This window comes from Erwinia rhapontici, from assembly GCF_012271765.1.
Classification (GTDB): Bacteria; Pseudomonadota; Gammaproteobacteria; order Enterobacterales; family Enterobacteriaceae; genus Erwinia; species Erwinia rhapontici.
In genome coordinates, this window is record NZ_VRKO01000004.1 from 1 (window position 1) to 113,675 (window position 113,675).

111 protein-coding genes, 4 tRNA genes, 2 pseudogenes and 1 other annotated feature (2 of these 118 only partly in view) are annotated in these 113,675 nt (G+C 55.9%); of the genes and pseudogenes, 76 read left to right on the forward strand and 41 right to left on the reverse strand.

Annotated elements, in window-relative coordinates; genetic code table 11:
• Positions 1-398 precede the first annotated feature (398 nt).
• Both FVB43_RS01970 and FVB43_RS01975 read right to left on the reverse strand, forming a co-directional pair.
• On the reverse strand, positions 399-1,112 hold the full coding sequence (locus tag FVB43_RS01970) for a purine nucleoside phosphorylase YfiH/LACC1 family protein (protein WP_167863309.1): 714 nt from the start codon (positions 1,110-1,112) through the stop codon (positions 399-401).
• Positions 1,113-1,227: 115 nt separating this feature from the next.
• A complete protein-coding gene (locus FVB43_RS01975) occupies positions 1,228-3,225 on the reverse strand; it encodes an NADPH-dependent 2,4-dienoyl-CoA reductase (RefSeq protein WP_167863310.1) in 1,998 nt (665 codons plus the stop codon).
• Between the two features lie 239 nt (positions 3,226-3,464).
• Between FVB43_RS01975 and idnD the strand changes: the two genes are divergently transcribed.
• The 6 genes from idnD to FVB43_RS02005 all read left to right on the forward strand — a co-directional run bounded on the left by idnD (position 3,465) and on the right by FVB43_RS02005 (position 10,273).
• Entirely contained in the window at positions 3,465-4,496 is a 1,032-nt protein-coding gene (idnD, locus tag FVB43_RS01980) for an L-idonate 5-dehydrogenase (RefSeq protein ID WP_133842482.1), read from the forward strand.
• A 9-nt stretch (positions 4,497-4,505) separates the two neighbouring features.
• Positions 4,506-5,270 (forward strand): gluconate 5-dehydrogenase, encoded by a 765-nt coding sequence (gene idnO, locus FVB43_RS01985; RefSeq protein WP_167863311.1) that lies wholly within the window; start codon positions 4,506-4,508, stop codon positions 5,268-5,270.
• A gap of 60 nt (positions 5,271-5,330) precedes the next feature.
• Positions 5,331-6,650 (forward strand): gluconate:H+ symporter, encoded by a 1,320-nt coding sequence (locus tag FVB43_RS01990; protein WP_167863312.1) that lies wholly within the window; start codon positions 5,331-5,333, stop codon positions 6,648-6,650.
• 87 nt (positions 6,651-6,737) lie between these two features.
• Complete coding sequence (gene idnR, locus FVB43_RS01995) at positions 6,738-7,733, forward strand: DNA-binding transcriptional regulator IdnR (protein ID WP_167863313.1); 996 nt, start codon at positions 6,738-6,740, stop codon at positions 7,731-7,733.
• A gap of 396 nt (positions 7,734-8,129) precedes the next feature.
• Positions 8,130-8,798 carry a carbonic anhydrase gene (locus tag FVB43_RS02000; protein WP_167863314.1) on the forward strand — a complete coding sequence of 223 codons (669 nt, stop codon included), beginning with the start codon at positions 8,130-8,132 and terminating at the stop codon, positions 8,796-8,798.
• On the forward strand, positions 8,795-10,273 hold the full coding sequence (locus FVB43_RS02005) for a SulP family inorganic anion transporter (RefSeq protein ID WP_167863315.1): 1,479 nt from the start codon (positions 8,795-8,797) through the stop codon (positions 10,271-10,273). Before FVB43_RS02000 ends, FVB43_RS02005 begins: the two co-directional genes overlap by 4 nt.
• Before the next feature lie 57 nt (positions 10,274-10,330).
• On the opposite strand, the gene FVB43_RS02010 is transcribed toward FVB43_RS02005, so the two are convergent.
• Positions 10,331-10,939 carry a phage repressor protein CI gene (locus FVB43_RS02010; protein WP_159336827.1) on the reverse strand — a complete coding sequence of 203 codons (609 nt, stop codon included), beginning with the start codon at positions 10,937-10,939 and terminating at the stop codon, positions 10,331-10,333.
• Between the two features lie 467 nt (positions 10,940-11,406).
• Between FVB43_RS02010 and FVB43_RS02015 the strand changes: the two genes are divergently transcribed.
• The 26 genes from FVB43_RS02015 (at position 11,407) to pqqF (ending at position 30,267) form a co-directional block, all read left to right on the forward strand.
• Positions 11,407-11,595 carry a hypothetical protein gene (locus FVB43_RS02015; RefSeq protein ID WP_133842475.1) on the forward strand — a complete coding sequence of 63 codons (189 nt, stop codon included), beginning with the start codon at positions 11,407-11,409 and terminating at the stop codon, positions 11,593-11,595.
• Positions 11,596-11,930: 335 nt separating this feature from the next.
• A complete protein-coding gene (locus FVB43_RS02020; RefSeq protein WP_133842474.1) occupies positions 11,931-12,134 on the forward strand; it encodes a tail protein X in 204 nt (67 codons plus the stop codon).
• Positions 12,135-12,137: 3 nt separating this feature from the next.
• Positions 12,138-12,365, forward strand: coding sequence for a phage holin family protein (locus FVB43_RS02025; protein WP_167863316.1), 228 nt, complete (start codon positions 12,138-12,140; stop codon positions 12,363-12,365).
• Positions 12,349-12,858 (forward strand): lysozyme, encoded by a 510-nt coding sequence (locus FVB43_RS02030; RefSeq protein WP_133842472.1) that lies wholly within the window; start codon positions 12,349-12,351, stop codon positions 12,856-12,858. The genes FVB43_RS02025 and FVB43_RS02030 overlap by 17 nt, the downstream gene beginning before the upstream one ends.
• 273 nt (positions 12,859-13,131) lie before the next feature.
• Complete coding sequence (gene lysC / locus FVB43_RS24540) at positions 13,132-13,446, forward strand: Rz1-like lysis system protein LysC (protein ID WP_133842471.1); 315 nt, start codon at positions 13,132-13,134, stop codon at positions 13,444-13,446.
• Positions 13,379-13,837 (forward strand): phage tail protein, encoded by a 459-nt coding sequence (locus FVB43_RS02040; protein ID WP_167863374.1) that lies wholly within the window; start codon positions 13,379-13,381, stop codon positions 13,835-13,837. Before lysC ends, FVB43_RS02040 begins: the two co-directional genes overlap by 68 nt.
• A 19-nt stretch (positions 13,838-13,856) precedes the next feature.
• Positions 13,857-14,447 (forward strand): phage baseplate assembly protein V, encoded by a 591-nt coding sequence (locus FVB43_RS02045; protein WP_167863318.1) that lies wholly within the window; start codon positions 13,857-13,859, stop codon positions 14,445-14,447.
• Positions 14,444-14,791 (forward strand): GPW/gp25 family protein, encoded by a 348-nt coding sequence (locus tag FVB43_RS02050; protein ID WP_133842469.1) that lies wholly within the window; start codon positions 14,444-14,446, stop codon positions 14,789-14,791. The genes FVB43_RS02045 and FVB43_RS02050 overlap by 4 nt, the downstream gene beginning before the upstream one ends.
• A gap of 2 nt (positions 14,792-14,793) precedes the next feature.
• On the forward strand, positions 14,794-15,702 hold the full coding sequence (locus FVB43_RS02055; protein ID WP_167863319.1) for a baseplate assembly protein: 909 nt from the start codon (positions 14,794-14,796) through the stop codon (positions 15,700-15,702).
• Complete coding sequence (locus FVB43_RS02060; protein WP_167863320.1) at positions 15,695-16,222, forward strand: phage tail protein I; 528 nt, start codon at positions 15,695-15,697, stop codon at positions 16,220-16,222. Before FVB43_RS02055 ends, FVB43_RS02060 begins: the two co-directional genes overlap by 8 nt.
• 10 nt (positions 16,223-16,232) lie before the next feature.
• On the forward strand, positions 16,233-17,261 hold the full coding sequence (locus FVB43_RS02065; protein ID WP_167863321.1) for a phage tail protein: 1,029 nt from the start codon (positions 16,233-16,235) through the stop codon (positions 17,259-17,261).
• Positions 17,262-17,501: 240 nt separating this feature from the next.
• Positions 17,502-18,671: a phage tail sheath protein gene (locus FVB43_RS02070; RefSeq protein ID WP_159336832.1), complete on the forward strand. Its 1,170-nt coding sequence runs from the start codon at positions 17,502-17,504 to the stop codon at positions 18,669-18,671.
• Positions 18,672-18,683: 12 nt separating this feature from the next.
• Entirely contained in the window at positions 18,684-19,193 is a 510-nt protein-coding gene (locus FVB43_RS02075; protein ID WP_133842461.1) for a phage major tail tube protein, read from the forward strand.
• Positions 19,194-19,358: 165 nt separating this feature from the next.
• Positions 19,359-19,655, forward strand: coding sequence for a phage tail assembly protein (locus FVB43_RS02080; protein ID WP_133842460.1), 297 nt, complete (start codon positions 19,359-19,361; stop codon positions 19,653-19,655).
• Between the two features lie 14 nt (positions 19,656-19,669).
• Positions 19,670-19,792 (forward strand): GpE family phage tail protein, encoded by a 123-nt coding sequence (locus FVB43_RS24515; RefSeq protein ID WP_197931249.1) that lies wholly within the window; start codon positions 19,670-19,672, stop codon positions 19,790-19,792.
• A 2-nt stretch (positions 19,793-19,794) separates the two neighbouring features.
• Positions 19,795-21,282 carry a phage tail tape measure protein gene (locus FVB43_RS02090; protein ID WP_167863323.1) on the forward strand — a complete coding sequence of 496 codons (1,488 nt, stop codon included), beginning with the start codon at positions 19,795-19,797 and terminating at the stop codon, positions 21,280-21,282.
• Positions 21,283-21,285: 3 nt separating this feature from the next.
• Positions 21,286-21,759 carry a phage tail protein gene (locus FVB43_RS02095; RefSeq protein WP_167863324.1) on the forward strand — a complete coding sequence of 158 codons (474 nt, stop codon included), beginning with the start codon at positions 21,286-21,288 and terminating at the stop codon, positions 21,757-21,759.
• Complete coding sequence (locus FVB43_RS02100) at positions 21,756-22,895, forward strand: contractile injection system protein, VgrG/Pvc8 family (protein ID WP_167863325.1); 1,140 nt, start codon at positions 21,756-21,758, stop codon at positions 22,893-22,895. Before FVB43_RS02095 ends, FVB43_RS02100 begins: the two co-directional genes overlap by 4 nt.
• 75 nt (positions 22,896-22,970) lie before the next feature.
• On the forward strand, positions 22,971-23,189 hold the full coding sequence (locus FVB43_RS02105; RefSeq protein WP_133842455.1) for an ogr/Delta-like zinc finger family protein: 219 nt from the start codon (positions 22,971-22,973) through the stop codon (positions 23,187-23,189).
• A 99-nt stretch (positions 23,190-23,288) separates the two neighbouring features.
• On the forward strand, positions 23,289-24,323 hold the full coding sequence (locus FVB43_RS02110) for a dipeptidase (protein WP_167863326.1): 1,035 nt from the start codon (positions 23,289-23,291) through the stop codon (positions 24,321-24,323).
• 180 nt (positions 24,324-24,503) lie between these two features.
• A complete protein-coding gene (gene pqqA / locus FVB43_RS02115; RefSeq protein ID WP_072166356.1) occupies positions 24,504-24,575 on the forward strand; it encodes a pyrroloquinoline quinone precursor peptide PqqA in 72 nt (23 codons plus the stop codon).
• 233 nt (positions 24,576-24,808) lie between these two features.
• Positions 24,809-25,720 carry a pyrroloquinoline quinone biosynthesis protein PqqB gene (gene pqqB, locus FVB43_RS02120; protein ID WP_133842453.1) on the forward strand — a complete coding sequence of 304 codons (912 nt, stop codon included), beginning with the start codon at positions 24,809-24,811 and terminating at the stop codon, positions 25,718-25,720.
• On the forward strand, positions 25,717-26,472 hold the full coding sequence (gene pqqC, locus FVB43_RS02125; RefSeq protein WP_133842452.1) for a pyrroloquinoline-quinone synthase PqqC: 756 nt from the start codon (positions 25,717-25,719) through the stop codon (positions 26,470-26,472). The genes pqqB and pqqC overlap by 4 nt, the downstream gene beginning before the upstream one ends.
• Before the next feature lie 11 nt (positions 26,473-26,483).
• Complete coding sequence (gene pqqD / locus FVB43_RS02130; protein ID WP_167863375.1) at positions 26,484-26,750, forward strand: pyrroloquinoline quinone biosynthesis peptide chaperone PqqD; 267 nt, start codon at positions 26,484-26,486, stop codon at positions 26,748-26,750.
• On the forward strand, positions 26,737-27,885 hold the full coding sequence (pqqE, locus tag FVB43_RS02135) for a pyrroloquinoline quinone biosynthesis protein PqqE (RefSeq protein ID WP_197931250.1): 1,149 nt from the start codon (positions 26,737-26,739) through the stop codon (positions 27,883-27,885). The genes pqqD and pqqE overlap by 14 nt, the downstream gene beginning before the upstream one ends.
• Before the next feature lie 3 nt (positions 27,886-27,888).
• Positions 27,889-30,267 carry a pyrroloquinoline quinone biosynthesis protein PqqF gene (gene pqqF, locus FVB43_RS02140; RefSeq protein ID WP_167863328.1) on the forward strand — a complete coding sequence of 793 codons (2,379 nt, stop codon included), beginning with the start codon at positions 27,889-27,891 and terminating at the stop codon, positions 30,265-30,267.
• 3 nt (positions 30,268-30,270) lie between these two features.
• Here pqqF and FVB43_RS02145 read toward each other — a convergent pair whose 3' ends face one another.
• Together FVB43_RS02145 and FVB43_RS02150 are read right to left on the reverse strand one after the other, a co-directional pair.
• On the reverse strand, positions 30,271-30,855 hold the full coding sequence (locus FVB43_RS02145; RefSeq protein WP_167863329.1) for a TetR/AcrR family transcriptional regulator: 585 nt from the start codon (positions 30,853-30,855) through the stop codon (positions 30,271-30,273).
• Positions 30,856-30,939: 84 nt separating this feature from the next.
• A complete protein-coding gene (locus FVB43_RS02150) occupies positions 30,940-31,980 on the reverse strand; it encodes an aldo/keto reductase (RefSeq protein ID WP_133842443.1) in 1,041 nt (346 codons plus the stop codon).
• A 179-nt stretch (positions 31,981-32,159) separates the two neighbouring features.
• Here FVB43_RS02150 and FVB43_RS02155 point away from each other — a divergent pair, with 179 nt between their 5' ends.
• Positions 32,160-33,161, forward strand: coding sequence for an NADP-dependent oxidoreductase (locus FVB43_RS02155; protein WP_167863330.1), 1,002 nt, complete (start codon positions 32,160-32,162; stop codon positions 33,159-33,161).
• A 44-nt stretch (positions 33,162-33,205) separates the two neighbouring features.
• Here FVB43_RS02155 and yjjJ read toward each other — a convergent pair whose 3' ends face one another.
• Positions 33,206-34,510, reverse strand: coding sequence for a type II toxin-antitoxin system HipA family toxin YjjJ (gene yjjJ, locus FVB43_RS02160; protein WP_133842441.1), 1,305 nt, complete (start codon positions 34,508-34,510; stop codon positions 33,206-33,208).
• Between the two features lie 276 nt (positions 34,511-34,786).
• Between yjjJ and FVB43_RS02165 the strand changes: the two genes are divergently transcribed.
• The 3 genes and pseudogenes from FVB43_RS02165 to FVB43_RS24820 form a co-directional block, all read left to right on the forward strand.
• Positions 34,787-35,785 (forward strand): aldo/keto reductase, encoded by a 999-nt coding sequence (locus tag FVB43_RS02165; RefSeq protein ID WP_133842440.1) that lies wholly within the window; start codon positions 34,787-34,789, stop codon positions 35,783-35,785.
• 178 nt (positions 35,786-35,963) lie between these two features.
• The gene (locus tag FVB43_RS24815; protein WP_422718012.1) at positions 35,964-36,092 is read left to right on the forward strand and encodes a hypothetical protein; all 129 of its coding nucleotides are present in this window, start codon (positions 35,964-35,966) and stop codon (positions 36,090-36,092) included.
• A gap of 31 nt (positions 36,093-36,123) precedes the next feature.
• Positions 36,124-36,273, forward strand: a pseudogene (locus FVB43_RS24820) (transposase); the annotation flags it as partial.
• A 189-nt stretch (positions 36,274-36,462) separates the two neighbouring features.
• Here the strand turns inward: FVB43_RS24820 and FVB43_RS02180 are convergent.
• Genes FVB43_RS02180 through FVB43_RS02215 form a run of 8 tightly spaced genes read right to left on the reverse strand, consistent with a single transcriptional unit; the run spans position 36,463 to position 42,397 of the window.
• The gene (locus tag FVB43_RS02180) at positions 36,463-37,647 is read right to left on the reverse strand and encodes an acetyl-CoA C-acetyltransferase (protein ID WP_159336844.1); all 1,185 of its coding nucleotides are present in this window, start codon (positions 37,645-37,647) and stop codon (positions 36,463-36,465) included.
• On the reverse strand, positions 37,644-38,057 hold the full coding sequence (locus FVB43_RS02185; RefSeq protein WP_133842438.1) for a carboxymuconolactone decarboxylase family protein: 414 nt from the start codon (positions 38,055-38,057) through the stop codon (positions 37,644-37,646). The genes FVB43_RS02180 and FVB43_RS02185 overlap by 4 nt, the downstream gene beginning before the upstream one ends.
• Positions 38,050-39,264, reverse strand: a complete 1,215-nt coding sequence (locus tag FVB43_RS02190) for an MFS transporter (RefSeq protein WP_167863331.1) — start codon at positions 39,262-39,264, stop codon at positions 38,050-38,052. The genes FVB43_RS02185 and FVB43_RS02190 overlap by 8 nt, the downstream gene beginning before the upstream one ends.
• A gap of 22 nt (positions 39,265-39,286) precedes the next feature.
• A complete protein-coding gene (locus FVB43_RS02195) occupies positions 39,287-39,937 on the reverse strand; it encodes an HAD family hydrolase (RefSeq protein WP_167863332.1) in 651 nt (216 codons plus the stop codon).
• A 3-nt stretch (positions 39,938-39,940) separates the two neighbouring features.
• Positions 39,941-40,165 carry a tautomerase family protein gene (locus FVB43_RS02200; RefSeq protein WP_133842435.1) on the reverse strand — a complete coding sequence of 75 codons (225 nt, stop codon included), beginning with the start codon at positions 40,163-40,165 and terminating at the stop codon, positions 39,941-39,943.
• A 7-nt stretch (positions 40,166-40,172) separates the two neighbouring features.
• Positions 40,173-41,006 (reverse strand): hypothetical protein, encoded by an 834-nt coding sequence (locus FVB43_RS02205; RefSeq protein WP_159336846.1) that lies wholly within the window; start codon positions 41,004-41,006, stop codon positions 40,173-40,175.
• On the reverse strand, positions 40,999-41,775 hold the full coding sequence (locus tag FVB43_RS02210) for an AfsA-related hotdog domain-containing protein (RefSeq protein ID WP_167863333.1): 777 nt from the start codon (positions 41,773-41,775) through the stop codon (positions 40,999-41,001). Before FVB43_RS02210 ends, FVB43_RS02205 begins: the two co-directional genes overlap by 8 nt.
• 10 nt (positions 41,776-41,785) lie before the next feature.
• A complete protein-coding gene (locus tag FVB43_RS02215) occupies positions 41,786-42,397 on the reverse strand; it encodes a hypothetical protein (RefSeq protein ID WP_133842432.1) in 612 nt (203 codons plus the stop codon).
• Between the two features lie 191 nt (positions 42,398-42,588).
• Here FVB43_RS02215 and FVB43_RS02220 point away from each other — a divergent pair, with 191 nt between their 5' ends.
• Positions 42,589-43,515, forward strand: a complete 927-nt coding sequence (locus FVB43_RS02220) for a LysR family transcriptional regulator (RefSeq protein ID WP_133842431.1) — start codon at positions 42,589-42,591, stop codon at positions 43,513-43,515.
• 407 nt (positions 43,516-43,922) lie between these two features.
• Here FVB43_RS02220 and FVB43_RS02225 read toward each other — a convergent pair.
• Together FVB43_RS02225 and FVB43_RS02230 are read right to left on the reverse strand one after the other, a co-directional pair.
• A tRNA-Ile gene (locus FVB43_RS02225) sits at positions 43,923-43,999 on the reverse strand.
• A gap of 145 nt (positions 44,000-44,144) precedes the next feature.
• Complete coding sequence (locus FVB43_RS02230) at positions 44,145-44,699, reverse strand: histidine phosphatase family protein (protein WP_133842430.1); 555 nt, start codon at positions 44,697-44,699, stop codon at positions 44,145-44,147.
• A 752-nt stretch (positions 44,700-45,451) separates the two neighbouring features.
• On the opposite strand from FVB43_RS02230, the gene FVB43_RS02235 reads away from it, so the two are divergent.
• The 3 genes from FVB43_RS02235 to FVB43_RS02245 all read left to right on the forward strand — a co-directional run bounded on the left by FVB43_RS02235 (position 45,452) and on the right by FVB43_RS02245 (position 48,989).
• On the forward strand, positions 45,452-46,846 hold the full coding sequence (locus FVB43_RS02235) for an MFS transporter (RefSeq protein ID WP_167863334.1): 1,395 nt from the start codon (positions 45,452-45,454) through the stop codon (positions 46,844-46,846).
• Positions 46,847-46,974: 128 nt separating this feature from the next.
• Positions 46,975-48,006, forward strand: a complete 1,032-nt coding sequence (locus FVB43_RS02240) for a LacI family DNA-binding transcriptional regulator (protein WP_133842428.1) — start codon at positions 46,975-46,977, stop codon at positions 48,004-48,006.
• Positions 48,003-48,989, forward strand: a complete 987-nt coding sequence (locus tag FVB43_RS02245; protein WP_133842427.1) for a nucleoside hydrolase — start codon at positions 48,003-48,005, stop codon at positions 48,987-48,989. The genes FVB43_RS02240 and FVB43_RS02245 overlap by 4 nt, the downstream gene beginning before the upstream one ends.
• A gap of 133 nt (positions 48,990-49,122) precedes the next feature.
• Here the strand turns inward: FVB43_RS02245 and FVB43_RS02250 are convergent, their stop codons facing one another.
• Both FVB43_RS02250 and FVB43_RS02255 read right to left on the reverse strand, forming a co-directional pair.
• Positions 49,123-50,550, reverse strand: a complete 1,428-nt coding sequence (locus tag FVB43_RS02250; protein WP_167863335.1) for a PepSY-associated TM helix domain-containing protein — start codon at positions 50,548-50,550, stop codon at positions 49,123-49,125.
• Between the two features lie 54 nt (positions 50,551-50,604).
• Positions 50,605-51,054 (reverse strand): DUF2946 domain-containing protein, encoded by a 450-nt coding sequence (locus FVB43_RS02255; protein ID WP_133842425.1) that lies wholly within the window; start codon positions 51,052-51,054, stop codon positions 50,605-50,607.
• Between the two features lie 410 nt (positions 51,055-51,464).
• Between FVB43_RS02255 and FVB43_RS02260 the strand changes: the two genes are divergently transcribed.
• From FVB43_RS02260 to FVB43_RS02310, 11 genes are all read left to right on the forward strand, one after another.
• Positions 51,465-53,168 carry a ShlB/FhaC/HecB family hemolysin secretion/activation protein gene (locus FVB43_RS02260; RefSeq protein ID WP_159336850.1) on the forward strand — a complete coding sequence of 568 codons (1,704 nt, stop codon included), beginning with the start codon at positions 51,465-51,467 and terminating at the stop codon, positions 53,166-53,168.
• Position 53,169: 1 nt separating this feature from the next.
• Positions 53,170-53,688 (forward strand): toxin-activating lysine-acyltransferase, encoded by a 519-nt coding sequence (locus FVB43_RS02265; protein ID WP_133842423.1) that lies wholly within the window; start codon positions 53,170-53,172, stop codon positions 53,686-53,688.
• Between the two features lie 19 nt (positions 53,689-53,707).
• On the forward strand, positions 53,708-61,519 hold the full coding sequence (locus tag FVB43_RS02270; protein ID WP_167863336.1) for a two-partner secretion domain-containing protein: 7,812 nt from the start codon (positions 53,708-53,710) through the stop codon (positions 61,517-61,519).
• On the forward strand, positions 61,509-61,796 hold the full coding sequence (locus FVB43_RS02275) for a hypothetical protein (protein WP_167863337.1): 288 nt from the start codon (positions 61,509-61,511) through the stop codon (positions 61,794-61,796). Before FVB43_RS02270 ends, FVB43_RS02275 begins: the two co-directional genes overlap by 11 nt.
• Before the next feature lie 22 nt (positions 61,797-61,818).
• Positions 61,819-62,400, forward strand: a complete 582-nt coding sequence (locus FVB43_RS02280) for a hypothetical protein (protein WP_167863338.1) — start codon at positions 61,819-61,821, stop codon at positions 62,398-62,400.
• Positions 62,397-62,768, forward strand: coding sequence for a DUF596 domain-containing protein (locus FVB43_RS02285; RefSeq protein ID WP_320443509.1), 372 nt, complete (start codon positions 62,397-62,399; stop codon positions 62,766-62,768). The genes FVB43_RS02280 and FVB43_RS02285 overlap by 4 nt, the downstream gene beginning before the upstream one ends.
• Positions 62,769-62,785: 17 nt before the next feature.
• The gene (locus FVB43_RS02290) at positions 62,786-63,352 is read left to right on the forward strand and encodes a YdgH/BhsA/McbA family protein (protein WP_133842420.1); all 567 of its coding nucleotides are present in this window, start codon (positions 62,786-62,788) and stop codon (positions 63,350-63,352) included.
• Between the two features lie 19 nt (positions 63,353-63,371).
• On the forward strand, positions 63,372-63,665 hold the full coding sequence (locus tag FVB43_RS02295) for a hypothetical protein (protein ID WP_197931252.1): 294 nt from the start codon (positions 63,372-63,374) through the stop codon (positions 63,663-63,665).
• Positions 63,665-64,246: a hypothetical protein gene (locus FVB43_RS02300; protein ID WP_133842418.1), complete on the forward strand. Its 582-nt coding sequence runs from the start codon at positions 63,665-63,667 to the stop codon at positions 64,244-64,246. Before FVB43_RS02295 ends, FVB43_RS02300 begins: the two co-directional genes overlap by 1 nt.
• Positions 64,247-64,363: 117 nt before the next feature.
• Positions 64,364-64,798: a VOC family protein gene (locus FVB43_RS02305; protein WP_133842417.1), complete on the forward strand. Its 435-nt coding sequence runs from the start codon at positions 64,364-64,366 to the stop codon at positions 64,796-64,798.
• Positions 64,799-64,966: 168 nt separating this feature from the next.
• Positions 64,967-66,172, forward strand: coding sequence for an MFS transporter (locus tag FVB43_RS02310; RefSeq protein WP_133842416.1), 1,206 nt, complete (start codon positions 64,967-64,969; stop codon positions 66,170-66,172).
• Between the two features lie 26 nt (positions 66,173-66,198).
• Here FVB43_RS02310 and FVB43_RS02315 read toward each other — a convergent pair whose 3' ends face one another.
• Both FVB43_RS02315 and FVB43_RS02320 read right to left on the reverse strand, forming a co-directional pair.
• Positions 66,199-66,669 (reverse strand): YbaK/EbsC family protein, encoded by a 471-nt coding sequence (locus tag FVB43_RS02315; protein WP_133842415.1) that lies wholly within the window; start codon positions 66,667-66,669, stop codon positions 66,199-66,201.
• Between the two features lie 221 nt (positions 66,670-66,890).
• Positions 66,891-67,988 carry a GGDEF domain-containing protein gene (locus FVB43_RS02320; RefSeq protein ID WP_133842414.1) on the reverse strand — a complete coding sequence of 366 codons (1,098 nt, stop codon included), beginning with the start codon at positions 67,986-67,988 and terminating at the stop codon, positions 66,891-66,893.
• A 249-nt stretch (positions 67,989-68,237) separates the two neighbouring features.
• Here FVB43_RS02320 and FVB43_RS02325 point away from each other — a divergent pair, with 249 nt between their 5' ends.
• Positions 68,238-68,474: a DUF1435 domain-containing protein gene (locus FVB43_RS02325; RefSeq protein ID WP_133842413.1), complete on the forward strand. Its 237-nt coding sequence runs from the start codon at positions 68,238-68,240 to the stop codon at positions 68,472-68,474.
• A gap of 137 nt (positions 68,475-68,611) precedes the next feature.
• On the opposite strand, the gene FVB43_RS02330 is transcribed toward FVB43_RS02325, so the two are convergent.
• From FVB43_RS02330 to rsmC, 4 genes are all read right to left on the reverse strand, one after another.
• Positions 68,612-68,698 (reverse strand) — tRNA-Leu (locus FVB43_RS02330).
• Between the two features lie 34 nt (positions 68,699-68,732).
• Positions 68,733-68,819 (reverse strand) — tRNA-Leu (locus FVB43_RS02335).
• Positions 68,820-68,852: 33 nt separating this feature from the next.
• Positions 68,853-68,939, reverse strand: a tRNA-Leu gene (locus FVB43_RS02340).
• Between the two features lie 214 nt (positions 68,940-69,153).
• Positions 69,154-70,182 carry a 16S rRNA (guanine(1207)-N(2))-methyltransferase RsmC gene (rsmC, locus tag FVB43_RS02345; protein ID WP_159336852.1) on the reverse strand — a complete coding sequence of 343 codons (1,029 nt, stop codon included), beginning with the start codon at positions 70,180-70,182 and terminating at the stop codon, positions 69,154-69,156.
• 107 nt (positions 70,183-70,289) lie between these two features.
• Between rsmC and FVB43_RS02350 the strand changes: the two genes are divergently transcribed.
• The 3 genes from FVB43_RS02350 to yjjG are packed head-to-tail and all read left to right on the forward strand — an operon-like array spanning position 70,290 to position 71,805.
• Positions 70,290-70,709: a DNA polymerase III subunit psi gene (locus FVB43_RS02350; protein WP_133842411.1), complete on the forward strand. Its 420-nt coding sequence runs from the start codon at positions 70,290-70,292 to the stop codon at positions 70,707-70,709.
• Positions 70,672-71,112 carry a ribosomal protein S18-alanine N-acetyltransferase gene (rimI, locus tag FVB43_RS02355; protein ID WP_133842410.1) on the forward strand — a complete coding sequence of 147 codons (441 nt, stop codon included), beginning with the start codon at positions 70,672-70,674 and terminating at the stop codon, positions 71,110-71,112. Before FVB43_RS02350 ends, rimI begins: the two co-directional genes overlap by 38 nt.
• A gap of 15 nt (positions 71,113-71,127) precedes the next feature.
• Positions 71,128-71,805 (forward strand): pyrimidine 5'-nucleotidase, encoded by a 678-nt coding sequence (gene yjjG / locus FVB43_RS02360; protein ID WP_167863339.1) that lies wholly within the window; start codon positions 71,128-71,130, stop codon positions 71,803-71,805.
• A gap of 90 nt (positions 71,806-71,895) precedes the next feature.
• On the opposite strand, the gene yghU is transcribed toward yjjG, so the two are convergent.
• Complete coding sequence (yghU, locus tag FVB43_RS02365; RefSeq protein ID WP_133842408.1) at positions 71,896-72,747, reverse strand: glutathione-dependent disulfide-bond oxidoreductase; 852 nt, start codon at positions 72,745-72,747, stop codon at positions 71,896-71,898.
• Between the two features lie 144 nt (positions 72,748-72,891).
• On the opposite strand from yghU, the gene FVB43_RS02370 reads away from it, so the two are divergent.
• The 10 genes and pseudogenes from FVB43_RS02370 (at position 72,892) to deoD (ending at position 82,951) form a co-directional block, all read left to right on the forward strand.
• Positions 72,892-73,539, forward strand: coding sequence for a DNA-3-methyladenine glycosylase I (locus FVB43_RS02370; protein ID WP_133842407.1), 648 nt, complete (start codon positions 72,892-72,894; stop codon positions 73,537-73,539).
• A gap of 167 nt (positions 73,540-73,706) precedes the next feature.
• Complete coding sequence (gene prfC, locus FVB43_RS02375) at positions 73,707-75,296, forward strand: peptide chain release factor 3 (RefSeq protein ID WP_133842406.1); 1,590 nt, start codon at positions 73,707-73,709, stop codon at positions 75,294-75,296.
• A gap of 283 nt (positions 75,297-75,579) precedes the next feature.
• Positions 75,580-76,194, forward strand: coding sequence for a molecular chaperone OsmY (osmY, locus tag FVB43_RS02380; RefSeq protein WP_133842405.1), 615 nt, complete (start codon positions 75,580-75,582; stop codon positions 76,192-76,194).
• A gap of 129 nt (positions 76,195-76,323) precedes the next feature.
• Entirely contained in the window at positions 76,324-76,485 is a 162-nt protein-coding gene (locus FVB43_RS02385) for a DUF1328 domain-containing protein (protein ID WP_133842404.1), read from the forward strand.
• A gap of 95 nt (positions 76,486-76,580) precedes the next feature.
• On the forward strand, positions 76,581-77,630 hold the full coding sequence (locus FVB43_RS02390) for a patatin-like phospholipase family protein (RefSeq protein WP_159336854.1): 1,050 nt from the start codon (positions 76,581-76,583) through the stop codon (positions 77,628-77,630).
• Positions 77,627-78,403 carry a TatD family hydrolase gene (locus FVB43_RS02395; RefSeq protein ID WP_167863340.1) on the forward strand — a complete coding sequence of 259 codons (777 nt, stop codon included), beginning with the start codon at positions 77,627-77,629 and terminating at the stop codon, positions 78,401-78,403. The genes FVB43_RS02390 and FVB43_RS02395 overlap by 4 nt, the downstream gene beginning before the upstream one ends.
• 276 nt (positions 78,404-78,679) lie before the next feature.
• Complete coding sequence (gene deoC / locus FVB43_RS02400) at positions 78,680-79,459, forward strand: deoxyribose-phosphate aldolase (RefSeq protein WP_133842401.1); 780 nt, start codon at positions 78,680-78,682, stop codon at positions 79,457-79,459.
• A 121-nt stretch (positions 79,460-79,580) separates the two neighbouring features.
• Positions 79,581-80,900: pseudogene (gene deoA / locus FVB43_RS02405) on the forward strand (thymidine phosphorylase).
• Between the two features lie 66 nt (positions 80,901-80,966).
• Positions 80,967-82,190, forward strand: coding sequence for a phosphopentomutase (gene deoB / locus FVB43_RS02410; protein ID WP_167863341.1), 1,224 nt, complete (start codon positions 80,967-80,969; stop codon positions 82,188-82,190).
• A gap of 41 nt (positions 82,191-82,231) precedes the next feature.
• Positions 82,232-82,951: a purine-nucleoside phosphorylase gene (gene deoD / locus FVB43_RS02415; RefSeq protein ID WP_133842398.1), complete on the forward strand. Its 720-nt coding sequence runs from the start codon at positions 82,232-82,234 to the stop codon at positions 82,949-82,951.
• Positions 82,952-83,042: 91 nt separating this feature from the next.
• Here deoD and FVB43_RS02420 read toward each other — a convergent pair whose 3' ends face one another.
• Together FVB43_RS02420 and FVB43_RS02425 are read right to left on the reverse strand one after the other, a co-directional pair.
• The gene (locus FVB43_RS02420) at positions 83,043-83,429 is read right to left on the reverse strand and encodes a DUF4354 family protein (RefSeq protein ID WP_133842397.1); all 387 of its coding nucleotides are present in this window, start codon (positions 83,427-83,429) and stop codon (positions 83,043-83,045) included.
• Positions 83,430-83,544: 115 nt separating this feature from the next.
• Positions 83,545-84,261: a YtjB family periplasmic protein gene (locus FVB43_RS02425; RefSeq protein WP_133842396.1), complete on the reverse strand. Its 717-nt coding sequence runs from the start codon at positions 84,259-84,261 to the stop codon at positions 83,545-83,547.
• Between the two features lie 152 nt (positions 84,262-84,413).
• Here FVB43_RS02425 and serB point away from each other — a divergent pair, with 152 nt between their 5' ends.
• Genes serB through nadR form a run of 3 tightly spaced genes read left to right on the forward strand, consistent with a single transcriptional unit; the run spans position 84,414 to position 88,022 of the window.
• Complete coding sequence (serB, locus tag FVB43_RS02430) at positions 84,414-85,391, forward strand: phosphoserine phosphatase (RefSeq protein WP_133842395.1); 978 nt, start codon at positions 84,414-84,416, stop codon at positions 85,389-85,391.
• A 9-nt stretch (positions 85,392-85,400) separates the two neighbouring features.
• Positions 85,401-86,783, forward strand: a complete 1,383-nt coding sequence (gene radA / locus FVB43_RS02435; protein WP_133842394.1) for a DNA repair protein RadA — start codon at positions 85,401-85,403, stop codon at positions 86,781-86,783.
• Between the two features lie 12 nt (positions 86,784-86,795).
• Positions 86,796-88,022 (forward strand): multifunctional transcriptional regulator/nicotinamide-nucleotide adenylyltransferase/ribosylnicotinamide kinase NadR, encoded by a 1,227-nt coding sequence (nadR, locus tag FVB43_RS02440; RefSeq protein WP_133842393.1) that lies wholly within the window; start codon positions 86,796-86,798, stop codon positions 88,020-88,022.
• A gap of 60 nt (positions 88,023-88,082) precedes the next feature.
• Here nadR and FVB43_RS02445 read toward each other — a convergent pair whose 3' ends face one another.
• Positions 88,083-89,084, reverse strand: a complete 1,002-nt coding sequence (locus FVB43_RS02445) for a zinc-binding alcohol dehydrogenase family protein (protein WP_167863342.1) — start codon at positions 89,082-89,084, stop codon at positions 88,083-88,085.
• 104 nt (positions 89,085-89,188) lie between these two features.
• Between FVB43_RS02445 and FVB43_RS02450 the strand changes: the two genes are divergently transcribed.
• Positions 89,189-90,085, forward strand: coding sequence for a LysR family transcriptional regulator (locus FVB43_RS02450; protein ID WP_133842391.1), 897 nt, complete (start codon positions 89,189-89,191; stop codon positions 90,083-90,085).
• Positions 90,086-90,125: 40 nt separating this feature from the next.
• Here the strand turns inward: FVB43_RS02450 and ettA are convergent, their stop codons facing one another.
• Positions 90,126-91,793: an energy-dependent translational throttle protein EttA gene (ettA, locus tag FVB43_RS02455; protein WP_133842390.1), complete on the reverse strand. Its 1,668-nt coding sequence runs from the start codon at positions 91,791-91,793 to the stop codon at positions 90,126-90,128.
• Positions 91,794-91,988: 195 nt separating this feature from the next.
• On the opposite strand from ettA, the gene FVB43_RS02460 reads away from it, so the two are divergent.
• A complete protein-coding gene (locus FVB43_RS02460; RefSeq protein ID WP_133842389.1) occupies positions 91,989-92,933 on the forward strand; it encodes a 2-hydroxyacid dehydrogenase in 945 nt (314 codons plus the stop codon).
• A gap of 53 nt (positions 92,934-92,986) precedes the next feature.
• Here FVB43_RS02460 and deoR read toward each other — a convergent pair whose 3' ends face one another.
• From deoR to atzF, 9 genes are all read right to left on the reverse strand, one after another.
• Positions 92,987-93,730, reverse strand: a complete 744-nt coding sequence (deoR, locus tag FVB43_RS02465) for a DNA-binding transcriptional repressor DeoR (RefSeq protein ID WP_167863343.1) — start codon at positions 93,728-93,730, stop codon at positions 92,987-92,989.
• Between the two features lie 167 nt (positions 93,731-93,897).
• On the reverse strand, positions 93,898-94,596 hold the full coding sequence (gene urtE, locus FVB43_RS02470; RefSeq protein ID WP_167863344.1) for an urea ABC transporter ATP-binding subunit UrtE: 699 nt from the start codon (positions 94,594-94,596) through the stop codon (positions 93,898-93,900).
• 1 nt (position 94,597) lies between these two features.
• Positions 94,598-95,389 carry an urea ABC transporter ATP-binding protein UrtD gene (gene urtD / locus FVB43_RS02475; RefSeq protein WP_167863345.1) on the reverse strand — a complete coding sequence of 264 codons (792 nt, stop codon included), beginning with the start codon at positions 95,387-95,389 and terminating at the stop codon, positions 94,598-94,600.
• Positions 95,382-96,458: an urea ABC transporter permease subunit UrtC gene (urtC, locus tag FVB43_RS02480; RefSeq protein WP_133842384.1), complete on the reverse strand. Its 1,077-nt coding sequence runs from the start codon at positions 96,456-96,458 to the stop codon at positions 95,382-95,384. The genes urtD and urtC overlap by 8 nt, the downstream gene beginning before the upstream one ends.
• The gene (gene urtB, locus FVB43_RS02485) at positions 96,458-98,017 is read right to left on the reverse strand and encodes an urea ABC transporter permease subunit UrtB (protein WP_422718011.1); all 1,560 of its coding nucleotides are present in this window, start codon (positions 98,015-98,017) and stop codon (positions 96,458-96,460) included. Before urtB ends, urtC begins: the two co-directional genes overlap by 1 nt.
• A gap of 298 nt (positions 98,018-98,315) precedes the next feature.
• Positions 98,316-99,584, reverse strand: coding sequence for an urea ABC transporter substrate-binding protein (gene urtA, locus FVB43_RS02490; RefSeq protein ID WP_167863346.1), 1,269 nt, complete (start codon positions 99,582-99,584; stop codon positions 98,316-98,318).
• Positions 99,585-99,611: 27 nt separating this feature from the next.
• Positions 99,612-100,313, reverse strand: coding sequence for a GntR family transcriptional regulator (locus FVB43_RS02495; RefSeq protein ID WP_159336862.1), 702 nt, complete (start codon positions 100,311-100,313; stop codon positions 99,612-99,614).
• A 2-nt stretch (positions 100,314-100,315) separates the two neighbouring features.
• The gene (gene uca, locus FVB43_RS02500) at positions 100,316-103,933 is read right to left on the reverse strand and encodes an urea carboxylase (protein ID WP_167863347.1); all 3,618 of its coding nucleotides are present in this window, start codon (positions 103,931-103,933) and stop codon (positions 100,316-100,318) included.
• Positions 103,926-105,725, reverse strand: a complete 1,800-nt coding sequence (gene atzF / locus FVB43_RS02505) for an allophanate hydrolase (RefSeq protein ID WP_167863348.1) — start codon at positions 105,723-105,725, stop codon at positions 103,926-103,928. The genes uca and atzF overlap by 8 nt, the downstream gene beginning before the upstream one ends.
• A 405-nt stretch (positions 105,726-106,130) precedes the next feature.
• Between atzF and sltY the strand changes: the two genes are divergently transcribed.
• Both sltY and trpR read left to right on the forward strand, forming a co-directional pair.
• Positions 106,131-108,053 carry a murein transglycosylase gene (gene sltY / locus FVB43_RS02510; protein WP_159336865.1) on the forward strand — a complete coding sequence of 641 codons (1,923 nt, stop codon included), beginning with the start codon at positions 106,131-106,133 and terminating at the stop codon, positions 108,051-108,053.
• Positions 108,054-108,164: 111 nt separating this feature from the next.
• On the forward strand, positions 108,165-108,497 hold the full coding sequence (gene trpR, locus FVB43_RS02515) for a trp operon repressor (RefSeq protein ID WP_133842378.1): 333 nt from the start codon (positions 108,165-108,167) through the stop codon (positions 108,495-108,497).
• Here trpR and yjjX read toward each other — a convergent pair.
• Positions 108,483-109,031, reverse strand: a complete 549-nt coding sequence (gene yjjX, locus FVB43_RS02520) for an inosine/xanthosine triphosphatase (protein WP_133842377.1) — start codon at positions 109,029-109,031, stop codon at positions 108,483-108,485. The genes trpR and yjjX overlap by 15 nt on opposite strands.
• 50 nt (positions 109,032-109,081) lie before the next feature.
• Between yjjX and gpmB the strand changes: the two genes are divergently transcribed.
• The gene (gene gpmB, locus FVB43_RS02525; protein ID WP_133842376.1) at positions 109,082-109,729 is read left to right on the forward strand and encodes a 2,3-diphosphoglycerate-dependent phosphoglycerate mutase GpmB; all 648 of its coding nucleotides are present in this window, start codon (positions 109,082-109,084) and stop codon (positions 109,727-109,729) included.
• 48 nt (positions 109,730-109,777) lie between these two features.
• Here gpmB and robA read toward each other — a convergent pair whose 3' ends face one another.
• Complete coding sequence (gene robA, locus FVB43_RS02530) at positions 109,778-110,653, reverse strand: MDR efflux pump AcrAB transcriptional activator RobA (protein ID WP_133842375.1); 876 nt, start codon at positions 110,651-110,653, stop codon at positions 109,778-109,780.
• Positions 110,654-110,857: 204 nt separating this feature from the next.
• On the opposite strand from robA, the gene creA reads away from it, so the two are divergent.
• On the forward strand, positions 110,858-111,334 hold the full coding sequence (gene creA / locus FVB43_RS02535) for a protein CreA (RefSeq protein WP_133842374.1): 477 nt from the start codon (positions 110,858-110,860) through the stop codon (positions 111,332-111,334).
• Positions 111,335-111,368: 34 nt separating this feature from the next.
• Here creA and arcA read toward each other — a convergent pair whose 3' ends face one another.
• Positions 111,369-112,085: a two-component system response regulator ArcA gene (arcA, locus tag FVB43_RS02540; RefSeq protein ID WP_133842373.1), complete on the reverse strand. Its 717-nt coding sequence runs from the start codon at positions 112,083-112,085 to the stop codon at positions 111,369-111,371.
• Between the two features lie 649 nt (positions 112,086-112,734).
• Between arcA and FVB43_RS02545 the strand changes: the two genes are divergently transcribed.
• Both FVB43_RS02545 and thrL read left to right on the forward strand, forming a co-directional pair.
• Positions 112,735-113,415 (forward strand): tRNA/rRNA methyltransferase, encoded by a 681-nt coding sequence (locus FVB43_RS02545; RefSeq protein ID WP_133842729.1) that lies wholly within the window; start codon positions 112,735-112,737, stop codon positions 113,413-113,415.
• A gap of 208 nt (positions 113,416-113,623) precedes the next feature.
• Positions 113,624-113,675 carry the 5' portion of a thr operon leader peptide gene (thrL, locus tag FVB43_RS02550; RefSeq protein WP_105594825.1) on the forward strand. Its footprint extends 20 nt past the window's final position, so 52 of the gene's 72 nt are visible here — the first part of the coding sequence; its start codon is at positions 113,624-113,626; its stop codon lies beyond the right edge, outside the window.
• Positions 113,631-113,675, forward strand: a sequence feature (Thr leader region); it runs 77 nt beyond the window's last position. It overlaps the preceding gene by 65 nt.

Consider the following 113,675-nt stretch of genomic DNA (forward strand, 5'->3'; position numbering starts at 1 on the left):
ATTATCAGGGTCGACCCGGCATAAAAGTGTTACCTGTGTGCCCGGTCTGATCTGTTACCTATGTACCCGGTCCTACACACGCCTCGCCTGCGCCCTCAATCCGCGTCGGCCTGCGGGTCGGGCATGCCCGACCCCTACGCACACCGTATTCCATAAACCGCATTCCGTAGGGGCGAGGCACGCCTCGCCCGCGTCCTCAATCCGCGTCGGCCTGCGGGTCGGGCATGCCCGACCCCTACGCACACCATATTCCGTAAACTGTACTCCGTAGGGGTGAGGCACGCCTCGCCTGCGCCCTCAATCCGCGTCGGCCTGCGTGTCGGGCATGCCCGACCCCTACGCACACCGCATTCCGTAAACTGTACTCCGTAGGGGTGAGGCATGCCTCGCCCGCGCCTTCATCGTCTGGCAATCCACGAAAATCGCTGCTGATAACCGTGCTGAACATGGCTGTTGCGGCGATAGCTGGCCTGCTCCTCCGCCATGCAGTAGGTGCATATCTGCGACAGCTCAATCTGTTCTTCCGGCACACCCGCACGCAACGCAATACGTTTTGCCAGCAACGGTAGGTCAAACCACACGCCTGCGGTGGTTCCCTGCGCCTGTGGACGTACCGATGCCGGATTAGGCCAGGGGTGGGCAGACCAGGACATCAGTGCGGCCAGCTGATGCGGATCATCTTGTTCTGCCCGGTCTATCACATCCTGTCCCAGCTCATAACAGCAGGGACCAATCGCCGGGCCGATGGCAATAAACAGACTGTCCGGCGTTGCTCCGCGTTCACACAGATGCGTTATTGCGTTAATCAGTACCCCGCCCAGAATCCCTTTTAAACCACCGTGTACCGCTGCAACCTGCTGCTGACGGCTATCGGCTAACAGGATCGGCAGGCAGTCAGCGGTGTAAATCGCCACGGCATCCTGACCCGTCCCAATCAGTGCATCCGCGTCCTGGCTTTTTACCGGCAGGGCATCCACATCGAGGATGACCCGGGCGCTGTGGCGCTGCTGATTGTAACGCGTGCCTGCCGCAGGGCGTTCGCCTGCAGCCATAAAGGCGTGATCAAGCCAGTCAAAGCGCGAGAGTAGCGGAGAGAAATAGGGGGATGACATCAAGTACTCCTGGTCAGTCAGTGTGGCGTCATTGATGCTAGCGCGAAAACGGTATTGAGACCATGGATGTCATCCTGGGGGCGGAGCGCTTTTCTGGTCCGCCCGGCAGCATCATTTAAATCGCCAGCCCCAGCGCCGTCCCCTGAGCAATCGCCCGGCGTGCATCCAGCTCGCGGGCGACATCCGCACCGCCAATAATATGCGGCACTTTCCCCCGCGCTGACAGCGCATCAGCCAGCGAACGGTCGGGCTCTTGCCCGGCGCAAATCACCACGTTATCCACGGCCAGCAGGTGCGCTTCACCATTGACCCGCAGGTGCAGGCCTTCATCATCAATCCGCTGATACTCAACGCCTCCCCACATCTGCACGCCGTGCATTTGCAGGCTGGCGCGGTGGATCCATCCGGTGGTTTTTGCCAGCCCGGCGCCCGGCTTGCCCGGTGTACGCTGCAGCAGCCAGACCTGGCGCTCACTCACCGGACGCTCTGGGGGCACCAGCCCTCCCGGTTGGGTGAGGGTGCGGTCAATACCCCATTCCCGACAGAACGCAGTGAGATCCTGCCCGCCAGCGACCAGATATTCGGCGGTATCAAACCCGATGCCGCCTGCACCAATAATTGCCACGCGTTTGCCGACGGGTTTTTTATCGCGGATGACCTCCAGATAGCTCAGTACAGACGGGTGGTCGATGCCCGGGATAGGCGGAGTGCGCGGTAAAATACCCGTTGCCAGCACCACTTCATCAAATGCGGTGAGATCGTCTGCGCTGGCGCGATGATCCAGCCGCAGCGTGACGTGATGCAGCTCAAGCTGGCGTCTGAAGTAGCGCAGCGTTTCACTGAACTCCTCTTTACCGGGGATCTGGCGGGCAATATTGAACTGTCCGCCCACCTCCGGCCGTGCATCAAACAGCGTCACCCGGTGACCGCGTTGGGCGGCATTGACTGCAAAGGCCAGCCCGGCAGGGCCGGCACCGACCACCGCCAGCGTCTTCACCTGTGCGGCGGGCGTCAGCGTCATTTCGGTTTCATGGCAGGCGCGCGGATTGACGAGGCAGGAAGTGAGCTTGCCCGCGAAAATCTGATCGAGGCAGGCCTGATTGCAGCCGATGCAGGTATTGATCTCATCGCTGCGATCCTGCTGCGCTTTCAGCACAAACTCGGCATCGGCGAGGAACGGGCGGGCCATTGACACCATATCGGCACAGCCTTCATCCAGTACGCGCTGGGCCACATCCGGATGGTTAATCCGGTTGGTGGCAATCAGCGGAATGCTGACGTGTTTTTTGAGTGCCTGGGTGACCCAGGCAAAAGCAGCGCGTGGCACCGCCGTTGCGATGGTGGGGATGCGCGCTTCATGCCAGCCGATGCCGGTATTGATCAGCGTGGCACCAGCCTGTTCGACCGCCTGCGCCAGACGAATGGTCTGCTCCAGCGTGCTGCCCTGTTCCACCAGGTCGAGCATCGACAGGCGGAAAATAATAATAAACTCGCGGCCCACCGCTTCACGCACTGCCCGCAGAATGGCAAGGGCAAAGCGCTGGCGATGCGCCTCACTGCCGCCCCATTCATCGCTGCGCTGGTTGGTGTGCGCCACCAGGAACTGATTAATCAGATAGCCTTCAGAGGCCATAATCTCAACGCCATCGTAGCCCGCCTGCTGTGCCAGACGGGCGCAGTGCGCGTAGTCAGCAATCAGTTGCAGGATCTCGTCATGCGACAGCTCACGGGGGCAGAAGGGATTGATCGGCGCCTGAATGGCCGAGGGCGCGACCAGCACGGGCTGGTAGCTGTAGCGGCCCGCATGCAGGATCTGCATGGCAATTTTCCCACCCGCCTGGTGGACGGCATCCGTCACCTGACGATGATGCGCCAGCTGTGACGCATCATTTAGCACCGAGGCCCCCTGGCTCACCACGCCTTCCGGTGAAGGGGCAATGCCGCCGGTGACAATCAGCGCCACCCCGGCGCGTGCCCGCTCGGCATAAAACGCCGCCAGCCGGGCCGCGCCATCCGGATGCTCTTCCAGCCCGGTATGCATGGAACCCATCAGAAAACGATTTTTAAGTTGGGTAAAACCCAGGTCCAGCGGTGTGAACAGTGACAGGCTCATCGCAAGCGATCTCTGAAGTGGTCGGATGAGTAACTGTAGCGATCAAATGACCGTGATGAAAGTGCAGTTAATCGGTTTGTGATGAATGCCACTGAATACGTCGGGGAGAAAGGGCAACGTGGTTCACGTTATGCGTAACATTGATTTAGTAACATGATTTTTGGTGATCTGATTCACAGTTTTGCATGTTAAACATCGATTTGATAGGCGCCATGAACTGACACGTACTGGAGAACACCATGAGCACCACCACACAGTCCTGCATGATTAACGGCAAAGAGCAGGTTGAAGTCATCAGCCAGCAGGTCAATTACCAGGGCGAAGGCACGCTGGTGCGCATTACGCGCGGCGGTATCTGCGGTTCGGATCTGCACTACTATCAGCACGGTAAAGTGGGCAGCTTTGCGGTAAAAATGCCGATGATCCTCGGTCATGAAGTGATCGGTCATGTGGTGAAAAGCGACAACCCCGCGCTAAAAGAGAACCAGAAGGTGGCGGTTAACCCGTCAAAACCCTGTGGCCACTGCAAATACTGCCTGGCGGATGAAGAGAACCAGTGCACCACCATGCGTTTCTTCGGCAGCGCGATGTATTACCCGCATGTGGACGGCGGTTTCACCCAGTACAAAGTCGTGGATAGCAGCCAGTGCATTCCTTTCGACAATGCCGCTGACGATAAAGTGATGGTCTTTGCTGAACCTCTGGCGGTCTGCATTCATGCGGCTAACCAGGGCGGCGATTTGCAGGGCAAAAAAGTCTTTATCTCTGGCGTAGGCCCAATCGGTTGCCTGATTGCGGCGGCAGCCATAGCGAAAGGCGCAGCAGAAGTGGTCTGTGCGGATGTCAGTGAGCGTTCGCTGGCGATGGCAACGGCGATGGGCGCCACCCACACGATCCACGCGGCCAACGGTGATTTCACGCCGTATCTGGCCGACAAAGGTTACTTCGACGTGGCGTTTGAAGCCTCCGGTCATCCGTCTTCACTGACGCGCTGCCTGGAAGTGACGCGTGCAAAAGGCACGCTGGTGCAGGTGGGCATGGGCGGCGATGTTCCGGGTTTCCCGATCATGATGCTGATTGCTAAAGAGATCAAACTGGTCGGCTCGTTCCGCTTCACCTTCGAGTTCAACACCGCCGTGGAGTGGCTGGGCAACGGCACCGTCAACCCGCTGCCGCTGTTCAGCGGGGAATACGACTATCAGAACATTGACGCTGCGCTGCAATTTGCCGGTGACAAAACCCAGGCCGCCAAAGTGCAACTGACATTTTAAGGGATGACCATGACGACGCTTTTCTCGCTCGATAACAAACGTGTACTGATCACCGGCTCTGGCCGCGGTATTGGTTTCCTGATGGCGAAAGGGCTGGCACAGGCCGGAGCCGAAGTGATCATCAACGCCACCACCCAGCAAGGTGCCGACAAAGCGGCTGCGGAACTGACAGAGCAGGGCTTCAAAGCCCACGCGGTGGCCTTCAACGTCACGCAGTCGGCGGAGGTGAATGCCGCCGTTGAGAAGATTGAACGTGAAATCGGTCCTATCGATGTGCTGGTCAATAACGCCGGTATTCAGCGTCGCCGCCCGTTCCTGGAGTTCCCGGAGCAGGACTGGAACGATGTGATCGCCGTCAATCAGACAGCGGTGTTCCTCGTCTCTCAGGCGGTGGCCCGCCAGATGGTGACGCGCCAGAAAGGCAAAATCATCAATATCGGTTCGATGCAGAGCGAGCTGGGGCGCGACACCATTACTCCTTACGCCGCCTCAAAAGGCGCAGTGACGATGCTGACGCGCGGCATGTGTGTGGAGCTGGCTCGCCATAATATTCAGGTCAACGGCATTGCGCCGGGCTATTTCAAAACCGAAATGACCCAGGCACTGGCCGATGATGAAGCCTTCACCTCCTGGTTATGCAAGCGTACGCCTGCGGCGCGCTGGGGTAACCCGGAGGAGTTGATCGGGGCGGCGGTGTTCCTGGCCTCTAAAGCCTCTGATTTTGTGAACGGGCACTTACTTTTTGTAGATGGTGGGATGCGCGTCGCGGTCTAAACAGCTATACCCTTAGTCATTAACAACACCTGTACCTCTACTTTTTAAAGGAAGTGCTTTATGCCCATTACAATAATAGCTATTGGCGTAATCCTGCTGCTGGTGCTGATGATCGTCTTCAAGGTCAACGGCTTCATCGCATTAGTCTTTGTTTCTGCCGTGGTCGGGGTTGCCGAAGGGATGACGCCGCTGGCGGTTATCGCATCGATTCAGAAAGGCGTGGGCGGCACGCTCGGCAGCCTGGCGCTGATCCTGGGCTTCGGGGCGATGCTCGGGAAGCTAGTTTCTGACACCGGGGCGGCACAGCGCGTGGCAACCACGTTGATTGCCTCCTTTGGTAAACAGCGCGTGCAGTGGGCGCTGATGGTCACCGGACTGATCGTTGGTCTGGCGATGTTCTACGAGATTGGCTTCGTGCTGCTGCTGCCGCTGGTGTTTACCGTGGTGGCTGCTTCAGGGATGCCGATGCTGTATGTCGGTCTGCCGATGGTGGCCGCACTGTCGGTAACCCACTGCTTCCTGCCGCCACATCCGGGACCGACCGCCATTGCGACGATCTTTGGTGCAAACCTCGGGACTACGCTGCTGTACGGCATGATCATCACCATTCCAACGGTGATTATCGCCGGTCCGATTTTCTCGAAATTCCTGAAAGGTTTTGAAAAATCGCCACCGGAAGGGCTGTATAACCCGAAAATCTTTGAAGATCATGAAATGCCAGGCTTCTGGACCAGTATCTTCGCGGCGGTTATCCCGGTGATCCTGATGGCAGTCGCGGCGGTGTTTGAGCTGACCACGCCAAAAGAGAATGTGCTGCGCCAGTTCTTCGAATTTGTCGGTAACCCGGCGGTCGCGCTGTTTATCTCTGTGGTGATCGCCGTGTTCACGCTGGGCCTGCGCAACGGGCGTAAAATGGAAGAAGTGATGGAGATGTGCAGCTCCTCCATTGCGGCTATCGCCATGATCGTCTTTATCATTGCCGGTGGCGGTGCCTTCAAGCAGGTGCTGGTGGACAGCGGCGTGGGTGACTACATCGCTAACATGATGAAAGGCTCATCGCTTTCTCCGTTGCTGATGTGCTGGACCGTGGCGGCTATGCTGCGTATCGCGCTCGGCTCTGCTACCGTCGCGGCTATTACCACTGCCGGTATCGTTACGCCAATCATCGCCATTACCCACGCCGATCCGGCGCTGATGGTGCTGGCGGTAGGTTCCGGCAGCGTGATCGCTTCCCACGTCAATGACCCAGGCTTCTGGCTGTTTAAAGGTTACTTCAACCTGAGCGTGATTGAGACGCTGAAAACCTGGACGGTGATGGAAACGCTGATCTCCTTCCTCGGCCTGGCTGGTGTGTTGATCCTGAACGCCATAATTCATTAATATCAGGCCGGGTATATCCGGCCACTCCGTTACCCTTACCAGGGGCCAGGCTTGCCTGGCCCTTTTCACGTTTAAATGGAACCCCCAATGCGCGCGCACCGTATCTCGCTCCAGGACATCGCCACGCTGGCTGGCGTCACGAAAATGACGGTCAGCCGCTACCTGCGTACACCCGATCGCGTGTCGCCGGAAACCGGGGCGAAAATCGCGCAAATTATCGAAGAGATTAACTACATTCCCAATCGTGCGCCGGAGATGCTCCTCAGTTCGAAGAGTTACACCCTGGGCGTACTGATCCCCTCGTTTAAAAACCAGATCTTTGCCGATCTCCTCAGCGGGATAGAGGCGGCCACCAAAGAAGGGCGCTACCAGACACTGATCGCCAACTACAACTACGACAAGCAGACCGAAGAGGAGCAGATCATCAATCTGCTCTCGTACAACATTGATGGCATTATCCTCAGTGAAAAGGACCATACCCTGCGTGCGGTGAAGTACCTGCGGGCGGCGCAGATCCCGATTGTCGAAGTGATGGATACCCAGGGCAGTTGCCTGGATATGCAGGTGGGATTTAACAACTTCAGTGCAGGCTACGATATGACGCGCACGCTGCTCGATCAGGGGCGTAAACGGGTGATTTACTTCGGTTCCCAGGACGATCGGCGTGATGAGTTTCGCTATCGCGGCTACTGTCAGGCGATGGAGGAGCGCGGTGGCAGTGGGAATCGGGTCAACCCGAAGGCTATCTCATCGCAGAAACTGGGCGCGGCGATGCTGGCCAGCGCGCTGGAGCAGTTCCCTGACCTCGATGCGATTTTCTGTACTAACGACGACCTTTCACTCGGTGCATTACTGCACTGCCAGCGCCACGGCATCGCCGTTCCGGGCCGCATTGCGATTGCCGGATTCCACGGGCTGGATATCAGCCGCGAAATGTACCCGACAATGGCCAGTGTGATTACCCCGCGTTACGCCATTGGGTATACCGCGGCCGAGCTGTTGTTGAAAAAGATTGGCGACAGCCGTTTTTCGGCCGACTCGGTGGACCTGAGTTACCAGATATTTATGGGTGAAACGATCTGAAGTGTAAATCTGATTAAATAAAATCAACTTTGCTGACAGTAATTGATAAATCACGTCACTAATTAATAAATAGAGTTGAAGCAGGGAGATAATTATTCCTTCTTATCCTCTTCTGAGTTAGTGTCACTTTTATTAGTTACATAAAGAGATTTACGTTTTTATATTAGATGCGTGTTTCCTGATTTATTTTATTTCGCTCCTTTGTTGTTCGTATCATCTATATGATAAATGGCTATATTTTTTGTTTATTATCAATGATTTCATTCATCAATAAGTTTATATTATTTTATTTCCATGCCTGTTTAACTCAATTTAATAAAGCACATTTAATTAACATTACATTTCGGTTATTTATTATCACTTAAGATTAATCTTAATCACTTCCGGTTAACTAAGATGTTAGAACTTATTTCACATTTTCCCCGGAAGAGAGATTCTATTTTGACGACCCTCAAACCCCTGTTAGCTAAAAACCGCAGTTGGGCTTTACAGCGACGCCAACGTGATCCGCACTATTTCCGGCAAAATGTGGACGGGCAGCAGCCTCACTCTTTGTGGATCGGCTGTTCTGACAGCCGTGTACCGGCGGAGGTGCTGACCGGCGCCCACCCGGGCGAGCTTTTCGTCCATCGCAACATTGCCAATATGGTGGTCAGCAATGACGACAACTTTATGAGCGTATTGCAGTATGCGATTGAATATCTTAAAGTTTCACACATTGTTCTCTGTGGTCATTACGGCTGCGGCGGCGTGCAGGCGGCGCTGACGCTGCCGGATATTCCGCTGGGGGATGAAAACTCAGCGCTGGCGCGGCGCATCACTCAGCTGCGCCACGGCATCGCCTCCGAACTTGCGCCGCTGAGTACAGAAGAACTGCCGGGGGATCATCTGAATCGGCTGGTGGAAGCCAATGTTCTGACACAGTTCAGCCAGTTAGTAAAAACCGCCCCGGTGCTGAAAGCCTGGCGTGACGGCGTGGCGCTGGATGTGTTCGGCTGTGTGTACGATCTGCACAGCGGGCATTTGAAGGAACTAATCCAGCAGGCAGAAGAGGACAGCGTATGAATCTGAATACCTTACGTCAGGATATTCCAGCGGGGCTGGTGGTCTTCCTCGTGGCGCTACCGCTGTGCCTCGGGATTGCTCAGGCCAGCGGATTGCCACCCTTCGTCGGGCTGCTGACGGGCGTCATCGGTGGCCTGGTGGTCACCACCTTCAGCCCGTCGAAATTTGCGGTCAGTGGCCCTGCGGCGGGCCTGGTGACCATTGTGACGGGGGCTATCGAGACCCTGGGATCGTTCTCCGCACTGCTGATGGCATTGATGATCGCTGGCGTATTGCAGTTTTTGCTGGGCGCATTGCGTGCCGGGCGTTTTATCTCGCTGGTGCCGGGAAGCGTGATCAAAGGGATGCTGGCCGCGATTGGTATCCTGCTGATTATTCAGCAAATACCGGTGGCGCTGGGTGCTGCGGGTGAAGAGGGCTGGTCATCACTGCTGCATGAGGGGGCAATCAATGTGTCACTTCCTGCGGTAGCGGTAGCATTTGCCGGGCTACTGGTGCTCGGGCTGTGGACCACGCCTGCTATCAAGCGGAATCGTTGGCTGGGATGGATGCCCGGCCCGCTGGTGGCGGTGCTGCTCGGCTGTCTGGCGACGGTGCTTGGAGGGCGTTTTTTCCCGGATATCGCCAGCCATCTGCCGCGCATCTCGCTGCCCGCTTTTGACAGTATTGCCACGTTAACCGGGGAGCTGGAGCGGCCGGACTGGCTGGCGTGGCAGAACCCGGCGGTCTATATCGTTGCCGCCACGTTGGCGATTGTCGCCAGCCTGGAAACCCTGCTTAGTCAGGAAGCGCTGAAGAAACTGCGTACGCAAACCCCGGCCCCCTCTCCTGATAAGGAGATGCGCGCTCAGGGTATCGGTAACCTGCTGTCCGGCTTTATGGGGGGGCTGCCGATCACTGCCGTTATCGTGCGCAGTTCGGTCAACGTCAGCGCGGGCGCTCGCAGTAAACTTTCTATATTGATCCACGGTGTGCTGCTGCTGGTGTGCGGCTTGTGGTTCAGCGGATTGCTGAATGCGATCCCGCTGGCGAGCCTTGCGGCGGTGCTGCTGTATACAGGCTATAAGCTGGCTACGCCGGGGCTGTTTGTGTCACAAATCCGCCAGGGAGCGCCGCAGTGGGTGCCGTTTATGGCGACCATCGGCGGTATTCTGATTTTCGGAATGCTGGCGGGGATTGGCATTGGTCTGGCGACGCAGATCCTGTTCAGCATCTATAAAAGCCATCGTAATGCGATGTTGCTGACGCGCTATGACGATCATTATGTGCTGCGTTTTCAGCAGAACCTGACCTTTATGCATAATCCGCGCCTCAAAGGCCTGCTGGCGCAGATCCCGGAGAACAGCGTGGTGATTGTGGACCACGATAATGCCGAATACATCGATCCTGATGTGGAAGCGATATTACAGGACTTCGGCGAGGGGGCGAAAAAACGGGGGATCCAGCTGAATCAGTGGCCGGTGAAACTGGCGTAATCCGCGTCACTTAGCTGACAAGGCCACAGGGGGTGGCCTTTTTTGCGGCTGGCCTGCTTACAACGGGGTGCAGGCAATCACGATACGGGCCAGCGGGACCAGCTCATTCAGGGCGCATTCAAACTGCTGCTGACCGTTAGCAACGCGCACGCGTCCGGGAGGAATACGCGTCAGGCTGCGAATACTCACCTGGCCTTCCAGCGACACCAGCCAGTCACCATCCAGGACCTCACTGAATGCCTGCTCAGCAATAAACTGCTGGTTGCCTTCAACAATCACCAGCGGCTGTTCAATGGCGCTGGGCCAGGCCTCAAAGAACGCCGCGTCGACGGCAATGCTGGTGAGCGTTGTCAGCTTTCCGGCGTCCAGGCGTTGACGGGCAAGCGTCTGGGTATTTCCGTTTTGCGAGGGCGGCGTGCGGTTTTCTGCCGGGCCTGGCTGCTCACCCTCTCCGGTTGCCAGCCACTGCAATGAGGCCTGCGTATCGGCCATGCAGCGGATGACGATATCTGAGGGGAAATAACCGCGCGAATAGCGATTCGCCAGGCTGCTGCTGGCAATCCCTAAATGCTCAGCCAGCGCCAGTTTCGTGGTAAAGCCGTAGGCCTGGAGCACGCGATCCAGCACCTCTTTTGCACCGCTTTGAAAATCGATTTTTAGGCTCACGCTCAAACTCCTGGTTTATTTCATTTTTTGGGGAGTGTGCAATTTGAATTGTAGCTTTATGGGCACATCAGGACGGCGAGCACATCAATTATCAAAGATTTTGCCCGATGATGGGTGTTTTTACAACCTGTAAACCCGCTGTCTTTGTCAGTACGGCTCTCACATTCATCTTTAGTGAATAGGCGAGTTCATCCGGGAATGAACAGCCCGTTCGCCCCCGTATAACGTGAGCAACGCTAATTTATTTCACCCGTATGAATCTCATTTTCATACGCTGAACCCCCCATGGCGGGCGTGCAGGCCTGAAATAAATACGGCAGGCGATGGTATGTTTCTTCTTTAGAGCAATAGTAATAATTTGATAATTATCATGGTGATAAAGATTGTCTGCAGTACAAGCAAAAAACTTTTCTTATTGTTAAGCGCTATGATACTGTATGTATGTACAGTGATATGGAGGGGGAGTTGTGGACAAAGAATTAGCTGAACGCGTCATTCTGGAACGCGTAGAACTGATAGCAAGATTAACCTCTGAAGGCACCTGCCGGGAGCGTGACCGCGAGATAGCACTGCATTTGATTGCCGATATTGCCCGTGGCGTCGAGCTCAAAAACACGCAGTTTTCGGTCGTCTTTTCTCCACCGCCTGAGTGCTAACGCCTTCCTGACAGCCTGGCGGGTACACATTGTTCCCCGCGGGTGCAGGCCCTCGCGTACCCGGAACGGATCCCACCCCCTCTGCGCGATGTTCTGCTGATGCCCCCGTTTAGGGGGTTTTTTTTGCCTTTTTTTCGCCGTTCAGAGGCGACTCATCTCATCTGTCTGATGCCCTTGCGTTGTCACACCCTCCCTACAACAGCCCCGGATTGAGCCGCGATCGTCGAAAACGCACACTGATTGTGCTTACCCGGCAGAGTGAGATTGCGGTGAGGTGACCGTTCCCACGCTTTGCCGTTTCTATTATCGCAATACCCGTTACGGGGGAGTGAAACATGAAAATTTATGCCCTGCAGGACGACAGCGTCGATGAGATCTGTTTTCGCCACTATGGCCGTACGCGGCAGGTCGTGGAACAGGTTTACGCTGCCAACCCCGGGCTGGCTGAACGGGGGGCACTGCTGCCTCATGGCTATCCGGTAGAACTTCCAACGCTTTCACTGTCAGCCACGCATGAAACGCTGAATCTGTGGAGCTGACTGATGGAAAAAAACAGCTCCCTGATTGGGTACCTGGTCAGCGCGATCATGATGTGGTCAGGGCGCCACACGGTGCAGGACATCGCTTTTATGGTGGGCGCGCTGGTGGCGGTCATCACGCTGGGCATCAACATCGCGAATTTCTTTATCAACTGGCATTACCGCCGTAAGACCTGGCGGCTGATGCAACAGCGGCAAACGGGCAGGAATGTGGATGAATTCAACAGCTAAGAAGTGTGCGGTGCTGGTGGTGATGGCACTGGCGATCTCACTGCCTTCCTTTTCCACGCTAACCATCTCCAGCGAAGGATTGCTGCTGCTGGCCAACGCCGAAGGTTGCCGTACCTCGCCGTATCAGTGCAGCGCCGGCGTCTGGACTAACGGGATTGGACATACCCGGGGCGTTATACCGACCACGGAGGTGAATGAACGGCAGATCGCGGTAAATCTGATTGATGACGTACAGCGAGTGGAAAGCGGTATTGCACGCTGTATGCCCGTTGCCATGCCGCAGGGGGTGTATGACGCCACGGTTTCTTTCGCGTTTAACGTCGGAGTGGGTGCCGTTTGCCGCTCGACTTACGCCCGGCTGATCAATCAACAACAGTGGGCGGCGGCCTGCGATCAACTGATGCGCTGGGTCTATGTGAAGGGGGTGCGCAATAAGGGGATTGAGACGCGGCGAACGGCAGAGCGCGCCCTGTGCCTGAAGGGGGCGCAATGAATCGCCTGTGGATTGTTTTGCTCCTGCTACTGATGGGGATGCTGGGCGGCGCAGCCCTTTATATGGCGCACCTGTACAGCGAGCAGATTGCGCTGCAACGGACGAATGCGCAGCTCACCACCGGAATGATCCAACGCGATGAGGTGATCACACAGCTACAGGGCGAGATCGCCCGCCAGGCCGAGGCAGAACGCACGCTGCGTCAGTCACTCCTGAGCGCACGCGATCTCACAATGAAACAACAACTTAACGATCAAAGGATCATACGCAGCAATGAAGCACTTCAACGCTGGAGCGATGCTGCTTTGCCTGACGGCATTATCCGGTTGCAGCAGCACCCCGCTTTCGCCACCCCCAACGATTATCTGGCGTGGTTGTCCGATCGTCAGCAGCTGTTCGATCCCGGCCAGTCAGCCGGAAACACAGGGGGATCTGCTGAACACGATCCGCCAGCTGGAGCAGGCACTGCTGACGTGCGGCCTGCAAGTCGAAACCCTTAAACAGTGTCAGGAGCAACATGATGTTAAAGCCCAACCAGCTACGCGAGGCGTTACTGGCCCGCGTACCGCAACTCAAGGATCACCCTGAACGGCTGACAATCGCGCTGGAACAGGGCGTGGTGGCCTGCACGCCCGCCGCCTCACTGAGTTTTGAATATCAGTACCGGTTACGCATCACCCTCAGCGAGTCCGGTGGTGACATCGACCCTCTGGTGGTAGCTCTGCTGCTGTGGCTGCGGGAGAACCAGCCTGACCTGATGACCACCCCTGCGAGGCGCGAGAACGGCATGGTGTTCAGCAGCACTACCAACGGCGATTTCACCGTGGTGATCCTGCTGACCGAGCGGGTGCTGGTCAGCGAAGACGACGGGGCGCTGCACGTCACGCACGTCCCGGAACCGCTGCCGCCGGAAGCCGTTTCCCGCCCCTGGAAACTTTATATCAACCAACAACTGGTCAGTGAATGGCCCGCTATCTGAGATGACGGAGGAGAGCGTTATGAATGAATTTGTCAGTGAAACCCGGCGCCAGCTGCACAACCTGCTGCGCATTGGCACCGTCAGCGAGGTGGATACCGTCCGGGCACGCTGTCGGGTGCAAAGTGAAGGCAACCTCACCGCCTGGCTGCCCTGGTTAAGCGGGAGTGCAGGGCAGGTCCGCAGTTGGCATGCCCCCTCTCCAGGGGAGCAGGTACTTCTGCTCGCTCTGGGGGGAGAGCTGAATACCGCCTTTGTGCTGCCGGGCATTTTTTCGGATGCCTTTCCGGCCCCTTCGGCCTCACAGAATGCGGTGCACTGGACGTTTCCCGATGGCGCGCAACTGGCCTATGAACCGGAAAGCGGGGCACTGACGGCCAGTGGCATTCAGTCTGCGTGTATCACGGCGGCGGTCAGCATCACCCTCGATGCGCCGCTGGTGGAGTGCACGCAGCAGCTGAAAGCTGCAACGTTTGAACTGACCGGGGGAGGCACCCTGAAGGGCAATATCAGCCACAGCGGGGGCAGCCTGTCGTCTAACGGCATTGTCGTTCACAGCCACGTCCATGCGGGTGTGGAAAGTGGCGGCAGCAAAACAGCGGGGCCGCAATGAGTACAGAAAACTATCTCGGTATGCAACGTGACAGCGGTCTGGCCCTGACGGATCGGGATCATATCCGTCAGTCGGTACGCGACATTTTGCTCACGCCTCAGGGCAGCAGGGTGATGCGCCGCAACTATGGATCGTTGTTGTCGATGTTGATCGACCAGCCACAAAACGAGGCACTGCGCCTGCAAATTATGTCGGCCTGCTATGTGGCGTTATTGCAGTGGGAGCCGCGCATTGCGCTGGACAGCATCAGCTACCAGCCCGGATTCGACGGCAGCATGGTGGTGGCGCTGCAGGGCAGCCTCAGCCAGTCCCCTTTTTCTCTTTCCATTCCAGTGAGTGAATGATTATGGCCACGATTGATTTAAGTCAGCTACCTGCGCCGAACGTTGTTGAGGCGCTCGATTTTGAAACGTTGTTGCAGGCGCGCAAGGTCGCGCTGGTGGCGCTATATCCGGCCGACCAGCAGGCGGCGATAACCCGGACCCTTGAGCTTGAGTCAGAGCCCATCGTCAAGCTGTTGCAGGAGAACACCTACCGCGAGCTGATCCTGCGACAGCGCATCAATGAAGCCGCCAAAGCCACGATGGTGGCCTGGGCTACCGGAGGCGACCTCGATCAGCTGGGAATGAACAACGGCGTGACCCGCCTGGTGCTGAGCCCGGCTGACAGCAGCACGCTGCCGCCGACCGCTGCGGTGATGGAAAAGGATGAGGACTTCCGTCTGCGCATTGCTCAGGCCTTTGAAGGGCTGAGCGTGGCGGGACCGGCGGGGGCTTATGAATACCATGCCCGCAGTGCTGATGGCCGTATTGCTGACGTGAGCGCCACCAGCCCGGCTCCGGCGGAAGTGCTGATCACCGTGCTGTCGCGTGAAGGGCGTGGGGAGGCCAGTGCCGCGCTGCTGTCCGCGGTCAATATTGCTCTTAACGATGAAAATGTGCGCCCGGTGGCCGATCGCGTCAGCGTGCAGTCCGCCAACATCGTTGAGTACAGCGTTGATGCCACGCTGTTCCTCTACCCCGGCCCGGAGGCCGAGCCGATCCGCGCCGCAGCGGAAGCACGGCTTGCCGCCTTTGTCACCGCACAAAGCCGGCTGGGACGTGATATCCGCCGCTCAGCCCTCTTCGCCGCCCTGCATGTGGAAGGGGTGCAGCGCGTGGAACTGGCCCAGCCCGCGCAGGATGTGGTGCTGGATAAAACCCAGGCGGGCTGGTGCTCCGGGCGTGCGATCAGCGTGGGAGGTTCCGATGAGTGATCGTCTGCTGCCTGTCGGGTCGTCTGCGCTGGAAGTCGCGGCCGCAGAAGCCTGTGCCAGCCTCCAGCAGCTGCCGGTGCCGCTGCGCACGTTGTGGAATCCGCAAACCTGCCCGGTCGCGCTGTTGCCCTACCTGGCCTGGGCCTGGTCAGTTGATCGCTGGGATCAAACCTGGCCGGAGGAGACGAAGCGCGCGGTGGTTGCCTCCTCGCAGTTCGTTCACCGCCGTAAAGGCACTATTGCTGCGATCCGACGCGTGGTGGAACCGCTGGGGTATGTGATCAACGTGCATGAATGGTGGCAAACCAGTGAGCCACCTGGCACGTTTCGCCTGGATATCGGCGTGCTGGATTCCGGCATTGATGAAGCCATGTTTAACGAGATGGAACGACTGATCGCAGATGCAAAAGCAGTCAGCCGTCACTTAACCGCCCTGACGATCACCCAGGATATTCAGGGCATCGTCTGGACAGGCGCCGTTCAGTATGACGCTGAAACGGTGACTATTTTTCCCGCTTGAGAGGTTTTAAATGGCTGTAAAATATAAGTCTGTCGTAACAACGGCAGGGCAGGCACGCATCGCCGCTGCGATGCAGGGCGGTACTCAGGTTGATATCAAAACCATGGTCGTGGGGGACGGCAACGGCCAGCCCACCACACCGAGCTCCAGCCAGACGACGCTGGTCCATGAGGTATATCGCAAGGCGGTTAACTCGGTCAAAGTCGATAAGACGCACAAAAATTGGCTGGTGACGGAGGTGATCATCCCTGCCAGCGCAGGTGGTTTCTGGATGCGTGAGCTGGGGCTGCTGGCGGGAGACGGTACGCTGCTGGCGGTGTGTAATATGGCGGAAACCTATAAGCCTGCGCTGGAAGAGGGGTCTGGCCGTACGCAAACTCTGCGCATGGTGATCGCCGTTAGCGGGAGCGAGGCGATAGCGCTGACGCTGGATGACAGCCTGGTGTTCGCGACAGAAGAGTATGTGAATCAGCAGGTTGCTGCACGAAATGTTGTTGATGAGATTTATCCTGTCGGCATCGTCACCTGGTTTGCGCAGAATAAAAACCCGAACACCCTGTTCCCCAATACGACCTGGAACTCTATCGGTGAGAATAAAACTATCCGGTTAGCGAAAGCGGACGGCAGCGATGTGATGACAATCGGGGGTAAGGATATTTATCAGATTGAAAAGAATCATTTACCGTCACTTTCATTGGGCTTATCCGGCAGAACGTCATCAAACGGGGGGCATACTCATACACGCGGCACAATGAATATTACGGGGAATATTGAAGCAAATCAGCTAACTAAAGTTGGTGGTGGGAGGGCTACAGGGGCATTTAGCTCTTACAGATCAGGATTGGATGGTGTTGCAAGTATGTCGAGTAATTCTGATGGCTTTAATTTTGATGCATCTAAATCATGGACAGGAAATACGTCAAATAGTGGTGTTCATGATCACACATTTTCGGGTAATACAGAAATTATGGGTTCGGGACTAGAGTTTAATGTTACTAACAGTTTTATTAAACTGATGGGCTGGTATCGCAGCGCGTAATCTCTTACCTAAAACGTGTTATTTCAATACGGCTCCCCTGCTGGCAACTCAGGGGAGCCTTTTTATTGGTTCCATGCGTGTAAAAGCAGATCTTTATTTATTTTCTTATCCATATAACTTTCTGTTTTTAAATGACTTTTAAATTCCACGTTGTCCCTTACTCCCCACAACGCCCATCGCATGCCTGCATATTAAATTCTTGTCATCATGACCTCACCCCAACAACGGAGTGCAATAAAGATGGCTAATTATCACCACGGCGTCCGCGTCGTAGAAGTGAATGACGGAACCCGCAGTATCTCAACGGTTTCCACTTCCATTGTCGGCATGATCTGTACCGCAGAAGATGCCGATGCCACCACCTTCCCGCTGAATACCGCGGTGTTGATCACCGATGTGCTGGCCGCCGTGGGCAAAGCCGGTACCAAAGGTACGCTGGCACAGTCGCTGCGTGCCATTGCTGACCAGAGCAAACCGGTCACCGTGGTCGTTCGTGTCGCGGAAGGTCAAGACGCTGCCGAAACCACCAGCAATATCATCGGTGGCAGCGATGCCAACGGCCGCTATACCGGCATGAAAGCCCTGCTCAGTGCGCAGACCGATCTCGGCGTCAAGCCGCGCATCCTCGGTGTACCGGGCCATGACTCTCTTGAAGTGTCTACCGCACTGGCAGCGGTCTGCCAGCAGCTGCGCGCCTTCGGCTATATCTCGGCGTATGGCTGCAAAACCATTACCGAGGCGATCGCTTATCGCGAGAACTTCAGCCAGCGTGAGCTGATGGTGATCTGGCCGGACTTTGTGGCCTGGAACACCACCACCAGCGCGGCGGATACCGCGTATGCCACCGCACGTGCGCTGGGCCTGCGCGCCAAAATCGACAATGACACCGGCTGGCATAAAACCCTGTCCAACGTTGGCGTTAACGGCGTAACGGGCGTCTCCGCCTCGGTATTCTGGGACCTTCAACAGGAAGGGACCGATGCCGATCTGCTGAACGAAGCCTGCGTCACCACGCTCATCCGCAAAGACGGTTTCCGCTTCTGGGGCAACCGCACCTGTAGCGATGACCCGCTGTTTGCCTTTGAAAACTACACCCGCTCGGCGCAGGTGATTGCTGACACGATGGCCGATGCGCACATGTGGGCCAACGATAAACCGCTGTCACCGACGCTGGTGCGCGACATTATCGCCGGCATCAACGCCAAGTTCCGTGAGCTGATCAACGCGGGCTATCTGCTGGGCGCCAACTGCTGGTACGACGAAAGCGCCAACACCCAGGAAACCCTGAAGGCGGGCAAACTGTTTATCGACTACGACTACACCCCGGTGCCGCCGCTGGAAGATATGACGCTGCGCCAGCGCATTACTGACAGCTATCTGGCGAACTTTGCCGCTTCCGTCAACAGCTAAGGAGACACTCTTATGGCACTGCCAAAAAAACTGAAATACCTGAATTTGTTTAACGATGCCAACAGCTACCAGGGTGTGGTGACCTCGCTGACGCTGCCAAAACTGGCACGCAAACTCGACCCGTATCGCGGCGGCGGTATGAACGGCGTGGCGCACATTGATAACGGTCTGGAAGACGATGCGCTGGATCTGGAATGGACCATTGCCGGGCTGGATGACCGCATTCTCAGCCAGTGGGGCGGAGCAACGGTGCCGCTGCGTTTTATGGGCTCTTATCAGCGTGACGACACCGATGAAACGGTGGCGGTTGAGGTGGAGCTGCGCGGTAAGCACCAGCAGTTCGACTTCGGTGAGAGCAAGCAGGGTGAAGAGAGTGAAACCAAAATCACCACCAAATGCACTTACTACAAGCTGACCTGGAACGGTAAGGCGCTGATCGAGATCGATACCATCAATATGGTTGAGATCGTGAACGGCGTCGATCGTCTGGCGCAGCACCGTCAGAACATCGGTCTGGCGTAATCCGCAGGGACGTGCCTGCCAGCCCCACATCGGCAATTCACAGGGGTTGGGCCTGCCCGCCCCACATCGGCAATTCGCAGGGGTTGGGCCTGCCCGCCCCACATCGGCAATTCGTAGGGGTTGGGCATGCCCGACCCGCATTCTCTCTAAACGTAAGGAAAGTCCATGCAACAGCAAGACAACCTGGTCACCCTGGTGACCCCCATTGCCCGTGGTGAAACCCTGATTACCAGCGTAGAGGTGACCAAACCCAACGCCGGTGCACTGCGCGGAACCCGGCTGGTGGATCTGGCCGGATCGGACGTTGAGGCACTGATCACCGTGCTGCCACGCATCACCCTGCCAAACCTGACCAAATCAGAATGCCTGAATCTGGACCCGGTCGATCTGATCGAACTCGGTGGCAGGGTGATCGGTTTTTTATCCGCGAAGCCGGACACGTCCGCTGGCCCGACGACCTGACGGTGGATGATCTGATGGCCGACATTGCGACCGTTTTTCACTGGCCGCCATCAGAAATGAACCCCATGTCGCTGGCGGAACTGATCGACTGGCGGCATAAGGCGATCGTGCGCAGCGGCATGCAGAGTGGAGAATAGCGATGAGTATTAACCTTGGTCTGGACGGCCTGCGCAAAGCGGTGATCCGGTCGAATTTGTTCCTCAATGATCTGCCGGGGGAGACCAAATCCCTCGGTAATGCGATGTTTCAGCAGCGTATCGCCCTGAAGGCGGCCACGTTAAGTGATGAGGTCAACCAGCGCCATCGTAAAGAGGGGCTGAAGCTGAGTGAGGAGCGGTTGCAGCAGATCGCCCGTCAGCGGACAGACGAACGGCGTCAGCAGGCCAGCGAGCGGCGGCAGACGCTAAGTAAGGGTATGGATAATGTCGGCCAGCGCTATCAGGCCGGGCAGGCGGTCGTGGACAAAGTCAGCAGCTTCAGCAGCCGGGCAATGGGCGTTGCCTCCTTTGGTGCAAAGCTGCTGAAACCGGGCTATGAACAGGCGACTGCCGGTACTGCAGCGGTGAGTGCAGCGTCAGGAGCCGCTGTAGTACCGCAGGCTGATAACCTGGCAGGGGACATCGGTCAGCTCAATGCAGCCATTGACGGCATCAGCCTGACGGTGTTCACCCAACTGGACGGTACGCTGCGTTCCCTGACGCAGACCGCCACCGGGCTGTTAACCGGCGTTGATCAATGGATCCAGGACAACCCCACGCTGGCGGGCGGGATCACCCAACTGGTGGCGGGGGGCGGGCTGCTGATTGCCGCACTCGGCGGGATCGGTTCCGTGGTGGTGCCGGTACTCAGTGGCCTGAATCTGTTGATGGCGGGTGCCGGGATCCTGAGTGGCGTGTTTACCTTTGCTGGTGGGGCGATTGTTGCTGCGCTGGGGGCAATCACGTTGCCTGTCGGAATAGCCATTGCCGCTATCGTCGGCGCTGCTGCGTTGATTTACCAGTACTGGGAGCCGCTCAGCGCGTTCTTTGGCGGGGTGGTTGAAGGGATCAGTGCTGTGCTGACGCCACTATTCGAGGCATTTAAACCGTTAACGGTCATTTTTGATGAGGCAGGTAAGCAGATTGACAGTGCTTTTGACAGTATAAAGGCGTTTTTCTCACCGATTGAAATGACGGCGCAGAAGCTGGAGCAGCTGGGGAATCTTGGGCGTTTTGTCGGTGAGGCCCTGGTAAATGGATTGAGTTTACCCCTGACGATTTTACGTACGCTCGGTGGGAAAGTCAGCTGGCTGCTGGAAAAGCTTGGGTTAGCCGATAAAAAAGCGGCCGATGCAGATGCCTTGCTGGATGACGATCCGTCAGCACAACGTCCCTCGGTCGCCCTGGGGGGCGCAGACTTTGCTGCGCCGGATACTCCCGCGCCTGTCGTCTTTGGCGGTGCCCGCTATCAACCCGTCACTGCGGCCAGCACCAGCAACAGCCAGCAGAACACCTTTAACAGCAGCTATGTGATCAACGTTCCTACAAGCATGGGGGAAGCGGAGGTTCGCACGATGATCGACAACCATCAGCAGCAAACGCAGGCGCGTGCCGCTATCAACCAACGCAGCAGCTTCTGGGGGCAATAAACCATGATGATGATACTCGGCATGTTTATTTTTAAACGCCGCACTTTGCCATTTCAGACGATGACGCAGGAAAGTGCGTATCGTTGGGCAGCGGGCAGCCGTATTGGTACTCGCCCCGCACAACAGTTTCTCGGTGTCGGCGATGAAAACATCACGTTGCAGGGCGAGTTACGCCCGGAAATCACCGGGGGAGCTCCTGCGTTGGCGGCGCTGATGGATATAGCAGAAGCGGGGCAGGCATGGCCTTTACTCAATGGTGAAGGATTTCTTTATGGCATGTTTGTCATTGAAAATATCAACGGTGTGCATGCTGACTTACTGGAAAACGGCACGGCACGGAAGATCAATTTTACGCTAAAACTGAAACGAGTCGATGAATCGAGAAGTGCCATGTTTGGTGATCTCAAACAGCAGGCGGAGCGAATTTACGGCAATGTGAGTTCCCAGGTCTCAACCCTGGCAGGGAGCATCTTATGAATAACAGTTTACCGGTGGATATCGGTGCGCCGTTGGCACCTGATTATCTGATCCAACTGAATAATCTGGATATTACTGAGAACCTGAGGCCACGCCTGCTGAGTATGACCATTGATGATGCTCGCGGTTTAGAAGCTGACGCGCTGACGCTGTTACTGGATGACAGTGATGGCAGGATCATGATGCCGCAGCGTGGCGCTATCCTGCGGGTGTATATCGGCTGGCAGGGCAGGCCACTGTTCTGCAAAGGGGATTTTGTTATTGAAGAGTTGCATCACAGCGGTGCTCCCGATCAGTTGAAGCTGGTCGGGCGCAGCGCCAATCTGAGTGATTCGTTAATGGAAAAGGGAAACCATTCATACGATAAGACCACGCTGGGGGCCATGGTATTGCAGATTGCGAAACGCAATGAACTTGGGGCAGAAGTGGCTGATGAACTGGCCTCAATTGAGATTGATCATGAAGATCAGAGTGGTCTTACCGATGCGCAATTTCTGACCACGATGGCGACAAAATATGGTGCAACGGTCACGATCAAGAAGGACAAAGTGTTGATGCTGGTACGGGGGGCGAACAAAACCGTCAGCGGGCAGGCGATCCCACAACTTCTGCTCACACGTAAAGACGGTGATAAGCATGATTATCAGGTGGTATCACAGATGCATTTTAGTGGCGTTAAGGCCAAATGGATGCAGCTCGATAAAGCCAGCAGTGGCACGGTGAGAGTGTTCCGAGTCATTCCTGAAAACCAACCCGATCGTTTTCCCGGCGCGGCCAGGCAGGACATCCCGCAGCCGCTTTATGAACGTTATGCTCTGATACCTGGGGTATTTAAAACCCAGGAAGAGGCGATGGAAGCCGCGAAGGCTGACTGGAAGAAACGCCAGGCGATGACCGCTAGCATGAGTTTTGTGATTGCTCAAGGAATGCCGGTGTTGATACCGGAAACACCGATACGGTTGAGCGGGTTCAAAACGATGATTGATGCCCAACAGTGGACAGTAATCAAAGTGAATCATGTGATTGATAATAATGGATTTCGTACAACGGTGAACCTGGAAAAATCGGTGGGTGGTGAAACCTGGGACATTGACGTTAAACCGAGTAAAGTCACAGGAAGTGAAAAAACCACTTGATGATTCACTTAAAGTGAATATAATTAGTTTTATTCACAATGTGTGAGTTTAACTGATGACCATTGGAGGTCAACCATGATGCCATGCCCGATTTGCCAACATAACAGCCATGCCCGTTCCAGCCGTATTCTCAGCAGCGAAACCAAGGAGCGTTATCATCAGTGCCAGAACCTGAACTGTAGTTGCACCTTCAAGTCGATGGAGAGTATTACCGGGATTGTTGCCCGCCCGCTGGAGGCTACGCCGCCGCCTGTGGCGCCGGTGAAAACCCGCACCAGCCGTCTTGGAAGTTAACCGCCAGCGGCGGGTTCGCGCCCGCCCTGGTTTTGCATTCCCCTGTTCCGCCTAATCTGCGCTATCATCATCTGTCTTCCTGACATCGCTGGCGCCCCCATGACACACACTTCTCCGACTCCCATCTTTGACGGCCATAACGATCTACTGCTGCACCTGTGGCTGCATCATCCTGAAAACCCGGCTGCGGCGTTTCTGCATCAGCGTCTGAGCGGGCATCTCGACCTGGCGCGGATGCGTGAGGGCGGTTTTGCGGGTGGGCTGTTTGCCGTCTTTGTGCCACCCGCTGACTACGTGGCGAAATTTCCCACGCGCCAGGCGGAGGTGCATGATCCGCTGGCGATCACCGAACAGCAGATGGCGATTTTGCAGCAGCTGGAAGCACAGTCGGCAGGCCAGGCAAAAATCTGCCGCAGCGTCAGCGAGATTGAACACTGTATCGCCAGCGGCGTGCTGGCGATGGTGATGCATATTGAAGGGGCGGAAGCGCTGGATGATGACTTAAGCCAGTTGGATCGCTGGCAGCAGGCCGGATTGCGCAGCATCGGGCCGTTCTGGAATCTGCCTAACCGTTTTGGCGTGGGCATTAACGGCAGCTTCCCTGGCTCGCCGGATACCGGAGCAGGGCTGACTGACGCCGGAGAGCGGTTGATCCGGGCCTGCAACCAGCGTGGGCTGATGATCGATCTGTCGCATATGAACGAAAAAGCCTTCTGGCAAACGGCGCGGCTGAGTACAGCACCGCTGGTCGCCAGCCATTCTAACGTGCACGCCTTATGCCCTCAGCCACGTAATCTGACGGATGCTCAGATGGGCGCGATTGCCGACAGCGACGGACTGGTCGGGCTGAATTTCGGTACCTCTTTTCTGCGCAGCGATGGCAAACGTGACGGCGATATGCCGCTCAGCGTCATGGTGCAGCATCTGGATTACCTGCTGGAGAAACTGGGGGAAGATCGTGTTGCCTTCGGTTCTGATTTCGACGGCATAAACCTGGCCGATGATCTGGGTGACGTTACCGGGCTGCCCCGTCTGCTGGCCGCACTGCGTCAGTCGGGCTATGACGATGCGCTGCTGAACAAGCTGTGTCGCGCTAACTGGCTGCGGGTCTTGCGAAAAACCTGGAAAGAATAACGCCTGATTTTTGAACCAAATAGTTCAAAACAGCATAAACCGTGCAGATTTTAGGGTTGATATCGATTTATCATAGGCGCAACATCTGTGCCGCCAAATTCCTGTAATTTGACAACATGCCGATTACTCTACGAAACTGGAGTATATCGCCTGTTTTTTAAACACCTTGAGGATATTACTATGTGGACTAAACCGACCTTTATCGATATGCGTCTGGGCTTAGAAGTTACCTTATACATCTCAAACCGCTAATTAGCCGTCATACTTCAAGCTGCAACTGCGTTGGCTGCGTGTGCTCACCCCGGTCACTTACCTGAGTAAGCTCCCGAGGATTCTCACACTTGCCGCCTTGCTGCAACTCGAATTATTTAGGCTAATGCCTGGTCATCATACTTTGAGCTGCAACTGTAACTCGAACGATTCAGGCAAGTAATGTGGATGCCTGCGCTGTAGCAGGCATTTTTATTCCTTCTCCCGGTTTACCCATGAAAATCAAAGTCCTCGGCTCTGCGGCAGGCGGCGGTTTCCCGCAGTGGAACTGTCATTGTCCCAACTGCCAGGGTGTCCGTGACGGTAGCGTTCCGGCCACCGCACGTACCCAATCCTCGATTGCGGTCAGTGATAACGGCACCGACTGGGTGCTGTGTAATGCCTCGCCTGATATCTGCCACCAGATTGCGGCCAACCCTGAGCTGCATAAACAGGGCGTATTGCGCGGTACGGCGATCGGCTCGATTATCCTTACCGACAGCCAGATCGATCACTGCACCGGCTTGCTGAACCTGCGTGAAGGCTGCCCGCATTCCGTGTGGTGTACCCCGGAAGTGCATGCGGATCTGACCAGTGGCTTTCCGATCTTTACCATGCTGAAGCACTGGAACGGTGGATTAGTGCATCACGCCATCCAGCCCGCGGAACCCTTTTCCGTGGCCGTCTGCCCGGCACTGCGTTTTACCGCGATTCCGATCCTCAGCAATGCGCCGCCGTATTCGCCGTATCGCGGACGACCGCTGCCCGGCCACAATATTGCGCTGATGATTGAAAACACCACCACTGGCAGCAAACTGCTGTATGCGCCAGGCCTGGGTGAACCGGATGCTGCGCTGCTGGCGTTGATGGCGCAGGCCGACTGCCTGCTGATCGACGGCACGCTGTGGCAGGACAACGAGCTGGCCACCACCGGCGTCGGGCGTAATACCGGCCGTGATATGGGCCATCTGGCGCTGGGCGAAGAGCAGGGGCTGATGGCGGTACTCAGCGAGCTGCCTGCGCAGCGTAAAATCCTGATCCATATTAACAACACCAACCCGATCCTTGATGAGTCCTCCGCTGAGCGCCAGGCGCTGACCCGGCGTGGCATTGAGGTCAGTTATGACGGCATGAGTATTGAACTATGACCAATCCGACGTTGATGACCCCGCAACAGTTTGAACAGGCGCTGCGCGATCGCGGTGCTTATTACCATATCCACCACCCGTTCCATATCGCCATGCATAACGGCGAAGCAACGCGTGAGCAGATCCAGGGCTGGGTAGCGAACCGCTTTTACTACCAGACCAGCATTCCGCTGAAAGATGCGGCGATTATGGCGAACTGCCCGGACCCGCTGACCCGACGTAAATGGGTGCAGCGCATCCTCGATCATGATGGTCAGGGTGACAGCGATGGCGGCATCGAAGCCTGGCTGCGTCTCGGTGAGGCGGTCGGTCTTGATCGCGATGTACTGCTGTCTGAGCAGATGGTGTTGCCGGGCGTGCGCTTTGCCGTGGATGCCTACGTCAGCTTTGCCCGCCGTGCAGTGTGGCAGGAAGCCGCCTGTAGCTCACTGACCGAACTCTTTGCCCCACAGATCCACCAGTCGCGCCTGGACAGCTGGCCGCAGCACTACACCTGGATTGAAGAAGAGGGTTACGGTTATTTCCGTGGTCGTCTCAGCCAGGCGCGTCGCGACGTGGAGCATGGTCTGCAACTGGCGCTGGAATACTGCGACACGGTGGAAAAACAGCAACGTATGCTGGAAATCCTGCAGTTCAAACTCGATATTCTGTGGAGCATGCTGGACGCCATGACCATGGCTTACGCCCTTAACCGCCCGCCATACCACACGGTGACGGATCAGCCGGTCTGGCATAAAGGAAAACTGCTGTGATCAATGAACAAATGACCCCAATGTTCCGCCGTGGTTACCGCTTACAGTGGGAAGAAGTGCAGGGCTGCCATGTGATCCTCTACCCGGAAGGCATGGCAAAACTGAACGACAGCGCCACGATGATCCTCGAGCTGGTGGATGGGCAACGTACGCTGTCAGAGATTATCCTGGCGCTGAACACGCGTTTCCCGGAAGCGGGCGGCGTGGATGATGATGTGAAAGATTTTTTCGCCGCCGCGCGTGAACAGAAGTGGATTATTTTCCGTGAACCCGCTTAATCCTGCCGTAAAACCGCCGCTGTGGCTGCTGGCCGAGCTGACCTATCGCTGCCCGTTGCAGTGCCCGTACTGCTCTAACCCGCTGGACTTTGCGCAGCAGGAAAAAGAGCTGAGTACCGCGCAGTGGATCGAGGTATTTAAACAGGCACGGGCGATGGGCGCAGTGCAGATCGGCTTCTCCGGCGGGGAACCGCTGGTGCGTAAAGATCTGCCCGAGTTGATCAAAGCCGCCCGCGATCTGGGTTTTTACACCAACCTGATCACCTCCGGGATTGGCCTGACGCAGAAGAAGATCGATGCCTTTGCCGAAGCCGGGCTGGATCATATTCAGATCAGCTTCCAGGCCAGCGATGAAGTGCTGAATGCGGCGCTGGCCGGATCGAAGAAAGCCTTCCAGCAGAAGCTGGAGATGGCGCGTGCGGTGAAAGCGCACGGCTATCCGATGGTGCTGAACTTTGTGCTGCATCGCCACAATATTGACCAGATCGACCGGATTATCGAACTCTGCATCGAGCTGGAAGCGGATGACGTAGAACTGGCAACTTGTCAGTTCTACGGCTGGGCGCAGCTCAACCGTGAAGGGCTGCTGCCCACGCGTGACCAGATTGAGCGGGCGGAAGCCGTGGTGCACCGCTATCGCGAGAAAATGGCTGCCAGCGATAACCTCGCGAACCTGCTGTTCGTCACGCCTGATTATTACGAAGAACGTCCAAAAGGCTGCATGGGGGGCTGGGGAGCGATCTTCCTCAGTGTGACGCCAGAAGGCATGGCGTTGCCGTGCCACAGTGCGCGTCAGCTGCCGGTTCAGTTCCCGTCGGTGCTGGAGCAGAGCCTTGAGGATATCTGGTTTAACTCGTTTGGTTTTAACCGCTATCGCGGCTTTGACTGGATGCCGGAACCCTGCCGCTCCTGCTCGGAAAAAGAGAAGGACTTTGGTGGATGCCGCTGCCAGGCGTTTATGTTGACGGGCGATGCGGATAATGCCGACCCGGTGTGCAGCAAATCAGAGCATCACCATATGATCCTGGAAGCGCGTGAACAGGCCAACTGCACCAATATTCAGGTCAGCCAGCTGCAGTTCCGCAACCGCGCTAACTCTGAGCGGGTGAATGCTCAGCTGATCTTCAAGGTCTGACGCATGCAGCATCAACAGCGGCGCTTGCACAACGGTTTACGGGTTGAGTTGATCTCAGACCCGCAGGCCACGCGTGCCGCCGCGTTGATGCAGGTGGATGTGGGAAGCCATCATGAGCCGGATGCCTGGCCGGGGCTGGCGCATCTGCTTGAGCACCTGCTGTTTGCCGGCAGCCCGGCTTTTCAGGATGACCAGCGTCTGATGGCCTGGCTGCCTGCCCGGGGAGGGCGGCTGAACGCCACCACCCTCGGCAGCAGCACCGCGTACTTTTTCGAGTGCGCCCCCGAACAACTGGCCGATGCACTGCCCCGCCTGACGGATATGCTGGCGGCGCCGCTGCTGTCTGCCAGCGCGATCCGCCAGGAAGTCGCGACCATTGATGCCGAATGCCGCCTGCTCGCCGACCATCAGGACACCTTGTGTGATGCGGCGCTGAGTGTCGCCTTTGCTGCCCATCCGTGGCAACGCTTCCAGACCGGCAATGCAGCGGGCTTTGGCGACGATCACACGGCGCTGCGTGCGGCGCTGCAACAGTTCCATCAGCGGTATTACCATGCGGATACGGTGACGCTGTGGCTGCAGGGGCCGCAGCCGATCGAGGCGCTGTGGCGGCTGGCCCAGCAGGCCGCAGAAGCCTTCCCGGCGGGCGCGGTGCTCCCCCCCGCGCTGCCTGCATTAGCGCCTGCTGCTGAGTGTGATATCGCCCTGCAACTGAACGGTGCACCGCGGCTGCGCCTCTCTTTCCTGCTGGATCAGCGGATCGACGGCGGCCTGGCGTTGCTGCGCCAGCTGCTGCTGGATGAGGCGCCGGGCAGCCTGATGGCCTCGCTGCGCGAGCAGGAACTGTGCGACGGTGCCCGCCTGCTGCTGCCGTACCGCAGCGCGCAGCAGACGGTGATCTCCCTTGAACTGGTACTGGTGGATGCCGGGGATGCCGATCGGGCTGAAGCGCGGGTGCATCACTGGCTGGCACAGCTGGCACGGCTCACCCCGACGCAACGCGATCATTATGCGCAGTTGTCCAGCCGCCACTTCGCGCAGTTACCCGTGATGGATCAGTTGCGTGAAAGTGCCTTTGGTTTTGCTCCGGCCGGGGACGACGAGGGCGCAATACTGTTCGCACTGCTGTCTGCCGCGCCATTATCACGGCTGTGGATTGCTGACAGCCCCCCGTTGGATCAGCTCGACGTGCAGGGCTGGACGCTGGCCTGCCAGCCGGGCGTGCGGGCACCGGTTCAGCCTGATACATCAGGTGAGGCGTTCGTGTTCTTCCCACAACCCCTGCCGCCTGCCATCCCCACGTTGCCTGCGCGTCAGGCAACGCTGGCCCATCATCGCCGCGATGAATCGCCCGCTGTGTTGCTGCTCAGCCCCGAAAGCAACCTGCCATCGCCCTGGGGGCAGATCGTGCAGGCCCGTCTGCGTGCGCTGGCGGCGAGCTGCGCCCATCGCGGGGGCGAACTGGCGATCGGTTGCCCGCAGGGACACTGGCTGATCCAGTTACAGGGGGAGGCGGCGCTGATGGTCAGTACGCTGGCATCGCTAAATGCGCTACTGGCGGATATCCCGCCAGGGGTGATCGCACGCGGTGAGCGTGAGTCTCTGCGCCAGCGTCAGGCGCTGCACGATGATATTGCCGTGCGGGCATTACTCGGTGCACTGCCGGAAACGTTGCAGCCGTTGCACAATCCCGCTGGCGGCCAGACGCCGCTCAACCTCCCCTGGCGGGCGCTGCTGGAGGGCGGCGACCGCGAGCTGCATCAACAGCTGGCCTGCCTGCTGAGTGCCTTTCCGGCGCTGATCAATCCTGCGGTGAGTGCGCTGCCGCAACCCTTGCCCCCTCAGTCCGAATACCGGGTGGCGACCCGCAGCCCGGAGGCCGCACTGCTGCGCTTCTGCCCGCTGGTGGAGGAGAGTACCGCGTGCCTGGCCGCCTGGCAGTTGTTAGCAATGATTTATCAGCCGCTGTTTTTCCAGCGCCTGCGTGTGGAACAGAACATTGGCTATGTGGTGAGCTGTCGTTTTTATCAGGCGGCGGGGCGATCGGGTATCCTGTTTGCGCTGCAATCCCCGCATCTCACGACGGCGGAGCTGGCGGCACGCATAGACCACTTCTTAGTGCAGATGAATACCGGGCTGGCGGCGCTCAGCCCGGAGGCGCTGTGGGAAACATGCCAGATAGTGCTGAAGGAACAGCAGCAGGTGCCAACCGGGGCGCTGGAGGCCAGTCGCGATCGCTGGCTGCGGGCGCAGCAGATGATTCCTCAGCCCAATATCACCGACTTGCAGGCGCTGACGCCTGACAGCGTGCTGGCGTTCCATCAGAGCCTGCTGGCCGACGGGCGGCACGCCTTCTATCTGGTTAACCATTCCCTTTTCTGATCGCTATTTCTTCTCTGCCAGCAGCGCTGCTTTTGCGGCCGTCAGGAATTCATCTGACAGGTTATCCCCGGAGGTGGCACGTGCCAGCGTCAGTGCGCCGATAAGCAGGGAAAACTGCACCAGAGCATGCTGACGACGCTGTGCTTCATCATCGATATTCGCAACCGACTCCAGCATTCCCAGCATGCCTTTCACGCCGTCGAGATACACTTCACGTACCGGTTTATCCGCGCTTTCCCTGGCGATATCGCTGGCTAACGCCGTAATGGCACAGCCATCCTGTACGCCATCCCGATGAGCGGGAGAAAGATAATGTTCGGCCAGTGTGCGCAACGTGTGATGATTCGGCTGCTGATTGATCGCCTGCCAGCGCGCCGCAGAGTCGTCAAAGGCCTTGCGGCTGGCGATGGCGGCCAGCTCATCTTTTGACTCAAAGTGCCCGTAAAAACCGCCGTGCGTTAACCCGGCGGCGGCCATCAAATCATTGACGCTGACGCCGTTTAATCCCCGCTCACGGAAGAGCTGCGAAGAGACCTTGATAATCTCCTCGCGGTTACGCTCCATCTGCTGTTTAGATACACGGGCCATCGTCTGCTCCTGTTGTTTGAGGGCATCATCTTAGGGGATGTGTCTCGCACCATCAATAGATGATGCCCTTCATCAATAACTCACTCAGGCCCGCGGCCAGGCTTTGACAAACTCACCGCCGCCTTGTGCTCTCGGCAGGGTGCTGGCAATCTGATCGTGTGGCGTGCCTGCTGAAATGGCGCTGACGGCATCCAGTCGGGCAATCTGAGCGTTATCTAACCTCACTTCCAGCGCCTGTAATGTGTCGTTTAACTGCGCCAGATTACGGGAACCGAGGATGGGGATCAGGCTGGTACTGGAACGCGCGGCTTTGTCTTGCAGCCACGCGATGGCCACTTGAAGTGGCAGGACATTCAGCTCCCCGGCGACGGCAAAAACGGTATCCAGCAGCGTGGTGTCCTGTTCGGTATGCACCAGCCGCCCGCCGAATCCGGTGAGGCGTCCTTCGTTACTTTGACGGTATTTTCCTGTGAGCAGACCGCCGCCAAGGGGTGACCAGAGTGTCGCTGCCAGCCCAAGTGCTTCAGCCATTGGCAGCAGCTCTCGCTCGGCGGTGCGCTGCACCAGGCTGTATTCCACCTGAATGCCGGCAATGCGCGACCAGCCGCGCAGTTCAGCGATTGTGTCTGCCCGGGCAATGCGCCAGGCGGGGAAATTGGACAATCCGGCGTACTGGATCTTACCTGCGCGCACCAGATCGTCGAACGCACGCACGATCTCCTCGAGTGGGGTGAGCTGGTCGTCAAAATGTGCCCACAGCAGATCAATACGATCTGTTTTCAGTCGCTTAAGGCTGTTTTCGACCGACTGGATCATATTTTTACGACTGTTGCCGGTACGCGAGATGCCCGGCTCTGGTGAGGCGCTTAAGCTGTATTTTGTGGCGACAACGAAGCGGTCGCGCTCTGCGGCGATAAACTCCCCGACTATCTCCTCAGACTGCCCAAACTGGTAAGCGTCTGCGGTATCAATAAAGTTTCCACCGGCTTCGACGTAGCGGTCAAAGACCTGTTTTGCTTCTTCTCTTTCTGAACCGTAACCCCAGCCAGTGCCGAAGTTTCCGGTGCCCAGTGCCAGTGCAGAAACGCGTAAACCGCTGTTACGACCAAACGTGGTGTAGTTCATGCTATTGCCCTCGTGGGTTTTAAATGTTGTTTGACATTTATTATATATGTCATACATCATCTAAAAACACAATGATGATAACCATCATCTATAAAACCCACAAAAGAGAGCAAACGATGAACACGATCTCCGTCGTTCTGATCACGGTTGCCCCATTCGACATCGAGGTCTGAACAGTGATGAAAGCCTTTATTATTGAGGGTTACAGCAGCAAAAACGGCGGGCGCATCGCTGATAGACCTGAACCCGAACTGCGGGCGGATGACGTGCTGATCCGGGTGCAGGCAACCAGTGTGAATCTGCTGGATGCCAAAATTCGCAAAGGCGAGTTCAGGCTGATCCTGCCGTATAAACTGCCATTGATTTTGGGTAACGACGTGGCGGGCGTGGTGGTGAGTGTCGGGCCTGAGGTGACCCGATTTCGTTCTGGCGACCCGGTTTATGCGCGGCCTGCCCAGCAGCGAATTGGTACCTTTGCGCAGTATATTGCGGTTAACGAGCACGATCTGGCGTTAATACCTGGCAATCTCAGCATGGAAGAAGCGGCCTCCCTCCCGCTGGTCAGCCTGACGGCCTGGCAGGTGCTGGTGGAGACCGCAAAACTGAAAAAAGGGCAGAAGGTGTTGATTCATGCCGGTTCCGGCGGCGTGGGCACCATTGCCATCCAGCTTGCCAAACATCTTGGCGCTTTCGTTGCCACCACCACCAGCACAGCCAATGTGGCATGGGTGAAAGCGCTGGGGGCTGATGTGGTTATCGACTATAAAACGCAGGATTTTGCCACCCTTCTGCATGACTACGATGTTGTGCTGAACAGCCTGGGCGGTGATGTGCTGGCAAAATCGCTGCAGGTGCTGAAACCTGGCGGCCAGCTGATTTCCATCTCCGGCCCGCCAACCCCGGCATTTGCCACGGAACAGGGGCTCTCCTGGGGGCTGAAGCAGGTGATGCGCCTGCTGAGTTTCCGCATCCGGAAGCAGGCTAAACGGCGCGGCATCCGCTATTCGTTTGTCTTTATGCGCGCCAGCGGGGCGCAACTCAGTGAGATTAGCGCACTGGTGGAGGCCGGGGTGATTAAGCCAGTGGTGGACCGGGTATTTCCCTTCGCCGGGATCAAAGAGGCGCTGGCCTATGTTGAGACCGGGCGAGCGAAAGGGAAGGTGGTGGTGCGGGTGGAGTAGGTTGATCGGAAAAATGAACCGCCCAATAACGTTGAACCCGCCTCTTATCCCAGGCGGGCGATACGCGATCTGGCCTCGTCAAGGTGGCGGCGTAAGGCCTCAAGGCAGGGGGTGAAACTGGCGGAAAAGCGATCGCAGCTGCTGGCTATAGCAAAGAAGTTCTCCGCCAGACCCAGTGCTTCCCGCCAGACATCCCCACTAATCACTTCCGATAGTGACGCGGGTCGAAGCTCGTTCACGATTGCGCCACTCGCTTTGGGTGCGAACCCCATAGGCAGAACGTCATAGGCTGGTGCGAGGTGATATGGGCGACCATGGTGACTGATGAACGACAGGTTTCCGTGGTGCATATCGGTATTGCCAATCAGGACCCCGAATGCCCAAAGCCGTGCGGTGTCAACGGCGGCATCAGCATGGACATGGCCTTCCGTAATCAGGCTATTGACCAGCGCTGGCCATGAAGCCCTGGCATTACCGACAAACTCTGCATCCAGTGCCCGCAGCGAGAAGACGCCGACACGGCCCATTTGGCCAATGCGATCGAATCGGGGGATCTCGAGGAAGCGCTGTCCAGCAAAATCAAATACCTCTGTTTTAACACCCAGCACCTTTAGCGCCAGGTGTTCGGCCAGCAGGAGGTCGCGCCAGCGTTCGCTAACCGGGTTGTCATCCGGGGCCGAGAATTTCACTAACACATGGCCACGTTCTGTATAGGTGCAGAATTTCGGCTGTTCACCACCCGCAGATGATCCTGGCGCCTCACCCGCAGCCGCCGCCACGGCCAGCTCGGGGTAGGTTGTGTCGCGATCAACGGGGTGGGGTTCTGGCATCTCCAGGAAACGCTCCCGTGCCTGCTCCCCTATCAGCAGGTTGCCGATCGCATCATGACCCTGTGCGAGCAACGCCCTGACCACATCCGCGTCTGACCATTGCTCTGGGTTCGCCGCCAGGCCCAGCCCGACCGCGTGCGTCGATGCCCAGGCTCGCCCGAGATATCCTTGCGGTCGCATGTCAAACAGCCACCACGGCAGCCCGTCGCTATGGAGGCTCACATTGTCGGTTTGCACCATGACAAACCCGTCAGGGCGAACCGGAATCAGCTCGCCAAGAGGCTGAACGCGCCCTTCATCGGTGATGCGGTAAACAGGTGCAGACCTGAATCTGCGCCAGGTATCGCGCAGGGCATATTGAATAGAGGGACCCGCCCCGAATCGAACAAGATCGTCACCAAGCTGCCTCAATGCACGGGACAGTGTTGGCTGGCTAATTTTCATTTTTTCAATCAGTTGCCGTGCTTGCATTGGCCCCTGACTGAGCAACTGGCGTATCGTGTCGAAGCGATCAGGCATAATGTTGAATCACTGAGTGAATAGATAAGTGAATAGATAAATGAATAGGTATCCTATCAATTAATATGTCACTCGTCACCTCCCCGTTGGGGGAGTGGGCTGAGTACGTCAACGCCCCACGTATCGTTCTCGGACAGCGTCATACCGGTAATATATATATTGAAGCCATGCCAACTATCTAAACACTCAGTCCGATACTTTTTTTGCATAACGAAAATGACAATTCATCAATTCGAATAGAGATGAAACAATCAGATAGCTTAAAAAGGAGAACTTATGCATACCCGAAATCTATCTCAAAACCTCTCTGTCAGTTCTGTTGGCTATGGTGCCATGGGGCTGAGCGAATTTTATGGTCAGACTGACGATCAGGCCTCCCTGAAGCTCTTACATAAACTCGTTGACCTCGATATCACCTTTATTGACACCGCAAACCTGTATGGCCGTGGCCACAATGAACGTCTGATCGGCCATTTTCTTGCCGGTCTGGACAAGACGACTCGTGAGCAGTTCAAAATCGCCACCAAGTGTGGCATCGATCGCTCGCCTGATGAATCCTACGCCCGCACCATCAACAACCAGCCTGACTACATCACCCGCTGCTGTAATGAATCTCTCAAAAGACTGGGCGTTGAACGTATTGATCTTTTTTATCTGCACCGGGTCAGCCAGGCGACGCCCATCGAAGAGAGCATGGAATGCCTGAGCCGCCTTGTTAAAGAAGGCAAGATTAACCACATCGGTCTTTGTGAAGTCTCTGCGGCTACCCTGCACCGGGCACATGCCGTACACCCGCTGGCAGCCCTGCAGACCGAATATTCACTCTGGACGCGCGATATTGAACAGGAAATCCTGCCAGCTGTGAAAGCGTTGGGCATTGGTCTGGTTCCCTACTCTCCTCTGGGCAGAGGTTTCCTGACCGGTAAGTATCGTAATAATAGTGATTTTGCAGAAGGTGACTTCCGCAAAAACAATGAGCGGTTCATCCAGTCGAGTCTTGATCACAATGCTCAGTTGCTTGATGTTATGGGCCCGCTCGCGAAAAAATATGGCTGCACTACGGGTCAGATTGCGCTGGCCTGGTTGCTTGCACAGTATGACAAGCTGGTGCCTATCCCAGGAACCAAGCACATCAGTTACCTGACCGAGAATGCGCAGGCGGCCAATATTGTTCTGGAAGCAACCGATATCACCCTGCTGAACAACATTCATCAGCGCGTTGAGATCAAAGGCGGCCGCTACTCTGAGGAGGGCATGAAAGGCGTTAACGCCTGAGTACTGAGCTCATAAAAAACCGGGCAATGCCCTAATGCCGATCCGGTGGCTGGTATAAAAAGGGTTCATGTTCATCATGGACCCTTTTTAAATGGAACTTTCATAAGCCCTCGGCATTATCAATGCCACCTTCCCAGAGTACGCCCGTAGCCTCTCAGACCTCATTCCTGCTGAATTCATTCAGAAAGCGTTAACGTTGACTGACACTGTCACGCTCCGCAAACACAAACTTCCTCTTGAATCCATGGATGGTGTTGTCTGGCGCACGGCAGACACGCCGGAAAACAGCGCTGCCTTCAGCCGCTGAAAACACACACACACAATATCAAGTCGTGCGTACAGACCAGAATCGCTATCCGGGCAATAATATCAGTGACTTATATCGACACAGATGGAAAATCGAACGGGGTTATCGGGAAGTGAAACAGGGAATGTTGGACAGTCGCTGGACGTTACGCAGCAAGTTGCCAGAACTGGTGCGGCAGGAGTGGCGAGCTAACAACGTTGTATGAGAAAGAAAATGGCGGGTATTACCGGGGGAGAAGAGAGCGAAGTTACCCTCGGAAACGAAGAGTAAATGCACAGAAATATTCGGCGAGAAAAACGGCTGATCACCTTAAGTGACCAGCATTAGGGCATTGCCCGGTTTTTTTATTTCTGGATATGACGGCTGACTGTTAGCTTTTCTGCCGGTAAACGCTCAGCGCGACACCTTCGCCACCGCCAACACACAGTGCAGCCATACCGCGTTGGCTGTTGGTTCGTATCAGGCCGTGTACAAGCGTGACCAGTATACGGCACCCCGACGATCCAATAGCATGACCAAGCGCGATAGCACCACCGTAAGGGTTGATGCGCTCTTGTGAAATGCCTGTCTGAGCGATAACTGCGAGAGCCTGCGCCGCAAACGCCTCATTTGATTCGAGATGTTCAATGTCTTCTGGCTTCCAGCCTGAACGGGTAAGGCAGTCTGTGATTGCCTGTATCGGAGCGGCACCCATTAGTGCCGGCTTGATACCTGAGTTGGTGAACTCTCCCAGAGAAGCCAGAACCGGCAATCCCTGTGCCTCAGCCGTACGCCGGGTGCACAGAAGAACAGCGGCGGCACCGTCGTTAAGTGAGGAGGCATTACCAGCAGTTACTGTGCCCCCCTTTCTGAATACAGGTTTGAGCTTATCGAGCTTTTCAATGCTGGTCTGACGCGGACCTTCATCAGTATCAACCCTCTGCGTTTCACCCTTTCTGTTCTGCCACTCTACAGGAACAATTTCGCGTTCAAAGAGGTGCTGCTCCTGCGCCCTGATTGCCTTCATGTGAGATAAAAGCGCGAATTCGTCCTGCATTTCACGAGTGATACCAAACTCATCCGCCACGTTTTCAGCAGTAACGCCCATGTGGGTATCATCAAAAGCATCCCACAGCCCATCAGATACCAGACTGTCTTTCATCTCGCTGTTTCCGAGACGTGTCCCGGTACGCGACGATGTCAGGATATGCGGTGCACTGGACATGCTTTCCTGACCACCAGCAATCACAAACGTTGCCTCTCCGGTGAGCAGTGCCTGCATACCCAGATGAACCGATTTCAGGCCCGAACCGCAGACTTTGTTGATGGTCATACACTGTGTTTCGACAGGCAGTCCGGCTTTCAGTGCGGACTGGCGTGCGGGGTTCTGACCGCAGCCGGCGGTCAGAACCTGTCCCATAATGACCTGTGAAATCTCACTGGCTTTGACGCCGGACTCTTCAAGAAGCGCGCGTATAACATGACTTCCCAGCGCGACGGCCGAGTGCCCGGACAGTACACCCATAAATGCACCGGTTGCCGTGCGTCTTGCAGAAACAATCACTACTTCATTCATGCACTTTTTCCTTTCAGACCGGGTAATGTATGCCCGGTTGCCGCCATTGCGGCACGATAGGCAGTCAGGCCATTCATACAAGCCGGGACGCCTGCATAAACCGCCATCTGAATTACGATTTCAAGCAACTCCTCGGGCGTGACGCCGGTATTGAGCGCCGCTCTCATATGCAGCTCCAGCTGCGGCATCGCATTACCCAGCGTGACAAGTGATGCCACTGTCAGCATTTCACGGGTCTTGAGGTCCAGCCCGGGGCGTCCCACCACTGCACCAAATGCGTAGTCGGTGATCAGGGCCGGTAATGAAGGATCAAGTTCAGCCAGTCGTCCGGTGACTTTATCGGCAAGACCGGGTTCAAGGCGGTCCATGATGTCTTTGCCATAACGGGTCAGATCGCTAGCTTCACTCATAAGATTTCTCCAGAACGTTTTGTGCAGACGCCACGCGCGTCGGGATAGCCGCCACCAGCAGTACAGAGAGCCCGATGGCCACGCCGGCTACGACGTAGAGCATCGGAACTGAAAATGCGGATACCATCCACGCACCGGCAGAGGCACCGATACCGATAGCAGTGTTGAAAAATGAAACGTAAACCGCAGAGGCAGGAAAGGTTTTATCTTCAGCCAGGCGCAGGACCCACGTCTGGAAGCCCACAAAGATTCCGGATACTGCCACGCCCCAGATAACCATAGCGGTGAAGACAGCATTGCCTGAAAGCGCTGAACCGGAAGTTCCCAGGAATACCAGTACCGCACAAATGAGCAGTACTGAAATGGATACTGTCGCCTTAAGATATTTATCAATCATCATGCCGGTCAGGAAATTGCCGGCAAGTCCCGCAATACCGTATACAAACAGCACAGCCGGAATAACAGATGTGGCCAGTGAATGCTGCGTGTGCAGCCAGGGTTCAATGTACGTAAAGGCAGCAAAGTGCGCGGTGACAGCGAGCAGCGTAGCAGAATAGATTTTCCACAGTGCAGATGATTTCAGTACGCTTTTGAGCGCCTCAAAGCCAATTGCGCTTTTGCTGGTGATCTGTGGGATCAGCACGCTGATACCGGCAAATGCCACCACGCTGAGTATCGCCATCAGCCAGAACGCCTGCCGCCAGCCGAAGTGAATGCCGATATAGTTTGAAACCGGCACGCCAAACACACTGGCTGCAGATACGCCACCAAATACGATTGAGGTAGCGGCACCAATATATCTTGTCGGCACAATGGAGACGGCCGTTGCCCCAATCATTGCCCAGAATGCACCGTGTGCCAGCGCTCCCAGCACACGTGCAGCCAGTAGTACCGTGTAAGTGCTCACCGTCGCGGCCAGTACGTTAGACAGGAAAAGGATCACGGTGAGCGTAAGCAGCAGCCGCTTCTTGGCCACATTGCCCAGAAACACTGATGCAAAAAGTGCGCTCAGTGCACCTACCCATGCATACAGTGAGACCGTCATACCCACGGCTGATTCAGACGCATGCAGGCCGTTTGCGATTGGCGTCAGCAGGCCAACAGGTGCCAGCTCTGTGGTGACGATCGTAAACGTTGAGAGAGCCAGAATAAAAAGAGCAAGCCACGACCTTAAGGTCATATCCTGCGGAGTGCTTTCTACGTTCATAATTTTTTACCTCTGGAATGATTTAAATAACGGGCCAGTGTTGGTGAATCGCATGACTGGCAAGCGATGACTTCTTTCCTACGCAAATCGGATGGCCGACGGATTCAAGCATGGGAATATCGGAGAGATCGTCTCCATAGGCATAGCAATCCGCAGGACTGATTTCTTTTCCGCGACAGAACGCAATAAGCGCCTCCCGTTTGCCACTGCCAATGGTCTGCGGCGTGCCTATTTCACCTGTCAGTGTTCCTGCCTCAGTGAGTTCCAGTGGGGCACAGAGAATCTCCGTGACACCCAGATATCGGGCAACCGGTGCAAGTACAGGACGCATCGATCCTGAAACAAAGATAGTCAGTCTGTTTTCCGCCTGATGCTGCTTAAGGGCTGCGACGGCACTGTTAATAAAGAGAGTTTTTACACACTGTGATCGGAACCATTTTTCACCCACCTCTTCCAGTTTTTTATAACTGACCCCTGAGAACTGTCGGTAATACTCTCTGTTCAGATACTCGCGACTCGTTCCTTTTTTAACGTTTTCCTTAAACTGCGTCATATAGCATTCAAGCGTGTTCATTTCATTATTTTCACGACACCAGAATGCGTAAAAATCAAACATGCTTTTAATTGTTATAAGGGTCTCGTCGACATCAAAAAATGCGGCTGATTTCTGCAAAGCTTATTCCTCGTAACTCTTTCTTCGGCTTTTTACCGGGAAATCTTTATGATCGCCGGGAATACCTGCATCAGACCAGCGTGAGGGCTGTATTTCAGAAATCACTACAGAGATTTTATCCAGCGGTGCTCCGGTGTTTTTATGCACGGCATAGGTAATGTCCTCATGCAGCCTGAGCATGTCGCCTTCGTCTTTAGCAGGCCAGGTCGTGATATGTACAAATGGCATTTTTAACTCACTTTACGGTAATTAATTCATCGAATGAGCGGCTTTTCAGTTTCAGATGTGCATGGATATCACCACCCAGCCCATACAGCCCAATTGCGCCCCCGTAGCTCTGGCGGGAACTCATATAAAGGACAACCACGTTAATTACCCGATTATCATTGCGTTCATGTGCCGGGAACGGATCGGGTAACTCCGCCCAGTAATCCGCATTGCCATCGTGGTCGGTAATAAATACGTTAGGGATACCCAGCGGTCCCGGCCGGCTTGGATTTTCAGTTGCCAGATCCTGCTCACGCAGGCTCATTACGGTATAAACACTGTCGGGAACCAGGTTGCGAAATGAGAACCTGAACAGCGCGCGCCGGCTGTCTCCTGACAGAAACACCTCAAGACTGCCTTCAGCGCGTAACCAGTCTGCCAGCGTGACAGGCGGGATCTGACGTTTACCGTCACTGCTGCGGTAATCTGCGATGTAGCCTTCATGCAAAGGCAGGCTAGGCCGGCTTTCGGTATTAGCCTGTGGCCGCTGCTCTGGCGCGAACAGCATCCCGTAATTATTCAGCGGTACCGGCAGCGGAAGGGTATGCAGGATCACGTCCTTCAGTTCTGCCTGTGACATGTCATCGATATCACGCAATATTTTGTAGGGTGCCGTTTCTCCAAAGCCCGGAAGCGGGCTGTCTGCCGCCACAATCATGCTGCGCCATGCCAGGCCGTTGTCTCCTGGCACCATACCCACCACGACAAAGTTACCATCCTGATCCATTACCTCCGCAGGGGGATAAAGCGGCCCCTGCGTGGTAGCAGTCAGACGGTATTTCTGACTGCTTATTTCAGGCATGCGCTACCTCAAAGGTCGCACCCTGATGTTCTACTATCGCTGCCTGCATAGCCGCCTCAGCCAGGGATTTCTCTTTCTCAGAAATCAGCCCTGAAGGGTATACGGTGAATGAGACGTCCATGCTGGCGCAAAGCATCTGATGCTGCGTTACGCGCACCTGGGCTTTGAAACGGCCACGGCGGTCATTAACGTCCTTCTCAAGATACTCAAAATGAACCAGCGCAGGTAAAGGAAACAGAAAACTCGAAAAGTTTATCGCCATGCTGTTAATGACGTAGTAACGCTCCGTTTCCTGCTTGTAGATAAATTCTTCAGTAATGGCGATAAACGCCTGACGGCTTGCCTCTACCAAAAGCATTCCCTGAATATGCTGACCGGTCTGATGATCGGCCATCAGCTCACAGCGCTCATCGATCAACAGCGGCATAGCAAAAAGATTACTGTTGTGCTCAGTCTGTTCTGCAGGACCTATCAGGACATTCTGCTCCAGCCGTTTATGGCAGTGTTCATTCTTTTTATCGTTAACAAGCTTTTCAAGAGAACACATTTTTAGTTTATTGCCGTGAATGGTATTTCTCGCCTGATTTGAAAGCACTTTCCCGGCAAAATCCTTACGCACACCCTGCCCGATAATAATTTCATGTTCTTTATCGATGATATTTGCAGGGATTTGCGTTAACAGCTCCAGCTGAGAAATAGTCAGGACATCTTTTCCATTTGCGAATTCATTGAATTTATCGCCGACAACAACCAGTTTCTTACAATTCATGAATCATTCCTCAGCAACAACAAGCACGATAGATACGGGTATAGAGGCCTTCATTTCCTCCGGTAATATAGTTATCACCTGCCTGCTGAATGATTTCCTGGTAGCGTGCATTGGTAAAGGCTTCTTTATACGTTTCTTTATCGCCATTGAACGCAGAAATGAACATCACACCTGGCACGCCACTGATGAGCGAGTGAAAAGCTTCAAAGCTTTCGATCTTGTCTTTATTATCTCTTACAACGTTGAAGATCGTTTCGTCGCGCCACTGGCGATACTGCTCATAATTGTGTGCAGGAACTTCAACATGGCGCAGCTGAATATATTTTGTCTCAGGGAGATCTCTCTTGCTGTCGATAGGTGACTCGACAAACTTCAGAAGTTCTCTGCGAATATCCGCGGAAAGAACGTCAGCAAACTGATGGAACATAGATTCCATCTCTTCTTCCACCCATGATACTTCTTTAATGTCGTTAAACGAACGAAGTTCCAGTAATTCATTTACACCCTGTTCTTCACAAAAATAATAGCGCGTGCTCTCAGTGTTTTTTAATGACGAGAAAGTATCAGCAGAAACAGTATTTTTTAATGGGAATCGAGACACCAGCACATAGTTAGATGACATTATTATCTCCGAAAGGATATGGGATTAGATTTCGAGTGTAATTTATCAATCTGTGACGCAGGTGGAATTGTTAAATGTGTAATATAAATTTTGTATTACTGTAAAAGAGCCTTTTTCTGAAATGAAATTCCGTGTTATATCTTTACGTATAAATAAGATAGAATAATTTTTCTATTTGAAGGATGGAATCTATGGCAATTGCAGAACATTTAATCAGTAGCAACCTCCCCAGCGTTAAGCAGCTTCAGTGCTTTCTCGCTGTCGCACATGAGCTGAACTTCCGCAGAGCCGCAGAACGTCTCAGGATGACCCAACCTCCTCTGACCCGTCAGATAAAGTGCCTGGAAGCTGTGCTGGAGATACAGCTGTTCAGCCGCAGCACGCACGAGGTCAGTCTGACAGAGGCTGGTCGCGAACTGGTTATCAGGGCAGAGAAGCTCCTTCAGCAGCTCAGCGAAATGAAAACGGCTTCACCTTCCTCAAAGAAGAATCTGCGTATCGGTCTCACCCGTACGCTGAATTTTGAGCTGATAGAGCCTATCAACAAACAGCTCAATAAACTGGATGCCGGCGATGATGTTGAAACTCCCAATCTGACATCGGCGCAGCTGCTTCAATGTCTGTCAAAAAACACGCTTGATCTTGTGCTGACTGGCGAGAAAGGCACCGGTCATGAAGACATCGTCCAGTACCGTTGGGTCTACCGCGAGCCGCTGTTAATGGCAATGCCGGCTATGCATCCTGCAAGCCTGAAAGAAAAAGTCTCGCTGGAAGACATCTGTGATTTACCGCTCTTCTGGTTTGCAAGAAGCGCCAATCCCACCTTCTACGATAAGTGCGAAAGCTACTTCGATCGGCTCAGGTTTCCGCTTAAGCGGATCAAAGAGCCAGATGACTCACTGGTTATGCTCACCCACATCGCCCGGGGCAAGGGGTTTGCCTTGATGCCGCAGTCAAAGTGCACGTTCAATCAGGAGGGTCTATGCTACCGGGAGCTGTCCGATCACGAATCGTCAAAGCTGAATATCGATGTCTACGCGGCTACCCGACTCAATGAAAAGCGAGAAGACATCCTGAATGCGCAGGACGTGTTATGTTGTAACAATCTGTCAGAGTAGATTGGGGTATATAGTCAAAACTTTCTTCACGCCAGACTTCGCCCCACTAATGATGAAAATCAGGGCACACAACAGCGAAGCACAGACCACAGATGCCCACCCGTTGCATAACGAAGATAAGTATTGCCCGTTTCTAATTAACGTTGATAAGCGCGGCAAGATCTTGCCATGACGCTGATGGCCTGACAGATCTCATACTACAAGCAAATTTGTTTAAGGCTGACGAAGCCGGCTTCTTTGTCACGCCGCTCACTCACTTTCTTGTCGAGTCTGTCAAACAGGCTCCTATGTTCTGTGTGCTGATAGCAGGTGATGCAGCATGTGGATGACATCACCCACTACCTCACCTGTAACGCCAGAAAACAAAAAGGACTCAGCCAGTTTCCTGTCTAAGTCCTTGATAAATTTGGTGGCCCCAGCTGGACTTGAACCAGCGACCAAGCGATTATGAGTCGCGTGCTCTAACCAACTGAGCTATGGGGCCTGAGGCGCAGGATTATAATGTAACTCTGCGGCACGATCCAGCGCTTAACATGTGTATGATGCATTTCCAGGCAAAAATACGATATCGCGAACTGGTTGAATCATAACCATTATCTCTCCAGACCTGCTCTCATGCGCCTTTAGCGCTAAATCACCGGTGGATGATAAATGGCGCTGCTCCAGTAGCGGCTGCTGGCGTGTTTCTCTCCCAGCCAGCCAAGATGACGTAAGCGGCGTGCAATCAGCTTATTCATAATGCCGTGACCCACCAGCAGTACATTGCCTTCGGCAGACAGGGCGATCAGGCGATCGGCGGCGAGCACCGCACGCTGTTTTGCCTCAGCGTAAGACTCTACCTGTCCGGCGTAGCCCAGCAGCCACATCACCCGCAGCAGCGGCAGCCACAGCAGCGGCGATAAAGCCGGGAAGGCCAGCGGCATAACGGGCAGTGCCACTTCACGATAGACTGCATCGACCCGGTTGGCCTGCCTGCCGAGTTTTGCCAGCGACGAAATGGCACGCGGTAATGTGCTGGTGACAATCCAATCCGCCTCTGCGGCCAGCCTCAGGCTGCGTTCTGGCGGCAGGTCACAGATCTCGGCCAGATCGTAGGCCTCGCACCATTCCGCCATCGCCAGTGACGAGCGGCGGCCTGGCAGAGAGTGATCGGGCTTGCCGTGGCGCATTAATGTAATCGTCATTATTTCCCGCCTGATAAGAGCCTATCCCATTAGGCTATTTTATTTGCCATTAATGTACGCCTACTGGGCCAGGCTCTACGTGTGTTTTTCAGCTTAACCATCCCCCCCGACAAACACAAACCTGAAGCTAATGTGCAGATTGTCATCTCTTCGCAATACTCGTGGGCTAAAACGTCGGTGTTGAAAGCGTGTTCAGCTTCGTTTGCCTTAAGTTTGCGCACGGTTTCAATAGTGAAAAAAATCGCATGTTTTTTGGCCGATTTATTTCATTGATTTTATTGATTTTCTAAGCAATCAGTTGTGTTGAATGTCAAGAAAATCTAACGATTGCCGTTTCGTTACCTTGATTTATCTACACGCGTAGATACAATAGCTGCGTAGTGAAAATTCACGGTGCTTGATGGTTAGCAGCTACGTGAAGGTCAAATTTGTTTCGCGTTACTTATACGATTGGTCAATTTTAGACCGTCGGCGCAAAGCGAATATAGCGTTCCAACACCAGGGAACCTTTTTACCCGTCATACTTCAAGCTGCATGTGCGTTGGCTGCAGTCGTTCACCCGAATCACTTACTTCAGTAAGCTCATCGGGGTTCGCTCCTTTGCCGCCTTCCTGCAGCTCGAATTATTTAGGGTAAACGACCTTTCGTCATGGCTTTATAACACGGCCTGTTCACTGGCGAATTTTCCTCCGACGGAGGAGTGCGTGCCAGGGATGGCGCCGAATAAAACTCCTCACATCAGGGAATTTTTCATGTCTACACCTCAAAGCGTTGCACAGGATACTGCAATGTCGGCCAACTCGGCGGCAGATGAACGTTTAGCCACCCCGGAAGGGCGTAAGGATTTTTGGCGGGCAACATTCTCGTGCTGGCTTGGCACAGCAATGGAATATGCCGACTTCGCTTTATATGGGCTGGCCGCCGGGATTATCTTCGGTGATGTCTTCTTCCCCGAAGCAACGCCAGAAATGGCACTCCTCTCTACCTTCGCGACCTGGTCGGTTGGCTTTATTGCCCGCCCGATTGGCGCACTGTTCTTTGGCTGGCTCGGCGATCGTAAAGGTCGAAAAGTCGTCATGGTCTCCACCATCATCCTGATGGGTGCCTCCACCACACTGATTGGTCTTATCCCCAGCTATGCCTCTATTGGCCTTTGGGCACCGGCGTGTCTGGTGCTGCTACGCTTTAGTCAGGGCTTTGGTGCGGGTGCAGAGCTGTCCGGCGGTACGGTGATGCTGGGCGAATACGCACCCGCGCAGCGTCGCGGTCTGGTCTCCTCCATTATTGCGCTCGGTTCTAACAGCGGCACGCTGCTGGCATCGCTGGTCTGGCTGGCGGTGGTGCAGATGGACCAACAATCACTGCAAGAGTGGGGCTGGCGTATTCCGTTCCTGTGCAGTTCGCTGATTGCGCTGGTGGCGTTATGGATCCGTCGTCACTTACGTGAAACCCCGGTATTTGAACGCAAAAAAGCAGAGCTGGAAGCCGAACGTGAGCAGGTGCTGGCCGCCGCGCCCGTCGTAGAGGATACCCGTGGATTCTGGCGCCGTAGCCGTGCCTTCCTGACCATGGTTGGTCTGCGTATCGGTGAGAACGGTCCATCCTATCTGGCGCAGGGCTTTATTATCGGTTATGTGGTGAAAGTGCTGGCAGTGGATAAATCGGTGGCGACCACGGCGGTGTTTATTGCTTCGCTGCTGGGCTTCCTGATTATCCCGCTGGCGGGCTGGTTGTCGGACCGCTTTGGTCGCCGTATTACCTATCGCTGCTTCTGCCTGCTGCTGATCCTCTATGCGTTCCCGGCCTTTATGCTGCTGGACTCGCGTGAACCGGCCATTGTCATCAGTACGATCGTCGTCGGGATGGGATTGGCATCGCTGGGGATCTTCGGCGTACAGGCGGCCTGGGGCGTGGAGATGTTTGGCGTTCATCATCGTTATACCAAAATGGCCACTGCTAAAGAGCTGGGGTCGATTCTTTCAGGCGGTACGGCACCGCTGGTGGCGTCGGCACTGCTGGCCTGGACGGGTCACTGGTGGCCGATTGCCACTTATTTTGCGGTGATGGCAGGTATCGGTTTCCTGACCACGTTTGTGGCACCGGAAACACGCGGTCGCGACCTTAACGCACCGGAAGATGCGATTTAATCACGGATGAAAGCGGAAAAGAGTGTGGGTTTTCCCCCGCTCTTTTTCCCTTAATTGCATTATCTAAGGGACTCACGGGCCGGATTGTTATCCGGCCCGACGCTGTTTATTTGTGAGGAAGACTGCCTGTGGCAAAACAGATTCATCATCGTGCTACCCGTGCAGATGTGGCAAAAGTCGCCGGAACTTCCGTTGCCGTAGTGAGTTACGTTGTGAATAACGGACCGCGACCGGTTGCGCCCGCGACACGTGAACGCGTGCTGGCGGCGATTAAAAGCACCGGTTACCGCCCGAACAGTGTGGCGCGTGCGCTGGCTTCAGGCACCACGAGAACCTATGGACTGGTGGTGCCGAATATTGGCAATGCGTTTATTGCTTCGCTGGCCCATGAGCTGCAACAGCAGGCGCTGGCGAACGATATGGTGATGCTGCTGGGCGATGCCGGTGACAGCCGAAAACGCGAGTTGCAGCTGATCAACAATCTGCTGGGCCAGCAGGTGAATGGCCTGTTTTACATCAGCGTTGACCGCCATCCCTATATTGATCTTCTGCAATCCAGCGGCACTCCGTTTGTGATGCTCGACCGGGTTGATCCCAGCTTGCAGGTGAATGTGATCCGCGTGGATGAACGCGAGGCGTCGCGTCAGGTGACGGCCCATCTGCTGAGCCACGGCTATCAGCATGTCGGCATTATTTGCGGCCCGCCGGAGATGCTGAATACGCAGGATCGTCTGCAAGGCTGGCGCGATGCGTTGGCGGATCATGGCGTGGAAGAACGCCCGGAGTGGATATTCCATACCCCCTATACCCGCGTGGGTGGCTATCAGGCCGCACAGCGCATGATGCAGAGCGAGACGCGCCCGCGTGCTCTGTTTGCATCGAACGAAGCGCAGGCGATTGGCTGTATTCGTGCTTTGTCTGAACACCGTATCCGCGTGCCGGATCAGCTGGCGCTGGTCTGTTTTAACGGCACCGATCAATCTGCCTATCATGTGCCATCGCTGACGACTGTTCGTCAACCCGTGCGCGAGATGGCAAAGACCGCTATCAACATGCTGGCGGCGTGGAAAGGGGAGAGCATGCTGAGTGAGTTCTCTCATCATCTTGAACTTGGCGAGTCCTGTGGCTGCAAGCTGGCCGATAATAAGATAACGATATGAAACGATTAATTATTGATTGTGATCCGGGGAATGGTATTACGGGGGCCAACGTCGATGACGGGTTGGCGATTGCACTGGCGCTGGCTGCACCGGAAATTTCGCTGGAGCTGATCACCACCGTGGCGGGAAATACCCCAAGCCAGGTGGGATACAGCGTGGTGAAAGATCTGATGGAGCGTATCGGGCAGTCGGTAGCGGTGGTGAAAGGGGCCGATGCGGCCTTATGCGAGCCGACGCAACCGTGGCGCGAAGCGTTAGATCAGCGGGTGCACAGCAACCAGCTGGCGCATCTGTGGCGTGGCGTGCGTCAGCCGCAGTCTTTTACCGCCCCGGCTCTGGAAGCCGCGGATGCGATGGGCCAGCTGATTTGCGCGAATCCGGGGAAAATCACCCTGGTGGCGATTGGTCCGCTGACCAATGTGGCGCTGGCGTTAGAACGTTATCCGGAGATGGCCGATGCGGTGCAGGAGATCGCCATTATGGGCGGTGTGTTTGCGCTGGATGATTTTATTAAAGACACCAACTTCGGCATTGATCCTGAGGCCGCACATAAGGTGCTGACCAGCGGCGCGAATATCACGCTGGTGCCGATGGATGTGACCAGTCAAACGCTGATGACGCATCAGGATCTGAATCGCATTGCACAGATTGATACACCGCTGGCGCGTTTTGTCACCGAGACGCTGCGCCCGTGGATTGATTACTCGATTCAGACCCGTCATCTGCCGGGCTGCTGGATCCACGATGCGCTGGTAGTGGCCTGGTTGCTGAACCAGCGAGTGAGCACGGCGGCGGATTATTTTGTCGACGTGGAGCTGCGCGAGGGGATGACGCGCGGTAAGTCATGGCGTTTCCGTCAGCCGTTGCGTGTGGATGTGGGCATCGGTGAGCCGCAGGGTGGCCAGGTGCATGTGTTGCAGACGGTGGATAACCAGTTGTTGCTGGCGATGCTGGAGCATTATCTGGCGAAGCCGTTAGCGTAAAGCCTGCCCGCGGATTTTGCCGATCCGGCGTGCTTAAGCTGGCCTCAGACCTGAAGCCAAACTGTCAGCCACAAAAAATGAGTGGGGATCCCTCAGGGGGCGACCCTTTTTTCCGGTCACCCCGTATTGATGATCAGGCGTGCACTGCACGCCGCCAGCGCCACACATCCACGCCCAGTAACACCAGCAAACTCACGCCCATCACCGGCAAACAGACCGCCGTAATCAACGTGATCACCAGCAGCAGAAAACGTGCGCTAATCGACAACGGTTGCCAGCAGCCCAGTAGCGTATCCAGTGGGGAAATCTGCCCACCCTGCGGGCGGCGCAGCCACCACATGCGATAGCCAATCACAATCATCACGCACAGCCCGGCCCCAAACAGTGCCAGGACCAGCTGATTCGCCACCCCGAACAACACGCCCATATGGGCATCCACGCCCCAGCGCGTCAGTTTGGCCAGCAGGCCAAAGTTGGCGAACTCCACCTTATCAATCACCGCATTGCTCTGCGGATCTACCGCCACGCTGTCGACCTGCGTTGGCCAACTGCGGTCAATCTCATTCACCGTCCAGGCTTTATCAGCCCGGTATGACGGGCGGATCTCCAGTTTGGCCGCATCAATCCCCGCCGCACGCGCTGCGCTCAGCACGCCATCGAACTGCGCCGGATTGACCGTAGCCGGAGCGGCATCCTGCGTCATCATCATATGACCCTTATGCTCCGCATGCTCATCCATTGGCATATCCATCATCATCGCGGATTCAGAATGCAGCACGGTATTCACCGAGGGCGTCATCCAGCCAAAATGATTGCGCATCAGGGAGATATTATCCCCGGCCCAGCGTGACCAGGTCAGCCCGGTGGCGGAGAAGAACACCAGCCCGAGCAGCAATGCCAGACCCAGCGTCGTGTGCCAGTGGCGTTGCCCCGCCAGACGCTGGGCGCGCGTTGGGGTAGATCGCAAGGGTTTACGGCGCGGCGTGCGGCTGGTGGCCCAGAGCAGGGCACCCCCCAGAGCGGCAATCCACAGCCAGCTCGCCGCCAGTTCGCTGTAATTGCGACCCACGTCACCCAGCAGCAGATTGCGGTGCAGATAATCCAGCCAGGTGCGGAAGGGCAGAACGCCGCTGGTGCCGTAAACCGTCATTTCGCCACGGATTTCCAGCGTCTTTGGATCAACAAACACCGCCCGGGTTTCCGATGGGCCGAGATCGGCACTGGCAAACATCACGCGCGTGGTTTCACCGGGATGGGGTGCCGGGCGCACGGCGGCGATTTTCGCCTTCGGCCCCATCAGGGCACTGGCGGTGGCGATCTGGGCTGAGATCGGCTGGTCCGGTCCGGTTGATGAGGTAAACAGCTGTGACTGATACAGCACATTTTCCAGCTGAGGCGTCAGCACATACAGCGTGCCGGTCAGGGCTGCGACAAAGATAAAGGGGGCGATAAACAGCCCGATATAGAAATGCAGGCGACGCAGCAGCGGGATCAGCGCGCTGCTGCTGCGGGTGGCGTGCGTGGTCGCACGTCGGATATTTTCTGACATTGTCTCTTCCATCAGCCTGTTTTACAGGCATTCGCAGGGACTGTGGGGGAACCCACAGATCAATTGTTATTTGAAGCGTGCGGTGAGGAAGAGAGGCGGGGCGCGGGGATGGAAGAAGCGGGGAACAAAACGCGCCACCACGGGTTGAAAAAGAGGAACATCCGGCTGGGTGGCGGCCTGTAATGTCGACCACAGCAGCGGCAGTGTCATCAGGTCGAGCGGCAGATGCACCAGCAGCACGCAATAACCGCAGGCGCTGTCATCCATCATCGACATCGGATGATGTTCCTGTTTCGTCGCGCTAGTGGAGGTGGCGTCCATATCATGATGCATGTCCGGCATCTCAGACATGTCCATCGCCATCCCATGATGCATCATCATCATCATGCTGTTACTGCCGCGCGTCTGCGCCAGTGATTTTGAAATCACCGGAGCAATAAACAGCAGCAGTATTGCCAGCAGACCAAGCCAGGCGGCGAGGCGATTGCGGGGGGCAGAAAATGAGATCAGTGACACGTCTTTTCTTTCAGCAGGAATACCGCAAGGAGTGTACTTGAATTTAGTAGAACAGGGGAAAGGTAATCTCTGTTTCCGTTTTTAATATCGACAATTTAAGGGCCAGTCGGCGCTATATAACTGAGGAATAATCTTAACTATTTCTACTTGTTTCCGGTTAATTTCCTGAGAGTGATTTGACTTATGTGTATTTTTGTATTTTTTCTAATATATAGATTATCTTTATGATAAATAGCATTTTTTACATTAATTTTTGTGCCTGATATTAGGATTTTCCTTATGTTGTCGTTGTTATAATCATCATTCAATTGTAAGCGTTATGTAAGTTTAGGAACAATCCTGGATAAGAAATCGTTAAAGTACCTGGCATCAACATCGTATAAATAATAAACCTTGCTCAGGGCATTACTATGCTACGGATTGCGTCTGGAAAAGACGGGATAACCCCTGCTCGTCTCAGTAGTTTGGCCGTTATTATCAGTCTCTTTCATGTCACGAATGTGGCTGCTGCCACGATCGGCGATCAGCAATTAATTAACCAGCAGGAACGTCAGCGCGCCACTGAACGTCAGCTGGCACCTCCTGCCCCGGACGTCCGTTTACAGGCGCCGGGCAGCTTTTTCAGCCGTATTCAGTTTCCTGCTGAAGAGCCGTGCTTTGCGCTGCAACATATCGAGTTACAGGGGCGAGAGGCATTCCCGCATTGGATGCCGTTGCAAAAGCTGGCCGATCAGGCGCAGGGACAGTGCCTTGGCGGTAAGGGTATTAACCTGCTGATGAGTGCCTTGCAGAACCGTCTGGTGGATCACGGCTACGTCACCGCCCGCGTGCTGGCCCCGCCCCAGGATATTAATAGCGGCACCCTGAAGCTGTTGCTGGTACCGGGCAAGGTGCGCAATGTCCGCCTGACGCCAGACAGCGATCGTTACGTTCAGCTCTGGAGCGCCATGCCGGCCCATGCCGGGAATTTGCTGGATCTGCGTGATATTGAACAGGGGCTGGAAAACTTACAGCGCCTGCCCACCGTGCAGGCCGATATGCAGATTGTTCCCGGTGAGCAGCCGGGCGAAAGTGATATCAACGTCAGCTGGAAGCAGTCGCGCCACTGGCGACTCGGTGCCACGCTGGATGACTCCGGTAGCAAAAGTACCGGGCGCTATCAGGGCGGCCTGACGCTCTACCTCGATAATCCTCTGTCACTCAGCGATATGTTCTACGTATCCGCAGGTAAGGATTTAGAGCAGGGCGGCGACAAAGGCAGCAAAAATACCCTGATCCACTACTCAGTGCCGTTTGGTTACTGGACGACGGGCGTCACCTTCAGCGACTACGACTACCACCAGTCGGGTCTGGGCAGTGGTTTTGACTACCAATACAAGGGTAAGAGCAAAAGCATGAACCTCCAGCTCGGGCGCGTACTGCACCGCAGCGGCAGCCAGAAAACCTCGTTCAGCTATGAAGTGATGACGCGTCAGTCGCGCAACTACATCGAAGATACCGAGATTGAGCAGCAGCGTCGTCAGACCGCCGCCTGGCGTCTCGGTTTGCAGCATCGTCACTATATCGGCCAGGCCACGCTGGATACCGGCGTGAGCTATCAGCGCGGGACGCGCTGGTTTGGCGCGGAACCAGCACCGGAAGAGAGCTATGGCGAAGGCACCGGACTGGCGAAGATTATTCAGCTTTCCGTGCAGCTGAATGCACCGTTCCAACTGTGGGGGCAATCCTTCCGTTATAACGGGCAGTTCCAGCGCCAGATGACCCATTCTCCGCTGACACCGCAGGATCAGATGTCCATTGGTAACCGCTGGACGGTACGCGGCTTCGATGGTGAATACACTCTGAACGGTGACGAAGGCTGGTTTGTACGTAATGACATCGCCTGGCAAACCCCGTTGCCGAATCAGGAACTCTACCTCGGCGCGGACTATGGCGAAGTGAAAGGCGGCATCGATTATCAGGTCGGTCACCATCTGGCAGGCGGGGTCATCGGCCTGCGCGGCAACGTATTGAATACCGGCTACGACCTGTTTGCGGGCGTGCCGTTTTCCAAACCGGATGGTTTCAGCACCAGCCCGGTCTCCCTCGGTTTCAATCTGAGCTGGGAATACTGATATGACGATCCCCGTTAATGGTTTTCAGGTGATTTCCCCGCTGTTGAGCAGCGGGTTCAGCGAGTCTGAAGTGCTGGGTGCCAGCGTCTGGTTATGGATGCATTCGGCACAGCACCGCGACATTCCCCTCAGTGCGCTCCCCACGCTGCTGCTGCCTGCGATCAAGCATCAGCAGTTTGCGCTGGCGATGCGTGACGATAAGCCAGTGTTTTTCCTTAGCTGGGCCTGGCTGGATGATGAAGCCGAGCAGCGTTATCTCACGCAGCCCGGCATTCACGTTCAGGAGCGGGACTGGAACAGCGGTGACCGTCTGTGGATCCGCGACTGGATTGCGCCGTTTGGCGATCAGCAGGCACTGCGTCGCCTGGTCGGCGGCACGTTATTTCCGCATCACTGCGTACGTTCGCTGTATCACAAAGGTGAGGAGCGCGGTCTGCGCGTCATGAATTTTCGTGGTGATGCGGTAACGCATCAGGATTTCGCACGCTGGCAGCGCGACACCCCGCTGGCAAGCCATTAACTGGAAGGGATGAACCCAGGTGAATAAGAATCTGTATCGCGTAATTTTCAACAAGGCGCGTGGCCTGTTGATGGTGGTGGCCGAAAACGGCCGTGGTCATGGTAAAGGTCCGGCGGTGAGCGGCGAAGGGCATACGCTCAGCCAGCTGATTGGCCAGCTCTCCCCGCTGGCATTCTTCACGCTGGGGGCGCTGGGCATGGTGGCGCTGATGCCACAAGCGCAGGCCGCAGGGATTGTCGCCGATGGCAGTGCGCCTTCGGGCCAGCAGCCGATGATCGGGAAAACAGCCAACGGCACGCCGCAGGTGAATATTCAGGCACCGAGCGCGGGTGGCGTATCGCGTAATACCTATAGCCAGTTCGACGTTGATAAAAAAGGCGTGATCCTCAATAACTCCCACCGCAATACACAGACGCAGCAGGGCGGCTGGGTGGCGGCGAACCCTTATCTGGCACGCGGAGAAGCCAAAGTGATCCTCAACGAGGTGAACTCACGCGACCCCAGCAAGCTGAATGGTTATATCGAAGTCGCGGGTAAAAGGGCGCAGGTGGTGATCGCTAACCCCGCCGGTATCACCTGTGACGGCTGCGGTTTTATCAATGCGAACCGTTCTACGTTGACCACGGGTAAAGCCATTATGCAGAACGGCCAGCTGACCGGATATCAGGTCAATGGCGGGGAGATTGTGGTGCAGGGGGCGGGAATGGACAGCAGCCGCCAGGACTATACCGATCTGATTGCGCACACGGTGAAAGTGAACAGTGGTATCTGGGCCAGCGATCTGAAAGTGACGACCGGTAAAAACCGCGTCAGCGCTGACGGCGCCAGCGTCAGCAAAAATACGGACAGTGATAACGATGTGAAGCCAGCGCTGGCGCTGGATGTGGCCAACCTTGGCGGCATGTACGCCGGGAAAATCCAGCTGATTGGTACAGAAAGCGGTGTTGGCGTACGTAACGCGGGAACGCTGGGGGCGCAGGCCGGTAGTGTCACCCTCAGCGCCGACGGGCATATCGAAAACAGCGGTAAGATCAACGCCAGTGAAGATATTCAGGTGAGTGGTCGTGCGCTGAGCAACAGCGGTACGCTGTATGCCGGACGCGATACGCGTGCCAGCGTCAGCGGTCAGTTGAACAACGATGGCATGGTGGTCGCGGCGCGTCACACCAGCGCCCGTGCAGGTGAAATCAACAGTAGCAAAAATGCCGTCTTTGGCGGTGGGGTGAAAACCGATGGCCGCCTGGGAGAAAGCGGCGATCTGGATCTCACCAGCACCGGCAAGCTGGCCAGCCACGGGCAGAACCTGGCGGCCGGAAAACTCACCGTGCAGGCGGCCGATATTGACCTCAGCGACAGCCAGACCAGCGCAGCGGAGGTGGCATTGACCACTCAGGGCACGCTGAATAACGATCGTGGAACGGTCTCTGCGCACAGCGGCGATCTGACCCTGACCAGCAGTCAGTTAAGCAACAGCGGGGGGACGCTGTATGCCGGACGTGATATGCATACCAGCGTCAGCGGACAGCTGAATAATGACGGGCTGATCGCCGCCGGACGCGATACCCGCGCCAGCGCCGGTGAGCTGAACAGCAGTAAAAATTCGGTGTTCGGCGCGGGGATTAATGCGGATGGCGGCGTGGGAAATAGCGGCAATCTGACGCTGACCAGCACCGGGAAACTGGCGAGTAACGGGCAGAATCTGGCCGCCGGAAAACTCACGGTGCAGGCTGCAGAGATCGACCTGAGCGACAGTCGCAGCGCGGGATCGGACGTCACCCTGACCTCGGGCGGCGCACTGAATAACGATCGCGGGATGATCTCCGCACTGAGCGGCGATCTCTCCCTGACCAGTGCGCAGCTTGATAATAACGGTGGGCGTCTGGAGTCGGCGGGCAAGGTGCAGGTGCGCAGCGCCGGGATTAACAACGTTGGCGGAACGATGGTTGGCCAGCAGTTGACGCTGGACAGCGCTGGCCAGGCACTCAACAACCAGAATGGCGGCATTGCGGCGACGGAGGGCGTCACGCTTACGGCAGGTGCGCTGAATAATGAGGGCGGCAAGGTGATTGCCGGGAAAAACCTCAACGCCGGCGTTCAGTCGGTGAGCGGTAACGGGCAGTTGCTCTCACTCGGAGACATGCAGCTGGCGGTCAACGGTGACTTCAGTAACGTGGGCAGTACGCTGGCGAACGGCAATCTTGACCTTAACGTGCAGGGCGCGCTGGATAACGCCGGGCAACTCAATGCCGGCAAGCAGTTAGCGGTGACGGCCGCCAGCCTGAACAACCAGCAGAGTGGCGATATCAGTGGTCAGATCACCCACGTGGATGTCGGTAGCAGCCTGACCAACCGTGGCATTATTGACGGTGTGGAAACCGTGCTGCGTGCCGGAACGCTGAACAATATCGGCAGCGGACGTATTTATGGCGATCATCTGGCGATCCAGGCCGGTGAGTTGAATAACGTGGCGGAAGGTGAGAGTGCGGCGACCATTGCTGCACGCCAGCGCCTGGATCTCGGTGTCGGAACGCTGAATAACAGCGCCCACAGCCTGATTTACAGCGATGGGGATATGTCGATTGGTGGTCAGCTGGATGAGAACAATGCCGCCAGCGGCCGGGCGACGACGATCAACAACCACAGCGCGACGATCGAATCTATCGGCAACATGCTGATCAATACCGCCACCCTGAACAATATTAACGACCACTTTGCTACCGAGATGGTGCACCTCTCGGACGAGCAAAAAGAAGAATATATGGTGGTCGGTCTGAATAATGGTGTGCATTACGGCACCAGCGATTATGACATCAGCTTCTATCATGACGAAGTGCAGCACATCTGCATTAGCGGCGTGGTGTGTAATCAGGATCATTACTACCAGTATGCTTACACCCAGAGCACCTGGCAGGAACAGATCACGGAAAGCGATCCGGCGCAGATCCTTGCGGGCGGCAGTCTGGCGATCAACGCTGACAATACCCTTAACGATAAGAGCCGCATTATTGCCGGGGGCGATCTGCTGGTCAGCAATGCCAACCTGAACAACGTGGAACTGGCCGGAACGCTGCTGGTGCAGAAAGTGGGGCAGGTGATCGAGTGGGATCGTATCCACAAGAAAGGTCACGACAAGCAGAAACATGATGCCTCCGCTTATACACCACCGGATGAGATCCAGTCGATTGCCCTGTCACCGAGCGTGGCGAAAGGCAACACGAAGGTGGACAGCAGTTCGCCTGCGCTCAGCGGTTTCAGCCTCGGTTTACTGAACAGTGAGGACTTGGCTTCACTGCCTGGCGGTCAGCGCATTGAGATCGCGGGCAGCACCGATGCCACGGTGATCCGCTCACAGGTGCCGGACACCACGCTGCCAGAGAACAGCTTGTTTAACCCACTGCCATCGTCCTCCAGCAATTACCTGATCGAAACCGATCCCCGCTACACCAACCAGAAAAACTGGCTCAGCTCTGACTATATGCTGTCGCAGCTGCGGTCCGATCCTGATATCACCCAGAAACGCCTGGGGGATGGCTTCTACGAGCAGCGCCTGGTGCGCGAACAGCTGGTGGAGTTGACCGGCGAGCGTTATCTGGCGGGCTATCAGAGCGATGAGGATCAGTACAAGGCGCTGATGGAAGCCGGGGTCGCTTTCGGGCAAGCCTTTAATCTGGTGCCGGGCGTGGCGCTGACCGCCAGCCAGATGGCGAACATCTCGAGCGATATGGTGTGGCTGGTGGCGCGTGATGTCACACTGGCTGATGGCAGTCGTCAGAGTGTGCTGGTGCCGCAGGTTTATGCCCAGGTGAAACAGGGCGATATCGATGGCAGCGGCGCGCTGCTGTCCGGGCGTAATATCGCGGTGGGTGTCAGCGGCAATATGCTGAACTCGGGCCGCGTAAATGCCACCCAGCTGCTGAGCATCAGCGGCGATAGCATTACCAACGTGGGGGGGATCATCAGCGGCGGCAACGTGCAGCTGCTGGCGAACAATGATCTGACCAACAATGGCGGCATCATCCAGGCGCAGACCTCGCTGGTGGCCAGCGCGGGACGCGACCTCAACCTTGTGTCGCAAACCACCCATACGGAAAGCACCAACGGCAGCAACACCTTTAGCCGCGATACGGTGTCGCGCGTGGCAGGCATGTATGTGCAGCAGGATGACGGCAAACTGGCCTTACAGGCGGTGCGTGACGTCAATCTGCAAGGGGCGAAGGTGGTGAATACGGGCGAAAACAGCCAGACCACTGTGCTGGCCGGGCGTGATGTGAATCTGACAACGGTCAACTCCGGTGCCAGCGACAATGTGGTATGGAATAAAGACAACCACCTGAGCCAGAGCAACACCACGGCGGTGGGCAGTGAAATTACGGGCGCCGGCGATGTGGCGGTGCAGGCGGCAAACAATATTGCAGCGGCAGCGGCCACGCTGAATGCCGGTAGCGGCCTGAGCCTCGCCGCGGGCAATGACATCACCATTGGCACGGCCAGTGAGCAGTCGTCGCTGGATATGGCCTCCAAAGTGAAAGGGTCGGGCTTCCTCTCCAGCAATACCACTACCACGCGAGCCGGATTTGAGGCAGAAAACGCAGCAGCCAGCAGCCTGGGCGGAGAAAATATTACCCTGTCGGCCGGGCACGATCTTGGCATCAGCGGCAGCAATGTGGCTGCCGATAAGAGCCTGACTGCAAAAGCGGGCAACAATCTGACGGTTGATACCGCTGAGGAGAGCCGCGACGGTTGGGCGATGAAGCAGAAAACCAAGTCCGGCCTGATGAGCAGCGGTGGCATTGGCGTCACCATTGGCTCCACCTTCGATAAATCCACCGATGAAACCACCAGTCTGACGGCGCAGGGCAGCCAGCTGGGATCGGTCAACGGCGATACCACGCTGATCGCCGGTAACGATTTGAAAATAAAAGGATCGGAGGTGATCGCCGGTAACGATATTAATCTGATCGGTAAAAACGTTGAAATCGGCTCAGCAGAAAATCGCGCCAGTAAACACAGTACAACAGAGTCGCGTTCCAGCGGGCTGAAGCTGGCATTGTCGGGTGTGGCGGGATCGGCGTTAAATACCGCGAAAACCATTTCTGAGATGGAAACGGATAAGCAGGACAGCCGCATGGCGGAACTGCAAAGGGTTAAAGCCGGGCTGGACGGCTATCAGGCCGCGCAGGCCGTGCGCGGCGCGATCCAGGATCCAACCAACACCGAGTTTGTCGGCATCAGCCTGTCGCTGGGCATGCAGAAATCACGGAGTGAAAGCCAGAGTGATCAGATGACCTCGGCGGGCAGTGCTATTCAGGCAGCCCAGAATCTGAATATCTTTGCTAACGGCACCGACGGTTCAACGCAGGATGGCGATATTCTGGTGCAGGGCAGCAAGGTTCAGGCTGGTAATGAAATGTTGCTGTCAGCGGCGCGCGATATCACGCTGAAATCCGCCGAAAATACGCAGTTGACCAGCAGCAGTAACAGCAGTGGCGGTGGGGAAATTGGCGCCAGCATCGGTGTCGGCAACGATGGAGCGGGTATCAGCATCTTCGCCAATGGCAACAAAGGCAAAGGCAATGAGAAGGGTGATGGCCTGACTCATAACGAAACCACCCTGGATGCCGGTAACAAAGTGACGCTCCTGAGTGGCCGTGATACCACCCTGACTGGTGCGCAAATTAGCGCCGACCGCGTGGTGGCGGATGTCGGGCGTGACCTGACCATCACCAGCGAACAGGACAGTAACCACTACGATTCAAAACAGCAGAACATCAGCGGTGGCCTGAAATTCACCCTGGGCACAATGAATGCCAGCGGCAACTTGTCGATCAGCAAGGATAAGATCGACAGCAACTACGACAGCGTGCAGGAACAAAGCGGCATCTTCGCCGGGGACGGCGGCTACGATGTCACCGTCGGTAATCATACCCAACTTAATGGGGCGGTGATTGGCAGTACCGCTGAGGCGGCGAAAAACCGTCTGGATACCGGCACGTTAGGCTTTAGTAATATTGAGAATAAGGCCGATTACGCGACGTCTGGTGTCAGCGTCGGGCTGTCCAGCCAGTTCAAGCTGGAAAAAGACAGTGGGGCATCTGCTGAAGACAGCAGTAAAGAAAAAAAACCTCTGGCACCGATACTGACTCAGTTGGGCCAGAATGTTGCGCCAACGTCGATGTCAGCGATTCAGGCCTCCGGGGACGACTCCAGCACCACTCACTCGGCGGTCTCTGATGGAACGCTCATCGTGCGTAATGGTGACAGCCAGCAGCAGGATGTCAGCACCCTGAGCCGTGATGTGGAACATGCTAATCAGACGCTCAGCCCGATCTTTGACAAGGCCGCAGAGCAGAAGCGCCTGCAAAAAGTGCAGTTGATCGGGTCTATCGCTGCTTCAACCATGAACACCGTACTCACCGAACGCCAGCTGTATGCTAACCAGCAGGGCATGGATGCGGTAGGTGAAAAACCGGGGGCTAATGCCACATCTCAGGATCGTGCAGATTACTGGACGGCAGTAAAAGAGAGCAGTGCCTATAAAGAAGCGATCAAAGGTTACGAGCCGGATGACACCTGGGTTAAGGCAGGAAATGCGGCTGTCACGGCAGTGGGCGCACTGGCAGGCGGCGACCCGGCGAAAGCGCTGGCGCAGGCCTCGGCGCCTTACCTGGCGGGTGTGATTAAAGATGTCACCTATAACGATCCTGACCATCCAACGACGCAGGAAATAGCCACTAACGCCTTTGCCCATGCGATCCTCGGCGGTGTCGTCGCCGAAATGAGCGGGCAGAATGCGCTGGCAGGCGCCGTGGGTGGTGGGGGTGGCGAACTGGCTATCCGTGCAATCCATCAGTCACTTTATCCGGATGTCGCCACGGATAAACTGGACGACCAGCAGAAGAAAACGATTAAGAACCTGGCTCTTATTGCCACCAGCCTGACCGGCTCACTGGTGTCCGGCGATACCGCGGGCGCTGTGGATGCCTACAAGGCGGGCGACAACGCGATGACCAATAATTACCTGAAGCCTGAGCAGATTGATAAGTTTGCAGCGAAAGCTCAGGGATGTAAGGCACGCGGTGACTGCGCAACGGTCAGAAAAGAGATGCAGGAACTCAGCCTGAAACAGCAGGATGAGCTGATTGCGGTCTGTGCCACCGATGCGGCGGCCTGTAAGGCTAACTTTGGCGATGTGACCGCCAATGGCATGCTGGTTCGCGAGGCGATCGATCGGGTGCTGGGCGCCGATGACGTGCCCTGGCAGATGAAGAACGACATGTCGTCACTCTATGCCCAGCAGATTGAGGCGGAAGGGGTGGTGTCCAGCACGGAGTTTGCGAAGCAGTTGCAAAGCCGCTACGGGATGGATTCTGAGCGAGCGCAGCTTCTGGCCGGTGCCGCGCTGGGGGCGCTGAGTGGCGGAATTAAGGGATCACGCACCCCGACGGTGAGCAGCAGCAAGGGCAGCAGTCCTGTCAGCGGTAGCGGCGGAACGGGCAGCAACGTCACGCCGACGCCGCCGGTAACCGGTAGCGTACGCGACCCGGCACTGCCGCTGGGCAGCAAACAAAACCAGATGAATCAGCCTAAAAACCCGTCTTATCAGCCGGTAAGAAACGAGGTGGGCACGATCAGCAACCGCGAGTATTCAGGTCACGCTTTAGATAGAATGCAGGACCGTGGCATCATGCCGTCGGTGGTGGAAAACACCATTAAAACAGGCAATGCTACCTCAAGCCGGGGTAATACAACGGTCTATTACGATGCCACCAATAATGTCTCGGTGGTCACGAACAGCTCTGGAAAAGTGGTGACGGTCAAATATGGTAAATAAGGCGCAGTTGATTGAACGGGGAGCGCGGGCGTCGGAGGATTTGTTTGCCTGGGCCAGTTTTGTCGCAGAGACCGAGTTTCTGTGGCAGGACAGCGCCCTGGTTAAGGATGCCGATGCCTGGCAGAGCCTGTGGTTTGAGCTGGAAATCGTCAATGGCCTGGCGCTGGCAGAGTGGGAAGAACAGGGGCGCCCCGCTGACTGGTCGGCAGTCTGGTGCGAAAACTACCGCCAGGATGCCCGCGAGCTGGTGGCGGAGCTGCTGGCCCTGACCGCCTGATAGCCCACAAGGAGAAATGCTGATGTTCCGTCAAACCACGCTGTCCCTGCTGCTGGTCGCCACCAGCGGCTGTAGCCAGTTTCCGCATAATTCGTTCTTTACTCCGCCTGCGCCAGGCCCGGATACGGCATCGGTGCGCATTGTTGGCGGCACCGAGCTGGCGTCAATTCAGCAGGAAAATGAGGGCCAGCTTACGGGGGGGCTGGTGCGCAGTAGTGAATTTATCTTAACTCACACTCAGGACGGCGGGATGCCGGTGGCCAGTGGACAGGATAAAGCGTCCTGGAGCGATTTTTATGAAACCCCGGTGATAGCGGGCAGAAAAACCCGTATTGGCCTGGTGTATCACGGCAGTAATAACCAGTGCAGCAGTTCGATGACGTTTGTACCGCAGAAAGGTCACTACTACCAGTTTGGCCTGCAGGTTGACTTGCGTCTGCGCCAGTGCCGTGGTTTGCCGTATGAGCTGACAAAAAATAACCGGGGAGAGTGGCAGCTTCAGCGTATCAGCGATGTCGTCTGGGGGGGGAAATATGGTCATGAAGATGCAAACTGGCAAAAAATGCCGGATACACAGGTGCCTCCCAAAGTCTTAGCACCTTGAGTGCGCTGAAAAGAGAAGGCATTTATCAGGCCGTGATCGCCAGCGCCCGTGGATTGTCACTCGGCGCCCTCTGGCAACATCTTGAGGTTGAGTGCCGCAGCATTGCGGATAACAGCGCCCTGAGAAAAGAGCTTTTCTTTGATCTGTTGCAGCAACTGATGAAGAGCGGTCAGGTCCGGCTGGCGTGCGACGGTACCTGGCTGACGGGCACGGTTGAGGAACAGCTTAAGTGTCTGAATGAGGCCTGGCCGCAGCCCGACTCTGACGATGAGTTAGACGATCTTGATGATACTGGCTTCTGGTTTCTGGCAAAAGCGCCCGCCGGGCTGGTGTGGATCACCGCTGACGGGCAGGAAGTCTGGACCTGATACTGTGGAGTAAGTCGATGCATTATCAACGGATATTACCGCTGGCGGTGCTGCTGCTTAGCGGCTGTAGCCTGCTGCCACAGCAGGAATTCTTCACCCCCCCACCTGCGGGGGCTGAGGTTGCCGGGCTGCGCATTATGGGCAGCACCGAGAGTAATGCCTTGTATCAAATGGAGAACGGTAAACTGCGCGGCGGGCTGATTCGTGAAAGCAACTGGGTGTTGCGCAATACGCAGGATCAGGGCATGCCAAAGGTCAGCGGTAAGGAAGCCACTTACACCAGTGATTATTTCGAAACGCCGATTTATGCGGGCCGAAAAACCACGGTATATCACAGCTATAATCGCGGTAAGAACCGCTGCATGAACATCGTCAGTTTTGTTCCGGAAAAGGGCCACTACTATCAGTTGAGCCAGGCGGTTGATCTGAAAATGTATCGGTGCCGTGCCTGGCCGAATGAGCTGGTCAAAAACGCAGATGGTCAGTGGGTGCTGAAACCTATTGCTAACGTCACTTACGGTAATAAATATCTGCCACAGGATGGCGGCTGGCAGAAGATGGTGCGACTTGTCACTGAAGGGTAAGTCAGACTCTGGTGGGTGGTTGACGATGACGGGTGTGCAGGCCAGTGAAAACCTCTTCTGCTGGGCCCGCTTTGTCGCTGATAGCGAGTTGTTGTGGCAGGACAGTGCGTTGGTATCGGATACCGACGCCTGGCAACGCCTGTGGTTTGAGCTGGAGATCGTCAATGGTCTGGCGCTGGCGGAGTGGGATGAGGAGGGGTGTCCGGCAGAAGGGTTGGCAAGCTGGCGTGAAAACTATCAGCAGGAGGCCAGGGCGCTGGCGAATGAACTACTGGCACTGATCTCGTCTGATAACGACAAGAAGAAGCGTTGATGTATCGCCAGATGACGCTGTCCCTACTGCTGACGTATGCCAGTGGCTGTAGCCAGTTTCCACACCATGCATTTTTCACGCCGCCTGCCGCAGGGCCGCATACGGCCTCGGTGCGGATTGTTGGCGGCACCGAACTGGCCTCCATTGAGCAGGAGGTCAATGGCCTGCCTACCGGTGGCCTGGTGCGCAGCAGTGAGTTTATCCTGACGAATACCCAGGATCGCGGGATGCCGGTAGCCCGCGAGCAGGACAAATCGTCCTGGCGCGATTATTACGAAACCCCGGTGATCGCTGGCAGACAAACCCATATCGGGCTGGTTTATAAGGGGGCCAATAGCCAGTGCAGCAGCAGCATGAGCTTTGTGCCTCAGAAAGGACACGACTATCAGTTTGGCCTACAGGTTGATCTGCGCCTGCGTCAGTGCCGTGGTTTGCCGTACGAGCTGACTAAAGATGCACAGGGAAACTGGGTCCTCCAGCGCATTAAGGATGTCATCTGGGGCGGGAAATATGGGCATGAAGACGCCAACTGGCAAAAGATGCCAGACTCGCTGGTGCCCCCCAAAGTCCTGGCACCGTGAATGCGGGGAATATAGCGCTTTCCGTGCTCTCCTCGTTTTGTCCCGCACTGACGATCACTTGCTGTGCCCGGCACACGCCATGATAAACCCATCTGATGATACGAGAAGGAGCGGGCGATGAGTGCTCACGATGTGGGATTCACCCATGTAGCGTTTGAAGTGCAGGACTTACAAAAGAGTATCGATTTCTATCAGCGTTATGCCGGTATGCAGGTGGTGCATCAGCGCCAGCCGGGTATACCAGAAGCACAAGAGGTTGCCTGGCTTTCTGACCTCTCCCGCCCGTTTGCGTTGGTACTGGTGCAGACGGCTGTCAGAAGAGACACGCCGCTTGGCCCCTTCGGCCATCTTGGTGTGGCCTGCGCCACGCGTGAAGAGATTGACGCTAAAGTCGTGATGGCTGAGAAAGAAGGGGTACTGCGTAAAGCCCCGGTTGCGTCTCCCGCTCCTGTTGGGTACTGGGCGTTTTTTGCGGACCCGGATGGCAACACCCTGGAACTGTCATACGGCCAGCAGGTTGGGCTTCAGGCTATGATAGCCCGCGATATTTAGTGGTGAAATGTTAATTAACAGGCTAATTATTAGCCTGTTAACATAATGACATCGCCTTTTACAGTCTGAAGAGAACCCTGACAAAAGCGCCGTAATCTACGTCTGTCTTACATGCTATAAACAAATAATTAACATTCTTTGTGTGCCTTTAAGACAGGACTCTCTCCTATGTTTAACTGGACTTCGACTCAGCGCAACGTGGCGTTCGCCAGCTTTGGTAGTTGGACGCTGGATGCGTTTGACTTCTTTATTCTGGTGTTTGTCCTCAGCGATATTGCGGCGAATTTTCATGTCAGCATTACCGATGTGTCACTGGCGATTATGCTGACGCTGGCCGTGCGGCCTGTGGGGGCGCTACTGTTCGGCCGCCTGGCAGAAAAGTATGGTCGCCGTCCGATTCTGATGCTCAATATCATTGCGTTCACTATCTTTGAGCTGCTCTCCGCCTGGTCGCCCACGCTGATATGGTTTCTGGTATTCCGTGTCATTTATGGCGTGGCGATGGGCGGCGTGTGGGGCGTGGCTTCCTCGCTGGCGATGGAAACCATTCCTGACCGTTCGCGTGGGCTGATGTCCGGCGTGTTTCAGGCGGGCTATCCCTGCGGGTATTTGCTGGCATCGATCGTCTTTGGATTGTGCTACGGCCTGGTAGGCTGGCGCGGCATGTTTTTGATTGGTGCCGTGCCGGTTCTGCTGCTGCCGTTTATCTATTTTAAGGTGCCGGAGTCGCCGGTTTGGCTGGCTGCCCGTGAGCGTAAAGAGACGGTGGCATTGCTGCCGGTACTGAAAAGTCACTGGAAGTTGTGCGTTTATCTGGTGCTGCTGATGGCCTGCTTTAACTTTTTCAGCCACGGTACGCAGGACCTCTATCCGACTTACCTGAAAGTGCAGCACGGTTTTGATCCCCACACGGTCAGCATTATTGCCATCTTCTACAATATTGCGGCGATCCTCGGTGGCATTTTCTTTGGTTCACTGTCGGAAAAAATTGGCCGTAAGAAAGCCATTATGATCGCGGCTTTCCTTGCGCTGCCTGTGCTGCCACTGTGGGCGTTTTCCAGCGGTTCATGGATGGTGGGTATCGGCGCATTTCTGATGCAGTTTATGGTGCAGGGCGCGTGGGGCGTGGTGCCGGGCTGGCTAACCGAACTGGTGCCAGCCACTGCGCGAGCGGTGTTGCCGGGGTTTGTCTATCAACTGGGTAATCTGGTGGCGTCGGTGAATGCCACACTGCAATCGAAGATTGCCGTGGCCAACGGGAATAACTACGGGATGGCGATGGCGGTGGTTGCCGGAACGGTGGCGGTGCTGATCTGCCTGATTGTGGCGTTTGGTCGCGAAACGCGTGGGGTGAAGATCTCCGACAGCGCGTAGGGCCAGGCATGCCTGACCCTGTGTGCTTACAGGGCCGGGGGCTGGCAAACATCAACCCATTTGGCATCGGTCAGCTGTGCCATATACTCTGGCGAAATGCGTACTGCACTGTGGATGGCACCTGCGGCGGGCAGGACTTCCTGATAGTCCCTGAGCGAGATATCGCAATACACCGTCAGCGGATTTTCCAGACCAAACGGGCAGACGCCGCCCACCGGGTGCCCGGTGAGGCTTACCACTTCATCGGTGTTCAGCATTCGGGCTTTGGCACCCAGCGCCTCTTTCAGTTTGCGGTTATCCAACCGGGCGTCGCCACGGGTCACGATCAATACCACCTGGTCTTTCACTTTGAGTGACAGCGTTTTTGCAATCTGCCCCGGTTCAACCCGGTGGGCGGCGGCGGCAAGGGCAACGGTGGCAGTGCTTTCTGACAGTTCAATGATGTCAATTTCGGGTGCGCGATCGGCAAAAAACTGCCGTACAGACTCCAGACTCATGCTTATCTCCTGCTTTTTAAGGAGATAAAATTGCCATATTGTCAGCGGTCTGTAAAACGGAAAAACAGGTATTCACTGGTAAAGAATAAACTGAGATATTAATCATTAAAAAACTTAATTCGCGCTAATACCTTAATGGTAGGCTGTTTGGCGGGAGTTTGTATTAAAAAAAAGGTTAAGTTTTTAAAATGAATTGGCCCTAAAAAAGGCCAATTTCATTTTTAAAGTGCATCGGCGGGCTGGTTAAGCGGTTTTTTTATCATATCCTGATGAGAGAGGATGGTATTACGGCCCTGATTTTTTGCCAGATATAACGCACGGTCAGCATTGGCCAGGGCATTATCAAAGTCATCTTCAATCAACGGGGCAATCCCGGCGCTAATGGTGACATGTGTCGCTACCCGATCATTAAAACGATGAGGAATTTCCAGATCCAGTACGTATTGGCGAATACGCTCTGCCAGCTTCATCGCAATCGATTCATTAACATTCGTCAATAATACCAGGAACTCTTCACCGCCGTAGCGTGTGACGATATCGCGTGATCGCACCGCGTCACGGATAGCCACTGAAACGCGAGCCAGCGCCTGATCTCCCATCGCATGGCCATAGTTGTCGTTATAAGCTTTGAAATGATCAATATCCAGCAGCAGGACGAAGTGGCTGCCGGCATGATTATCGAGAATATTTTCCAGACGGTTTTTGAGTCCGCGTCGGTTATACAGCCCGGTGAGCGGGTCCAACATGCTCAGGTCACTGTAGGTCTCTTTCTCTTCATACAACTGGCTGACAAGGCGCCGGGTAAAGTTATCGCGCCGCCGTTGCATCAGATGGTGCAGGGTAAAGCCAAACAGCGGCAGGATGATGGTAAAGAGGATAACCAACGTATTCTGGCCGTGATCCAGCACCAGTACCGCCACAGACGCCGGGAGGGTGTGCAGACAGAAGGCGAACAGGTGATCGCCCAGCGCAATCGCACTGATAAAGAATACGCTGACCAGAGCGATCAGCAGATAGCTGCCATCAAAATAAAAGCTCTGGTGATACTTCAATACGATTTGCCATGCCCAAAGTAATCCTGTCAGCAGTGCGGCAATATTTAATAGCGGAAATTGACCTAAAGGTTTTAAAACCATCCATATTAACAACGTAATGCTCAATATTATGATGGCTGCCGTTGGTACAGTAACCATGGATGTGGCAATGCTATTAACATTAAACAGACAAAAGATGGCGGTAGCTGTGTTTAAAAAAAGAAATAGCATCAGCGATAGCCGATGCTTGCTGTGAAGCAATTCATCGTAGCTTTGTAATTTCATTATAGTTACTCGTGACTGCCCTGAAATATCAAAGTGCTGGCACGCAGACTCGACTGATATCTCGTAATTGGAATAGTTTAGAGCCGTTATTATTAGATTTTTCTGAATGGTAATCGTTGCCAATTTACCACTTAAACCTGGGGCTGTCATCCGCAGGGACAAAGTTTCAACAATGTTGCTGCAAAGTGATAAAAACTATCATATGCTATTGGTAATCATTATCATTTGAGATTGTGTGGGGTTAGCGGGATGATCGGTAAAAGACTGGACAGTGGGTGGGGTGTACTGATTCCTTGCGCCATGATGCCGCTGGTGGCGTTAATGGAGTTGTCATTCAGTGAGTGGCGTGTGCTGATGGTCGTGGCATTTCTGGCAACCGTGGTGATGCTGTTTCACAAGCGTCTGCGCCACTATATGCTGCTGCCTTCCTGCATCGCACTGGCTGGCGGTCTTGCGGCGATTTCAGTGAATTTTACGACGATCTGACCAGCGGAGATCATCCGGGCTGATAAACAAATAGCAGGGAGCGTTTTGGCGTCAGAAGTACGGTATGGATAAAGATAAGGCGGATGAATAATGAAATCAGAAGGGTATCGTGGGAGTCACTGCAGAGGGATTCAACATGGTGCGAAGAGAGGGACTTGAACCCTCACGTCCGTTAAGACACTAACACCTGAAGCTAGCGCGTCTACCAATTCCGCCACCTTCGCGTCCTGTTGAACTTTCTATTCATATCACCGCATTTGGTGCGAAGAGAGGGACTTGAACCCTCACGTCCGTTAAGACACTAACACCTGAAGCTAGCGCGTCTACCAATTCCGCCACCTTCGCGCAGATGCTGCGTAATATGAACAACGTGGTTTTTGGTGCGAAGAGAGGGACTTGAACCCTCACGTCCGTTAGGACACTAACACCTGAAGCTAGCGCGTCTACCAATTCCGCCACCTTCGCATACCCGCAACATAACAACGTTATATCGCAACCACGGAGGCGCATTCTAGAGATTTTATGAAGTACGTCAACAGTTATTTCTTATTGTCGAAACAATCGCCTGGAAAACCAACGCAAGCGGCTCATGCGGCCCTGACCCCTACGGATTCTGAGTTGAAATCCCAGGGGCGAGGCAAGCCTCGCCCGGTGCCATCATCCGACACGTCACAGAGGATTATTTCTTCGGTGGACGGCCTTTCACGGCACGGTAAACCTTGAAGCGTCCGTTCTGCAACAGCACTTCATGGCTGCCAAAGGTTTCGTCCAGCACCTGTGGGTAAGGCAGGAAGGCGTTCGCCACGATCCTAAGTTCACCGCCGGTGTTAAGGTGAGTAATGGCCCCCCGGATCAGCGTCTGTGCAGCATCCAGACTGGTCTGCACGCCGTCATGGAACGGTGGGTTGGAGAGGATCATGTCAAAGCGGCCCGGAATGTCGGAGTAGACATTACTGGCGAACACTTCACCTTCGAGCTGGTTCGCCGCCAGCGTGGCTTTACTGGCTTCAATCGCCGCCGCATTCACGTCGGTCAGCGTCAGGCGCACTTTCGGCGAGTGACTGGCCAGCAGGGCAGCAATCACCCCCGCGCCGCAGCCCATATCCAGCACTTTACCTTTGGTGTGCGGTTTAAGGGTGGAGAGCAGCAGTTGGCTGCCAATATCCAGTGCATCGCGGCTGAACACGCCAGGCAACGTTTTAATCGTGAGATCGCCGAGCGGGTATTCATCCCAGAAACTGTCAACGTCGAAGGTCGGTTGCTTGTCCAGGCGGCCATGATAGAGACCACAGCGGCGGGCGCTGTCGATCTTAGTGACCGTTGCCCAGCCTTCCAGCATCTGCTCCGCGCTGCGAACGCCGCTGCGGTTTTCGCCGATAACGAAAATATCGCAGCCTACGGGCAGCAGTGACAGCAGATTCTGTAACTGAAACTGTGCTTCTGGTTTGTTCTTTGGCCAGTAATAGACCAGAGTGTCGCAGTCGGCGACCACCTCAGCGGTGGCAACCAGGCCATAATGGGCGCTTTCCCCAAGGGCACGGCTGAGGATCTGCCAGTGATGGTATTGCTGGGTATGTACCCGGCTCAGTGCCGTTTCCAACTGGGCGGGCAGGTCATCCTGCAGGTCACCAGCAAACAGCACGCGGCGTTCAGTAAACTCATCACTATGGCGCAGTATCACTTCACTGGCCGGGGTAAATGCGGACATCGATGGCTCCTTATAAATCAGAGCGGCGATTATAGTCGTTTGTTGGCGCAGTTTCGACGAATTTGCTAGCATGGCGACGCAATCAGGCGACCAGACAGGAAAAAAAGATGTCTTCCAGACGTGACTGGTTATTACAGCAAATGGGCATAACGCAGTATACGCTGCGGCGTCCGCGTGCCTTGCAGGGGGAAATTGCGGTGACCTTGCCCGCAGAAATTCGCCTGGTGATTGTGGCAGAAACGCCCCCGGTGCTGAACGATCCGTTAGTGATGGACGTTCTGCGCGCACTGAACCTGCATGAGCCGCAGGTGCAGATATTTACCCCTGACCAACTTATGATGCTGCCGGATGACGCCCGCTGTGCCAGCTGGTGTTTAGGGCTCGATGCTCCGGTGCCATTGGCCGGAACCCAACTGGCTTCGCCTTTGCTGGCGGAGCTTTATCACAATGCCGACGCCAAACGGGCGCTCTGGCTGCAGATTTGCCAACATGAATCAGATTTCTTTACTCACCCCGAACGATCTTGAACAGGCGTTTGCCATTGAGCAGCGCAGCCACGCTTTTCCCTGGTCAGAAAAAACCTTCTCCAGCAATCAGGGCGAACGTTACCTGAACTTTCGCCTGGAGGTGGACGGCGTGCTGGCCGCCTTTGCCATTACGCAGGTCGTGCTGGATGAAGCTACGCTGTTTAACCTGGCCGTTGATCCGGCGTTTCAGCGCCGTGGCCTCGGGCGCCAGCTGTTACAGCATCTGATTAGCGAGCTGGAACAGCGCGGCGTACTGACGCTGTGGCTGGAGGTGCGCGCGTCTAACACGGCGGCTATCGCGCTTTATGAGCAGTTGGATTTCAATGAAGTCTCAATACGCCGCAACTATTATCCGACGATAGACGGTAAAGAAGACGCGATCATGATGGCTTTAACTATTTAACAGGGAACCTCACTGATGCTAAAAGACTGGGACTGGATTTTATTCGACGCTGACGACACGTTATTCCACTTCGATGCGTTTGCCGGTTTGCAGCGTCTGTTTCAGCAGTACGACGTGCAGTTTAGCCGTGCCGATTACGATGATTATCAGGCGATTAATAAGCCGCTGTGGGTGGATTATCAGAACGGGGCGATCAGCGCCTTGCAGTTACAGCATCAGCGTTTTGAGAGCTGGGCCGCGAAGCTGGATGTCACCGCTCAGGACCTGAACAGTGGCTTTTTGAGCGCAATGGCTGAGATTTGCACGCCGCTGGTCGGTGCCGTCGACCTGCTGAATGCGCTGAAGGGCAGGGTGAAAATGGGCATCATCACCAACGGCTTTACGGCCCTTCAACAGGCGCGTCTGGAACGTACCGGCTTCCTGGGCGTGTTTGATCTGCTGGTGATTTCTGAGCAGGTGGGCTATGCCAAGCCGCATCCGGCGATCTTTGATTATGCGCTGACCCGCATGGGCAATCCTGCGCGTGAGCGGGTGTTGATGGTCGGGGATAACCCGGATTCAGATATTCTGGGGGGGATTAATGCGGGTCTGGCCACCTGCTGGCTGAATGCCGAAGGTCGGGCGCAGCCGGAAGGGATCAACCCGACCTGGCAGGTCACATCGCTGAAAGAACTCCAGGATAAATTAGTGTAACGGGCGGACCGAAAAAGAAGGTCCGCCCCCGACGCGTAGAGGCCGAACATTGTTTTCGATCGGCCCGTTTACGTTGCCCGGTCAGGTGTTTTACCGCCCCAGTTTGTCGAAATCTGATGCGTCGTGACGTTCAGGCAACTGCTCTTCCGGCGCACCCCATGTCCGGTTGACGATGCGGCCGCGTTTGACGGCCGGGCGCTGTGCGACTTCTTCGGTCCAGCGCACCAGATTTTTGTATGAGGCGGCATCAATAAACTCTGCGGCTTCATACATCAATCCCTGCACCAGCGCGCCATACCACGGCCAGATAGCGATATCGGCAATGCTGTATTCGTTTCCGGCAATGTAGCGATGCTCTGCCAGTTGCTTATCCAGCAGGTCGAGCTGACGCTTGGCTTCCATCGTGAACCGGTCAATGGCGTATTCAATTTTGACCGGGGCATAGTGATAGAAATGCCCGAAGCCGCCACCAAGATAAGGCGCCGCGCCCTGTAGCCAGAATAACCAGTTCAGCACTTCAGTACGTCCCGCCGCATCTTTTGGCAGGAAATGCCCGAATTTCTCCGCCAGATACAGCAGGATTGCACCAGACTCAAACACGCGAGTGCCCGGAACCGTGGTGGTGTCGAGCAGCGCCGGGATTTTTGAATTCGGGTTAACCGCAACAAAACCGGACGTGAACTGCTCACTTTCACCAATGCGGATCAGATGCGCGTCATATTCCGCGCCCTGCACGTTCAGTGCCAGCAACTCCTCCAGCAGGATGGTCACTTTCTGGCCGTTTGGTGTGCCCATGGAGTAGAGCTGCAACGGGTGTTTCCCGACGGGCAGGCTGGCTTCAGAACGTGCACCCGCGGTTGGGCGGTTAATGCTGCCCCAGGTGCCACCCAGACCTTTATTCTCGCTCCAGACTTTGGCTGGTTGATAGTCGTTGTTACTCATAGCAGTAATGGTCCTTTCTTAGGGGAACGGGATCGCGATGGCCTGAAAGTATGGACCATGCCGATAAATACAGTTCACATATAGCATTCTCTGCAACCCCAGGTTTATCCTCAATGAGCACTGTTGATCAAAAGGAGAGGAAAAATGGCGGCATCTGACAATGCGCATCTTGAGCAGGAGGGGCTGATAACAACCCTGGATGGACGGCGCTGCTGCGCCTGGCAGGCGACAATGCCTGACTATCATGATCGCGAATGGGGCAGGCCTGTGGTGAGCGATCGCCTGCTGTTTGAAAAAGTCTGCCTGGAAAGTTTTCACTCTGGCATGTCGTGGCAGATGATTTATAACAAGCGCGAAAACTTTCGCCGTGCGTTCGACGGTTTCGATTTCTCTCTCGTCGCGCAGTATGACGAGCAGGATGTGACGCGACTGATGGCAGATAAAAGCATTGTCAGAAACCGCGCCAAGATCCTCTCCGCGATTAACAATGCCCGCTGTGCGCAGAGACTGGTGGCAGAAGCCGGGTCACTGGCAGCCTGGTTCTGGCAGTTTGAACCGACAGCAGCCGATCGCCCACAGCGCATTGACCTGCATTACTGGCAAACGCAAAACACCTCACCGGAAGCGACAGCGATGTCGAAAGCATTGAAAAAACGGGGCTGGACGTGGGTGGGACCGGTGACCACTTACTCGCTGATGCAGGCGCTGGGGCTGGTGAACGATCACCTTGAGGGCTGCGGCTGCCGGGCCGAGTGTGAAGCTGAACGTGCGGCATTGCACAGGCCGTACTGAAGAGCAGTAAGCCTGCGCGCACGCTTTCGGTTGAATAAGCGCCGGTCAGTCATTGTGTCTGACGCCGGGATAGGCGAAAATGCCGACCATTATTGATTAATCGGCTGTGAAAACCGTCGCACGCGCTCTGCCGTGCACTGGCACAGCGCCAAACCAGAAGAAGCTTCATGTCAAATGCACCGTTTATGCAAGAGGTGGCTCGTCGCCGCACTTTTGCCATCATTTCTCACCCGGATGCCGGTAAAACCACCATCACTGAAAAAGTGCTGCTGTTCGGACAGGCTATTCAGACCGCCGGTACGGTAAAAGGCCGTGGCTCTAACCAGCATGCAAAATCTGACTGGATGGAGATGGAAAAACAGCGTGGGATCTCGATCACCACCTCGGTGATGCAGTTCCCTTATCGCGGTAGCCTGGTCAACCTGCTGGACACCCCAGGGCACGAAGACTTCTCCGAAGATACCTACCGTACGCTGACGGCGGTTGACTGCTGTCTGATGGTGATTGACACCGCAAAAGGCGTTGAAGATCGTACCCGTAAGCTGATGGAAGTTACCCGTCTGCGTGATACGCCGATCCTGACGTTTATGAACAAACTTGACCGTGACATCCGCGACCCGATGGAAGTGATGGACGAAGTTGAGAGCGAGCTGAAAATCGCCTGTGCGCCAATCACCTGGCCTATCGGCTGTGGCAAACTGTTCAAGGGCGTTTACCACCTGTACAAAGATGAAATCTACCTTTATCAGAGCGGTAAAGGCCATACCATTCAGGAAGTGCGCATCGTCAAAGGGCTGGATAATCCGGAGCTTGACGCGGCGATTGGTGAAGACCTGGCGGCACAGCTGCGTGATGAGCTGGAGCTGGTGCAGGGGGCTTCGCATGAGTTCGACCGCGATGCCTTCCTGGCAGGTAAATTAAGCCCGGTATTCTTTGGTACGGCGCTGGGTAACTTCGGCGTTGACCATATGCTGGACGGGTTGGTGGAGTGGGCACCCTCACCGATGCCGCGTGACACTGACGTACGTACCGTCAGCGCCACGGACGAGAAATTTACCGGCTTCGTGTTTAAGATCCAGGCCAATATGGACCCGAAACACCGTGACCGCGTGGCCTTTATGCGTGTGGTCTCCGGTAAATATGAAAAAGGCATGAAACTGCGTCAGGTCCGTACCGGGAAAGATGTGGTGATCGCCGATGCGCTGACGTTTATGGCGGGTGACCGTTCGCACGTTGAAGAAGCGTATCCGGGCGATATTATCGGCCTGCATAACCACGGTACCATCCAGATTGGCGACACCTTTACCCAGGGTGAGAACATGAAGTTCACCGGTATTCCGAACTTCGCCCCGGAACTGTTCCGTCGTATTCGTCTGCGCGACCCGCTGAAGCAGAAACAGCTGCTGAAAGGGCTGGTACAGCTGTCAGAAGAGGGGGCAGTGCAGGTGTTCCGCCCGGTGCACAACAACGATCTGATCGTTGGCGCTGTTGGGGTGCTGCAGTTCGATGTGGTGGTTGCGCGTCTGAAAAGCGAATACAACGTGGAAGCGATCTACGAAGCGATCAACGTCTCAACCGCCCGCTGGGTGGAGTGCAGTGACGCGAAGAAGTTCGATGAATTCCAGCGTAAAAATGAGGTCAACCTGGCGCTTGATGGCGGTGACAACCTCACTTATATCGCACCGACCATGGTGAACCTGAATATCACCCAGGAGCGTTATCCTGACGTGGTGTTCCGCAAAACCCGCGAGCATTAATCCCGCAGAGGGGCGGACCTTCTTTACCGGTCCGCCCTGAATCACCTTTACAGACTCCTCCTAAAACCCCTCTTTTTTGCTGCTTTATCCATCAAATCAACCACCATTCCCGGTGAAATCCTCATTACCGACTATATTCATGTCTACAGGACGAAAAATATGCGGCGCGATGGCTGCAACGTTCAATGGCAAAAGCAGCACGAATTGCCGACAACTACAGTCACGCCGTTTGTGACTGAAAAGCTCACCGTTGTGAGTGGTAAAAGACAAAAGGAACGAATCGATGATGAAGACTAAGATGACAAAAACCCTGATGGCGTTAGTGGTAGGTTCTGCTCTGGTAAGCGGTTCTGCTCTGGCAGAAGGCACCTTGATGAACAAAACAGAGTCTACGGCGGATAGCGCGGGTTCGAAAATCGATAGCTCTATGAAAAAAGTCGGTGGCTACATGGATGACAGCGGCGTTACCGCTAAGGTAAAAGCCGCATTGGTGGATAACGATGCGATTAAAAGCACCGATATTTCCGTTGAAACACACAGTGGTGTGGTGACACTTAACGGTTTCGTGACTTCGCAGGAGCAGGCTGAACTGGCCGTGGCCGCTGCGAAGAAAGTGGAAGGTGTGAAATCCGTTAGTGACAAACTGCACGTAAAAGACAGCACAAAACAGACAGTTAGCGGTTATGCCGGTGATGCAGCAACGACCAGCGAAATTAAAGCTAAACTGTTAGCTGATGACATCGTTCCTTCGCGCAATGTGAAAGTGGAAACCACCAATGGTGTGGTACAGCTTTCCGGTACGGTGAAAACCCAGGCGCAGTCTGAACGCGCTGAAGGCATTGCCAAAGCGATTGAAGGTGTTAAGAGCGTTAAAAACGATTTGACCGTTAAATCGTAATAAACCAGCGGCCCTGGTTTACCGGGGCCGCCAGTTGATTCATCTGCACAGAACAAACATTCCCCCTGCCTGGCAGGAGATGTGAATGATAAAAAATAGTTAGACTTCACTACTGGTAAGGAGAGACATATGTTTCGATGGGGTATTATTTTTCTGATTATTGCGCTGATTGCCGCAGTCCTGGGCTTCGGTAATTTAGTGGGTGCGGCTACAGGCGCAGCTAAGATTGTGTTTTTCGTCGGTATTATTATTTTCCTTGTCAGCCTGTTTACCGGGCGTAAAAAACTTTAGTCCCTGGCCTGAGTCGCTGAATAAGCAATAAGCGCCTCACGCACCTGACCAAGAACAGGTATCCTCTTTCTCTTTACCTTGAGAGGATACCTGGCTTGGGCACACGCATTCCGATAACCCTTGGCAATATTGAGCCACTGGCGTTAACACCCTTCCGGCCAGGCAAACTCGCTCTGGTATGCGAAGGCGGTGGGCAGCGCGGTATCTTCACCGCCGGTGTACTGGACGCTTTCCAGCAGGCCCGCTTCAACCCCTTTGATCTGATGCTCGGCACCTCTGCCGGGGCGCAAAATCTCTCTGCTTTTGTCTGCGGCCAACCGGGCTACGCTCGCCGTGTCATCACCCGTTATACCACCCGTAAACAGTTCTTTGATCCGCTGCGTTTTGTGCGTGGAGGGCATTTGATCGATCTCGACTGGCTGATCGATGTGACCCGCAAAGAGTTCCCACTGGCCGTTGATGCCGGGGAGAAACTGTTCTCCAGCGGTCGCGAATTCTATATGTGTGCCTGCAGAAGCGACGATTATACGCCGGATTATTTTTCACCGACCGCCGATACCTGGCATGACATTATCAAGGCTTCCAGCGCCATTCCGGGTTTTTACCGGCCGGGTGTTGATCTCTCCGGCGTCAGCTATCTTGATGGCGGCATCCGCGATGCCATTCCGGTGCGCGAAGCCGCACGGCGCGGCGCGGAAACCATAGTGGTGATCCGCACGGTACCCTCGCAGATGACCTATACTCCTTTGTGGTTGAAACGCGTTGAACGCTGGCTGAGTGAGGGCGCACTGCAACCGCTGATCAACGTTTTGCAGGTGCATGAAGAGAGCTATCGCGAGATCCAGCGCTTTATCGACAACCCGCCGGATTCGCTGCGCATTATTGAAATCTATCCGCCGCGCCCACTGGCCAGCAACGCGCTCGGCAGTCGGATTGCTGCGCTCAATCAGGATTATCACCTTGGCCGCCGCTGTGGGCGTTATTTTCTTGCCACGCTCGGTCAGTGGCTAAACGACGGCAACCGTCTTATCCGGCGGCCGGTGGTGCCATTGCTGCCCGTTGCCAATGAACCGCATCGGCAGGGGATTAACCTGCCATCGTTGCCGGGTAATGATGAAGATTTTGATAAAGGATCGCTGGCATGACGCTGCGCTTTGTAGACACCCACTGCCATTTTGATTTTCCGCCGTTTGTGGGGGATGAAACGGCCAGCCTGCAACGGTCGGCTGCCGCAGGCGTTGAGCGAATTATTGCTGTTGGCGTCTCCGCAGAGCGCTTTGATGGGGTGATTGCGCTGGCTGAGTGCCATGATGCGGTTTATGCCGCGCTCGGCGTGCATCCAATGGCGATTGCAGAGCATCGGCCTGAGGATTTGCAGGTGCTGGAGCAGCATCTGCAACGGCGGCACCCGAAGCTGGTGGCGATTGGGGAAATTGGTCTCGATCTCTACATCGACAATCCGCAGTTCGAACGACAGCAGGCGCTGCTGGATGCGCAGCTTAGGCTGGCGCGTGATTATGACCTGCCGGTGATCCTGCATTCACGCCGCACTCATGACAAGCTGGCGATGCATCTGCGCCGTATCAGCCTGCCACGTTGTGGTGTGGTACATGGTTTTGCCGGCAGCGAACAGCAGGCGCTGGCCTTTATCCGTGCGGGCTATGCGATTGGCGTAGGCGGTACCATTACCTATGAACGCGCCAGTAAAACTCGGCAGACTCTTTCCCGGCTGCCGCTGACTTCGTTGCTGCTGGAAACCGACGCACCCGACATGCCATTACAGGGGTATCAGGGGCAGCCCAACCGTCCGGAGCGGGTCAGGGAAGTCTGGGAAACGTTGTGTGCACTCCGGCCCGAATCCCCGCAACATATTGCTGATACTCTGCGAGAAAACACCCGTACGCTATTTGGCGTGTGAGCTGACTATACTTTTATCCTTCCACATAACGAAAAACAGAATGTTATAATTATAACATTTCCTTATGATGTCGCTGAACGCCGTTATTTGCCTCGGTGGCGCCTTGTTGCGTGATGAACATCAAATTTCTTGCGAAAATGATGAAACAAGAATCCTTTTATTGTGAAATCACCCACAAAACAGTCTAATGCTGACTGTTATAATTTTAACATTACAGGGCGTCGCGGGTTGAGTATATGTCGACCCCGCCCTCATAAAACCTGTCTGGAGAGAACGATGTCCGATGTGAAAACTCAGGCGCTGCGTGCGCTGCAACTGATGGATTTAACCACGCTCAATGAGGATGATACTGACGCTAAAGTGATCGCGTTATGTCACCAGGCGAAATCTCCGGGTGGTAACACGGCAGCCATCTGTATCTACCCGCGTTTTATTCCGATTGCCCGCAAGACGCTGCGTGAGCAGGGGACCCCAGACATTCGCATCGCTACGGTGACCAACTTCCCGCACGGCAACGATGATATTGATATTGCACTGGCGGAAACCCGTGCAGCGATCGCCTACGGTGCGGATGAAGTGGATGTGGTATTCCCGTATCGCGCATTGATTGCGGGTAACGAAACCGTCGGATTTGAGCTGGTAAAAGCCTGTAAAACTGCGTGTTCAGACGCTAACGTGCTGTTAAAAGTAATTATTGAAACGGGTGAGCTGAAAGAGGAAGCACTGATCCGCAAAGCATCCGAAATTGCCATCGATGCAGGCGCTGACTTTATCAAAACCTCAACGGGCAAAGTGCCGGTTAACGCCACCCCTGCAGTGGCGGAAATCATGATGCGTGTGATTGCCGAAAAAGGGGTCAAGCAGCAGGTCGGCTTTAAGCCTGCCGGTGGCGTGCGCACCGCCGATGATGCTGCACTGTATCTGAAACTGGCAGATGACATTCTGGGCAGCGACTGGGCCGATGCCCGCCATTTCCGTTTTGGCGCTTCCAGCCTGCTGGCCAGTCTGTTAAATGCGGCGGGCTTCTCAGGCGCAACCAGCGACAGCAAATACTAACAGCTGACGGGTCAGGTCTGCCTGACCGCTGTGACGGCGGGTATCACCATCCTGTTTACCCGTAGGGGTAGGGCATGCCCTACCCGTTGAACCATTTTCGCTATTAATACCGGGGGTTACCGTGTTTCTGCCACAAGAAATTATTCGAAAAAAACGTGATGGACAGGCGCTAAGTGAAGAAGAGATCCGTTTCTTTATCAATGGTGTGCGTGATAACACGGTCTCTGAAGGGCAGATTGCTGCACTGGCAATGACGATTTACTTTCACGATATGTCGCTGCCTGAGCGCGTGGCGTTAACCATGGCCATGCGTGACTCCGGTTCGGTACTCAACTGGAAGGCGCTTAATCTCAATGGCCCGGTGGTGGATAAACACTCCACGGGGGGCGTTGGCGATGTGACCTCCCTGATGCTGGGGCCAATGGTCGCGGCCTGCGGCGGTTATGTACCGATGATCTCTGGCCGTGGCCTTGGTCATACCGGCGGCACGCTGGATAAGCTTGAGGCGATCCCCGGCTTTGATATTTTTCCGCAGGACGATCGTTTCCGCCAGATCATTAAAGAAGTGGGTGTGGCGATCATTGGCTAGACCAACTCACTGGCACCGGCAGATAAACGTTTCTATGCCACACGTGATATTACCGCCACAGTTGACTCGATCCCGCTGATTACGGCGTCGATCCTCGCCAAAAAACTGGCTGAAGGCCTGGATGCGCTGGTGATGGATGTGAAAGTGGGGTCAGGTGCGTTTATGCCGACGTTTGAAAAATCAGAGGCGCTGGCGCAGGCGATTGTTGGCGTGGCGAACGGCGCGGGATGCAAGACCACCGCGTTGCTGACGGACATGAATCAGGTGCTGGCATCCAGTGCAGGAAATGCGCTGGAAGTGCGCGAAGCGGTGCAGTTCCTCACCGGTGAATACCGCAATCCGCGACTGCTGGAAGTGACGATGGCGCTGTGCAGCGAGATGCTGCTCTCCGGTGGCCTGGCAACGTCGGCAGATGATGCGCGCAGCAAGCTTCAGTCTGTGCTGGATAATGGCCGTGCGGCTGAAATATTTGCCCGTATGGTGGCAGCACAGAAAGGACCGACAGACTTTATTGAACGGATGGACAGTTATTTGCCTGCACCGATGTTGAGCAAAGCGGTGTTTGCCGACAGGCCTGGCATCGTTAATGCCATGGACACGCGAGCACTTGGCATGGCGGTAGTATCGCTGGGTGGCGGCCGTCGTCGCGCCAGTGACAGTATTGATTACAGCGTAGGTTTCAGCGATGTGGCGCAACTGGGTGATGCGGTGGACGGTCAGCGTCCGCTGGCCGTGATCCACGCGTCTGATGAAGCCAGCTGGCAGGAAGCGGCCAGCGCGGTAAAACGCGCCGTTGCCGTTGGGGAGGGCGTACCCGCCTCAACGCCAGTTATTTATCGCAGAATATCCTGAGAAGGAGTATTCTGTTCTGATCGCATTTTTTTAACGCTCATCGCGACTATCGCGCAGGAGATCAGGATGAAACGTGCATTTATCATGGTGCTTGATTCCTTTGGGATCGGGTACAGCAAAGACGCCGACAAGTTTGGCGATAAAGGCTCGGATACCCTCGGACATATTGCTGAGGCGTGCTTCAAGGGTGAAGCAGACAAAGGGCGTAAAGGCCCACTCCATCTGCCCAACCTCACGGCACTGGGTTTAGGTAAAGCGGCGGAAGCCTCTAGCGGTAAATTCCCGCTGGGGCTGGATAAAGACGCCGAGATTATTGGCGCTTACGCATACGCCAGCGAGCTCTCCTCCGGGAAGGACACGCCGTCGGGTCACTGGGAAATCGCCGGTGTACCTGTGCTGTTTGACTGGGGGTACTTCAGCGATCTGGAAAATAGCTTCCCGCAGGAGCTGCTCGATCTGTTGGTGGAAAAAGCCAATTTGCCGGGTTATCTCGGCAACTGCCACTCTTCCGGCACGGTGATCCTCGACCAACTGGGCGAAGAACATATGAAAACCGGTAAGCCGATTTTCTATACCTCTGCCGACTCGGTGTTCCAGATTGCCTGCCACGAAGAGACCTTCGGCCTTGATCGCCTCTACGAACTTTGCGAGATTGCCCGTGAAGCGCTTACCGAAGGGGGGTACAATATTGGCCGCGTGATTGCGCGTCCGTTTATTGGCGACAAAGCAGGAAACTTCGAGCGTACCGGGAATCGTCACGACCTGGCGGTAGAGCCGCCTGCGCCAACCGTCCTTAAAAAACTGGTTGACGAGCAGGGCGGTGAAGTGATTTCAGTGGGTAAAATTGCGGATATCTATGCGCATGTCGGCATCACCAAAAAGGTGAAGGCGACCGGCCTGGATGCGCTGTTTGATGCCACTGTCGCTGAAATGAAAACAGCGCCGGACAACAGTATTGTGTTCACTAACTTTGTTGATTTTGACTCAACCTGGGGACACCGCCGCGATATTCCTGGCTATGCTGGTGGGCTGGAGTTATTCGACCGCCGTTTGCCTGAGCTGATGGCACAGGTGAAAGAAGGGGATATCCTGATCCTCACCGCTGACCACGGCTGTGACCCAAGCTGGCAGGGCACCGAGCATACCCGCGAGCATATTCCTGTGCTGATTTACGGGCCGGGCGTGAAGCCGGGTGATTACGGTTATCGCGATACCTTCGCCGATATCGGTCAGACGGTCGCTCACTATTTTGGTCTTTCACCCATGGAATACGGTAAGCCGTTATTCTGAAGGTTGAAGTAACACTCTATTTTTTGAGATAAGGATGAAACATGGCTACGCCACACATTAACGCTGAGATGGGTGATTTCGCTGACGTTGTGCTGATGCCGGGCGATCCGCTGCGTGCAAAGCACATTGCTGAGACCTTCCTGCAGGACGCCGTGGAAGTGAATAACGTGCGCGGTATGCTGGGCTACACCGGGACTTACAAAGGCCGTAAGATCTCCGTCATGGGTCACGGCATGGGCATCCCGTCTTGCTCTATCTATGCGAAAGAGCTGATCACCGAATTCGGCGTGAAAAAAATCATCCGTGTGGGCTCCTGCGGTGCGGTACGTGCCGATGTGAAACTGCGTGACGTGGTGATTGGTATGGGTGCCTGCACCGATTCCAAAGTGAACCGCATGCGTTTTAAAGACCACGATTTCTCAGCGATTGCTGATTTTGACATGGTCCGTAACGCGGTTGATGCAGCGAAAGCGCTGGGTGTGAAAGCGCGTGTGGGCAACATCTTCTCTGCTGACCTGTTCTATACGCCAGACCCACAGATGTTCGACGTGATGGAAAAGTACGGCATTCTGGGTGTGGAAATGGAAGCTGCAGGCATCTACGGCGTGGCCGCAGAGTTTGGCGCCAAAGCGCTGACCATCTGCACCGTATCTGACCATATCCGTACCCATGAGCAGACCACCGCCGCAGAGCGTCAGACCACCTTCAGCGAGATGATTGAAATCGCGCTGGAATCTGTGTTGCTGGGCGATAAAGAGTAATTTCTCCCGCGAGGCTGGCATTCAGCCAGCCTCCGTTTATCAGCGTTCCTTTCAAAAAATCACGCGAAATGCCGCGCACAGCCGACCTTCATTAACGACATTTGTCCGTAATCTTCACCCGGTTGATATCAAACACACTGTCGTCAGCGGCAGAGAAAATCACCGGCCCTGTGACTTTGCCCTGAGGTTTTAATTTCCCGCGCGCCAGATGCTCATCAACACGGTCAACCGGGAATTCCCGGCCATCACGCGAATACCCTTTCAGGCAAAACATCTGCAAGTCGATATTTTTCGCTGTGGTATTTTTCAGCGTAACGTTAAACGTTTTCCCGTAATTATCCAGGCCATCTGACGACAGGGATTTCAACTCTTTTTGAGTGGAATAAACAGCGATCCCGGATTGATCTGCGGCAACAGCAACAGCAGAAAAACACAGGCCCACAGTGGTCATCGTGATGATAATAAAGCTCCGTTTCATCGTTGTACTCCTTAGTTTTCAGGCATCAAGAACGCATAAGCGCTCGGGAGTGTTTAAGATGCAGCTGAGGTGAAAAGGAGTACAGAACACGAAAAGCTATTTCAACGGAATAGCTTTATTTGCTGTTAGATAAGGAAGACGTCGCTTTATTTTCTGTATCGGAAGCCGGAGGGCTACCGACTGTTTCAGCGTCTGTTTCACTCTCGTCATCATCCTCTTTCACCGGATTGTTTGCGGTGAGCAGGAACGGCGACTGCTGCCAGCGGGTACGACGATCGCGCAGCAGAGTACGGGAGAGAATAATGCCGATGGCCAACGCCAGGATCATCATTAAGCGCAGTATATTGGTGGTGTTATCCACCTGCTTAGCTTCGGTGACCAGTACATGGGTATCCAGCGTGACGCGCAGAAATCCGCGCGGGCCGTCTTTGCTCGCCAGCGGCTGGACAATCTGATGGTTAAAGTAACTACCGGCACGCTGGCCATCCAGTGCCAGGCGGTCGCGTACGTTAATGCTTTCACCGCTGTGTGCGATCAAACTTCCCTCGCTGTCATACAGTGAAGCATCAAGAATGCGGCTTTCATGGGTCATCTGGTCGAGTGAATCGATAATTTTTTGATGATTATCATCCGGATTGTCCATCAGCGGCGTCAGCGTCCAGGCGACCTGGCGTGTCAGCGTATGGGCCAGTTCTTCAACCTGTTCAGAACGCGCCATCTGGTGCCCCAGACTGAACCACGAGGCGCCCTGCATCAGCACGACCAGGAGTGTCAGGCAAATCAGGACGATCACCGTACGGTGAAGACGAAACTTCAGTTTGGCTTTTGCCATCTCAACCCTTCAATCCTGGAGAAAGAACCGCTTTCCGGTCATTAGCTTTATGTTGCCAGAAGGCGGGCTTACAGGGTAGCCTCTTGCGTGGTTTTAATGCTCTGCCTATGTTGAGCAACAATAGTGATAATTAAGTCCTTACAGGAGCTGTGATGCCAAATAGCCTCACCTGGTGCGACCTGCCTGCCGAAGTCTCTCTCTGGCCGGGGTTACCTCTATCTTTGAGCGGTGATGAAGTGATGCCGTTGGATTACCGTGCTGGCCGTACCGGCTGGTTGCTGTATGGGCGCCAACTCGATAAGGCCCGACTGACAGAATATCAGCGCCAGTTAGGCGCTGCGATGGTGATCGTCAGTGCCTGGGTGGTGGAGGATTATCAGGTGGTACGCCTGGCCGGTTCCCTGACACCGCGTGCGATGAAGCTGGCCCACGATGCGGGCATGGATGTTGCTCCGTTAGGGCGCATTCCCCACCTGAAAACGCCAGGTCTGCTGGTGATGGATATGGACTCCACGGCGATTGAAATCGAATGCATCGACGAGATCGCCAAACTGGCGGGCAGCGGCGAGCTGGTGGCGGAAGTCACCGAGCGTGCGATGCGCGGTGAACTGGACTTCGCCGCCAGCCTGCGTCAGCGTGTGGCCACGTTGAAAGATGCCGATGCCAACATTCTGAAAACCGTGCGTGACCAGCTACCGTTGATGCCGGGCCTGACTTCGCTGGTTGCTAAGCTGCAGGCGCTGGGCTGGCATGTAGCGATTGCTTCCGGCGGCTTCACGTACTTTGCTGAATACCTGCGCGATACGCTGCACCTGTCGGCGATTGCCGCCAACGTGCTGGAAATCCGCGATGGCAAGCTGACCGGCGAAGTGCTGGGCGACATCGTTGATGCACAATATAAGGCAGACACGTTGCGTAAGCTGGCTGCCCGGTTTGAGATTGCTCCAGAGCAGACGGTGGCCGTCGGTGATGGCGCCAATGATCTGCCGATGATCAAAGCCTCAGCGCTGGGCATCGCCTATCATGCCAAACCGAAAGTGAACGAGCAGACCGAAGTGATTATTCGTCATGCTGACCTGATGGGCGTCTTCTGTATTCTCAGCGGCAGCCTGATCCACGAAGAGCGTTAAGGGGTAGATTTGGCCAAAGCGGTAAAGCGCGCCTTTGTCTGTAACGAGTGCGGCGCAGATTATCCTCGCTGGCAGGGCCAATGTAGCGCCTGCCATGCATGGAATACGATTACTGAGGTGCGTCTGGCGGCATCGCCTGTTGTTGCGCGCAATGAGCGCCTGACAGGTTACGCCGGTAGCGCCGGGCCAAGCCGCGTGCAGAAACTGTCGGACATCAGTCTCGACGAACTCCCGCGGTTTTCCACCGGTTTTAAAGAGTTTGACCGTGTGCTGGGCGGTGGTGTGGTCCCGGGCAGTGCGATTCTGATCGGGGGTAACCCCGGCGCGGGGAAAAGTACCCTGCTGTTGCAAACCCTGTGCAAGCTGTCAGAAGGGATGAAAACCCTGTATGTCACCGGGGAAGAGTCGCTGCAACAGGTGGCGATGCGCGCCCATCGTCTGGGATTACCCACTGAAAATCTGAATATGCTGTCGGAAACCAGCATCGAGCAAATCTGCCTGATCGCCGAGCAGGAGCAGCCGAAACTGATGGTGATCGACTCGATACAGGTGATGCATATGGCCGATATCCAGTCCTCTCCCGGTAGTGTCGCGCAGGTGCGTGAAACCGCAGCCTATCTGACCCGTTTCGCCAAAACCAAAGGTGTCGCCATCGTGATGGTGGGCCACGTGACGAAAGACGGTTCCCTGGCAGGGCCGAAGGTGCTGGAACACTGTATTGACTGTTCGGTACTGCTGGATGGTGATGCGGACTCGCGTTTCCGTACCCTGCGCAGCCATAAAAACCGCTTTGGTGCGGTGAATGAGCTGGGCGTGTTTGCCATGACCGAGCAGGGGCTGCGTGAAGTGAGCAACCCATCGGCGATATTCCTAAGCCGTGGCGACGAAGTCACCTCCGGCAGTTCAGTGATGGTGCTGTGGGAAGGAACACGTCCGCTGCTGGTGGAGATTCAGGCGCTGGTGGATCATTCGATGATGGGTAATCCGCGGCGCGTTGCAGTGGGCCTGGAGCAGAACCGTCTGGCGATCCTGCTGGCCGTATTGCACCGCCACGGCGGCCTGCAAATGGCCGATCAGGATGTGTTCGTCAACGTCGTGGGTGGAGTGAAAGTCACGGAAACCAGTGCCGACCTGGCCCTGATGCTGTCGATGGTTTCCAGTCTGCGTGACCGCCCGTTACCGCACGATCTGGTGGTGTTTGGTGAAGTGGGGCTTGCGGGGGAGATCCGCCCGGTGCCAAGTGGTCAGGAGCGTATTTCCGAGGCGGCTAAACATGGTTTCCGCCGCGCCATTGTGCCGATAGCGAATGTGCCGAAGAAGCCACCGGAAAATATGAAAGTGTACGGTGTGAAGAAGCTGGCTGACGCGTTGTCTATACTTGACGAATTATAATGGAGTGAGTCCATGTCATCGTTTGACTACCTTAAAACCGCCATTCGCCAGCAGGGCTGCACCTTACAGCAGGTATCTGATGCCAGCGGTATGACCAAGGGGTACCTCAGTCAGCTGCTGAATGCGAAAATCAAAAGCCCCAGCGCGCAGAAGCTGGAGGCGCTGCACCGTTTTCTCGGGCTGGAGTTTCCGCGTCGCGAGAAAACCATTGGCGTGGTGTTTGGTAAATTCTATCCGCTTCATACCGGCCATATTTATCTGATCCAGCGCGCCTGTAGCCAGGTGGACGAGCTGCATATCATCATGGGTTACGATGAGCCGCGCGATCGTCAGCTGTTTGAAGCCAGCGCCATGTCACAGCAGCCCACGGTCAGCGACCGTCTGCGCTGGCTGCTCCAGACCTTTAAATACCAGAAAAACATCCGTATTCACTCATTCAATGAAGAGGGAATGGAGCCGTATCCGTACGGCTGGGACGTCTGGAGCCACGGCGTGCAGTCGTTTATGGACGATCACGGCATTGTGCCGAACTGTATCTACACCAGTGAAGAGGGGGATGCCGAGCAGTTCAGTACCCACCTCGGTGTCGAGACCATTGTTATCGATCCAAAACGTTCATTTATGAACATTAGCGGCGGGCAGATTCGTCAGGATCCGTTCCGCTACTGGGAATATATTCCCACTGAAGTGAAGCCCTTCTTCGTGCGCACTGTGGCGATACTCGGCGGTGAATCGAGCGGGAAATCCACACTGGTCAATAAGCTGGCGAATATCTTCAATACCACCAGTGCCTGGGAGTTTGGCCGCGATTACGTCTTCTCGCATCTGGGCGGCGACGAGATGGCGTTACAGTATTCTGACTACGATAAGATCGCCCTCGGCCAGGCGCAGTACATCGACTTTGCGGTGAAATACGCCAATAAAGTGGCGTTTATCGACACTGACTTTGTGACCACGCAGGCATTCTGTAAAAAGTATGAAGGCCGTGAGCATCCGTTTGTTCAGGCGCTGATTGACGAGTATCGTTTCGATCTGGTGATCCTAGTGGAAAACAACGTGCCCTGGGTGGCCGATGGGCTGCGCAGCCTGGGCAGCTCGGTGGATCGCAAAGAGTTCCAGTCACTGCTGATCGCCATGCTTGGCGAGAATAACATCAACTATGTTCACGTTGAGCAGGACAACTACGACGAGCGCTTCCTGCGCTGCGTCGAACTGGTGAAAGAGATGCTGGGCGCTTAAACATCGCTGCCCCGCCGCAGGGGCCGATCCTTTTTTCCGATCGGCCCGCCACGGTGAAACTTAATACACCATCACCACTTTGCCACGCATATGGCCGTCCAGCACTAGCTGGTGGGCTTCTGTCAGTGTTTCTACGCTCAGCCCATGCAGGGTTTTGCTCAGTGAACCTGCCAGCTTACCGTCATCCAGCAGCGCGGCAGTGGCATCCAGAATCTCTCCCTGACGGGCGATATCCGGCGTGGTGAACATGCTTCGTGTGTACATAAACTCAAAATGCAGCGCGGCACTTTTCAGCTTCAGGTGATCCATGTTTAACGGTTTCTCGTTTTCAACGATGGTACAGATATGCCCTTGTGGTGCGATCAGTGTGCTCATCGCTTCCCAGTGACCATCGGTATCGTTCAGGCAGAAAATGTAGTCCACCTGTTTGATATCATGCTTCGCGAGCTCTCCAGCCATATCACGGTAGTCGATCACCAGGTCGGCGCCACGATCCTGACACCACTGTGCTGAATCAGGGCGTGATGCCGTGGCGATCACCGTCACTTTGCTGCGCAGTTTGGCCAGAGGGATCGCCAGCGAACCGACGCCGCCTGCGCCGCCTACAATCAGCAGCGTTTTGCCTGCTGTGGCACTTTCGAGTTGCAGACGATCAAACAGGCCTTCCCACGCTGTCAGTGCAGTCAGCGGGATGGCGGCAGATTCTGCCCAATCCAGTGAGCGAGGCTTGTGGCCGGTAATCCGCGCATCAATCAACTGCTGGCTGGCATTGCTACCTGGCCGGGTAATGTCGCCTGCGTAATAGACTTCATCGCCCGTTTTAAAACCACTGACCTTGCTGCCCACGGCCAGCACGATACCGCTGGCATCCCAGCCGAGCACGCGTGGCTGTTGCATGCCATTTTTCTGTGCGCCTTTATGGACTTTGGTATCCACCGGGTTGACTGATGCGGCTTTGACGTCGACCAGCAGATCGTATTCACCCGGCGTTGGCTGGGGTTGCTGGATTTCAATAAACTGCTGCGGGTTTTCCGGGCTGATGGCAATGGCTTTAATGGTCATAGTGTTTCTCCTGAATACCTGAATAATTGTCTCTCAGTGTAGGTAATCAGCAAACGAATGATAAGATGGACAATGATGCACGCAGTGTTCGTTTGAGGTGAACAATCATGTTTAAACAGTTGCAGGATATGGCGCTGTTTGCGCTGGTGGCCGAGTGCGGGAGTTTTACCGCTGCGGCGAATCGTGCGGGTTTACCGAAATCCAGCGTCAGCCAGCGCGTCAGCCAGCTGGAGCAGGCGCTGGGGTTGCGGCTGATTAACCGTACCACGCGCCAGCTCAACCTGACCTTTGCGGGCGAGCGCTATCTGGTGCACTGCCAGGAGATGCTGCAGGCCAGTGAACGCGCCGGTATGGCGATTGAGCGACTGCGCGATAATCCCAGCGGGCGGCTGCGCATTACCTCTCCTGCCGGCATTGGTGCCACGCTGCTGGCGCGTTTCAATACGGCCTTTCAGCAGGAATATCCCGATGTGACGCTGGATGTGTCAGTTTCCGATGAAATCCGCGATTTGGTGCAGGATGGCTTTGATGTGGCGCTGCGCACCGGAAGGCCGCAGGATTCGTCGCTGATTGGCCGCCGTATTGGCTACTGCCAGCGCCTGCTGGTGGCATCGCCAGAGTATCTGGCATCGTTGCCGCCGCTGACCCATCCCGGCCAGCTCTCCGCACACCGCTGCATTGCGCACCGCGCCTGGACCGAATGGGTGCTTAAACGTGATGAGGAATATTATCGCTGGCTGCTGCCGCCCACGCATATGACCGATAATCTGGTGTATGCGCGCGAGTGTGCGCTGGGCAAAGCGGGTATTACGCTGTTGCCGCGTTTTTTAACCGATGAGGTGTTGTCGCAGGGCGATCTGGTGCAGGTGCTGCCGGAGTGGGAAGTGGAGGGGAATGAGCTGTGGCTGGTGTACCCAAGCCGTAAGTTGAACTCGCCTGCGCTGTCGCGGTTTATTGATTTTGCGATGCAGTCGCCGGTGTTTCGGGAGTTTTATACGTAGGGGGGCGACCTTTTTTTGGTCGCCCCGTAAGCCCGGTCGCTTACTTGATCATACGCTTGTACTTAATACGTTTTGGCTCAAGCGCTTCCGCACCCAGCGTACGTTTCTTGTACTCTTCGTATTCAGTAAAGTTACCTTCGAAGAACTCGATCTTGCCTTCATCCTGGTAATCCAGAATGTGGGTGGCAATACGGTCCAGGAACCAACGGTCATGCGAGATCACCATGGCACAGCCCGGGAACTCCAGCAGGGCGTTTTCCAGCGCGCGCAGGGTTTCAATATCCAGGTCGTTGGTTGGTTCATCCAGCAGCAGCATGTTGCCGCCAACCTGTAACAGTTTAGCCAGATGCAGACGACCACGCTCACCACCGGACAGCTCGCCAACGCGTTTACCCTGATCAACCCCTTTAAAGTTAAAGCGGCCAACGTAGGCACGGCTTGGCATCTCGGTGTTGCCGATACGCATGATGTCCTGACCGCCGGACACTTCTTCCCATACGGTTTTAGACCCATCCATGCTGTCGCGGAACTGATCCACTGACGCCAGCTTCACGGTCTCGCCCAGTACGATGCTACCGGAATCAGGCTGTTCCTGACCGGACATCATGCGGAACAGGGTCGATTTACCCGCGCCGTTCGGACCGATGATGCCAACAATCGCACCTTTCGGAACAGAGAAGGAGAGATCGTCAATCAGCAGACGGTCACCGTAAGATTTGCGCAGGTTGTTGACCTCAACCACTTTATCGCCCAGGCGTGCGCCAGGTGGAATAAACAGTTCGTTGGTCTCGTTACGCTTCTGGTATTCGGCGTTGTTCAGCTCTTCAAAGCGGTTCAGACGCGCCTTGCCTTTAGATTGCTGGCCTTTAGCGCCTTTACGCACCCACTCCAGCTCTTTCTCAATCGATTTACGACGAGCCGCTTCGGAGGAGGCTTCCTGCGCCAGACGCGCATCTTTTTGCTCCAGCCATGAAGAGTAGTTACCTTCCCATGGAATCCCTTCACCACGGTCCAGCTCCAGAATCCAACCGGCCACGTTATCGAGGAAGTAACGGTCGTGCGTAATCGCCACAACGGTCCCTTCGAAGTCGTGCAGGAAGCGTTCCAGCCAGGCTACGGATTCCGCATCCAGGTGGTTCGTTGGTTCGTCGAGCAGCAGCATGTCTGGCTTTTCCAGCAGCAGACGGCACAGCGCAACGCGGCGGCGTTCACCCCCGGAAAGAGTGCCAATCTTCGCATCCCAGTCCGGCAGACGCAGCGCATCAGCGGCACGTTCGAGCTGGGTGTTCAGATTGTGGCCGTCGTGCGCCTGGATGATTTCTTCAAACTTGCCCTGTTGCGCGGCAAGTTTGTCGAAGTCTGCATCCGGCTCTGCGTACTTAGCGTACACCTCGTCCAGACCTTTCAGCGCGTTGACCACTTCGGAAACGGCTTCTTCTACCGACTCACGAACGGTGTGTTCCAGGTTAAGCTTCGGTTCCTGCTCCAGATAGCCAATTTTCAGGCCTGGCTGCGGACGCGCTTCCCCTTCGATGTCTTTATCGATGCCCGCCATGATGCGCAGCAGCGTAGATTTACCTGCCCCGTTCAGACCCAGTACGCCGATCTTGGCGCCAGGGAAGAAGCTGAGGGAGATGTTTTTCAAAATATGACGCTTCGGCGGAACGACTTTGCCGACGCGATGCATGCTATAGACGAATTGAGCCACGTTAGTTTGAGCCTCTTAATTAGCAGGGGCATAAGGGTGCCCACTCAGATAGCGGAGTTTAGCTGGTTTCCCCCCTTATTCACAGCCGGAACGCAGAGGATTATCCCGATATCAACGGATCTGCCTGATTTCTGTTTGATTTATGACCGTAGCCGTCTAAGCTCATTTTTTGCCTTATAAATGATGGAGATATCGATGAAAGTTCTGATCGCGGCGGAAGAAAATGCCTGGGGTGGGATGATCCAGCAGTTCCGTCAGAGACTCCCCGATGTCGAATTTGTTGCTTCTGCCGGGCATGCGGCAGAGAGCCTGGCGGGTTTTGATGCGCTGATCCCCGGCATGGCGAAGGTCAATCAACGTCTCTTACAGACAGCCGATCGCCTGAAGCTGATCCAGCAGGCGGGAGCCGGGCTGGAAGGGGTGGATATTGAGACGGCTCGCCAGCGCGGTATTACCGTGGCCAATGTGCCATCGGACCGATCCGGCAATGCAGATTCCGTTGCGGAACTGGGGATCTGGATGATGATCGGCCTGGCACGTAAGGCCAGCGAAGTGCCGCAGATGCTGGCTACCCGTCAGCTGGGCCTGCCGGTCGGCATGGGGCTGAAAGGCAAGACCGTCGGATTGGTGGGGCTGGGCGGCATCGGTAAAGCGCTGGCGCAGCGGCTCGCCGCGTTTGATATGCGCATGATTGGCGTGAAACGTCAGGCGTCTGATGATTTTGCCCGTCAGCATCGCCTGGACTGGGTTGGCGGCATGGAGCGTTTACCGCACCTGCTGCGCGAGGCGGATTTTGTGGTGCTGAGTTTACCGGACAACCCGGAAACGCATCATATTATTGATGAGCCTGCGCTGGCGAAGATGAAGCAGGGCAGCTTCCTGATTAACCTTGGGCGCGGCGGTCTGATTGAGAAACCGGCGCTGCTGGCGGCGCTGGAGAATGGGCCGTTGGCCGGTGCCGGGCTGGATGTCTTCTGGCAGGAACCGCCCGACCCGCAGGATGTGCTGTTCCACCACAATGTGATCGCCACGCCGCACATTGGCGGCGTGACCGATATTTCACTGGAGGGCAATGTGGCGGGAGTGTGTGAGAACCTGCGGCGTCTGCGCGATGGTGAGGCGATTTTGAATCGCTGGTGAGGATGTTTGCGGGTCGGGCATGCCCGACCCCTACGATATCCGGCGCCCGATACTTACGAGGCGATAACCTCAATGCCGATATCTTCACCGGGCGCGGCATCGCTGATCAGGCCGTCGAACGCACTGAGATCGGCAATGCGAGCAGGCAGCACTTTGCCAAATTTGCTGCTGTCTGCCACCAGCAGGCGCGAACGCGCACGCTGTAATGCCAGATGTTTCATCGGCAATTCACTCAGGTTGTAGCAACTGGCACCCTGCCGGATATCGATGCCAGCGGCGGAAATAAAGGCTTTATCGGGACACAGGCTGTCCATCACTGACTGCGTGCCCAGCGGTGTGAAAATGGCGTTGTCTGGATGGAATTCTCCACCGCACAAGATCACCCGGCAGGCGGTTTTTTCTTTCAGGGCCAGAAAAGTGTTCATGGCGCAGCAAACCGCGGTAAACGGAAGGTCTTCGTCGATGGCATCGATGATCCACGGCACCGTGGTGCCGCAATCGAAATACACCGTCTCTTCCGGCTGGATCAACGCGGCGGCACGCTGCCCCAACAGACGTTTGCGATCGACATTCTGCTCCTGCTGATCGGAAACAAAATAATGGTTCTGATGACGCATCGGATCGCTGACGATATATCCCCCCAGCAGAACCACAACGCCCGGACCGCTACTCAGATCGCGACGAATGGTCATCTCAGACACGCCAAGCAGATGAGCCGCTTCTTTCAGATGGATTTTATCGGTGCGTTTCAGCGCCTGGGCCAGCTTATTGATACGCTCGTCGCGCCGGATTTCCATGAGTCTTTTTTCCATTATCGCGGAGAGAAATGAGGGTGAACGAAAACGATTGCCTGCTGCGTTTTACCTGTTTTGCAGTTTACCTTCAATAGGATAGTGCTGCAAACCCTGGGTCAGGCATGCCGGTTTCCGCAAGGAGTAGCCGCTATGCCTGACCAGTAGAAGAGTCAGATCGTTACCAGCCCGCGCACGCCGTCATTTTCCATCTCCCTTCCCAGGCCACGCTGGACGATCTCCCCCCGTGACATCACCAGATAATTGTCGGCCAGCCCGGCGGCGAAATCGTAAAACTGTTCGACCAGCAGGATCGCCATATCCCCGCGTGCGGCCAGCTGGCGGATCACCGCCCCGATCTCTTTGATCACCGAAGGCTGGATCCCTTCGGTGGGTTCATCGAGGATCAGCAGTTGCGGTTTACAGGCCAGCGCCCGGCCGATCGCCAGCTGTTGCTGCTGACCACCGGACAGATCGCCGCCGCGCCGCTGTTTCATCTGCCACAGAACCGGAAAGAGTTGCCAGATCTCCTCCGGCACCTGCGTGGCCTGGCTGCCTGAAAAGCGTGCCAGTCCCATCAGCAAATTCTCTTCCACCGTCAGACGCGGGAAGATCTCCCGACCCTGGGGCACATAGGCGATCCCGGCCTGCACCCGCTGGTGCGGTTTGCGCTGGTTGATCGTTTGCCCCTGCCAGTTGATGCTGCCAGATTTCGCCGGGATCAGCCCCATCAGGCATTTCAGCAACGTAGTTTTCCCCACGCCGTTACGCCCCAGCAGACAAGTGATCTCGCCGGGTTTGGTTTCAAATGACAGTCCACGCAGAATGTGGCTGCCGCCATAATATTGATGTAGTTCAGAGACCTGTAACATATTATCGCCCCAGATAGACTTCAATCACCTGATCGTTTGCCTGCACATCGCGCAGCGATCCTTCGGCCAGCACCTGGCCCTGATGCAGCACCGTCACATGGTCAGCAATGGTTTCAACAAAGCCCATATCGTGTTCCACCACCATCAGCGAATGTTTACCGGCAAGAGTGCGGAACAGTTCGGCGGTGTAGTCGGTTTCTGCATCGGTCATGCCAGCGGCTGGCTCATCCAGTAACAGCAGATGCGGGTCCTGCACCAGTAACATGCCAATCTCCAGAAACTGTTTCTGCCCGTGGGACAGCAGGCCCGCCGGGCGCTGGCGTTCACTGCCAAGGCGCAGCAGTTTCAACACCTCGGTAATGCGATCCTGTTGTTCACTGTTCAGTCTGGCACGCAGACTGGCCCAGACCGATTTATCGGTTTTTAAGGCAATTTCCAGATTTTCAAATACCGTCAGCGCTTCAAACACCGTCGGTTTCTGGAATTTACGCCCAATGCCGATGCGGGCGATTTCCACCGGGGAAAGGGTGGTCAGGTCGATGCTCTGGTCGTAGATCACCCGGCCATTATCCGGGCGGGTTTTGCCAGTGATCACATCCATCAGCGTGGTTTTCCCCGCGCCGTTCGGGCCGATCACGCAGCGCAGTTCGCCAACGCCAATCTGTAAGGAGAGGTCAGTCAGCGCTTTGAAACCGTCAAACGACACATTGATATTCTCCAGCTGTAACACCGGATCCGTCTGTTCACGGTGACGGTCGGCGCGGTGGGGCTGGGTAAACAGGTGCTCAGTCATGTTTCCTCCTGCGCAGCAGGCCAATCACGCCGCGCGGCAGGAACAGCGTGACGAGGATAAACATCAGGCCTAAGAAAAACAGCCAGTATTCGGGGAAGGCAACGGTGAACCAGCTTTTGGCGCCGTTAACGATCCCGGCACCGAGCAGCGGGCCAATCAGCGTGCCGCGCCCGCCAAGCGCGACCCAGATAGCCGCCTCAATCGAGTTAGTGGGCGACATTTCACCAGGGTTGATAATGCCCACCTGCGGCACATACAGCGCCCCGGCCAGCCCGCACAGCACGGCAGACAGCGTCCAGACAAACAGCTTAAATCCCCGGGGATCATAGCCGCAGAACATCAGGCGGTTTTCCGCATCGCGCACCGCCGTCAGCACCCGGCCAAATTTGCTGCGTGCCAGCAGCAGGCCCACCGCCAGACTGGCCGCCAGCAGCAGCACCGTGGCCATAAACAACCCAATGCGTGTGCCGGTCGCCGTCACCGGGAAGCCGAGCAGGGTGGTGAATCCGGTAAAGCCGTTGTTACCGCCAAAGCCGGTTTCATTGCGAAAGAACAGTAACATCCCGGCATAGGTCAGCGCCTGGGTCATAATCGAGAAGTAGACGCCTTTGATTTTTGAACGGAAGGCGAACCAGCCAAAGACCAGCGCCAGCAGGCCTGGCACCAGCACAATCAGGCACAGTGCCCAGGCGAAATGCTGCGTGCCTGCCCAGAACCATGGCATCTCGGTCCAGGACAGGAACGACATGAATGCAGGCAGCCCCTCACCGGAGGCCTGGCGCATCAGGTACATGCCCATGGCATAGCCGCCGAGAGCGAAGAACAGTCCGTGCCCGAGGGATAGCAGCCCGGCGTAGCCCCACACCAGGTCCAGCGCCACCGCCACAATGGCGTAGCAGAGGATTTTCCCCACCAGCGTCAGGGTGTAAGTCGACATAAATAGCGGGTGGTCGGCGGGCAGCAGCGCGAGGAACGGCAATAGCAGCAAGAGCAGCAGTACCACCGCACCCAGCGCGGTCGTCAGGCGCGGGGCTTTTCGTGCCAGGGTCAGCGTTATGGGTTGCGTCATCAGTCAATCACCCTCCCTTTAAAGGCGAACAGTCCCTGCGGTCGTTTCTGAATAAACAGCACGATCAACACCAGGATCAGGATCTTACCGAGCACCGCGCCGATCTGCGGCTCCAGCACTTTGTTCAGGATGCCGAGGCCGAGTGCGGCCACCACCGTGCCTGCCAACTGCCCAACGCCACCGGTCACCACCACCAGGAAGGAGTCGATGATGTAGCCCTGGCCCAGCTCCGGGCCGACATTGCCCAGCTGCGACAGCGCCACGCCGCCCAGCCCGGCAATGCCGGAACCGAGGCCAAACGCCAGCATGTCGACGCGCCCGGTAGGCACACCGCAGCAGTCGGCCATCGCCCGGTTTTGTGTCACCGCACGCACGTTCATGCCAAGGCGGGTTTTATTCAGCAGCAGCCAGGTGAGAACCAGCACGCCGATGACAAACAGGATCACCGCCAGGCGGTTGTACGGCAGCACGAGATTAGGCAGCACCTGCAAACCACCGGACAGCCACGGCGGGTTCGCCACTTCCAGGTTTTGCGCGCCAAACAGGATGCGCACCAGTTGGATCAGCATCAGGCTGATGCCCCAGGTGGCAAGCAGGGTTTCCAGCGGGCGGCCGTACAGATGGCGGATGATGGTGCGTTCCAGCGCCATGCCGATGGCGGCGGTGATAAAGAAGGCGGCCGGCAGGGCCAGCAGCGGATAAAAGGCCAGCCACTCCGGGGCGAAGCGCTGGAACAGGTTTTGCACAATCCAGGTGGCATAAGCGCCGATCATCAGCATTTCACCGTGGGCCATATTGATGACCCCCAGCAGGCCGTAGGTGATCGCCAGTCCAAGGGCGGCCAGCAGCAGCACCGAGCCCAGCGACAGGCCGGTAAAAGCCTGACCTAAAATATCGCCGGGCAGCAGGCGATAACGAATCTGTTTCAGGCTATCGGCTGCCGCCGCACGCACGCGGGCATCGGCTTCATTCTGGGGTTGCAGCAGGTGTTCCAGGCTGGCCTGCGTTTGCGGATCGCTGGTTTCTCCCAGCCGTTTTACCGCGTCCAGACGCACCAGCGGGTTAGGATCCGCCAGCTGTAATCCGGCAACAGCCTGGGCCAGCACCGCATGAACGGTAGCATCTTCCTCGGCGGCCAGACGCTGTTTCAGCAGCGGTAGCTGGTCGATATTGGCTTCATTCTGCAAGGCGCGCGCGGCGTGCAGGCGAATGGGGGTAATCGGGCTGACCAACTGGTGTGCGGCGAGCGCAGAGGTAATCATCACGCGCAGTCGGTTGTTCACAAATAATTTTTTGGTTGCCCCCACGGGCGCCGCGTTGCCTTCCAGCGGGACCAGTTGGTCTTTGGTTCGGGTAAAGGGCTGTTTGTGTTCATCCAGCACCACGTTTTCGCTGTGCAGCGCCTGCAATAAAGGCAGGCGGTTGGCATTCGGTGCGGCGGCCCACTGCTGTAAGAGTGTCAGTTGATCGCTGCGGCTGGCGGCGGCAAAGTCGGCGGCCGGGCCTGCCTGGGCCAGAAGCGGCAGGCTGAACAGCAGTAACACCAGGAATCGCATCATTATGGCTCCGGAGAAATAACGGGTCGGGCATGCCCGACCCCTACAACATTGTTAGGCGTAGGGGCCAGGCATGCCGACCCGTACAGCATTGTTCGGCGTAGGGGCCAGGCATGCCCGACCCGTACAACATTGTTCGGCGTAGGGGCCAGGCTGCCCGACCCGTACAACATTGTTCGGCGTAGGGGCCAGGCGTGCCCGACCCGTACAACATTGTTCGGCGTAGGGGCCAGACGTGCCGACCCGTACAGCATTGTTCGGCGTAGGGGCCAGGCATGCCTGGCCCTGGGGTTACACGGGATTAATTGCTGGTTTTCACCGGATGATCGGGCTTCTTGTCGTTGCCGGCGATATATGGGCTCCATGGCTGGGCACGCACCGGTTTGTCGGTCTGCCAGACGACGTTGAACTGACCGTTATCTTCGATTTCGCCAATCATTACCGGCTTGTGCAGATGGTGGTTGGTCTGGTCCATCGTCAGGGTAAAACCATCCGGCGCGGCAAAGGTCTGTCCGGCCATCGCTGCACGCACTTTATCCACATCGGTGGAGCCGGCTTTCTCTACCGCCTGCGCCCACATATGGATGCCGACATAGGTGGCTTCCATCGGGTCGTTGGTCACCACGGTATCGGCGTTCGGCAATTTGTGGGCTTTGGCATAGGCGCGATAAGCTGCCACGAACTTAGCATTGGTCGGGTTATCCACTGATTCGAAGTAGTTCCACGCCGCCAGGTTACCCACCAGCGGTTTGGTGTCGATGCCGCGCAACTCTTCTTCACCGACCGAGAAGGCCACTACCGGGACGTCGGTGGCTTTCAGCCCCTGGTTCGCCAGCTCTTTATAGAAAGGAACGTTGGAATCGCCGTTGATGGTTGAGACCACGGCCGTTTTGCCCCCGGCAGAGAATTTTTTGATATTAGAAACAATGGTCTGGTAATCGCTGTAGCCAAACGGCGTATAGACCTCTTCGATGTCGCTGTCTTTCACCCCTTTTGAGTGCAGGAAGGCGCGCAGGATCTTATTGGTGGTACGCGGATAGACATAGTCGGTGCCCAGCAGGAAGAAGCGTTTGGCGCTGCCGCCGTCTTCACTCATGAGGTATTCCACCGCCGGAATCGCCTGCTGATTTGGTGCTGCCCCGGTGTAGAAGACGTTTGGAGACATCTCCTCGCCTTCATACTGCACCGGGTAGAACAGCAGTCCGTTCAGCTCCTCGAAAACCGGCAGCACGGATTTACGCGAAACCGAGGTCCAGCAGCCAAATACCACGGCGGCTTTATCCTGAGTCAGCAGCTGACGGGCTTTTTCCGCAAACAGCGGCCAGTTGGAGGCCGGGTCAACCACCACTGGTTCCAGCTTTTTACCCAGCACGCCGCCTTTGGCATTGATCTCTTCAATGGTCATCAGTGCCACGTCTTTCAGTGGTGTTTCAGAAATCGCCATCGTACCGGACAGCGAATGCATGATGCCCACTTTGATGGTATCGGCGGCCTGAGCGCTCCAGGACAATCCCATGCTGACTACGGTGGCAGAAAGCGCGAAGGCCTTGAGCAGTGAACGTCTCTTCATCAGTAAACCCCTAAATGTATTGAAAGATTAGTTGGATGAAACGGTGTGTAACCTTGCCTGCTGGAGCATATGAATGGTGATTTTCCTGACTTCGGCGCGACTGACGGCAATATGGTCGGTCAGAATGCGCTGGGCCTCCTCACTGTGCTGATGCAATACCGCACGCAGAATGCGGGCGTGTTCGTTATAGGTCGCGCTGATCCGGTCTTCGCGGGTGAAGTCGAGACGGCGGATAATGCGGATTTTCTCGGTTAATTCGCTGTGGATGCGGGCGATTTCGCTGTTGCCTGCCGCGGCGACCAGGGCGATATGGAAGGCTTCATCGTGTAGCGAAACGGCTATGCCATCTTCCAGACGCGGCTCATCGATCCAGAAGCAGGTCAGGCGCGTCAGCAGTGCCGCACAATCATCTGCGGGCAGGCGACACAGGCGTTTGACTGCCTCGCACTCCAGCACGGTGCGCAGGTCATACAGCTCTTCGAAATATTCGAAGTCAAACTGACGCACCTGCCAGCCGCTGCGAAACCACACTTCGACATAGCCCTCACGCTCAAGACGAAACAGGGCCTGACGCACCGGGGTGCGGCTGACGTCCATACGTTCCGCGACTTCGCTTTCGCTGAAGCGGTCGCCCGGCATCAGACGAAAATCAAAGATGTCATTTTTTAGCTGGTGGTAGACGCGATCGGCCAGGGCTTCCGGCCGATCTTTGCTGCGTTTGCTGTCCATGTTTATTCCAGCCATAGCAGGGCATCGCCAGGGCTGACCGGGCGGCCTGGCTGGCAACCGATACGTTTGACGCGTCCTGCCTGTGGGGCGTTGATCGCCAGCTCCATTTTCATCGCCTCGACGATAATCAGCGGCTGACCGGCTTCCACCTCGTCACCGGGCTGCACCAGCACTTTCCAGATATTGCCGTTCATATCGGCGCTGACCTGCAACGCACCGTCATCCTCTTCGGGGGGCCGCAGCGTCTCTTCGCTGGTCAGCGGTGCACCTTCGTCTTCCTGCGCCCACAGCGCCACTTCGGCATCAAAGGCGCTGGCCTGCTTCTGGCGGAAGTCAGCGATAGAGGCTGCGTGATCGCTGAGGAACTGCGTATGTTCGGCAAAATCAAACACTGACTGCTCAATGCGAACGGTGGCGCGGCCTTCACGGAAGTCGTCACGCAGCACGTCCAGTTCGGCTTCGCTTACCGGGTAGAAACGCACCTGGTCAAAGAAGTGCAGCAGCCAGGGTTCGTTTGCCGCGAACTGGTCGTTTTTCAGGAATTTGTTCCAGATGGGCAGCGTACGCCCCACCAGTTGGTACCCGCCGGGGGAGTCCATGCCGTAAATGCACATGTACATGCCGCCAATGCCGACGGTACCTTCCGCGGTGAAGGTACGTGCCGGGTTGTATTTAGAACTGAGCAGGCGGTGGCGCGGGTCGATCGGCACTGCACAAGGCGCGCCGAGATAGACATCACCCAGACCGAGGATCAGGTAGCTGGCATCAAACAGCGTCTGGCTGACGGCTTCACGGCTGCTGAGTCCGTTAATGCGCTGGATAAAATCGACGTTATTCGGCAGCCAGGGGGCGCTGGTGCGCACGGTTTCGGCATAGCGTTCTACGGCACTGAGGGTGGCGCTGTCTTCAAAGGCCATCGGCAGGTGGACAATGCGCGATGGCACGGTCATGCGCGTGACATCGCCGAGATTCTTCTCCAGCTGTAGCAGCAGGGTCATCAGCTGTTTCTGGCTGAGGATCTGGCTGTCGTAGCGGATTTGCAGGGAGCGCACACCCGGTGACAGCTCCTCCACGCCCGGCTGGCCGCTCTCATGCAGGGCGGTCATCAGCAGGTGGACGCGCAGGCGCAGCGCCAGATCCAGCACGTTGTCGCCGTACTCCAGCAGGATGTAGTTATCCCCGGCTTGACGATAAATAGCGGTCGGCGTGGTGCTGGTGGCTTTGATGGCGGCCAGTACCGTTGCGGAACCGTGATCGGTTTCGGCCAGCGAAGGCACGGTAAATTCCGTGGTATGCAAGGCGTTGAGACGCGTCACGCTGTGCGTCTGCGCCTGTTCCAGCGCGTGGGCTTCTTCGAAGCTGATCGGATGAAAACGAATGCGGTCGCCGGGTTTCACCTGACCGACTTTCCACAGTTCCGCTTTGGCGATGGTCACCGGGCAGACGAACCCGCCGAGGCTGGGTCCATCGCGGGTGAGGATTACCGGGAAATCGCCGGTGAAATTAACGGCACCAATGGCGTATTCGCAATCATGGACGTTGGACGGGTGCAGCCCCGCTTCACCGCCGTTGGCGCGGGTCCAGCCGGGTTTTGGCCCTACGAGGCGTACGCCGAGGCGGTTAGAGTTGTAATGCACCTGCCACTCGCTGGCAAAAAATTCATCAATAGACTGTTGGGTAAAGAAATCCGGGGCACCGTGCGGGCCGTACAGCACGCCGATGCGCCATTCGTCAGCGTATACGGGCTGCGCGGCGACAGGTAAGGCAGCGGGTTCGCAGACCGGAGCAGGAGTGGTACAGGCGGCGAGTGCGGGCTGCGATATCGCCAGCATATCGGCCACGCGTAGGGTGCGCCCGGCGTGACCGCCAAACTGCCCCAGAGCGAAGGTGGAACGGCTGCCAAGGTATTCCGGTACGTCAAAACCGTTGCGTACCGCCAGATAGGTGCGGCAGCCCTGTTGGGCGCGGCCCAGCGTCAGGATCTGCCCGGCTTTCACTGCCAGCGGTTGCCAGTACGCCACCTCTTCGCCATCCAGTGTGGCCGGGCAGGCGGCTCCAGTCAGCGCGATCAGGGCATCGCTGTGAAAACGCAGGGTGGGCCCTTGCAGGGTAAATTCCAGCCCGGCGGCTTCTTCCGCGTTGCCGACAATGCGGTTAGCGAGGCGGAAGGCATAATCATCCATCGGACCGGACGGCGGTACGCCAATATCCCAGTAGCCGAGGCGGCCCGGATAATCCTGAATGCTGCTCCAGGTGCCGGGCTGGAGAACCTCCACCACCGGAGAAAGCGGGGTGAAGCTGTCGAGCAGTCGCGTCCACACCTGGCCGCTGCGGAATGCCTCAGTGGCGACAATCTGACGCAGGTAATCGAGGTTGGTGGCGATGCCGTGCAGACGGGTTTCATTTAGCGCCGTCTGCATTTTTTCCAGCGCATCCGCACGGTTTTTGCCCTGTACGATGAGCTTGGCGATCATCGGATCGTAGAATGCGGAGACTTCTGTGCCGGTGCTGATCCCACTGTCGATGCGCACGCCTTCCGGGAAACAGACTTCGGTCAGTACGCCAGGGCTGGGCTGGAAGTTTTTCAGCGGATCTTCGGCGTAAATACGCACTTCGATGGAGGCGCCCTGCGGTGCCTGTGCCATACGCGCCCAGTCCGGCTGCTCTCCGGCGGCGACCAGCAGCATACACTCCACCAGATCCAGCCCGGTGACGCACTCGGTAACCGGATGCTCCACCTGTAAACGGGTATTCACTTCGAGGAAGAAGAACTCATCGCGTGCGGCATCGTAGATATATTCCACGGTGCCCGCGCTGCGATAGTTGACCAGTTCACCGAGTTTCACCGCCGAGTCGAGCAGGGCGGTGCGGGTGGCGGCAGGGAGGTTCGGTGCCGGCGTCTCTTCCACCACTTTCTGATTGCGGCGTTGCAGTGAACAATCGCGCTCGCCGAGGGCCACGACCTTGCCCTGGCCATCGCCGAAGATTTGTACTTCTACATGGCGGGCCTGGTCGATACAGCGCTCCAGGAATACCCCGGCATCGCTGAAGAACTGTTCGCCGAGGCGGCGTACGCTCTCCCAGGCGGCGATCAGCGTGGCCTCGTCGGCACAGCGCGTCAGGCCGATCCCGCCCCCCCCGGCGGTGCTTTTCAGCATCACCGGGTAGCCGATTCGGCCTGCGGCGCTTAATGCCTCTTCCAGTGAATCCAGTAAGGGTGTGCCCGGTGTCATCGGCACGCCTGCGGCAGCGGCCAGTTCACGGGCGCGGTGCTTGAGGCCAAATTCACCGATTTGGTGTGCCGTTGGGCCGATAAAGACGATCCCGGCCGCTTCGCAGGCGGCGGCAAACGGCAGGCTTTCTGACAGGAAGCCGTAGCCTGGCCAGATGGCTTGCGCACCGCTCTCGCGGGCGGCGTTAAGGATCTTATCGATGACCAGGTAGCTGTCGCTGGCTTTATCGCCGCCGAGGGCGAGAGCGATATCAGCATCTTTGACATGCTGCGCGTTTTTGTCGGCATCGGAGTAAACCGCCACGCTGGTGATCCCCAGTCGTTTCAGAGTACGGATGGCGCGACAGGCGATTTCGCCCCGGTTAGCGATGAGTACGGTATTAAACATGTGAAGATACCTCGCGGGTCAGCCAGCGGCGCCAGCCGCCAAATTCGGTGATGTCGGTAGCCTGCGCCAGGGCGGCAGGTTCACAGATAAACCCTTTCACACTGCGACCGTCGGCCAGTTCCAGGGTGCCAATCCCCAGCGGGGCGGGGATCTCCGCCACGAACTCGCCAAAACGTGCCAGTGGGATATCCCACAGTTCGACGATGATGGCGGCGCCCGTCGCATCTCTAACCAGCCCCGGTTTGGCGGGGACGGTGTTAGCCAGCGCATACAGGCGATAGCTGGCGGCGGTCTGCGTCTCTTCTACCAGTACGGCATCGCGGCGCGTGAGCTGGTGGTTGAGCGGCATGCCGGTCAGGTGCGCACCGACCACCGCCACACGCACGTGCAGCGGTGAGGCGGGCAGGGAGGCGGGGACAGGCTGAGGTTTGCCGGTGGCACCAAGACTCAGGGCTTGCTGCTGTTGCCAGCGGGTGCCAAAGGTCGCCAGCGCACGGTCATACCAGGCCGGGGCGATCAGAGTGATCCCGGCAGGCAGGCCATCGGCGCGGAACGGGGCCGGAAGGGCCAGGGCGGCCAGGTCGGCGAGGTTAGTGAAGTTGGTGTAAGTGCCGAACTGCGAATTGTAACGCACCGGTTCCTGTTTCATTTCTTCCAGCGTATGAATGGTCGGAGAGGTGGGGACCACCAGCGCATCGAACTGGCTGAGGGTCTGCTGGATCTGGCGCGTCAGTTCGGCGCGCAGATATTCCGCTTTGTAAGCGTCCACGGCGCTGTAGTGGTTGCCACTGGCGACGATGCCATACACCACCGGGTCCATCTCTTCCGGGCGGCTCAGCATGTCACCCACGGCAACGGTACGCTCCGCGACCCAGGGACCGTAATAGAGCTGCTCAGCCAGCTGTGAGAACGGGGTAAAGTCGATGGGTTGTAAGCTGGCGCCTCCCGCAATCAGGTCGGTACAGGCCGCTTCCCAGGCCGCCTGTGCTTGTGTATCGCCAAAGAACGCCGGGCTGGCAGGGATGGCAAATCGTGGTGAGGTGGGCATCGCTGCCGGGGCGAGGCCCGGATTTGCGCGAGAGTAAGCATCCAGGCTGTCGTAGCCTGCGGCACAGTGTGCGACGAGGAAGGCATCTTCCACCGTCAGCGCAAACACGGAAATGGTGTCGTTCAGGCGACAGGCAGGGACAACGCCAGTGGCAGAGAGCCAGCCTTTGGTCGGCTTCAGGCCGACGATATTGTTAAATCCTGCCGGCACGCGACCGGAACCGGCGGTATCCGTGCCGAGGGCAAAGCAGACCAGGCCGCGAGCGGTGACGGAGGCAGAACCGGAGCTGGAGCCGCCGCTGACATACTCAGGATTAAAGGTGTTGCAGACCGCGCCGAACGGCGAGCGGGTGCCGACCAGCCCGGTGGCGTACTGGTCAAGGTTGGTTTTGCCAATAACAATCGCCCCTTTGCCCTTCAGGTTGGCGACAGCGACGGCATCGCTTTCGGCCGTATAGGTAAAGGCCGGGCAGGCTGCGCTGGTTGGCCAGCCCGCGATGTCAATATTGTCTTTTACCGCAAAGGGAACGCCAAACAGCGGCAGCAATGCCGGGTCCTGCTGCCAGGCGGCCAGTAACGGTTCCACCTGAGCACGCAGCTGGGCGGGCGTGGCGAGATACAGCCACGCATTATCGTCGGTGGAGAGATCCGCCAGCAGGGCGTCCAGCGTGGACAGTACGTCCTGCGGATGCTGCTGATAATGGTGCTGCCAGTCCTGTAACGTAAACCCTGTGGTAAAAGCCATAAGTTGAATTCCATCTGGTATACAAGATGGAATTCAATAGAGCAAACAGCGTGCCAGATTTTATTTTGTTGATTTTAAAGATGTTATGTAAAGAGGTGCACAGAGGGTGCACAATCAGCGAGCAGGGTTTGTACAATTGTGGGGCACGGAAGACAGGTCTGAGGCCAGTTTGAGCACGTCGGACCGGCAAAAGACGCATCCATGCGGGCCTCGACTCGCGCCATCCCTGGTGCGTGACGTCCGGCTTACCTCAAACTGGCCCCATCCCCTTCATGATGGTGGTTGCGGTGTGGGTATTCCGTAAATATTTGTTGAGTACATGGCATGAAGGGCTGCTCCTGGTTAGCATGAAGGGGGAATATTTCGCAGTTCAGGATAAGACGAGGCAATAACGTGGGGAAAGTCATGGTGGACAAGTGGCAGTGGTGGGTGGTGGCAGCCTGTTTAACAGCGGTAACCGGCAGTGCCCGTGCAGACTCATTGGATGAACAGCGTACCCGTTATCTGCAAATCAAGCAGGCGTGGGATAATAAACAGATGGATATCGTGGGGCAGTTGATGCCCACGCTGCGTGACTACCCACTCTATCCCTATCTGGAGTATCGCCAGCTTGCGCAGAGCCTGGATCAGGAAACCGGGCTGGCAGTGAAAGACTTTATCCAGCGTTATCCTACGCTGCCGCCGGTGCGCTCGCTCTCTTCGCGTTTTGTGAATGAGCTGGCCCGGCGTGAAGACTGGCGTGGGCTGCTGGTTTTCAGCCCTGACGCGCCGAAGCCGGTTGCGGCTCGCTGTAACTGGTATTACGCCAAATGGGCTACCGGCCAGGAGCAGGTGGCATGGGAAGGGGCGAAATCTATCTGGCTGACCGGAAGTTCCCTGCCGGGCACCTGCGATAAACTGTTCAGCGCCTGGCAAATGGCCGGACAGCAGAATCCGATTACCACGCTGGAACGTATACGTCTGGCGATGAAAGCGGGTAACACCAATCTGGTGAACTTCCTGGCGAAGCAACTCCCGCAGGATTACCAGACCATTGCCAATGCGGTGATGGATTTACAGAACAATCCCGGCACGGTAGAAAACTTTGCACGTAATGTCGGGGCAACCGACTTTACCCGCCAGGCCACGGCAATTGCCTTTGCCAGCCTGGCGCGCACGGATGTGGAACGCGCACGCCAGCTGATACCCACGCTGGTGCAGCTGCAAAAAATGGACGATCAGCAGACGCAGGAACTGAAAGATGCGGTTGCCTGGCGTCTGATGGGCAATGATACCACCAGTGAGCAGGCACGCTGGCGCGACGATGTGGTGATGCGCAGTGATTCAACCTCGCTGATTGAGCGCCGGGTGCGGATGGCGCTGGGGAACAACGATCGCCGGGGTATGAATACCTGGATTGCGCGTTTGCCGGTCGAAGACAAGGCAAAAGATGAGTGGCAGTACTGGCAGGCTGACCTGCTGATGGAGCAGGGGCGCAAAGAAGAGGCGGAAGGCATTCTGCGTAAGTTGATGCGTGAGCGTGGCTTCTATCCAATGGTTGCCGCCCAGAAACTGGGGGTGGAGTATCCGTTGCAGGTCGACAAAGCCCCGGCGGTGGACGGCAGCCTGACCCGCGGCCCTGAAATTGCCCGTGTTCGCGAACTGATGTACTGGGGAATGGATAATCTGGCGCGCAGCGAATGGAGCTATCTGGTGTCCAGCCGCACCACTTCGCAGCAGCAGATGCTGGCCAGCTACGCACGTCAGCAAAACTGGTGGGATCTCAGCGTGCAGGCAACGATTACCGGTAAACTGTGGAACAGTTTGCAGGAGCGCTTCCCACTGGCGTGGCAGCCGCAGTTTGAACGCAATATCAGCGGTAAGAGCATCCCGATCAGCTATGCGATGGCGATTGCCCGGCAGGAGAGTGCGTGGAACCCGAAAGCACGCTCCCCGGTTGGCGCATCCGGTCTGATGCAGGTGATGCCGGCCACGGCACAGCATACTGTGACCAAATTCAGCATCCCGGGCTACAGCAACAGCAGCCAGCTGCTGGATGCAGAAACCAATATCCAGATTGGTACGCAGTATCTGGAGTCGGTATACCAACAGTTCGGTCAGAACCGCATTTTTGCCTCGGCTGCGTATAATGCCGGGCCGTCGCGCGTGCGCACCTGGCAGGGTAACAGCGCAGGGAAACTGGATGCGGTGGCGTTTATCGAAACCATTCCCTTCTCGGAAACCCGCGGCTATGTGAAGAACGTACTGGCTTATGATGCCTACTACCGCTACTTCCTTAACCAGTCGGATAAACTGTTTGCCGACAGCGAGTGGCAGCAGCGTTATTGATTGCGTGTCATCGCCGGAATACGTGAAGAGACAGCCAACACCGCTGTGGCTTCTCGTATGACGGCGATGATGATATGCTACTGTACTAGTTAAATAGTATGGCGGAATATCATGACCAACCCAACTCCTGTTCCCATCACGACTGACCCGGCGAGCGAAGACTGGCTGCGTTTTGTCACGCTGCTGCAACGTGCCTATCAGGGCGAACTGCACCTTCCGCTATTACAATTGATGCTGACGCCGGACGAGCGTGAGGCGTTGGGTACCCGACTGCGTATTGTTGAAGAGTTGATGCGCGGGACAATGAGCCAGCGGGAGCTGAAAAACGAGTTGGGAGCCGGGATTGCGACGATTACGCGGGGGTCAAACAGCCTGAAAAGTGCGCCTCCTGCCCTGAAAACATGGCTGGAGACACAGCTTCTCAGTGGATCAGATAAGGTCTGAGCTCTCTTCGTCGTCTTTGCGCTGATAGATGTCGTTATGAAACGGGCACAGTGCGAGGATGAGCGCCTGGTGATAAACGCTGGTACGCGTCAGTCGACCGGCAGTAAAAGCACCAATTGCACCGCCTTTATGTTTGATATCGTTAACGCCGGTCAGGCGGGCCATCTCTTCGCCCAGTTCACGTCCGGCATGGATACCTTTCATCACGATGGCAGGCAGAGTGAAGCTGGCAGAACGCGATTCGCCGCGTAGTTTGTGATTCTCCACCACCATCCATGCGAAGGCAGTGTTATCTTCAATACCGGCTTCAATGGCCACCCAAAAATTGGCTTCCGGTCTGACCTGGCGAGCATTCATCACGCGCTGACGTGCGCCAGTTCGCGTTTCTGTGTTTGTGATCGGTTGTGCAGCAACGCCGCTGTCGACCTCGACACCCTCAATATGGCAGGATCCTTCCCCGAAGATATCGCTGAACGCTTGAGAAATTGCCTTAATTTTGGCTGGATTGATGGTAGCAGCGACAACATGGTACATAATTGTTTGAACCCTCTACGCAAATTTGTCGCAGTATAACGGAAAATCGCATGTTACAGGTCTATCTTGTTCGCCACGGAGAAACGCTATGGAATGCGGCACGTCGCATTCAGGGGCAGTCAGACAGCGCGCTGACTGAGAAAGGAGAGCAGCAGGCTCATCAGGTAGGAGATCGCGTCAAAAAGCTGGGCATTACCCATGTCATTGCCAGCGATCTGGGCCGTACCCGCCGTACCGCCGAGATCATTGCCGATGCCTGTGGTTGTTCGGTCGTGCTGGACTCTCGTTTGCGTGAATTGAATATGGGGGTGCTGGAAGAGCGCCTGCTGGATTCACTGAATGCTGAAGAAGAGGGCTGGCGTAAGACGCTGGTGGATGGCACGGAGAACGGCCGCATCCCGCAGGGTGAGTCTATGAGTGAAATGGCGCAGCGCATGCATCAGGCGCTGGATGCATGCCTGGCATTGCCTGAGGGTAGCCGTCCACTGATTGTCAGCCACGGGATGGCGTTGGGGGTACTGCTCAGTACGATCCTGGGTTTACCGGCGAATGCGGAACGCCGCCTGCGCTTGCGTAATTGCTCAATTTCCCGCGTGGATCACCAACACAGCGCCTGGCTGGCTTCTGGCTGGGTGGTGGAGACTGCAGGCGATATTGCGCATCTGGAGGATACTTCCCTCGACGAACTGCAGCGCTAACCCTGAAAAAGGGCCGATATTCTCGGCCCTTTTTGTATCATCTGCTGACTACGACTGGCGTCGTATCGGGATCAGATATTCACAATGGATGTCGACCGGTGGCTCTGGACGTTTCTTACCGCCGTGGGTATAGAAACGCTCAATGTCATGACCGTGACGACGTGTCAGATTCAGTGTTGGCATACAGGTGCCGTAAATCTGTAAGACAAAGTTCTGAAGTCCGTTACGCGGCCCTTCATAGGTGAACTGCACATAATCGCCTCCTTCCAGCACGACCGTCTGCGTTGAATGCAACTGGCTGGAAATGGACTCAGCGGTGACCGCTGTGGTGTAAAGAATCTCCTGCTCATCGTCTTTTTCCATGCTGGGGCGCGACTGGTGCAGACCATACAGCACTGGCGGAACGGTATCCGTCTCCGTCAGGAACTGGCGCCAGAAATGCATACGCATCTCATCACGGAAGCGTGAAATCTGCTCCAGTGTGCAGGTATAAGATTGGGTTTGCCCAATCAGCACGATTTCCGGCAGACTTACCCAGGTCGGTTCGGGTAATCTGACGTCGTCGAGGCGAATCGGTGGGCGCAGCCCATAGGCATTCCAGTCTGATGACCGGCGATACCAGGCTGGCGTCTGGGCAAATTGTTTCTTAAAGGCTCTGGTGAAAGTTTGTTGAGAGTCAAAACGATACTGCAAAGCAATATCGAGAATCGGGCGACTCGTCAAACGTAATGCTACGGCAGCTTTCGACAGACGGCGGGCGCGAATATAAGCGCCAATCGCATGACTTGTGACGTCTTTGAACATTCTTTGCAAATGCCATTTTGAATAACCTGCCTTCGCCGCGACATTATCCAGTGATAAAGGTTGGTCCAGGTGGCTCTCCAGCCAGACAAGCAAATCTCGAATGATACCGGCTTGGTCCATAAATCGTCCTCATGTTACTCATAATTGGTGCAAGGTAAGCAAAGTCGACGAATAGTAGCATTAATTGCTAATTGTTAGGTTGTAACTGAAAAATGTACCCATATCCGCGCTGATTTAAACAACATCGCGTGATAAATCGTAAAGGCATGAACTGTTGCTCATGTACCTTACAATGTCATCTATTTTCTTTGAAATGGTCACGTCATGACAATTAAAAAAGTGTTAATAGTCACTTCAATAGCGCTCTGCTCCGGCACGCTTCAGGCAGAACAGGTCGGTTCTGTAGATACTGTCTTTAAGATGTTCGGTCCCGATCATAAGATCGTGGTGGAAGCATTTGACGATCCGGACGTGAAAAATGTCACCTGTTATTTGAGCCGGGCGAAAACGGGAGGAATCAAAGGGGGCTTAGGTTTGGCAGAAGATACCTCGGATGCCGCTATTTCGTGTCAGCAGGTGGGGCCGGTAGAACTCAGTGAGAAAATTAAGCAGGGTAAAGCCGAAGGGGAAGTGGTGTTTCGTAAACGGACATCGCTGGTGTTCAAGAAACTCCAGGTGGTACGTTTCTACGACAAAAATCGTAATGCGTTAATTTATTTGAGCTATTCCGATAAGGTCGTCGATGGTTCGCCGAAAAATGCGCTGAGTGCGGTGCCGATAATCCCCTGGGGCAAGGGATAATAAGTTGGGGCGAGGCATACCTCGCCCTCAAAACTTAATCCTGCAGATCGCCGCAGAAGCGGTAACCTTCGCCGTGGATCGTGGCGATGATTTCTGGTGTATCCGGTGTGGATTCAAAATGCTTACGGATGCGGCGAATGGTCACGTCGACGGTGCGATCGTGTGGCTTCAGTTCACGTCCGGTCATTTTTTTCAGCAAATCAGCACGGGTCTGAATCTTGCCTGGATTCTCACAGAAGTGCAGCATGGCGCGGAATTCGCTGCGCGGCAGCTTATACTGTTCGCCCTGCGGGCTGACCAGTGAACGACTGTTGATGTCCAGTTCCCAGCCGTTAAAGCGGTAGGATTCAACCAGCTTACGCTCTTCGCTGACCGCGGCCAGATTCATGGTGCGGGACAGCAGATTGCGTGCGCGAATGGTCAGCTCACGCGGATTAAACGGTTTGGTTATGTAGTCATCGGCGCCGATTTCAAGACCGAGGATCTTATCGACCTCGTTATCACGGCCGGTGAGGAACATCAGTGCCACGTTTGCCTGCTCACGCAGTTCACGTGCCAGTAACAGGCCATTTTTGCCTGGCAGATTGATGTCCATAATGACCAGATTGACGTCATTTTCCGTCAGTATCTGGTGCATTTCAGCGCCGTCTGTAGCTTCATAAACCATGTAGCCTTCGGCTTCAAAAATACTTTTGAGCGTATTACGAGTAACTAATTCGTCTTCAACGATAAGTATGTGCGGGGTCTGCATGTGTTCGCTACCTAAAATTGCCAACAAAATCGAAAACAGGACATACGGCTGTTGGCGCTGGCTACACCTGGTGTTAAGAGCCAGTAGCAAAACAACAGCAGTACAGAATGATGTTCTTGATACACAATCCATGTACCGTCAACAACGCGGCCAACCCTTAATGATTTTTGGGTTTTGCGCAGCCATTAGGATGTATCCTGCATGCCCCGGCAGTGCCAAAACGGCGTATATCCTAACTGTATTAACAGCAACATAACAGCACAGGCAACAACCATCACGCAATAAAACAACGCTTAGTTGACTTATATCAAACCAATTGTAGCACGTTAACACTTTTGTGAAAAACTCTTCCCAGATTGGCAGGTTAGCTCACAAATACCTCCTAAAAAGCGCTATTTAATGCAGAGGGTTAACAGTCGGGTTACGGCACACATTAATAAATGTTAATTAGTTGATAATATGGGTGTTATTGTAATGAAGCCTGCTTTTCGGTGGGTTATCAAGAAAAAATAGGTTTATCATTCGATTACGGCGATTTAAATCAACCCACCAGGGTGTTGATAATATGTTAAATATTGCCGGATGTTTTTTCCACTGTGGGGAAGGCATCATCAACATTGTGAATTTCTCTCTCTATATGAAGGTGGTTATGCGTTTTCCTTTTATCCTTGTCTCTCCTGCGCGTGCTGAAAATGTCGGTGCGGCGGCCCGTGCCATGAAAACCATGGGATTTAGCGAACTGCGTATTGTTGACAGCCAGGCGCACCTTGATCCGGCAGCGAGACGCGTTGCACACGGGGCGGGTGACATTCTGGATAATGCCAGCCACTGGGCATCACTTGAGGCAGCATTAGCCGATATTGATTTTAGTATTGCCACCACGGCACGTTCTCGCGCGAAATTCCGTTACTATGCCACGCCGCAGGAGGTGCAGCAGGTACTGGAAGAGAAGCAACGCTGGACAGGCAGTGTGGCGATGATCTTTGGGCGCGAAGACAGCGGCTTAACGAATGAAGAACTGGCGCAGGCCGATTTGTTGACGGGGATTCCGATGGCGGGTGATTATCCGTCGCTGAACCTGGGGCAGGCGGTGATGGTCTATTGCTATCAACTCTCGGCATTGCGCCAGGTGAGCGCGCAGACGGAACCTGCTGCGGACGTTGAACAACTTGCGGCGCTCCGCCTGCGTGCGCAATTTTTGTTGCAGCGGCTGGACGTCGCCGGGGATGAAAAGCTGGCAGACTGGTTGCAGCAACGTATCGGTTTGCTTCAGCAGCGAGATACCGCCATGTTGCATCGACTGCTGCATGACATAGAAAAAAAGCTGTAGAGAAAAACGCTGGATGAAGCATGAAAAATGGTGTGATTTACTGCCATTTTTTCATAGCGTAACAGAACAGATCGGCAAGGAAGACGAAAAGGGTCTGACGACATCGCCGGGAAAAAGAGGCCATTCGATAAAAAAATTGACTTGGCTGGCACTTTGCTTTAATTCTGAAAGCCGACAGATTTAACAGACAGATAAAAGATAAATCTCAATGCGTAAAAACAGCCTGATTACCACAATCATTATTACCACCACCATTACCA

What these genes read in the sequence shown, in the direction of transcription:
- FVB43_RS01970 (WP_167863309.1), bottom strand. Translation starts at nt 1,112, where the DNA reads ATGTCATCCCCCTATTTCTCTCCGCTACTCTCGCGCTTTGACTGGCTT.
- FVB43_RS01975 (WP_167863310.1), bottom strand. Translation starts at nt 3,225, where the DNA reads ATGAGCCTGTCACTGTTCACACCGCTGGACCTGGGTTTTACCCAACTT.
- idnD (WP_133842482.1), top strand. Translation starts at nt 3,465, where the DNA reads ATGAGCACCACCACACAGTCCTGCATGATTAACGGCAAAGAGCAGGTT.
- idnO (WP_167863311.1), top strand. Translation starts at nt 4,506, where the DNA reads ATGACGACGCTTTTCTCGCTCGATAACAAACGTGTACTGATCACCGGC.
- FVB43_RS01990 (WP_167863312.1), top strand. Translation starts at nt 5,331, where the DNA reads ATGCCCATTACAATAATAGCTATTGGCGTAATCCTGCTGCTGGTGCTG.
- idnR (WP_167863313.1), top strand. Translation starts at nt 6,738, where the DNA reads ATGCGCGCGCACCGTATCTCGCTCCAGGACATCGCCACGCTGGCTGGC.
- FVB43_RS02000 (WP_167863314.1), top strand. Translation starts at nt 8,130, where the DNA reads ATGTTAGAACTTATTTCACATTTTCCCCGGAAGAGAGATTCTATTTTG.
- FVB43_RS02005 (WP_167863315.1), top strand. Translation starts at nt 8,795, where the DNA reads ATGAATCTGAATACCTTACGTCAGGATATTCCAGCGGGGCTGGTGGTC.
- FVB43_RS02020 (WP_133842474.1), top strand. Translation starts at nt 11,931, where the DNA reads ATGAAAATTTATGCCCTGCAGGACGACAGCGTCGATGAGATCTGTTTT.
- FVB43_RS02025 (WP_167863316.1), top strand. Translation starts at nt 12,138, where the DNA reads ATGGAAAAAAACAGCTCCCTGATTGGGTACCTGGTCAGCGCGATCATG.
- FVB43_RS02030 (WP_133842472.1), top strand. Translation starts at nt 12,349, where the DNA reads ATGAATTCAACAGCTAAGAAGTGTGCGGTGCTGGTGGTGATGGCACTG.
- lysC (WP_133842471.1), top strand. Translation starts at nt 13,132, where the DNA reads ATGAAGCACTTCAACGCTGGAGCGATGCTGCTTTGCCTGACGGCATTA.
- FVB43_RS02040 (WP_167863374.1), top strand. Translation starts at nt 13,379, where the DNA reads ATGTTAAAGCCCAACCAGCTACGCGAGGCGTTACTGGCCCGCGTACCG.
- FVB43_RS02045 (WP_167863318.1), top strand. Translation starts at nt 13,857, where the DNA reads ATGAATGAATTTGTCAGTGAAACCCGGCGCCAGCTGCACAACCTGCTG.
- FVB43_RS02050 (WP_133842469.1), top strand. Translation starts at nt 14,444, where the DNA reads ATGAGTACAGAAAACTATCTCGGTATGCAACGTGACAGCGGTCTGGCC.
- FVB43_RS02055 (WP_167863319.1), top strand. Translation starts at nt 14,794, where the DNA reads ATGGCCACGATTGATTTAAGTCAGCTACCTGCGCCGAACGTTGTTGAG.
- FVB43_RS02060 (WP_167863320.1), top strand. Translation starts at nt 15,695, where the DNA reads ATGAGTGATCGTCTGCTGCCTGTCGGGTCGTCTGCGCTGGAAGTCGCG.
- FVB43_RS02065 (WP_167863321.1), top strand. Translation starts at nt 16,233, where the DNA reads ATGGCTGTAAAATATAAGTCTGTCGTAACAACGGCAGGGCAGGCACGC.
- FVB43_RS02070 (WP_159336832.1), top strand. Translation starts at nt 17,502, where the DNA reads ATGGCTAATTATCACCACGGCGTCCGCGTCGTAGAAGTGAATGACGGA.
- FVB43_RS02075 (WP_133842461.1), top strand. Translation starts at nt 18,684, where the DNA reads ATGGCACTGCCAAAAAAACTGAAATACCTGAATTTGTTTAACGATGCC.
- FVB43_RS02080 (WP_133842460.1), top strand. Translation starts at nt 19,359, where the DNA reads ATGCAACAGCAAGACAACCTGGTCACCCTGGTGACCCCCATTGCCCGT.
- FVB43_RS24515 (WP_197931249.1), top strand. Translation starts at nt 19,670, where the DNA reads ATGGCCGACATTGCGACCGTTTTTCACTGGCCGCCATCAGAAATGAAC.
- FVB43_RS02090 (WP_167863323.1), top strand. Translation starts at nt 19,795, where the DNA reads ATGAGTATTAACCTTGGTCTGGACGGCCTGCGCAAAGCGGTGATCCGG.
- FVB43_RS02095 (WP_167863324.1), top strand. Translation starts at nt 21,286, where the DNA reads ATGATGATGATACTCGGCATGTTTATTTTTAAACGCCGCACTTTGCCA.
- FVB43_RS02100 (WP_167863325.1), top strand. Translation starts at nt 21,756, where the DNA reads ATGAATAACAGTTTACCGGTGGATATCGGTGCGCCGTTGGCACCTGAT.
- FVB43_RS02105 (WP_133842455.1), top strand. Translation starts at nt 22,971, where the DNA reads ATGATGCCATGCCCGATTTGCCAACATAACAGCCATGCCCGTTCCAGC.
- FVB43_RS02110 (WP_167863326.1), top strand. Translation starts at nt 23,289, where the DNA reads ATGACACACACTTCTCCGACTCCCATCTTTGACGGCCATAACGATCTA.
- pqqB (WP_133842453.1), top strand. Translation starts at nt 24,809, where the DNA reads ATGAAAATCAAAGTCCTCGGCTCTGCGGCAGGCGGCGGTTTCCCGCAG.
- pqqC (WP_133842452.1), top strand. Translation starts at nt 25,717, where the DNA reads ATGACCAATCCGACGTTGATGACCCCGCAACAGTTTGAACAGGCGCTG.
- pqqD (WP_167863375.1), top strand. Translation starts at nt 26,484, where the DNA reads ATGACCCCAATGTTCCGCCGTGGTTACCGCTTACAGTGGGAAGAAGTG.
- pqqF (WP_167863328.1), top strand. Translation starts at nt 27,889, where the DNA reads ATGCAGCATCAACAGCGGCGCTTGCACAACGGTTTACGGGTTGAGTTG.
- FVB43_RS02145 (WP_167863329.1), bottom strand. Translation starts at nt 30,855, where the DNA reads ATGGCCCGTGTATCTAAACAGCAGATGGAGCGTAACCGCGAGGAGATT.
- FVB43_RS02150 (WP_133842443.1), bottom strand. Translation starts at nt 31,980, where the DNA reads ATGAACTACACCACGTTTGGTCGTAACAGCGGTTTACGCGTTTCTGCA.
- FVB43_RS02155 (WP_167863330.1), top strand. Translation starts at nt 32,160, where the DNA reads ATGAAAGCCTTTATTATTGAGGGTTACAGCAGCAAAAACGGCGGGCGC.
- yjjJ (WP_133842441.1), bottom strand. Translation starts at nt 34,510, where the DNA reads ATGCCTGATCGCTTCGACACGATACGCCAGTTGCTCAGTCAGGGGCCA.
- FVB43_RS02165 (WP_133842440.1), top strand. Translation starts at nt 34,787, where the DNA reads ATGCATACCCGAAATCTATCTCAAAACCTCTCTGTCAGTTCTGTTGGC.
- FVB43_RS02180 (WP_159336844.1), bottom strand. Translation starts at nt 37,647, where the DNA reads ATGAATGAAGTAGTGATTGTTTCTGCAAGACGCACGGCAACCGGTGCA.
- FVB43_RS02185 (WP_133842438.1), bottom strand. Translation starts at nt 38,057, where the DNA reads ATGAGTGAAGCTAGCGATCTGACCCGTTATGGCAAAGACATCATGGAC.
- FVB43_RS02190 (WP_167863331.1), bottom strand. Translation starts at nt 39,264, where the DNA reads ATGAACGTAGAAAGCACTCCGCAGGATATGACCTTAAGGTCGTGGCTT.
- FVB43_RS02200 (WP_133842435.1), bottom strand. Translation starts at nt 40,165, where the DNA reads ATGCCATTTGTACATATCACGACCTGGCCTGCTAAAGACGAAGGCGAC.
- FVB43_RS02205 (WP_159336846.1), bottom strand. Translation starts at nt 41,006, where the DNA reads ATGCCTGAAATAAGCAGTCAGAAATACCGTCTGACTGCTACCACGCAG.
- FVB43_RS02210 (WP_167863333.1), bottom strand. Translation starts at nt 41,775, where the DNA reads ATGAATTGTAAGAAACTGGTTGTTGTCGGCGATAAATTCAATGAATTC.
- FVB43_RS02215 (WP_133842432.1), bottom strand. Translation starts at nt 42,397, where the DNA reads ATGTCATCTAACTATGTGCTGGTGTCTCGATTCCCATTAAAAAATACT.
- FVB43_RS02220 (WP_133842431.1), top strand. Translation starts at nt 42,589, where the DNA reads ATGGCAATTGCAGAACATTTAATCAGTAGCAACCTCCCCAGCGTTAAG.
- FVB43_RS02230 (WP_133842430.1), bottom strand. Translation starts at nt 44,699, where the DNA reads ATGACGATTACATTAATGCGCCACGGCAAGCCCGATCACTCTCTGCCA.
- FVB43_RS02235 (WP_167863334.1), top strand. Translation starts at nt 45,452, where the DNA reads ATGTCTACACCTCAAAGCGTTGCACAGGATACTGCAATGTCGGCCAAC.
- FVB43_RS02245 (WP_133842427.1), top strand. Translation starts at nt 48,003, where the DNA reads ATGAAACGATTAATTATTGATTGTGATCCGGGGAATGGTATTACGGGG.
- FVB43_RS02250 (WP_167863335.1), bottom strand. Translation starts at nt 50,550, where the DNA reads ATGGAAGAGACAATGTCAGAAAATATCCGACGTGCGACCACGCACGCC.
- FVB43_RS02260 (WP_159336850.1), top strand. Translation starts at nt 51,465, where the DNA reads ATGCTACGGATTGCGTCTGGAAAAGACGGGATAACCCCTGCTCGTCTC.
- FVB43_RS02265 (WP_133842423.1), top strand. Translation starts at nt 53,170, where the DNA reads ATGACGATCCCCGTTAATGGTTTTCAGGTGATTTCCCCGCTGTTGAGC.
- FVB43_RS02275 (WP_167863337.1), top strand. Translation starts at nt 61,509, where the DNA reads ATGGTAAATAAGGCGCAGTTGATTGAACGGGGAGCGCGGGCGTCGGAG.
- FVB43_RS02280 (WP_167863338.1), top strand. Translation starts at nt 61,819, where the DNA reads ATGTTCCGTCAAACCACGCTGTCCCTGCTGCTGGTCGCCACCAGCGGC.
- FVB43_RS02290 (WP_133842420.1), top strand. Translation starts at nt 62,786, where the DNA reads ATGCATTATCAACGGATATTACCGCTGGCGGTGCTGCTGCTTAGCGGC.
- FVB43_RS02300 (WP_133842418.1), top strand. Translation starts at nt 63,665, where the DNA reads ATGTATCGCCAGATGACGCTGTCCCTACTGCTGACGTATGCCAGTGGC.
- FVB43_RS02305 (WP_133842417.1), top strand. Translation starts at nt 64,364, where the DNA reads ATGAGTGCTCACGATGTGGGATTCACCCATGTAGCGTTTGAAGTGCAG.
- FVB43_RS02310 (WP_133842416.1), top strand. Translation starts at nt 64,967, where the DNA reads ATGTTTAACTGGACTTCGACTCAGCGCAACGTGGCGTTCGCCAGCTTT.
- FVB43_RS02315 (WP_133842415.1), bottom strand. Translation starts at nt 66,669, where the DNA reads ATGAGTCTGGAGTCTGTACGGCAGTTTTTTGCCGATCGCGCACCCGAA.
- FVB43_RS02320 (WP_133842414.1), bottom strand. Translation starts at nt 67,988, where the DNA reads ATGAAATTACAAAGCTACGATGAATTGCTTCACAGCAAGCATCGGCTA.
- FVB43_RS02325 (WP_133842413.1), top strand. Translation starts at nt 68,238, where the DNA reads ATGATCGGTAAAAGACTGGACAGTGGGTGGGGTGTACTGATTCCTTGC.
- rsmC (WP_159336852.1), bottom strand. Translation starts at nt 70,182, where the DNA reads ATGTCCGCATTTACCCCGGCCAGTGAAGTGATACTGCGCCATAGTGAT.
- FVB43_RS02350 (WP_133842411.1), top strand. Translation starts at nt 70,290, where the DNA reads ATGTCTTCCAGACGTGACTGGTTATTACAGCAAATGGGCATAACGCAG.
- rimI (WP_133842410.1), top strand. Translation starts at nt 70,672, where the DNA reads ATGAATCAGATTTCTTTACTCACCCCGAACGATCTTGAACAGGCGTTT.
- yjjG (WP_167863339.1), top strand. Translation starts at nt 71,128, where the DNA reads ATGCTAAAAGACTGGGACTGGATTTTATTCGACGCTGACGACACGTTA.
- yghU (WP_133842408.1), bottom strand. Translation starts at nt 72,747, where the DNA reads ATGAGTAACAACGACTATCAACCAGCCAAAGTCTGGAGCGAGAATAAA.
- FVB43_RS02370 (WP_133842407.1), top strand. Translation starts at nt 72,892, where the DNA reads ATGGCGGCATCTGACAATGCGCATCTTGAGCAGGAGGGGCTGATAACA.
- prfC (WP_133842406.1), top strand. Translation starts at nt 73,707, where the DNA reads ATGTCAAATGCACCGTTTATGCAAGAGGTGGCTCGTCGCCGCACTTTT.
- osmY (WP_133842405.1), top strand. Translation starts at nt 75,580, where the DNA reads ATGATGAAGACTAAGATGACAAAAACCCTGATGGCGTTAGTGGTAGGT.
- FVB43_RS02385 (WP_133842404.1), top strand. Translation starts at nt 76,324, where the DNA reads ATGTTTCGATGGGGTATTATTTTTCTGATTATTGCGCTGATTGCCGCA.
- FVB43_RS02395 (WP_167863340.1), top strand. Translation starts at nt 77,627, where the DNA reads ATGACGCTGCGCTTTGTAGACACCCACTGCCATTTTGATTTTCCGCCG.
- deoC (WP_133842401.1), top strand. Translation starts at nt 78,680, where the DNA reads ATGTCCGATGTGAAAACTCAGGCGCTGCGTGCGCTGCAACTGATGGAT.
- deoB (WP_167863341.1), top strand. Translation starts at nt 80,967, where the DNA reads ATGAAACGTGCATTTATCATGGTGCTTGATTCCTTTGGGATCGGGTAC.
- deoD (WP_133842398.1), top strand. Translation starts at nt 82,232, where the DNA reads ATGGCTACGCCACACATTAACGCTGAGATGGGTGATTTCGCTGACGTT.
- FVB43_RS02420 (WP_133842397.1), bottom strand. Translation starts at nt 83,429, where the DNA reads ATGAAACGGAGCTTTATTATCATCACGATGACCACTGTGGGCCTGTGT.
- FVB43_RS02425 (WP_133842396.1), bottom strand. Translation starts at nt 84,261, where the DNA reads ATGGCAAAAGCCAAACTGAAGTTTCGTCTTCACCGTACGGTGATCGTC.
- serB (WP_133842395.1), top strand. Translation starts at nt 84,414, where the DNA reads ATGCCAAATAGCCTCACCTGGTGCGACCTGCCTGCCGAAGTCTCTCTC.
- nadR (WP_133842393.1), top strand. Translation starts at nt 86,796, where the DNA reads ATGTCATCGTTTGACTACCTTAAAACCGCCATTCGCCAGCAGGGCTGC.
- FVB43_RS02445 (WP_167863342.1), bottom strand. Translation starts at nt 89,084, where the DNA reads ATGACCATTAAAGCCATTGCCATCAGCCCGGAAAACCCGCAGCAGTTT.
- FVB43_RS02460 (WP_133842389.1), top strand. Translation starts at nt 91,989, where the DNA reads ATGAAAGTTCTGATCGCGGCGGAAGAAAATGCCTGGGGTGGGATGATC.
- deoR (WP_167863343.1), bottom strand. Translation starts at nt 93,730, where the DNA reads ATGGAAATCCGGCGCGACGAGCGTATCAATAAGCTGGCCCAGGCGCTG.
- urtE (WP_167863344.1), bottom strand. Translation starts at nt 94,596, where the DNA reads ATGTTACAGGTCTCTGAACTACATCAATATTATGGCGGCAGCCACATT.
- urtD (WP_167863345.1), bottom strand. Translation starts at nt 95,389, where the DNA reads ATGACTGAGCACCTGTTTACCCAGCCCCACCGCGCCGACCGTCACCGT.
- urtC (WP_133842384.1), bottom strand. Translation starts at nt 96,458, where the DNA reads ATGACGCAACCCATAACGCTGACCCTGGCACGAAAAGCCCCGCGCCTG.
- urtB (WP_422718011.1), bottom strand. Translation starts at nt 98,017, where the DNA reads ATGATGCGATTCCTGGTGTTACTGCTGTTCAGCCTGCCGCTTCTGGCC.
- urtA (WP_167863346.1), bottom strand. Translation starts at nt 99,584, where the DNA reads ATGAAGAGACGTTCACTGCTCAAGGCCTTCGCGCTTTCTGCCACCGTA.
- FVB43_RS02495 (WP_159336862.1), bottom strand. Translation starts at nt 100,313, where the DNA reads ATGGACAGCAAACGCAGCAAAGATCGGCCGGAAGCCCTGGCCGATCGC.
- uca (WP_167863347.1), bottom strand. Translation starts at nt 103,933, where the DNA reads ATGTTTAATACCGTACTCATCGCTAACCGGGGCGAAATCGCCTGTCGC.
- atzF (WP_167863348.1), bottom strand. Translation starts at nt 105,725, where the DNA reads ATGGCTTTTACCACAGGGTTTACGTTACAGGACTGGCAGCACCATTAT.
- sltY (WP_159336865.1), top strand. Translation starts at nt 106,131, where the DNA reads ATGGTGGACAAGTGGCAGTGGTGGGTGGTGGCAGCCTGTTTAACAGCG.
- trpR (WP_133842378.1), top strand. Translation starts at nt 108,165, where the DNA reads ATGACCAACCCAACTCCTGTTCCCATCACGACTGACCCGGCGAGCGAA.
- yjjX (WP_133842377.1), bottom strand. Translation starts at nt 109,031, where the DNA reads ATGTACCATGTTGTCGCTGCTACCATCAATCCAGCCAAAATTAAGGCA.
- gpmB (WP_133842376.1), top strand. Translation starts at nt 109,082, where the DNA reads ATGTTACAGGTCTATCTTGTTCGCCACGGAGAAACGCTATGGAATGCG.
- robA (WP_133842375.1), bottom strand. Translation starts at nt 110,653, where the DNA reads ATGGACCAAGCCGGTATCATTCGAGATTTGCTTGTCTGGCTGGAGAGC.
- creA (WP_133842374.1), top strand. Translation starts at nt 110,858, where the DNA reads ATGACAATTAAAAAAGTGTTAATAGTCACTTCAATAGCGCTCTGCTCC.
- arcA (WP_133842373.1), bottom strand. Translation starts at nt 112,085, where the DNA reads ATGCAGACCCCGCACATACTTATCGTTGAAGACGAATTAGTTACTCGT.
- FVB43_RS02545 (WP_133842729.1), top strand. Translation starts at nt 112,735, where the DNA reads ATGCGTTTTCCTTTTATCCTTGTCTCTCCTGCGCGTGCTGAAAATGTC.